Source organism: Calothrix sp. CCY 0018, assembly GCF_963920925.1.
Taxonomy (GTDB): domain Bacteria; phylum Cyanobacteriota; class Cyanobacteriia; order Cyanobacteriales; family Nostocaceae; genus Rivularia.
In genome coordinates this window covers 115,344-230,686 of record NZ_CAWUDI010000004.1, presented here as the reverse complement: position 1 = coordinate 230,686, position 115,343 = coordinate 115,344, and the positions used below count along the sequence as shown (strand labels likewise).

103 protein-coding genes, 1 tRNA gene, 1 other RNA gene and 6 pseudogenes (2 of these 111 cut by a window edge) are annotated in these 115,343 nt (G+C 37.3%); 57 read left to right on the top strand and 54 right to left on the bottom strand.

The genetic code is table 11. The features are described 5' to 3' along the window. A protein-coding gene (locus tag ACM03V_RS04885; RefSeq protein ID WP_414619629.1) for a cytochrome c biogenesis protein crosses the window boundary here: on the top strand, positions 1-873 show its 3' portion. 531 nt of this gene lie to the left of the window's left edge; 873 of the gene's 1,404 nt are visible here — the last part of the coding sequence; the start codon falls outside the window, past its left edge; it ends in the stop codon at positions 871-873. 228 nt (positions 874-1,101) lie between these two features. Beyond that, a pseudogene (locus ACM03V_RS04880) lies at positions 1,102-1,637 on the top strand (Uma2 family endonuclease). A 121-nt stretch (positions 1,638-1,758) separates the two neighbouring features. Here ACM03V_RS04880 and ACM03V_RS04875 read toward each other — a convergent pair. The 9 genes from ACM03V_RS04875 to ACM03V_RS04835 all read right to left on the bottom strand — a co-directional run bounded on the left by ACM03V_RS04875 (position 1,759) and on the right by ACM03V_RS04835 (position 5,952). Further along, positions 1,759-2,460, bottom strand: coding sequence for a hypothetical protein (locus ACM03V_RS04875; protein WP_414619628.1), 702 nt, complete (start codon positions 2,458-2,460; stop codon positions 1,759-1,761). A gap of 99 nt (positions 2,461-2,559) precedes the next feature. Then, positions 2,560-2,718: a hypothetical protein gene (locus ACM03V_RS04870; protein WP_414619627.1), complete on the bottom strand. Its 159-nt coding sequence runs from the start codon at positions 2,716-2,718 to the stop codon at positions 2,560-2,562. Positions 2,719-2,880: 162 nt separating this feature from the next. Beyond that, positions 2,881-3,387, bottom strand: a complete 507-nt coding sequence (locus ACM03V_RS04865; protein WP_414619626.1) for a GNAT family N-acetyltransferase — start codon at positions 3,385-3,387, stop codon at positions 2,881-2,883. Beyond that, the gene (locus ACM03V_RS04860) at positions 3,371-3,673 is read right to left on the bottom strand and encodes a DUF1778 domain-containing protein (RefSeq protein ID WP_414619625.1); all 303 of its coding nucleotides are present in this window, start codon (positions 3,671-3,673) and stop codon (positions 3,371-3,373) included. Before ACM03V_RS04860 ends, ACM03V_RS04865 begins: the two co-directional genes overlap by 17 nt. 275 nt (positions 3,674-3,948) lie before the next feature. Then, complete coding sequence (gene queF / locus ACM03V_RS04855) at positions 3,949-4,335, bottom strand: preQ(1) synthase (protein WP_414619624.1); 387 nt, start codon at positions 4,333-4,335, stop codon at positions 3,949-3,951. Between the two features lie 128 nt (positions 4,336-4,463). Further along, a complete protein-coding gene (locus ACM03V_RS04850) occupies positions 4,464-4,862 on the bottom strand; it encodes a hypothetical protein (protein ID WP_414619623.1) in 399 nt (132 codons plus the stop codon). Between the two features lie 250 nt (positions 4,863-5,112). After that, the gene (locus ACM03V_RS04845; RefSeq protein WP_414619622.1) at positions 5,113-5,490 is read right to left on the bottom strand and encodes a phasin family protein; all 378 of its coding nucleotides are present in this window, start codon (positions 5,488-5,490) and stop codon (positions 5,113-5,115) included. A gap of 27 nt (positions 5,491-5,517) precedes the next feature. After that, positions 5,518-5,614: signal recognition particle sRNA small type (gene ffs / locus ACM03V_RS04840), an RNA gene on the bottom strand. Positions 5,615-5,685: 71 nt separating this feature from the next. Further along, positions 5,686-5,952 (bottom strand): YciI family protein, encoded by a 267-nt coding sequence (locus tag ACM03V_RS04835; RefSeq protein ID WP_414619621.1) that lies wholly within the window; start codon positions 5,950-5,952, stop codon positions 5,686-5,688. A gap of 123 nt (positions 5,953-6,075) precedes the next feature. Here ACM03V_RS04835 and ACM03V_RS04830 point away from each other — a divergent pair, with 123 nt between their 5' ends. From ACM03V_RS04830 to mtnC, 4 genes are all read left to right on the top strand, one after another. Continuing rightward, the gene (locus ACM03V_RS04830; protein WP_414619620.1) at positions 6,076-7,251 is read left to right on the top strand and encodes an RNA-guided endonuclease InsQ/TnpB family protein; all 1,176 of its coding nucleotides are present in this window, start codon (positions 6,076-6,078) and stop codon (positions 7,249-7,251) included. A gap of 101 nt (positions 7,252-7,352) precedes the next feature. Beyond that, positions 7,353-7,910 carry a 1,2-dihydroxy-3-keto-5-methylthiopentene dioxygenase gene (locus ACM03V_RS04825; RefSeq protein WP_414619619.1) on the top strand — a complete coding sequence of 186 codons (558 nt, stop codon included), beginning with the start codon at positions 7,353-7,355 and terminating at the stop codon, positions 7,908-7,910. An 86-nt stretch (positions 7,911-7,996) separates the two neighbouring features. After that, positions 7,997-8,641, top strand: coding sequence for a methylthioribulose 1-phosphate dehydratase (mtnB, locus tag ACM03V_RS04820; RefSeq protein ID WP_414619618.1), 645 nt, complete (start codon positions 7,997-7,999; stop codon positions 8,639-8,641). Between the two features lie 36 nt (positions 8,642-8,677). Beyond that, a complete protein-coding gene (mtnC, locus tag ACM03V_RS04815; RefSeq protein WP_414619617.1) occupies positions 8,678-9,382 on the top strand; it encodes an acireductone synthase in 705 nt (234 codons plus the stop codon). Between the two features lie 437 nt (positions 9,383-9,819). On the opposite strand, the gene ACM03V_RS04810 is transcribed toward mtnC, so the two are convergent. From ACM03V_RS04810 to ACM03V_RS04785, 6 genes and pseudogenes are all read right to left on the bottom strand, one after another. Next, positions 9,820-13,092, bottom strand: a complete 3,273-nt coding sequence (locus ACM03V_RS04810; protein WP_414619616.1) for an efflux RND transporter permease subunit — start codon at positions 13,090-13,092, stop codon at positions 9,820-9,822. Between the two features lie 57 nt (positions 13,093-13,149). Beyond that, positions 13,150-13,581 carry a DoxX family membrane protein gene (locus ACM03V_RS04805; RefSeq protein WP_414619615.1) on the bottom strand — a complete coding sequence of 144 codons (432 nt, stop codon included), beginning with the start codon at positions 13,579-13,581 and terminating at the stop codon, positions 13,150-13,152. Between the two features lie 97 nt (positions 13,582-13,678). Further along, positions 13,679-15,070, bottom strand: coding sequence for an efflux RND transporter periplasmic adaptor subunit (locus ACM03V_RS04800; RefSeq protein WP_414619614.1), 1,392 nt, complete (start codon positions 15,068-15,070; stop codon positions 13,679-13,681). A 123-nt stretch (positions 15,071-15,193) separates the two neighbouring features. Continuing rightward, positions 15,194-15,799, bottom strand: coding sequence for a TetR/AcrR family transcriptional regulator (locus tag ACM03V_RS04795; RefSeq protein WP_414619613.1), 606 nt, complete (start codon positions 15,797-15,799; stop codon positions 15,194-15,196). A 135-nt stretch (positions 15,800-15,934) separates the two neighbouring features. After that, entirely contained in the window at positions 15,935-16,585 is a 651-nt protein-coding gene (locus tag ACM03V_RS04790; protein WP_414619638.1) for a class I SAM-dependent methyltransferase, read from the bottom strand. Positions 16,586-16,610: 25 nt separating this feature from the next. Further along, positions 16,611-16,817, bottom strand: a pseudogene (locus tag ACM03V_RS04785) (amino acid permease); the annotation flags it as partial. A 293-nt stretch (positions 16,818-17,110) separates the two neighbouring features. Here ACM03V_RS04785 and ACM03V_RS04780 point away from each other — a divergent pair. From ACM03V_RS04780 to ACM03V_RS04740, 9 genes are all read left to right on the top strand, one after another. Then, positions 17,111-17,647 carry a 2'-5' RNA ligase family protein gene (locus tag ACM03V_RS04780; protein WP_414619612.1) on the top strand — a complete coding sequence of 179 codons (537 nt, stop codon included), beginning with the start codon at positions 17,111-17,113 and terminating at the stop codon, positions 17,645-17,647. Between the two features lie 81 nt (positions 17,648-17,728). Next, complete coding sequence (locus ACM03V_RS04775) at positions 17,729-18,022, top strand: hypothetical protein (RefSeq protein WP_414619611.1); 294 nt, start codon at positions 17,729-17,731, stop codon at positions 18,020-18,022. A gap of 761 nt (positions 18,023-18,783) precedes the next feature. After that, positions 18,784-19,104, top strand: coding sequence for an FAD-dependent oxidoreductase (locus tag ACM03V_RS04770; RefSeq protein ID WP_414619610.1), 321 nt, complete (start codon positions 18,784-18,786; stop codon positions 19,102-19,104). A 152-nt stretch (positions 19,105-19,256) separates the two neighbouring features. Further along, entirely contained in the window at positions 19,257-20,474 is a 1,218-nt protein-coding gene (locus tag ACM03V_RS04765; protein ID WP_414619609.1) for a hypothetical protein, read from the top strand. A 321-nt stretch (positions 20,475-20,795) separates the two neighbouring features. Next, the gene (locus tag ACM03V_RS04760; RefSeq protein ID WP_414619608.1) at positions 20,796-21,095 is read left to right on the top strand and encodes a glycosyltransferase family 2 protein; all 300 of its coding nucleotides are present in this window, start codon (positions 20,796-20,798) and stop codon (positions 21,093-21,095) included. Positions 21,096-21,118: 23 nt separating this feature from the next. Next, on the top strand, positions 21,119-21,613 hold the full coding sequence (locus ACM03V_RS04755) for a Wzt carbohydrate-binding domain-containing protein (RefSeq protein ID WP_414619607.1): 495 nt from the start codon (positions 21,119-21,121) through the stop codon (positions 21,611-21,613). A gap of 110 nt (positions 21,614-21,723) precedes the next feature. Then, on the top strand, positions 21,724-22,791 hold the full coding sequence (locus ACM03V_RS04750; protein ID WP_414619606.1) for a peptidoglycan-binding domain-containing protein: 1,068 nt from the start codon (positions 21,724-21,726) through the stop codon (positions 22,789-22,791). Positions 22,792-22,916: 125 nt separating this feature from the next. Continuing rightward, on the top strand, positions 22,917-23,375 hold the full coding sequence (locus ACM03V_RS04745) for a hypothetical protein (RefSeq protein ID WP_414619605.1): 459 nt from the start codon (positions 22,917-22,919) through the stop codon (positions 23,373-23,375). 75 nt (positions 23,376-23,450) lie between these two features. Then, positions 23,451-23,981, top strand: a complete 531-nt coding sequence (locus ACM03V_RS04740; RefSeq protein ID WP_414619604.1) for a peptidoglycan-binding domain-containing protein — start codon at positions 23,451-23,453, stop codon at positions 23,979-23,981. Positions 23,982-24,094: 113 nt separating this feature from the next. Here ACM03V_RS04740 and ACM03V_RS04735 read toward each other — a convergent pair. From ACM03V_RS04735 to ACM03V_RS04725, 3 genes and pseudogenes are all read right to left on the bottom strand, one after another. Continuing rightward, positions 24,095-24,361, bottom strand: a pseudogene (locus tag ACM03V_RS04735) (ribulose bisphosphate carboxylase small subunit); the annotation flags it as partial. A 774-nt stretch (positions 24,362-25,135) separates the two neighbouring features. After that, positions 25,136-26,542, bottom strand: a pseudogene (locus ACM03V_RS04730) (AAA family ATPase); the annotation flags it as partial. Between the two features lie 186 nt (positions 26,543-26,728). After that, positions 26,729-26,905, bottom strand: coding sequence for a hypothetical protein (locus ACM03V_RS04725; protein WP_414619603.1), 177 nt, complete (start codon positions 26,903-26,905; stop codon positions 26,729-26,731). 118 nt (positions 26,906-27,023) lie between these two features. Between ACM03V_RS04725 and ACM03V_RS04720 the strand changes: the two genes are divergently transcribed. The 3 genes from ACM03V_RS04720 (at position 27,024) to ACM03V_RS04710 (ending at position 28,696) form a co-directional block, all read left to right on the top strand. After that, entirely contained in the window at positions 27,024-27,452 is a 429-nt protein-coding gene (locus ACM03V_RS04720; RefSeq protein ID WP_414619602.1) for an Rpn family recombination-promoting nuclease/putative transposase, read from the top strand. 5 nt (positions 27,453-27,457) lie between these two features. Continuing rightward, positions 27,458-27,658 carry a hypothetical protein gene (locus ACM03V_RS04715; RefSeq protein WP_414619601.1) on the top strand — a complete coding sequence of 67 codons (201 nt, stop codon included), beginning with the start codon at positions 27,458-27,460 and terminating at the stop codon, positions 27,656-27,658. A 159-nt stretch (positions 27,659-27,817) separates the two neighbouring features. Continuing rightward, positions 27,818-28,696 carry a hypothetical protein gene (locus ACM03V_RS04710; protein WP_414619600.1) on the top strand — a complete coding sequence of 293 codons (879 nt, stop codon included), beginning with the start codon at positions 27,818-27,820 and terminating at the stop codon, positions 28,694-28,696. A gap of 74 nt (positions 28,697-28,770) precedes the next feature. Here ACM03V_RS04710 and ACM03V_RS04705 read toward each other — a convergent pair whose 3' ends face one another. Further along, positions 28,771-29,385, bottom strand: coding sequence for a GDSL-type esterase/lipase family protein (locus tag ACM03V_RS04705; protein WP_414619599.1), 615 nt, complete (start codon positions 29,383-29,385; stop codon positions 28,771-28,773). Between the two features lie 216 nt (positions 29,386-29,601). Here ACM03V_RS04705 and ACM03V_RS04700 point away from each other — a divergent pair, with 216 nt between their 5' ends. Next, positions 29,602-29,769: a hypothetical protein gene (locus ACM03V_RS04700; protein WP_414619598.1), complete on the top strand. Its 168-nt coding sequence runs from the start codon at positions 29,602-29,604 to the stop codon at positions 29,767-29,769. A 99-nt stretch (positions 29,770-29,868) separates the two neighbouring features. On the opposite strand, the gene ACM03V_RS04695 is transcribed toward ACM03V_RS04700, so the two are convergent. From ACM03V_RS04695 to ACM03V_RS04685, 3 genes and pseudogenes are all read right to left on the bottom strand, one after another. Beyond that, positions 29,869-30,096, bottom strand: coding sequence for an AAC(3) family N-acetyltransferase (locus tag ACM03V_RS04695; RefSeq protein WP_414619597.1), 228 nt, complete (start codon positions 30,094-30,096; stop codon positions 29,869-29,871). A 122-nt stretch (positions 30,097-30,218) separates the two neighbouring features. After that, entirely contained in the window at positions 30,219-30,659 is a 441-nt protein-coding gene (locus ACM03V_RS04690) for a hypothetical protein (protein ID WP_414619596.1), read from the bottom strand. Positions 30,660-31,025: 366 nt separating this feature from the next. Further along, a pseudogene (locus tag ACM03V_RS04685) lies at positions 31,026-31,304 on the bottom strand (DUF72 domain-containing protein); the annotation flags it as partial. Between the two features lie 71 nt (positions 31,305-31,375). On the opposite strand from ACM03V_RS04685, the gene ACM03V_RS04680 reads away from it, so the two are divergent. Next, entirely contained in the window at positions 31,376-31,927 is a 552-nt protein-coding gene (locus ACM03V_RS04680; RefSeq protein WP_414619595.1) for a Uma2 family endonuclease, read from the top strand. 29 nt (positions 31,928-31,956) lie between these two features. Here ACM03V_RS04680 and ACM03V_RS04675 read toward each other — a convergent pair. The 5 genes and pseudogenes from ACM03V_RS04675 to ACM03V_RS04655 all read right to left on the bottom strand — a co-directional run bounded on the left by ACM03V_RS04675 (position 31,957) and on the right by ACM03V_RS04655 (position 37,353). Beyond that, positions 31,957-32,197, bottom strand: a pseudogene (locus tag ACM03V_RS04675) (CopG family ribbon-helix-helix protein). A 238-nt stretch (positions 32,198-32,435) separates the two neighbouring features. Then, complete coding sequence (locus tag ACM03V_RS04670; RefSeq protein WP_414619594.1) at positions 32,436-34,592, bottom strand: hypothetical protein; 2,157 nt, start codon at positions 34,590-34,592, stop codon at positions 32,436-32,438. Between the two features lie 751 nt (positions 34,593-35,343). Further along, positions 35,344-35,979 carry a hypothetical protein gene (locus ACM03V_RS04665; RefSeq protein ID WP_414619593.1) on the bottom strand — a complete coding sequence of 212 codons (636 nt, stop codon included), beginning with the start codon at positions 35,977-35,979 and terminating at the stop codon, positions 35,344-35,346. A gap of 125 nt (positions 35,980-36,104) precedes the next feature. After that, positions 36,105-36,938, bottom strand: a complete 834-nt coding sequence (locus ACM03V_RS04660) for a CHAT domain-containing protein (RefSeq protein ID WP_414619637.1) — start codon at positions 36,936-36,938, stop codon at positions 36,105-36,107. 175 nt (positions 36,939-37,113) lie between these two features. Next, a complete protein-coding gene (locus ACM03V_RS04655; RefSeq protein WP_414619592.1) occupies positions 37,114-37,353 on the bottom strand; it encodes a hypothetical protein in 240 nt (79 codons plus the stop codon). Positions 37,354-37,849: 496 nt separating this feature from the next. Here ACM03V_RS04655 and ACM03V_RS04650 point away from each other — a divergent pair, with 496 nt between their 5' ends. After that, positions 37,850-38,626: an Rpn family recombination-promoting nuclease/putative transposase gene (locus ACM03V_RS04650; RefSeq protein ID WP_414619591.1), complete on the top strand. Its 777-nt coding sequence runs from the start codon at positions 37,850-37,852 to the stop codon at positions 38,624-38,626. Between the two features lie 550 nt (positions 38,627-39,176). Here the strand turns inward: ACM03V_RS04650 and glmS are convergent. Together glmS and psaC are read right to left on the bottom strand one after the other, a co-directional pair. After that, complete coding sequence (gene glmS, locus ACM03V_RS04645) at positions 39,177-41,075, bottom strand: glutamine--fructose-6-phosphate transaminase (isomerizing) (RefSeq protein WP_414619590.1); 1,899 nt, start codon at positions 41,073-41,075, stop codon at positions 39,177-39,179. Positions 41,076-41,316: 241 nt separating this feature from the next. Then, the gene (psaC, locus tag ACM03V_RS04640; protein ID WP_414619589.1) at positions 41,317-41,565 is read right to left on the bottom strand and encodes a photosystem I iron-sulfur center protein PsaC; all 249 of its coding nucleotides are present in this window, start codon (positions 41,563-41,565) and stop codon (positions 41,317-41,319) included. Between the two features lie 377 nt (positions 41,566-41,942). On the opposite strand from psaC, the gene ACM03V_RS04635 reads away from it, so the two are divergent. From ACM03V_RS04635 to ACM03V_RS04615, 5 genes are all read left to right on the top strand, one after another. After that, positions 41,943-42,737: a pentapeptide repeat-containing protein gene (locus ACM03V_RS04635; protein ID WP_414619588.1), complete on the top strand. Its 795-nt coding sequence runs from the start codon at positions 41,943-41,945 to the stop codon at positions 42,735-42,737. A gap of 504 nt (positions 42,738-43,241) precedes the next feature. Continuing rightward, positions 43,242-43,727 (top strand): glutathione peroxidase, encoded by a 486-nt coding sequence (locus tag ACM03V_RS04630; RefSeq protein ID WP_414619587.1) that lies wholly within the window; start codon positions 43,242-43,244, stop codon positions 43,725-43,727. Between the two features lie 174 nt (positions 43,728-43,901). Then, the gene (locus tag ACM03V_RS04625) at positions 43,902-44,726 is read left to right on the top strand and encodes an SDR family oxidoreductase (RefSeq protein ID WP_414619586.1); all 825 of its coding nucleotides are present in this window, start codon (positions 43,902-43,904) and stop codon (positions 44,724-44,726) included. A 27-nt stretch (positions 44,727-44,753) separates the two neighbouring features. Then, entirely contained in the window at positions 44,754-45,002 is a 249-nt protein-coding gene (locus ACM03V_RS04620; RefSeq protein ID WP_414619585.1) for a hypothetical protein, read from the top strand. A gap of 74 nt (positions 45,003-45,076) precedes the next feature. Next, on the top strand, positions 45,077-46,066 hold the full coding sequence (locus ACM03V_RS04615; protein WP_414619584.1) for an endonuclease/exonuclease/phosphatase family protein: 990 nt from the start codon (positions 45,077-45,079) through the stop codon (positions 46,064-46,066). A 37-nt stretch (positions 46,067-46,103) separates the two neighbouring features. On the opposite strand, the gene ACM03V_RS04610 is transcribed toward ACM03V_RS04615, so the two are convergent. The 4 genes from ACM03V_RS04610 to ACM03V_RS04595 all read right to left on the bottom strand — a co-directional run bounded on the left by ACM03V_RS04610 (position 46,104) and on the right by ACM03V_RS04595 (position 51,927). Next, positions 46,104-47,210: a heme-dependent oxidative N-demethylase family protein gene (locus ACM03V_RS04610; protein WP_414619583.1), complete on the bottom strand. Its 1,107-nt coding sequence runs from the start codon at positions 47,208-47,210 to the stop codon at positions 46,104-46,106. Between the two features lie 142 nt (positions 47,211-47,352). After that, positions 47,353-49,875 carry a GAF domain-containing protein gene (locus ACM03V_RS04605; protein ID WP_414619582.1) on the bottom strand — a complete coding sequence of 841 codons (2,523 nt, stop codon included), beginning with the start codon at positions 49,873-49,875 and terminating at the stop codon, positions 47,353-47,355. Between the two features lie 405 nt (positions 49,876-50,280). Next, a complete protein-coding gene (locus ACM03V_RS04600; RefSeq protein WP_414619581.1) occupies positions 50,281-51,123 on the bottom strand; it encodes an FkbM family methyltransferase in 843 nt (280 codons plus the stop codon). A gap of 192 nt (positions 51,124-51,315) precedes the next feature. Then, positions 51,316-51,927, bottom strand: coding sequence for a class I SAM-dependent methyltransferase (locus ACM03V_RS04595; protein ID WP_414619580.1), 612 nt, complete (start codon positions 51,925-51,927; stop codon positions 51,316-51,318). A gap of 330 nt (positions 51,928-52,257) precedes the next feature. Here ACM03V_RS04595 and ACM03V_RS04590 point away from each other — a divergent pair, with 330 nt between their 5' ends. The 5 genes from ACM03V_RS04590 (at position 52,258) to ACM03V_RS04570 (ending at position 56,604) form a co-directional block, all read left to right on the top strand. Beyond that, positions 52,258-53,928 (top strand): iron uptake porin, encoded by a 1,671-nt coding sequence (locus ACM03V_RS04590; protein ID WP_414619579.1) that lies wholly within the window; start codon positions 52,258-52,260, stop codon positions 53,926-53,928. A 202-nt stretch (positions 53,929-54,130) separates the two neighbouring features. Next, positions 54,131-54,571, top strand: coding sequence for a VOC family protein (locus ACM03V_RS04585; RefSeq protein ID WP_414619578.1), 441 nt, complete (start codon positions 54,131-54,133; stop codon positions 54,569-54,571). A 176-nt stretch (positions 54,572-54,747) separates the two neighbouring features. Then, positions 54,748-55,374: a TetR family transcriptional regulator C-terminal domain-containing protein gene (locus tag ACM03V_RS04580; RefSeq protein ID WP_414619577.1), complete on the top strand. Its 627-nt coding sequence runs from the start codon at positions 54,748-54,750 to the stop codon at positions 55,372-55,374. A gap of 64 nt (positions 55,375-55,438) precedes the next feature. Next, positions 55,439-55,849: an acyl-CoA thioesterase gene (locus ACM03V_RS04575; protein ID WP_414619576.1), complete on the top strand. Its 411-nt coding sequence runs from the start codon at positions 55,439-55,441 to the stop codon at positions 55,847-55,849. After that, entirely contained in the window at positions 55,843-56,604 is a 762-nt protein-coding gene (locus tag ACM03V_RS04570) for a glutathione S-transferase family protein (RefSeq protein WP_414619575.1), read from the top strand. The genes ACM03V_RS04575 and ACM03V_RS04570 overlap by 7 nt, the downstream gene beginning before the upstream one ends. Before the next feature lie 141 nt (positions 56,605-56,745). Here the strand turns inward: ACM03V_RS04570 and ACM03V_RS04565 are convergent, their stop codons facing one another. After that, positions 56,746-57,414 carry a serine/threonine protein kinase gene (locus tag ACM03V_RS04565; protein WP_414619574.1) on the bottom strand — a complete coding sequence of 223 codons (669 nt, stop codon included), beginning with the start codon at positions 57,412-57,414 and terminating at the stop codon, positions 56,746-56,748. A 268-nt stretch (positions 57,415-57,682) separates the two neighbouring features. Between ACM03V_RS04565 and trmFO the strand changes: the two genes are divergently transcribed. Both trmFO and ACM03V_RS04555 read left to right on the top strand, forming a co-directional pair. Further along, positions 57,683-59,044: an FADH(2)-oxidizing methylenetetrahydrofolate--tRNA-(uracil(54)-C(5))-methyltransferase TrmFO gene (trmFO, locus tag ACM03V_RS04560; protein WP_414619573.1), complete on the top strand. Its 1,362-nt coding sequence runs from the start codon at positions 57,683-57,685 to the stop codon at positions 59,042-59,044. A 116-nt stretch (positions 59,045-59,160) separates the two neighbouring features. Beyond that, on the top strand, positions 59,161-59,889 hold the full coding sequence (locus ACM03V_RS04555) for a phytanoyl-CoA dioxygenase family protein (protein WP_414619572.1): 729 nt from the start codon (positions 59,161-59,163) through the stop codon (positions 59,887-59,889). Between the two features lie 272 nt (positions 59,890-60,161). On the opposite strand, the gene ACM03V_RS04550 is transcribed toward ACM03V_RS04555, so the two are convergent. Continuing rightward, the gene (locus ACM03V_RS04550) at positions 60,162-60,665 is read right to left on the bottom strand and encodes a GNAT family N-acetyltransferase (RefSeq protein ID WP_414619571.1); all 504 of its coding nucleotides are present in this window, start codon (positions 60,663-60,665) and stop codon (positions 60,162-60,164) included. Between the two features lie 317 nt (positions 60,666-60,982). Beyond that, on the bottom strand, positions 60,983-61,357 hold the full coding sequence (locus ACM03V_RS04545; protein ID WP_414619570.1) for a hypothetical protein: 375 nt from the start codon (positions 61,355-61,357) through the stop codon (positions 60,983-60,985). A 384-nt stretch (positions 61,358-61,741) separates the two neighbouring features. Between ACM03V_RS04545 and ACM03V_RS04540 the strand changes: the two genes are divergently transcribed. Continuing rightward, entirely contained in the window at positions 61,742-62,956 is a 1,215-nt protein-coding gene (locus ACM03V_RS04540) for a murein hydrolase activator EnvC family protein (RefSeq protein ID WP_414619569.1), read from the top strand. Positions 62,957-63,109: 153 nt separating this feature from the next. Here the strand turns inward: ACM03V_RS04540 and ACM03V_RS04535 are convergent, their stop codons facing one another. Further along, a complete protein-coding gene (locus ACM03V_RS04535; protein ID WP_414619568.1) occupies positions 63,110-63,787 on the bottom strand; it encodes a hypothetical protein in 678 nt (225 codons plus the stop codon). A gap of 377 nt (positions 63,788-64,164) precedes the next feature. On the opposite strand from ACM03V_RS04535, the gene ACM03V_RS04530 reads away from it, so the two are divergent. Continuing rightward, positions 64,165-64,237 (top strand) — tRNA-Arg (locus ACM03V_RS04530). Positions 64,238-64,343: 106 nt separating this feature from the next. Here ACM03V_RS04530 and ACM03V_RS04525 read toward each other — a convergent pair. Continuing rightward, positions 64,344-65,558, bottom strand: a complete 1,215-nt coding sequence (locus ACM03V_RS04525) for an RNA-guided endonuclease InsQ/TnpB family protein (protein WP_414619567.1) — start codon at positions 65,556-65,558, stop codon at positions 64,344-64,346. Between the two features lie 134 nt (positions 65,559-65,692). Between ACM03V_RS04525 and ACM03V_RS04520 the strand changes: the two genes are divergently transcribed. Then, positions 65,693-68,152 carry an AAA-like domain-containing protein gene (locus tag ACM03V_RS04520; RefSeq protein WP_414619566.1) on the top strand — a complete coding sequence of 820 codons (2,460 nt, stop codon included), beginning with the start codon at positions 65,693-65,695 and terminating at the stop codon, positions 68,150-68,152. A 242-nt stretch (positions 68,153-68,394) separates the two neighbouring features. On the opposite strand, the gene ACM03V_RS04515 is transcribed toward ACM03V_RS04520, so the two are convergent. Then, positions 68,395-68,688, bottom strand: coding sequence for a hypothetical protein (locus ACM03V_RS04515; RefSeq protein ID WP_414619565.1), 294 nt, complete (start codon positions 68,686-68,688; stop codon positions 68,395-68,397). Between the two features lie 329 nt (positions 68,689-69,017). Between ACM03V_RS04515 and ACM03V_RS04510 the strand changes: the two genes are divergently transcribed. Further along, on the top strand, positions 69,018-70,658 hold the full coding sequence (locus ACM03V_RS04510; RefSeq protein WP_414619564.1) for an AAA-like domain-containing protein: 1,641 nt from the start codon (positions 69,018-69,020) through the stop codon (positions 70,656-70,658). Positions 70,659-70,806: 148 nt separating this feature from the next. Here ACM03V_RS04510 and ACM03V_RS04505 read toward each other — a convergent pair whose 3' ends face one another. Then, a complete protein-coding gene (locus ACM03V_RS04505; RefSeq protein ID WP_414619563.1) occupies positions 70,807-71,781 on the bottom strand; it encodes a CHAD domain-containing protein in 975 nt (324 codons plus the stop codon). Positions 71,782-72,538: 757 nt separating this feature from the next. Further along, a complete protein-coding gene (locus tag ACM03V_RS04500) occupies positions 72,539-72,943 on the bottom strand; it encodes an NIL domain-containing protein (RefSeq protein WP_414619562.1) in 405 nt (134 codons plus the stop codon). A 265-nt stretch (positions 72,944-73,208) separates the two neighbouring features. On the opposite strand from ACM03V_RS04500, the gene ACM03V_RS04495 reads away from it, so the two are divergent. After that, the gene (locus ACM03V_RS04495) at positions 73,209-73,796 is read left to right on the top strand and encodes a thioredoxin family protein (protein WP_414619561.1); all 588 of its coding nucleotides are present in this window, start codon (positions 73,209-73,211) and stop codon (positions 73,794-73,796) included. Between the two features lie 163 nt (positions 73,797-73,959). After that, positions 73,960-75,021 carry a hemolysin family protein gene (locus ACM03V_RS04490; RefSeq protein WP_414619636.1) on the top strand — a complete coding sequence of 354 codons (1,062 nt, stop codon included), beginning with the start codon at positions 73,960-73,962 and terminating at the stop codon, positions 75,019-75,021. 88 nt (positions 75,022-75,109) lie between these two features. Here the strand turns inward: ACM03V_RS04490 and ACM03V_RS04485 are convergent, their stop codons facing one another. The 4 genes from ACM03V_RS04485 to murG all read right to left on the bottom strand — a co-directional run bounded on the left by ACM03V_RS04485 (position 75,110) and on the right by murG (position 79,840). Continuing rightward, positions 75,110-75,346 carry a DUF6737 family protein gene (locus ACM03V_RS04485; protein WP_414619560.1) on the bottom strand — a complete coding sequence of 79 codons (237 nt, stop codon included), beginning with the start codon at positions 75,344-75,346 and terminating at the stop codon, positions 75,110-75,112. A 23-nt stretch (positions 75,347-75,369) separates the two neighbouring features. Then, complete coding sequence (locus tag ACM03V_RS04480) at positions 75,370-76,683, bottom strand: hypothetical protein (RefSeq protein ID WP_414619559.1); 1,314 nt, start codon at positions 76,681-76,683, stop codon at positions 75,370-75,372. Continuing rightward, positions 76,676-78,664 (bottom strand): DNA cytosine methyltransferase, encoded by a 1,989-nt coding sequence (locus ACM03V_RS04475; RefSeq protein WP_414619558.1) that lies wholly within the window; start codon positions 78,662-78,664, stop codon positions 76,676-76,678. Before ACM03V_RS04475 ends, ACM03V_RS04480 begins: the two co-directional genes overlap by 8 nt. 102 nt (positions 78,665-78,766) lie before the next feature. After that, the gene (murG, locus tag ACM03V_RS04470) at positions 78,767-79,840 is read right to left on the bottom strand and encodes an undecaprenyldiphospho-muramoylpentapeptide beta-N-acetylglucosaminyltransferase (RefSeq protein WP_414619557.1); all 1,074 of its coding nucleotides are present in this window, start codon (positions 79,838-79,840) and stop codon (positions 78,767-78,769) included. A gap of 164 nt (positions 79,841-80,004) precedes the next feature. Here murG and ACM03V_RS04465 point away from each other — a divergent pair, with 164 nt between their 5' ends. Both ACM03V_RS04465 and ACM03V_RS04460 read left to right on the top strand, forming a co-directional pair. Continuing rightward, the gene (locus ACM03V_RS04465; protein ID WP_414619635.1) at positions 80,005-80,865 is read left to right on the top strand and encodes a nuclear transport factor 2 family protein; all 861 of its coding nucleotides are present in this window, start codon (positions 80,005-80,007) and stop codon (positions 80,863-80,865) included. 171 nt (positions 80,866-81,036) lie between these two features. Continuing rightward, the gene (locus tag ACM03V_RS04460; RefSeq protein WP_414619556.1) at positions 81,037-81,807 is read left to right on the top strand and encodes an SDR family oxidoreductase; all 771 of its coding nucleotides are present in this window, start codon (positions 81,037-81,039) and stop codon (positions 81,805-81,807) included. A 106-nt stretch (positions 81,808-81,913) separates the two neighbouring features. Here the strand turns inward: ACM03V_RS04460 and ACM03V_RS04455 are convergent, their stop codons facing one another. Both ACM03V_RS04455 and ACM03V_RS04450 read right to left on the bottom strand, forming a co-directional pair. After that, positions 81,914-82,402 (bottom strand): GrpB family protein, encoded by a 489-nt coding sequence (locus ACM03V_RS04455; RefSeq protein WP_414619555.1) that lies wholly within the window; start codon positions 82,400-82,402, stop codon positions 81,914-81,916. Between the two features lie 86 nt (positions 82,403-82,488). After that, the gene (locus ACM03V_RS04450; RefSeq protein WP_414619554.1) at positions 82,489-82,671 is read right to left on the bottom strand and encodes a type II toxin-antitoxin system Phd/YefM family antitoxin; all 183 of its coding nucleotides are present in this window, start codon (positions 82,669-82,671) and stop codon (positions 82,489-82,491) included. A 278-nt stretch (positions 82,672-82,949) separates the two neighbouring features. Here ACM03V_RS04450 and ACM03V_RS04445 point away from each other — a divergent pair, with 278 nt between their 5' ends. From ACM03V_RS04445 to ACM03V_RS04435, 3 genes are all read left to right on the top strand, one after another. Further along, positions 82,950-83,723: a ZIP family metal transporter gene (locus ACM03V_RS04445; protein ID WP_414619553.1), complete on the top strand. Its 774-nt coding sequence runs from the start codon at positions 82,950-82,952 to the stop codon at positions 83,721-83,723. Between the two features lie 211 nt (positions 83,724-83,934). Further along, positions 83,935-84,603 carry a nucleotide exchange factor GrpE gene (gene grpE / locus ACM03V_RS04440; RefSeq protein ID WP_414619552.1) on the top strand — a complete coding sequence of 223 codons (669 nt, stop codon included), beginning with the start codon at positions 83,935-83,937 and terminating at the stop codon, positions 84,601-84,603. A gap of 740 nt (positions 84,604-85,343) precedes the next feature. Continuing rightward, positions 85,344-85,679: an STAS domain-containing protein gene (locus tag ACM03V_RS04435; RefSeq protein ID WP_414619551.1), complete on the top strand. Its 336-nt coding sequence runs from the start codon at positions 85,344-85,346 to the stop codon at positions 85,677-85,679. On the opposite strand, the gene ACM03V_RS04430 is transcribed toward ACM03V_RS04435, so the two are convergent. The 3 genes from ACM03V_RS04430 to ACM03V_RS04420 form a co-directional block, all read right to left on the bottom strand. Next, the gene (locus ACM03V_RS04430; protein ID WP_414619550.1) at positions 85,672-86,796 is read right to left on the bottom strand and encodes a PP2C family protein-serine/threonine phosphatase; all 1,125 of its coding nucleotides are present in this window, start codon (positions 86,794-86,796) and stop codon (positions 85,672-85,674) included. The genes ACM03V_RS04435 and ACM03V_RS04430 overlap by 8 nt on opposite strands. 149 nt (positions 86,797-86,945) lie before the next feature. After that, positions 86,946-87,713, bottom strand: coding sequence for a DUF1350 family protein (locus ACM03V_RS04425; protein WP_414619549.1), 768 nt, complete (start codon positions 87,711-87,713; stop codon positions 86,946-86,948). A gap of 245 nt (positions 87,714-87,958) precedes the next feature. Next, positions 87,959-88,678, bottom strand: coding sequence for a hypothetical protein (locus ACM03V_RS04420; RefSeq protein ID WP_414619548.1), 720 nt, complete (start codon positions 88,676-88,678; stop codon positions 87,959-87,961). A gap of 757 nt (positions 88,679-89,435) precedes the next feature. On the opposite strand from ACM03V_RS04420, the gene ACM03V_RS04415 reads away from it, so the two are divergent. The 6 genes from ACM03V_RS04415 to cobA all read left to right on the top strand — a co-directional run bounded on the left by ACM03V_RS04415 (position 89,436) and on the right by cobA (position 97,092). After that, a complete protein-coding gene (locus ACM03V_RS04415) occupies positions 89,436-90,395 on the top strand; it encodes a class I SAM-dependent methyltransferase (protein WP_414619547.1) in 960 nt (319 codons plus the stop codon). A 679-nt stretch (positions 90,396-91,074) separates the two neighbouring features. Next, positions 91,075-91,872 (top strand): SDR family NAD(P)-dependent oxidoreductase, encoded by a 798-nt coding sequence (locus ACM03V_RS04410; protein WP_414619546.1) that lies wholly within the window; start codon positions 91,075-91,077, stop codon positions 91,870-91,872. 197 nt (positions 91,873-92,069) lie between these two features. Continuing rightward, positions 92,070-93,293, top strand: coding sequence for a geranylgeranyl reductase (chlP, locus tag ACM03V_RS04405; protein WP_414619545.1), 1,224 nt, complete (start codon positions 92,070-92,072; stop codon positions 93,291-93,293). Positions 93,294-93,868: 575 nt separating this feature from the next. Beyond that, on the top strand, positions 93,869-94,603 hold the full coding sequence (locus tag ACM03V_RS04400) for a choice-of-anchor K domain-containing protein (RefSeq protein WP_414619544.1): 735 nt from the start codon (positions 93,869-93,871) through the stop codon (positions 94,601-94,603). A gap of 967 nt (positions 94,604-95,570) precedes the next feature. Then, positions 95,571-96,365: a sirohydrochlorin chelatase gene (locus ACM03V_RS04395; RefSeq protein WP_414619543.1), complete on the top strand. Its 795-nt coding sequence runs from the start codon at positions 95,571-95,573 to the stop codon at positions 96,363-96,365. Next, the gene (gene cobA, locus ACM03V_RS04390) at positions 96,334-97,092 is read left to right on the top strand and encodes a uroporphyrinogen-III C-methyltransferase (protein WP_414619542.1); all 759 of its coding nucleotides are present in this window, start codon (positions 96,334-96,336) and stop codon (positions 97,090-97,092) included. The genes ACM03V_RS04395 and cobA overlap by 32 nt, the downstream gene beginning before the upstream one ends. A 169-nt stretch (positions 97,093-97,261) precedes the next feature. On the opposite strand, the gene ACM03V_RS04385 is transcribed toward cobA, so the two are convergent. Continuing rightward, a complete protein-coding gene (locus ACM03V_RS04385) occupies positions 97,262-99,658 on the bottom strand; it encodes an exonuclease (RefSeq protein ID WP_414619541.1) in 2,397 nt (798 codons plus the stop codon). A gap of 437 nt (positions 99,659-100,095) precedes the next feature. Between ACM03V_RS04385 and ACM03V_RS04380 the strand changes: the two genes are divergently transcribed. Next, a complete protein-coding gene (locus tag ACM03V_RS04380) occupies positions 100,096-102,342 on the top strand; it encodes an amino acid permease (protein ID WP_414619540.1) in 2,247 nt (748 codons plus the stop codon). Positions 102,343-102,650: 308 nt separating this feature from the next. Beyond that, positions 102,651-103,298, top strand: a complete 648-nt coding sequence (locus ACM03V_RS04375) for a peptidoglycan-binding domain-containing protein (RefSeq protein ID WP_414619539.1) — start codon at positions 102,651-102,653, stop codon at positions 103,296-103,298. 326 nt (positions 103,299-103,624) lie between these two features. Here the strand turns inward: ACM03V_RS04375 and ACM03V_RS04370 are convergent, their stop codons facing one another. Continuing rightward, positions 103,625-104,620, bottom strand: a complete 996-nt coding sequence (locus ACM03V_RS04370; protein ID WP_414619538.1) for an S-layer homology domain-containing protein — start codon at positions 104,618-104,620, stop codon at positions 103,625-103,627. 233 nt (positions 104,621-104,853) lie between these two features. On the opposite strand from ACM03V_RS04370, the gene ACM03V_RS04365 reads away from it, so the two are divergent. After that, positions 104,854-105,693 (top strand): Rpn family recombination-promoting nuclease/putative transposase, encoded by an 840-nt coding sequence (locus tag ACM03V_RS04365; RefSeq protein WP_414619537.1) that lies wholly within the window; start codon positions 104,854-104,856, stop codon positions 105,691-105,693. 336 nt (positions 105,694-106,029) lie between these two features. Here the strand turns inward: ACM03V_RS04365 and ACM03V_RS04360 are convergent, their stop codons facing one another. Then, complete coding sequence (locus ACM03V_RS04360; RefSeq protein ID WP_414619536.1) at positions 106,030-107,637, bottom strand: FAD-dependent oxidoreductase; 1,608 nt, start codon at positions 107,635-107,637, stop codon at positions 106,030-106,032. A gap of 318 nt (positions 107,638-107,955) precedes the next feature. After that, positions 107,956-108,939, bottom strand: coding sequence for a YegS/Rv2252/BmrU family lipid kinase (locus ACM03V_RS04355; RefSeq protein WP_414619535.1), 984 nt, complete (start codon positions 108,937-108,939; stop codon positions 107,956-107,958). Between the two features lie 392 nt (positions 108,940-109,331). On the opposite strand from ACM03V_RS04355, the gene ACM03V_RS04350 reads away from it, so the two are divergent. The 4 genes from ACM03V_RS04350 to ACM03V_RS04335 all read left to right on the top strand — a co-directional run. Further along, the gene (locus ACM03V_RS04350) at positions 109,332-110,021 is read left to right on the top strand and encodes a manganese catalase family protein (RefSeq protein ID WP_414619534.1); all 690 of its coding nucleotides are present in this window, start codon (positions 109,332-109,334) and stop codon (positions 110,019-110,021) included. Positions 110,022-110,974: 953 nt separating this feature from the next. After that, positions 110,975-112,357 carry an ABC transporter substrate-binding protein gene (locus ACM03V_RS04345; protein WP_414619533.1) on the top strand — a complete coding sequence of 461 codons (1,383 nt, stop codon included), beginning with the start codon at positions 110,975-110,977 and terminating at the stop codon, positions 112,355-112,357. Positions 112,358-112,450: 93 nt separating this feature from the next. Continuing rightward, on the top strand, positions 112,451-113,296 hold the full coding sequence (gene ntrB / locus ACM03V_RS04340; RefSeq protein ID WP_414619532.1) for a nitrate ABC transporter permease: 846 nt from the start codon (positions 112,451-112,453) through the stop codon (positions 113,294-113,296). Between the two features lie 260 nt (positions 113,297-113,556). Beyond that, positions 113,557-115,343: the 5' portion of a nitrate ABC transporter ATP-binding protein gene (locus ACM03V_RS04335; RefSeq protein ID WP_414619531.1), read on the top strand. The gene runs 211 nt beyond the window's last position; only the first 1,787 of its 1,998 coding nucleotides appear in the window; its start codon is at positions 113,557-113,559; its stop codon lies off the right edge, out of view.

Genomic DNA, 115,343 nt, shown 5'->3' with positions numbered 1-115,343 from the left:
ATCGGTAAAATTGGCCCAATAATAGTTCACATCGGTATCGTAGTTATTTTACTTGGTTCAATTTTGGGCGCGATGACTGGGTTTATGGCTCAAGAAATGGTTGCTAGTGGCGATACTTTCCAAGTTAAAAATATCATAGATGCCGGACCTTGGGCAGCGCCGCAAATTACTAATGATTGGGCTGTGAAGGTAAATCGCTTCTGGATTGACTATAGCTCAAGTGGTGGTATCGATCAGTTTTACTCGGATATGTCGGTATTAGATAAAGAAGGGAAAGAAATTGACAAAGATACAATTTACGTTAACCATCCCTTGCGACATAAAGGAGTTACTCTTTATCAAACAGATTGGGGAATTGCAGCAGTAAAAGTAAGAGTTAATAAAAGTCCGATTTTTCGACTTCCGATGGCTTTACTTGATACCGGAGGAAAAGGAAGACTTTGGGGAACTTGGATTCCCACCAAACCAGATTTAAGTGAAGGTGTTTCTTTATTAGCTAAAGACTTACAGGGAACCGTATTAATTTACGATGCTACAGGTAAGCTAGTTAATACCGTCCGCGAAGGAATGTCCGCTGAAGTAAACGGCGTTACCTTGAAAATATTAGAGGTCGTTGGTTCTACGGGATTGCAAATTAAAGCAGACCCAGGTATACCAGTAGTTTATGCTGGATTTGCCTTGTTAATGATGGGAGTAGTAATGAGTTACTTTTCTCACTCCCAAGTGTGGGTATTGCAGCAAGAAAGTAATTTGTATGTTGGTGGTAAAACCAATCGCGCCCAAGTTGCTTTTGAAGGGGAGATGGTAGAGATTTTTGAACAAGTGAATTCTCAATCAAAAGGTGAATCTACGAAGTCTTTGGTTTCGATATAGATTGGGAATAGACATCTCCGGAAATGAAAAAAACCCCTCTCCATGAACGCGGAGCGTTTTCTCGTAGAGTACCTCTCCCCCACAGGGAGAGAGGCTTTAAAACCCCACTTCCCTTGTAGGGAAGGGGGGTAGGGGGGTTAGGTCTATGTATAAAATTAAACTACCTAAATGTTTTCCGGAGATGTCTAATTGGGCATTGGTAAACTATTTTTTTTGGAACTATAGCTTATGGCATTATCTATTCAGCCAACGTCAGTACTCACCTTAGAAGAATTTTTACAATTACCAGAAACAAAACCGGCAAGTGAGTATATTGATGGGACAATCTACCAAAAACCGATGCCACAGGGAAAACATAGCAGATTACAAACTTGTTTATCTACTAACATCAATCAAGCAGGAGAATCTCAAAAATTAGCATTAGCACTGACTGAGTTACGCTGTACTTTGAATGGCAAAGAATTCCTCTGGATGAAAAGAATCAAATTGCTAATAAATTTGAAATAGCTCCCGATTGGGTAATTGAAATTTTGTCACCAAAACAATCAGCGAGCAAAGTTATTCGTAAAATTACATTTTGCATAAAAAATGGGACTAAATTAGGCTATTTTGTTGATGCTGAGGATGAATCAATTACAGTTTTTCAACCAAATCAATTACCAGAGGTTAAAGATAGTCTTGATATTCTACCCATGTTAGATGTTTTGAAAGATTGGCAACTGACTGTTGAAGATGTATTTAATTGGTTGAATTTTTCTAAATAAATGTTCGACAACTTGTTTTTTGCTAATTATCTTTTTTACGTTCTTTTCTTATCTGAGTACATCTTGGGTTATTATCAAACATATGTCTAGCCCAATGCTCGCAGTTATAGCTTAATTTATTCTACACTCTTGTTTCGTGCGCTCGCCATTCTTTGATACGTTGCTCGACTTGATTAAAAGAAATATTATCGGGTAAATGTTCTTTGACAATCCACTCCATAGAATAGTTTACTTCATGAACATAGCCAAATCCCTTCTCTACAAGAGGATTTCGAGCTTTTACTGTGGCTCCGGTGAAGAAGTGAGCTACTCTAAACCCTTGCTGGCTAGGAATAATAATACCGTAATGTTGGTAAGCCCTATCTTGTTCATCTTTACAATTAACAGCAACAAGACTACCAACTTTTATTGTTTCACCGTTATTATCAGTAACATCGGGCATTTTATCCAAAAGTGCAAAGTAATTTGACAATGCCAGTAATTGAAATTCAGTCGTCTTAAATAATGCTTCTGTCCACTTTGGATCTGATTCTGGAATTAATTCGATAATGCGATCGAAAATCTCCTTTGGCTTTTTCATGTGGTTGACAAGAGTTTTTAAAGAGTGAAAGTGTTGGTTTGTATTGGCTCGATGAAAATCTGTATCAATATCTATATCCAAACAGCCAGCAGCACGGGTACAAGTATCTAAAATTTCTTTATCTCTTGTGTGTCGCGCAATTTGGCTTAACTCATGGTGAATTACTCCGTTATGAAGATGCTCTTGTATTTCTGCGAACAAATGTAGAACTTTCCCTGGATGCGATTTTGATTTTCTTGCCATAAGTTGAAGCTAAATGTTTGTTTATATTTTTATAAGTAAAAAAAGAATGTCAAATCCCCTCAGCGATATTCTGAGAGGATTTACGTTAATTTAGATTATTTATTTTTTTGATTTAAACACGTCTTGAAATCTGTTTTTTTGCTCCTTTTCCATTTCGTCAACTAAAGAAGATGAAATAATCGGAGCTATCTTCCAAAACCTACCGCTAAGGTTGCTACTGGCTTGTTTGTCAGTTTGGCTGCTTTGTGGATTAGACATGGACATAATAAGTTATTTCCTGTTTTGATTAAAAAGTTTTGCTAATTACTTTTTTAATGCAAAACAGAAAACATTTAACACTGGAGAATTACAGAAATTCAGATGAAGATTTTACGATCAGTTTTGCGTGTTAAATAGGCATGGGGCATTGAGAAATTGATATCAACAGAAGTTCTCAGCAATCAATTTTGTGGGTAAATATAGTTTGAAAGTATGGTGTTTAAACTGTAAGAAACCATATTTCTGGTAAAACTTAACTGCATTATCATCTATTGCTTCTACTACTACAGCTAACGATGCAATCTGCGTGGTAGCTTCTAATACTCTTTGTAAAGCGTCAACCAAAATTAATTCGCCTATACCTTTTCCTTGATATGCTTTAGTAACGGCAAGACGACCTAATAAAGTTGCAGGTAGCAAAGGATAGCGAGGTACAGTTTTTGCAAAGCTCTCACTTAAACTAGAAACATCTACCGTATACGCGGAAAGTGTATAGTAAGCGATAATATCGACATTCGGAGAATCAATTAAAACGAAAATAGTAGAAACGTTTTTCTTAAGGTCTTGAGATGCTTGTTTTTTAATATAGTTATCTAAGCTATCGTTTCCACAAACAAATGCCGAACGGTTATGCTTCTTTTTATCGAGCAATTCAATCGTTAATGGCATTATTGTTAATTATTTGCTGGTAACGTAAAGTTGCTTCCTTCAAAGCATCGGAAGGTTGAGGTGGATTTAAAATTGCTTCTACAAAAGATAAAGCATCTTGTTCACTCAGTTTCAACGTTTGATGTTGCTCGATAACTTTATAAGCAGCAGTTTGAACGCTAGCAATAACAAAATCTGTTAAAGTAACTCCCTGTAAATCAGCAGCTTTCTGCCATAAAGCTTTTATTTCTGGATTAACGCGAGCTTCTAAGCGAGCCGTCGTTTTTGGAACATTAGTGCTACTCATAAAATATATAGACAAGAGTTGACTTTTTTATTATATACGGCAAAATGCCGTATTCCTTTAATCAAATTGTAGTATTTTACGGAATTATCGAAACAGCAACAACCCAAATTGAAAGAAGACGTAGCACTGCTACGTCTCTACATTAGTTATATGTATTTTTTTAAGTGTAAAATCAAGACTTTTTATAGCAAGAAATGGAAGGAGACACAAAAAAGAAGATAGATAACTCCTAACTCCTCACTATGCCCTATGCCCTATGCCCAATCCCCAATTCCCTATTTTGTATGACTAACTTCAACAACAGTATGCACGTTACCGCGCGGTGTAAAGTCAGCTTTGACGGTAATTTCTAAAGGGTCACAAGCTGCAACAATATCATCTAAAATTTGATTGGCTGATTCTTCGTGGGAAATATATTTTTCCCTGTAACTATTGATGTAAAGCTTGATTGCCTTCAATTCGACAACTTTTTCATCGGGAACGTAATTTACATAAATAGTTGCAAAATCGGGATAGCCAGAAAACGGACACTTACAGGTAAATTCCGGCAAAGTAATACTAATATTGTATCTTCTTCCCACACGCGGATTTGGAAAAGTAATTAACTTTCCTTCCGAAATCTCGCGTTCGCCATATTTTACTTCAGTACTTGTATCTGTCATTTATATTTAACAATAATTAATAATTTAAATTGGGCATTGGGCATCGATCCGCAATATCCAATCCTTAAATTTACCTAAATCTCTTATAATTCTCAACTGCTAACTGTTCACTGTTAACTGCTCACTGACTACTTTCCTTCCCAATCGGGACAGTTTTCGTCTTCGTATCCTGAAGGGTGCATACCGCAGACTAGTAAATTACCGTTGTATACTTGTCCGTGATAGTTACTACAACCCATACAGGCTGGGTTTTGTTCTGCTGTGGGTTCAACGGGATAAGGAAAATGACCGCTCATATCATCTCCTAAAACATCTTCAAAATCCCAATAAACTTCTAAAAATGGTTCTGCTAAATCCTGTAAATATTGATCTACCTCAGTAAGTAACGAACTTTGAACCTGTTCGCTAAGTTCTTCAGTCATTTCAATAAAACTATCTACTACTTCCGTCATTCCCACGAAGAAGCGTTCTACTTCCTCCGATACTGATTTTACTGCGTCCGAAAAATCTTTTTGCCACTCATCCATAAAAAATAGTCCTCACTTTCTTCATAATAGGACATTTACTTCAACGTTTTTACTACGTCTTCCGGAGGGTGGCAATTAACAATAACCATTTAGCACTTAAAAAACATTTGGGGAAATGCTTGATATTGCGCGGGTTTAATATACTAAAAGTACACCCCAAGGGATATTCTATAATAATAATTCTAGAATGTCTGTTAATAATTTCTAGGAAATTACTTACTTTTAGTTAATGGTGCGCTACCGCCATTAATTATTTATCGCGCTGCAACCGACGCAATTCTTCTTGCATCCGCTTAACTTGATCGCGTAATTTGTCAACGTCTTGGGGCTGGGCTTCCTTTTCGGTGGGTTCATCCCCATCATCCAAAATTTCTATGCGACGGGGTTCGGTGCGAGTTGTAGTTTCGCCGCTGCCAACATTACCAGTTTGCGCTTGTTTCATCATGTCTTCCACAAACTTACGAGCTTCTTCTGAGTTCATTTCGCCCTTCGCAACCATTTCGTCTGCTAGTTTTTGGGCTTGCGATCGCAACTCGGCTAAAGTTCCACCTGCTTTTTCGCTAGCGTAAGAAGCTAACCCAACACCAAGGTAAAATGCTTTTTTAGCAATATCTCCGAAACCAGGCATTATATGAGAATTCTCTATAAAAACTAGGACAGCCCGGAGACTACGCCTACTGTAAGCATCCCGTATTGCTGCTACCTTCCGGTCCTGACAAAATTTGGGCGTTGCAGTTGCATAGATCCGAGCCTAGAAACTAATATAGCATTGATTTGTTTAAATGTGTAAGGTGCTGGAATGATTTTTTTAGTTAATCAATAGTTAATCAACTAGAAGTCGCCATTCGTATAGCTTATAGTCAACACAATTATTTTCAATCAAAGGGTCGCGCGATACAATAGTTTGGGCTTCATCCATCGAAGCGGCTTCAAATAGCAACATTCCGCCACCATATTGCGCCCAATAGCCCGTTTTTGCGTTGTGTCCCTTGTTTTTCAATTCTTCCACATAAGCTTTGTGAGCGGGGACATATTTATCGAAAGTCGATTTATCAACTTTTCCTTCTTCGATTTTCACAAACCACGGCATTTGATTTTATTTCCTTTTTTTTACCGATTCGAGCCGTAAGGTCCCTGACTTGGCTGCATGGGGATATAAGACTCGGCTAGCATTTGCTAGGTTAATTTATGCTTGTATGGTAGCATAAAATATATGTTAATTTTAGAAGCAAAGATATACGGAAAACAGGCTCAATATGATGCGATGGATGAAGCTATAAGAACGGCACAATTCATACGCAATAAAGCATTGCGCTATTGGATGGACAATAAAAACGTAGGGAAGTATCAGTTAAGCGCATACACAAAAGTATTAGCAGAATCGTTTTCCTTCGCTGATAAGTTAAATTCAATGGCAAGACAAAGTAGTGCAGATAGAGCTTGGGCTGCAATATCTCGTTTTTATCAAAACTGTAAAAAAAACATTTCTGGCAAGAAGGGTTTTCCTAAATTTAAGAAACATTCTCGTTCAGTCGAATATAAGACTTCAGGGTGGAAGTTATCCCAGAACAGAAAGAAAATAACTTTCACTGACAAAAATAATATTGGTCAGGTCAAACTTAAAGGTACTCGCGATTTGAATTGGTACGATATCAAACAAATTAAGCGAGTCCGAATAGTTAAACGTGCCGATGGTTATTATTGTCAGTTCTTAGTCAATGTAGACAATCGTCTTAGAATTGAGCTATCTTATTCAGAAATCGGTTTAGACGTGGGTTTGAACAACTTTTATACTGACGACAAGGGTAATGAAATCGAAAATCCTCGCTTTTATCGAAAAGGAGAAAAAGCTCTCAATCGATTAAACAGAAGTAAGTCCAAAAAGTATAATAAAGTTGCAAAACCGCAGTCAAAAAATTATCATAAAGCTAGAAAAAGATATGCCTTGAAGCATCTTAAGATAAGTAGGCAACGTAAAGATCATGCCGTGAAGTTGGCACGATGCGTAATCACATCTAACGATGTAGTCGCCTATGAAGACTTAAGAATTGCCAATATGGTAAAAAATCACAATTTAGCAAAGTCAATAACTGATGCTGGTTGGTACCAGTTTAGAGTTTGGTTAGAGTATTTTGGGTACAAATTTGGCAAAATTACAGTTGCCGTACCACCCCAATATACTTCTGCTAACTGTTCTGAGTGTGGTGCAAAAGTCAAAAAAGCTTTAAGCACCAGAACTCATAAGTGCAAATGTGGCTGTATTTTGGACAGAGATGAAAACGCAGCTCGAAATATTCTTTCAATCGGATTAAGTACGATAGGGCATATCGGATCTCAAGCTTGGGGAGACGAAACCTCTATCTTGACTGATGAAAATCTGTCAGGGTAAGTTTTTTCTATGAGCCAAGAATCCCCTGCATTCATGGGTGGGGAATGTCAATAGTAGGGTAAATATAGATAAAGTACTTCAACATTACGATGGGGTTTTATATGGCTATTTTACGACTTGAAGACGATACTACATACACTCAACTAAGTGATATTCAACGCGAACTTACTCCTCTAAATATCCAGATTAATACTTGGAAAATAGGAAACGAGCCACAACTTAATGCTTTATTGGCTCAAGATATGCTTAGCGATGGGGAAAAAGTAACCGTACTTAAAGGGCTTGATAAATACTTTGAAGAATTAGCTACAACTGCTGGGTATAAAGAGCGTGACTTAGTTGTGCTGCATTCAAGCGTCCCCAAACTGGATGCTATGCTATCAAAATTTGACAAAACCCATACTCATGCCGACCCCGAAGTACGCTACATTATTGCTGGTGAGGGAATTTTTGGGTTTGTACGTCCCGACGGTAGCCAGGTAGAATTAACAGTGCAACCCGAAGATTATATTAATGTACCTTCCGGTGTCGAACATTGGTTTTATTTGACATCATCACGCTCTATTAAAGCTGTACGCTACTTCACAACTACAGAAGGTTGGGTACCCGATTACACCGATACGGAAATTCGCTTACGTCGCGATCGCGTAGTACAGTAGATTGGCGAACGCCACGGCTTCGCCGAACGCCACGGCTTTTCCGAACGACATTTAGCTAAAATCTAAAATCTAAAATCTAAAATCCTATGAGTATCGATCCATGTCCTACTCTTATTGCTGCTGCTCGTCAATTCTACCAGATGGGTTGGATGATAGGTACTGCTGGCAATCTTTCGGCAAGAATATCAGATAACAACTTCTGGATTACTGGCAGTGGGTGTCCGAAAAACCAGTTGACTGCTGATGACTTTGTTCTTATGACTTTAAATAGTGATAAGGGCGAATTTAATTCAACTCCGACGCAATCTGATTCTCAAAAACGCCCATCAGCTGAGACGAGCATTCACGCAGCAATTTATAGTTTATTTCCAGATACCCAAGTTTGCTACCACGTACATTCGATTGAAAACAACTTGGTTACTCGTTTTACGAAGAGTGATGCTCTACCTTTGCCACCTTTGGAAATGATTAAAGGTTTGGGAATCTGGGAAGAAAATCCACAAGTGACAATGCCAATATTCACAAATCATTCAGAAGTATCCCGGATTGCTTCGGAGATTTATACTCGCTTTAAAGATACAAAACCCCAAGTGCCAGCTTTGCTAATTCGCGATCATGGAGTTACCGTATGGGCTGATTCACTTGAACGTGCAAGCAACTATTTAGAGGTAGTGGAGTATATTTTTCGCTATATGATTGCAAGTCAAAAAGTAGGCATGGAAATTAGTTAAATTTAACAGTTAAATTCAACAAATACAATTCCAAATATGACAATTACTTACCAAGGCAATCAAATAAAAGTTATTCTGACAGACATTGAAGGAACTACAACCGATATTAGTTTTGTACATAACGTTCTTTTTCCTTATTCAGCAAAACATTTATCTAGTTGGGTACGGAATAACTTAGAATTGTCGATTACTCAAGATATACTGCAACAGGTTAGAGAAATTACTGGCAAATCAAATCTTGATATGGAAGGCTGTATTAGTCAATTGATGAGTTGGCAAGCTGAAGACAAGAAAATTACTCCGTTAAAAACTCTACAAGGTTTAATTTGGCAACAAGGATACGATAAAGGTGAGTTAAAAGCTCATGTTTATCCGGATGCTGTTGAATATCTTAAAAACTGGTATGATACAGGTTTGACATTAGCCGTGTATTCTTCCGGTTCAATTGCGGCTCAAAAACTATTGTTTAGAAACACTTCTGACGGAGATTTAACTTCATTCTTTTCTGCTTACTTTGATACTACCAGCGGAAGTAAGGTAGAAAGTCAATCCTATGTTGCGATCGCGCAAGAGTTATCTGTACTCCCACAGGAAATTTTGTTCCTTTCTGACTCTTTGAAAGAATTAGTTGCGGCTAGTGAAGCTAATTTAAACGTTTGTGGATTAAATCGAGAAGCAGCAGGTGTAGATGATAACTTTACCTATGTCAAGAATTTTTCTCAAATTCCGATGAAATTTTAATCGAAAATGCTTGAGAAAACTGTATTATTAAATTGATTTTCAATGCTGTAATTTTTACAAATAAGATTTATATAAAGCCGGCTTTTTCTCAATAAAAATACGGATATTTGCTTTGTTCGGGTGATATGAAATACTTTTAAGATTCAAGAAATTCGTAGGTTGGGTTAGACACCAAAATCAATATTGGTTGTGATGAAAATTTAGCAATGGTGTCGTAACCCAACATCAATATTTTAGATAAATAAAAATATAACTCAGATTTACAATTATTGATTGTGTTGGGTTACGACGCTATATAAATTCTTAACTCAAACCCTAAATGATAAAAGCGTCTAACCCAACCTACAATTCCTCTTTACCTCTTTTCTCTGCGTACTCTGTGTTCTCTGCGGTTTTTTTATCTTAATAATTTCCTGTGACAACCGAATTAATGATTTTCAAACTTTTGCTACGGGTGTTTCATCAACTCCCTGCAATTGTTTTGTTTCAACTTTCTTTTTACCGGAATAATCCCGCAACAATCCCATTAATGCCGGAACTATGGTAGGTGTAAGAATCGTAGAAAATGCCAAACCTCCGGTTAATACAATTCCCAATCCTTGATATAACTCGGCTCCTTTCCCTGGAATTACTGCTAATGGTAACATTCCTAATACACTGGTTCCTGCTGACATGAAAATTGGTCGCAATCGATCTTTTACTGCTAAATAAAGGGAGTCGTCGTAGCTTTTTCCTTCTTGTTGCAGTTGTAATGACCTATCTACTAATAATATTGCGTTGTTAACTACTACTCCGGTTAAAATTACAAATCCTAATCCGGTTATCATGTCTAAGGGAACTAATACACCGGGAATTGAATTGGCGAGGATTAAACTTAATAATGCTCCTGATATTCCTAAAGGTACTGTTGCCATGATTAACATGGGCAAAGAAAAGGAACGATATAAGGCAACTAAGAGTAAATAAGTAATTACCAAAGATAAAACGAAACTGGAACCTAATTGTAGTAAAGTTTCTGATAGGACATCTGCTGAGCCAGCTAATTCTGCTCGAAATCCCGTTGGTAAGTTTTCGCGTAAGGGTTCTAATATTTGCTGTTCGGTTAAGTCGATTAATGCTCCTAATGGTGCAACTCTTGCGACTCTTATAGTAAGAGTTATTGACCGTTCTAAGTCTACATGATTAATGGCATCTGGGCCAGTTGCTTCTACAACTTCGGCTACGTCGGCTAATTGTACTTGTCTGCCGTTACCGATATTTAATGGTAGTTGTCGTAATTGTTCTGGTGTTTCAACTGATGTATTTTGTAATTCTACGGTTACATCTAATTCTCGTTTACCATCTGTAAATTCGGAAGCTCGCAAACCTCCTAAAGCTGCTTCGACAATTGAACCAAGTTCGGCTTCTGATAATCCAACTTCTGCTAATCTGACTCTATTAGGAATAACTTGTAATTCTGGCGCTCCGGTGACAAAATTAGAGCGGACGTTTTCTACTCCTTCTAATCCTCGTAGTTGCTCCATTACCTGTTGTTGGAGTTGATTTAATTGTTCTAAGTCTTGTCCAACAATATTAACTTCAAATTCTTTACCTGGATCTTGGAAGATGGAAACTCTTCGGGGTATTAAAAAACGATATCCGGGAAACTTATTGCTCTGCTCGCGAAATCTATCTACTATTTCATCAAGTTTATTTCCGGTTGCTTCTTCCGACTTTACAAAAGCGGCGATCGCTCTTAATCCACTTCGATGAACGTAAAGGCTACGCATGATTTCGGGTTGTTCGCTAACAAAATCTCTGGCTCCCTGAGAAAGTTTAATTGCTTCGGGAATACTAGTACCGGGGAATGGTTCTGCAAGCCATAATATTAAGTTGCGATTTCCTTCGGGAAGGTAGTCTGCTGGGGGTAATAATTGAACGCTGATAAATAGTAATGTGATGGGAATTGCTAGTACTATTAAACGTCTGCCTTTTCTTCCGGCTCCGATTGACCAATTTACGGTAGCTAGTAAGAAGTTTTCAAATTTTCTTTGGAAGAAGAGGAATAGATGGGATATTTTTGTGATTAGATTTTGTAAAAGATTATTAACCGCAGAGAACCAATTCCGGAAAAACCTCACCCCGTCCTGACGGACACCCCTCTCCTTATTAAGGAGAGGGGAAGGGGGTGAGGTAATAGTTTGCTGATTACCCATTCCTTGAAGAATTCTTTGTGCTTCTGCTTGGTTGAGAAATAACCCGGAGAGCATGGGCACTAAGGTTAATGCTGCAAATAAGGAGAATAATACTGATGCGGAAAGTCCAATTCCAATATCAAAAAATAATTGTCCGGCTTCACCCTTTACTAAAACAATCGGAGCAAATACAGCAACGGTGGTTAAAGTGGAAGCTAACATTGCACCACCAACTTCTTCTGTTCCCTCGATGGCTGCTTTTACTGGTGATTTACCCATTTGCATATGAGTAAAAACATTTTCCAAAACCACGATCGCATTATCAACTACCATCCCCACAGCAAAAGCCAAACTCGCTAAACTAATTACGTTTAAAGAACGTCCTAAAGCTGCAAATACAATAAATACTGTAATTAAAGTTGTAGGAATCGTAATCGCAATAACTGCAACCGTTCGTAAAGAACCAAGAAATAGTAATAAAATGAATGCTGCCAAAACAGCACCCACGATCAAATTCCCCTGTACAAAAGAAATCGATTGATTAATATAGTCATTTTCATCATAGGGAATATCAAAAGTAATACCTTCCCCTTCCCTGTCAAATCGTTTTTCTAAATCTACCAAAGCTTGACGAATACCTTTGGAAATTTCCGGTACGTTGGCATTTGGTTGACGAACAATTCCCACTGCTACCGCTGGTTTATTATCTCGAATTAAAGCTCTATCTTGAATCTTTCTTCCCATTTGTGCTGTAGCGACATCTCGTAAATAAACCGTTCCCGATTCATCTCGACGTAACACAAAATCTTCTAATTGTTTAACATCAGTCGAACGACTTACAGTACGAACTCGATACTCCCTTCTTCCTAAAATTAATGGCCCACCACGAATATCTCTGTTGTTACTTCGCAAGGCATTTACAACATCACCAATAGTTAAATTCCTATCCGCTAAAGCTTTAGGATTAACAACTACCTCAACTTCCCTTTCCCTACCACCAGAAATCAGAAATTGTCCCACACCTTGAACTTGGCGAAACCTGGGAACAATTACATCATCAACCAAATCCCGATAATGTTCGTCATTTGGCGTAAATCCCTCCTTAGCAACCAAAATCGTCCACATCATCGGACTACTGCTGCCGCTGACAATCTCCACATCAGATTCCCCAGCTTCTGGCGGTAAAGCTTCAACCTGCCCTATCTTATTTAAAACATCCACTAACCGTCTATCAATATTGCTATCCCAATTAAATTCGAGATTAATAGTACTGATACCAGAAGCACTACTGCTAGTAACTTCCTGAATTCCCTGCACCTCCTCCAAACGTTCCTCAATCGGACGAGTAATTAATTCTTCTACTTCATTTGGGCTAGCACCAGAATAAGAAGTACTAATTGTGATTTCCGGGCGATCGCCACCAGGGCGCAATTCCAAAGGTAGACTAAATAAAGATAGAACGCCGAATAAAGCTAAAATACAGAATAGAACAAAAGTTCCATGTCGCCAACGGACGGCAGTTTTAATTAAACTCATGATGATTAGTTAGGAGTTAGTTATTAATAAGATTGATAACTGATAACTGTTAACTGCTCACTGCTCGCTGTTAACTGATAACTGTTTTCCCATTTTTACCGTCAAAAATTCATCTTTATCTCGCAATAAAAACAAAGCAATTAATCCACCTAAAGCGGGTACGGCAGCCCAGAATAATGTATTTGGACTTTCATAGGGATTAAATAATTGTTTATAAGTTGATAACACAGAAACAATATGCATTCCTAAGATTGCTCCGTAAGTCCAGGTTTTAAATAAACCCACCAAGAAAGCAATCACAAATAAAGTTTGAATTGCACCTGCAACGTAGGAAAATACAGGAGATACTTCCATCATATAGAACTTAGAAAATATACCTTGAGTTGATTCCGGCTGAATTATTTTTCGTAATGACCAAACTAAAAAAAACATTGCTGTAGAAATGCGGATGATGGCTAAACTGGTTTGAAGTTTTCTTTCGTCTGTCATGGTTTTTCTGTTTTTGAAACGCAAAGGTACGAGTACGGTTTTCGCAAAGGTACGCAAAGGAGGAATAAGGAGAGAAAGATTATAAGAACAATTACCTTTAACCCATTACCTTTACCTTTGCTTTATCTTTCAAACCATCCCCACCACGCAATACAACTTTTTGTCCTGGTTGTAATTCGTTACCGGAAATGGCTACTTGTTGTCCCATATCTGCAACCATTTCTACTTCCATTTGTTTGATGCTACCGTTATCTACAGCAAATACTAACCACTTATCTTCTTTTCTGGTTAATGCATCGCGAGATACTACAAACCCCTCGGTATTCCCTGCCAATTGCAAGTTTGCGGAAATTGCCATTCCGGGTAATAATCCTTGTGGTGGGTTGTCCAATCTTACCCGCACTCGCTGCCTTCTTGATGCTGCTTCTGCTGTCGGTACAACCCCCGATATCGTGGCGTTTCCTTTCCATTGCGGTAATGCGCGAGCGGTTAATTCTACTCTTGTTCCAGGTTTTACCCTACCGCTTAATTGTTCTGGTAATTCTAAGAAAATATCGAGTTTATCTCCGGCAACCAAAGTAATTATCTCGCCACCGTTTTGTAAGTAGTCACCAGGGCTAACTTGTCTTTGTAAAACAACACCACCGGAATTAGCTTTAATACCAGTACGCTGTATTTGTAATTTTGCTTGATTCACCACTGACATTGCTGCTGCAACATTAGCTTTTTGCGCGTCGATTACTTCACGGGTAAAACCAGCTTTTGCTTCTGCTAACTCTGCTTGTGCTTCTAATCTTTCTCCTCGGGCATTGTCTACACCCGCTCTTGCTTCTACCAATAATCGTTGCGCGATCGCACCTTCTCTTACCAATTTCGTGCGTCTGCTCAAATTATCTACCGCTTCTGCTTCTCTGGCTCTTGCAGCACTCACCGCAGCTTCTCTTTGAGCGATAATTTCCGGGCGGGTGCCTACTTCTAATCTTGCTAATTCGCTTCTTTGTTGAGCAAGTCGGGCTTGTGCTTGGGAAAGCGCTAGTTGTTGCTCAGCCGAGTCAAGTACTGCGATCGTCATTCCCGGTGTCACTCTATCACCCGCTTGTACCAGCATTTGCTTGACTACACCAGCAGTTTGAGCGCGGATAGTGGCTTGCTGTGGCGATTCCACTTGTCCTAATAATTGTACTGTCCTAGTGCCATTTCCCCTCGAAAGAGTTGTAACTTCTACAGCACGAGGTGGTGCCGCTTTGACTGCTGCTGTTGCTGGTTTCTCAGCTTCTTGACTGGGATTAAATATTCTAAAAAATGCTATACCGTTGATACCAATCGAAATTAATAATAATAACGCCAACCAAGGCTTCCGTTGATTTTTCTCTACATCTATTGCGGAAGTATTTATATCTTGCTTTTCTAAGCTATGCTGCAAATTATGTTCTAAATTCGCTTTTAATTCTGTCTCTGAAACTGTATTTGGTGGCTGCAATTCACTCATGATTTTTTCGGATATTTGAGTTATGATTTGGCTTAATATTTGAAAACAATATGCATACCAGTTGGTATGTTAATAGTTAATTTTTTTGTTTTTCTTACTGTTTTCCGTTCCCCATTCCCTTTTTTATTCCGATACACCTAATATTTTTAATAATCCTGGTTTCAAATCAGTTTTAATAAACTCCAAATCATTTTTAACTCTACCTATAGTCAAAACACCTTGTACAAATACATACATATATCGAGCAATGTCCGCTGCATCTAAATCCTTGTCTACTATACCCTCTCGTTGAGCATCCACAACAAGGGAAGTAAAATATTTAGTCATGCGCTCAGTAATCTCCACAGAAATGCTTTTAATTTTATCTTCGCTGGTACTTTGCCCAGTAGAGATAAATGGACAGCCAAGCACCCGTCCGGTTTGAGCGTGTTTTTCTGCCTGCATGGATATTATCAGGTCACAGTAATAATCAACTCTTTCTAAAGATGTATTTTGCGGAGAAAACACGCGGTCAAAACTATTTCTAACGTTTAGCCACCGTGCTTCTAATCCTGCTGCTGCTAGATCGGACTTTGATTTAAAGTAGTGATAAAAAGCACCTTTAGTAACTCCTGATTGCGTGCAAATCTGGACAATTCCCACGCAATCGTAATTATTCTCCCAGATTAAATCCAAAGCAGTTTCTAGAAGCTTTTGTTTAGTTTCTCTATGCTCTACAACAGTTGCCATAATTAAACGAATATATATGATTATCTATCATACATACCAGTATGGATGTTGGCAAATTTTGTTAGTGGTTGGTGGTTGCTCGATAAAGAAAAATCAACAACTATCAACTTTCACCCGGAGGGTGTGGATCATCAACTAACTCGACAATAAGTTTTTAGGAACGTTTTCCGGTACTGTCCATTGGTAAATGGTATAGGTGCCACCATTTTTACCTTTTACTTGCTCGACACGTTCGGGTTTCCATTCTCCCATGTCAAAAGCGTGTGAAACGATGCGGGTACCGGGTTTGAGTTCTTGCAATAACTTTGGTCGTAATTTCAAGTTAACTTCGGGTAATAAATAAAGTGTTACAACCGTTGCATCGCTTAAATCTGTTTTAAATAAATCTTGCTGCAAAAAATTTACTCTATCGCTGACACCGGCTTCTTTTGCATTATTTTGGCTTTTTTGGACTAATGCTGGATTGATTTCGACACCAGTGGCTTTTTTAGCGTTGTATTTTTTCACGGCAGTAATGGGAATGCGTCCATCACCGCTACCTAAATCGTAGACAATATCATTACTAGAAACCTTAGCCATTGTCAGCATTTGCTCGACAACTTCAGTCGCCGTCGGTACATAAGGTACATCTGCACGCGGTGTTTCTGAGGTAATTACTGATGGTGTATCGGCTTGTAATGTAGAGTTTGATTCGGCTTGAACATTCTGTTTGCTACAGCCAATCGTCAAGAAAGTAGTAACACCCAAACCAATAACAACTAAAGTTTTGATACGTTCTACAATCATCATATTTTCTCCTTAATTAAAAAACGCCACCAGCAAACCACAGCCCAATTACCACAATCGGATTACCAGCATTTGCTGCAACCAGAGTAGGAGTTTCAAAAATACCCGCTCCGATAACAATCCCCACAATTATTGCAACAGCATCAATTAATCCCAAAGCAACTTGCGGTTGAGAAGCCTGTTTTTGCGATAATTTGAGCGATACGGTTCGTTTATCTCTTGATTTACTCATGTTAGTACCATCCTTTGATGAGAAAATTTATGATACTAACAGCCATATTTCAGTCTCGGGACTGATGAAAAAATTCTTCCTCTTCTTCCATAGCAAGAGTGGATTCATTACTCTGTTACCCTGAATTCAATTGTGTAAACAATCCCATACAAATGTGACACAGAAATGACAATATGAAAAAATTGTTAAGGGAATTGGGGATTGGGCATTGGGGATTGGGAATTGGTAAATAGTTAGGAGTTAAAACTATAATTGTTCGCTGTTAATTGATAACTGCTCACTGCTAACTGAAAATGCTCTACTTCATCGCATTACTACCACCGCAGGATATTCAAGATTATGCTACCCAGATTAAGCAGCATTTTGCTGACAACTACGATAGCAAGCACGCTTTCAAATCGCCACCACATATTACTTTGCAACCTCCTTTTGAATGGGATACGAATAAATTAACCGCCTTGGAAGAATGTTTGCAGAAGTTTGTTATGGGACGAAATTCAATCCCAATCATCCTCGATGGTTATAATGCATTTGTTCCTCGGGTTATATATATTGATGTAGTTAAAACTCCAGAGTTGATAAATTTGCAAATTGATTTAATAAATTATTTAGAAACTAATTTAGGGATAGTTGACAAAATTGGAAAATCTCGCGGTTTTACTCCTCACATGACGGTTGCTTTTAAGGATTTGAAGAAAAGTAATTTTAAAGCAGCTTGGGCGGAGTTTGAAAACCGGGAATTGCATTTCGAGTTCAACGCTGAAAAGTTGACGCTGTTAAAACATGAAAATAAGAAATGGAATATTACAAAAGAGTTGGAATTTGTATAAAAAATACATAGAAACGCCGCTGAATAATCCTTATACTACCACTGCGTAATCCAGTTAAGTTTTTACAAAGAGATAAGTTTCATGCAACCAGAAACAAAGCAAGCGTATCAACAGAAAGTAAAAGCTCAACTTGATAACCTCAATGCTCAAATCGATCGAATGAAGGCAAAAGCTGCTGAAGCTAATGCTGATGCTGCAATTGAGTACAATAAAATGATCGAAGATTTATCTGGCAAGCGCAATGAAGCACAAGCTAAGTTAGATGAAATTGGCAAAGCTTCTGAAGATGCTTGGCAAGATTTGAAAGTAGGCTTTGAAAGTGCTTGGAATGATTTGAATGTTGCTTTTAAGAGTGCAATGGATAAGTTTCAGTAATTTTGTTCTTCTTCAACTCATCATCATAACTAATATAGAGACTGGGTGTATTCCTACGTCTCTCTTTTTTACAAGTACGACTTAATTTTCTTTTAGAGCAGTAAGCAATAAGACGAAATGCTAAAAATACGCACTTCATGAAAACTTTACAAAAAGAAGCTTTGTATAAACTTTTTGTAAATGTAAATAAAATTACTGATGAAGATATTTAAGTTAGTATTATTACTAAGGTAATTGCTCAAATACCGGAACCTATGACTAAGACTTAGTATAAATACTGTTTTATTGTTTGCAAGTAAATTAGAGGAAAATGACCGATCGTGTTGATTACGCTGTCTCGGTAATTATCTTTGTTCATAATGGTGGCACTAGTTTTTGTCACTGTTTATTTAAGCAGCTTGGTGGTGTTCTGTATTTTTAGTAATTGCTTCAGTCTTTAGTCTGCTGCTATTAAGATTTAATCTACTTATTTATCGCTTTTTCTATCAAAAGCATGGTTTTTGGGTTGCTTTAAGAGTTATTTTCTGACATTAATGTTCTTCAATTTATTGTGAATTCGCGTTTATATTAGGGACTAGTAAACACTGTTGGAATGAATTATTTACATCCACAGTTATCGTTCAGTTTACCAGCATGAATCAAAAATAAGTATGACGCTGGAGAAACGAATCTAAATAGATTTTAAGTTATCTTTATTTAATCGGTTAATACTGGGTGTAATCTACCACTGTTGTACTTAATAAAGTTACAAAAACACCTAGATGTCAAAAAAAAAGAAGCCCAATTCTGTTGTAGTTATTAGGGCTGCTCCGCTTGGATTAACTGCTGCTTACGAATTGGTTAAAAAAGGTATTCAACCGATTGTTTTAGAACAAGCAGACAAGGTAGGTGGAATTTCTCGTACCGAAACCTATAAAGCTTATTACTTTGATATTGGCGGACATAGATTGTTTACCAAAGTTGCAGAAGTACAACAATTGTGGAATGAGGTATTGGGAGATAAATTAATTAAAATACCGCGTTTGTCTGGTATCTACTACCAAGGCAAGTTTTTTCAATATCCTCGAAGAGTTTACAACTAAGTAAAAAAAAGACGACCTAATTTTATTGAAATAAATTTTTATCAGGTGCATCTATTAATACAAACTTCATCTTTTTTCTACCAATGGAAATATCAAAATCTCGTAATTTCAAATTTAAAATATTCTTTTTGTTAGCGAGTATTATTCTGTATTTGGTACTATTTATTGTTCAAAATAGGCTGCAATTTACACCTATATGGGATGAAAAACATTATTGGGAAACAAGCTTACTTTTTAGCAATAATTTGATTCCTGACTTGAATCTATTAAGAAATTACGGTGAACTGAATACACCGCTACCATTTATTATTTTTGGGATTTTAGAATATCTTTTTAAAGGTGGAATTTTTGCAGGAAGATTTTTAAATCTAATTATTTCGTTTTTTATCACCTGTACTATCGGACTTTCTCAACCGGGTAATCAGAAAAAATCACTGCTTGCAGTTATTGGTTTATTGTTATGTCCTTACTATATTTGGTTGAGCAGTCATTTATATACCGATATTATTGCTACTTTCTTCGTACTATTAGGCTTTATTCTCTACATTCGGGCTTTAAATATTCTTAGTGGTATTGCTTTCATTTTGGCAATTGCATCTCGTCAATATATGTTGGTTTTTCCTGTATCTCTACTTGCCTTTGAACTATTTAATGTCTTGAAAAGTCAGGTAAATATATCGCGTACAAAATCACAAAATAAAAATGCAATGTCAACTCGATTATTAATGCCATTGATTGCTTCATTCTCAATTTTAGGATGGTTTTTATTCTTTAATGGTATTGCGCCTCAAAGCGGACTTGCTCAGTCACCTACACCAGAAGTACAGCAAAGTTTATTTGCTGTTGCACCTGACAGTAGCTTGTACTTTCTGGCTTGTGTCGGATTGTATTTTGTAATTCCGGAATTATGTTTGTTTCATACGCGCAGTCTCTTTTCTCCTCTTATTGAGAGTCGAAAACTACTTACCCTAAAAAATTGTTTATTCGCTTTTGTTTTACTCATACTTTTTGCAATATTTCCACCGTTACAAACCCACGGAATATTAACTAATGTCGCCGAAAAATTACCAAATGATTTTTCAAAACTGACTTTATATTATGTTCTAGCACTTATAGCAGCTTTACGATTTTATCGTCGGATTGATATTACTTTTTGGATTTTATTAGTCAACTGCGGTTTGATGATGAAAGCATTTCCTTGGGATAAATATGTTTTACCATTACTTGTTGTCTTTTGGTATTTAAAATCGATTAATTCTTTACATTTAGAAACCTTTGAAAATCTCACCTTTAAGAAACAAAGTAAAGGGCAGATGTTAGAAAGAAGCGAGAAGGAAAAAGTATTTTTAGATTTAGTAGTAGATTTATAACTACTCTGAGATTCTAACCACTTAAAGTAATAAATAAAACTATAAACATAGTACTTTAAACAGCAATAAAATTTAAGAAGCGTAAATACACTTAAGAGTATAGTCAGATAAGTACTTCTATTCTTATGTAAAACTAATCAAATAACCATTGATTGAGGCAAATAAATGTATGAAGTACGTAAAAACAAGTATTTTTTGTAACTCTTGTTTTTTGTCGATTATAATTTGATTGATGTATTCTTTTTATTGTGTGTTATCTATTTATGGGTTTATTCGGTGGGTGCAAGATAGGAGTAAAAGTTTGCAAATATAGGAAGGCAAATGAGAATCCAAAGTTTAACAAGAAATGAAAAGTATTATCGGTTAGCTACGCTAACTAATTTAACTCCTTTAGTTTCAGTAATTATTCCGGCATACAATGCAGAAAAATTTATGTTGAAAACATTAGAATCAGTTTTATCTCAAACTTATAAAAATATCGAAGTTTTAGTCATAGACGATGGTTCGCAAGATAAAACAGCAGAAATTGTAAAATCAATTGCTCAAAAAGATAGTCGAGTAATTTTACTACAACAGCAGAATGTCAGGGTAAGATATTGGCTTACGGGGAACCAAAAGTAGTAGCTTTGCAATATGTGAGCGAAATGCAAACGCAAACTCAACAGCGCACCCCACACAAACCAACGCAAATGACTGCATCGGGTGTAGAGTTGCGAATGAATGAAAACCGCTTTGGTTCTTTAGAAGTTGAAATTACTGATGTTATTTTCCTACCAGACGATGAAATAAATAGTGGCGATTCTCTCAGTTTGATAATTGAATATTTCTCGAATAAAGCTATTGATTCGCCAATTTTTAGTATAACTATAAATACTTTTGATAATCAAAAATGCCTTGATATAAATACTATTGACATGGGAGTATTATTACCTAATACTCAGGGTAAAGGACAAATAAAATTGGATTTTGACAGATTAGATTTAACCAGTGGTGAATATTTGCTCGATATTGGAATTTACGAACAAAATTGGGCTTATGCTTATGATTATCATTTGCAAGCCTATTCTTTTAAAGTCCGTTCACTTCAAAATAATAAAGGTATTTTAAATCCACCTTTGCGCTGGAATTTTATCCAGTAATAATTTTTCAGGAAATAATTAATTACCTAGAAAATCTCTGTATATTTCCGGAAACCTCAAAAGGTGTATGTAGTCATAGGAGCAAAACAAATACAACTACCCAAAGTACGATGACTACTAGCTTTATTGTTCTCAAAGACAACGCAACTGGATTAAAAGTTACTAAGTTACAATCCGCTTTAAAACAGCTTAATTTCTATTTTGGTGCTGTTGATGGCGTTTTTGGTGCAAAAACCAAAGCTGGATTAATTAAGTTTCAACAGCCTTACAGTCATCTTCCGTCAAATGGAATTGTTGATGCGGAAACAATTTTGCAACTAGATGAAGATGTGTGGTTGTCTGGAAAAGAAGTTTTACGGGAAGGTAGTACGGGTGAAGAAGTCAAAGCACTTCAAGAGATGTTTACCGCTTATGATTTACAAAGCTTAACCGCTGACGGATATTTTGGTAGAAAAACCAAGGAAGCTGTAATCTGGTTTCAACAAAATTGGAGTTTGACAGCAGATGGTATTGTCGGAAAACAAACTTGGGCTGCTTTATATCGTCATCAAATTCATGATGTACCTTACGAAGATAGAGTTAATGCTTTTTTTGGTGAATTAAATACAGATACATTTATCAAATTACCGCTTAATAAAGGTGAGAAAGGACGTGATGTTTTAATTTTACAAAAATTCTTAAATTACGTTTCGGGAAGTACCCGTGGGATTTTAGAAGATGGTAATTTTGGACAAGCAACGGAACAAGCTCTAAAAAACTTTCAGCAACGTCGGGGTTTAACTACTGATGGATGTGTGGGAATGCAAACTTATCAAGCGATGGTTTCTGAAGGTTTAAATCAGCAGTTAATAGACGAACTTTTAAGTTACCGTTACGGTAAGTTATTCAACTTTACTCAAGGAAAAGAGTTTGAAGTTGTAGAAGATGCAGCAGTCAGAGGTGAAACAGTTATTTATAGATTAGAAGTTGAACCCGAACAAGATTTTAGAATCGTAATTACTTCTGTGGAAAACAATGCGGTATTTGAATTAGTTCGATATGGCGATGGCAAAGTTTATGTACAAGAAGCAACCAATTCTCAGGTTTTCTTGGAAGCCGGTAAATATTCTATCAATGTAGGTGGAACTCGCGGTAATGCTACCTATAAATTAAAAGTAGAGTCGATAGTTGGTTGTTAATTTGGTAATTTCCCTTCATACTTTTCCGTGGAGGGAAACAAATTAAATAATAGGGAACAGGGAACAGTAAGAATAAGTCATATCGATCAAAAAATAATATTAGTAAATCAAGGATGAATTATTATATGAAAAAATTAGCTATTGCATCGATTTTGATCGCAAGTCCATTATTATGGTTGGTAAATAATCAAGTCTCGGCAACACCCAAACAAACTATTTCTCAATCAATACATTCTCAAGCTGCTCAACCGAAAGATAAATGGCGGCGAATGAATGAGAAAGAAAGTGTCGATCAAATCAAATCGTTAATTGATAGTCGCATGGGTGTAGCTGCACTAAATCAGTTAGCGTTAGAAGGTTTTATTGGTTTTGGTTGTAATCGCAGCTTTTATATTAACGAGCGCTACGGTGGTTTTCAAACTTTGATGCGGGTGAAGTGTAATCAGCCTAAAGGTGCTTCTAGTGCAATCGGTTATGACGAAATTAGAGTTGTTTTCAATCGGTTTGAAGACAATATTGAAGGCTTTCAAATTGAAAGGGTTTCCAAAGAAACTGGTTCCCCGAAGATTAAATTACCAGATTAATTTTTTATCTCAATCCGTAAATAAGCTTAGTAGCTTGTAGTTAAAAATAACATTTATAATCAAGAGTAAAATATCATGACTATTGCTTTCGTAACTCTCAAACAAGGTTCTCCTGAAACAGGAAGAGTAAAACATTTGCAAGAACGTTTAAAAACTTTAGGATTCTATTCTGCTACTATTGATGGCGATTTTGGTTCGCAAACTAAAGCTGCTGTAGTTGAATTTCAAAAGAATAATGCTCTGGTTGCTGATGGTATTTTAGGATATGAAACAGAAGTAGGTATACAGCAAAGTCTCTGGGTATCGCAAAGACCTACTTTAAGACAAGGTTCAAAGGGTGAAGAAGTTAAAAGATTACAAAATTTATTAGTCGATGCTGTAGGGAAACCAGCACGAACAGGAGAGACAATCAGTTTAGATGTTGGTGCTGTTGATGGTGATTTTGGTCCAAAAACCAAAGCTGCTGTAATTAAATTCCAAAATTATGACAAACTTACGGCTGATGGAATTGTTGGGGCTAAAACTTGGAATGAATTGGCTGGAGTACTTGCTTTTGATTTAGCACCTGAAGTAATTTACGCTAATAATGTTTTTGAGGTGGCTTAGTTAATAGTTTCTAACATCTAAATGGCGGTTGATTGTTGGAATATCATATATTTAATACAGATTATGGAGACGTAGCAGTGCTACGTCTCTACATTTTTTGGGGGAATCAACTATTATCTTGCGACAATTTGACCACCAGGGCGCTGAATCATTATTTCTGATAACCGTCGCTTGGCTTGAGGATCGATGCCGAAAATGCGTATGTAGTCATTGTTATGTTCTACTAAACACGCTTCCAACGCTGCGATCGCCTCTGCCATATCTTCTATTTGATGCCCTGCATAACTGTTCCAGGAACCCGTGCGGAATCTACGCTGGTCTACGTATTCTATACCTATGTGGCTTCCCGATGCTAAAATTTCGCGCATTTGTTCTAATACTTCTAGCGCTAGGTGGGCTGAAGGTATCTGTGCGTTGTTAAGATTACCATGTTGGTAGGATTGATAACTATTCCCTAATGCTTGGTTTGGATTGCTGGTTGCTGTTGGGCTATGAGCGGCTGTATGGGGATGAGGGAATTTGTCAGATTCTGGATACTGGAAGGTTGAATCGCTACTTTGTTGGTTGTTATAGGTTTTAGCTTCCGGTGGATAATGGAAAGTTGAACCACCTATTTGATCGTTGGCAGTAGTTGTTTCTGGATAACGGTAAGTTGAACCACCTATTTGTTTGGATGTTTCCGGATAATGGAAAGTGGAATCGCTACTTTGTTCGCTGTAATGTGGGGCAGCTGTATCTGGATAACGGAAAGTGGAACCACCTATTCCTTCGTTTCTAGGTGGATAATGGAAAGTGGAATCGCTACTTTGTTCGCTGTAATGTGGGGCAGCTGTATCTGGATAATGGAAAGTCGCACCACCTATTTGTTTGGATGTTTCTGGATAATGGAAAGTCGAATCGCTACTTTGTTCGCTGTAATGTGGGGTAGATGTTTCTGGATATTTGAAAGTCGAACCACCTATTTGTTTGGTTGAATCTACTCTCTTATTTTCTGGATATTTGAAACTCGAATCGCTACTTTGTTCTTTGTAGTTTGGAGTCGCTGTTTCTGGATAGCGGAAAGTTGAATTCCCGCTTATTTGTTGGCTGGGATATAAAGTTTGTGTCGGTGGATAATGGAAAGTTGAACCGCTGGTTTCGTTGGGATCTTGAATTATGGTTTCCATGACTGGCTGCTTGGTTTTGTAATCGATTCCAGCTACACGCACGTAGTCGTGATTGTGCTGAACTAAACATCTTTCCAAATCTCCAATTGCATCCGCCATATCATCTATTTCGTGAGTCGAAAATGCAACCCAATTACTCTTACCAAGTTTTTCTTTGGGTGAATATTCTATGCTCAGATGGTTCCCCGATGCCAATATTTTCTGCATATAGCTGAGGATTTCTGGGCCGACATGAGTAGATGCGATTTCCGTATTGCGATGACTGCTGTTAGGATTTTGACCTAAACTCCGGTTTCTACCAGTTGTTAATTTACCCGAAGATGGTATATTAGGTATATGTACGGATTCGGCTTGTGTTTGATGGCTAGGTCTTGCTTGGTACGTAGGTATATCCGCGTCAAAATTAGCCGTTGGTCTGGCTTGATAAGTAGGTAAATCCGCGTCAAAATGCGATGTAGGTCTTGCTTCATACACGCCTGTCTCTGCTGGCTGCCGTACAAAATGCTTCTGATGTCGTAAAGCACCGCGATTGTATTCTTCTACCAAGTGCGAATCATCCACCCGATGTTGTTCCTCAAGCATCAAATTAGCCATCTCCATCAAATCCGATAAACCAAAATTCGGCTTGTTGAATGATGGAACATTGTTGCTGTTGACAACCTGTGAAGAAACTTTATCAACTCCTTTATTGTGAATAAAGTGACGAATTTGCTCGTCATAAATTCGCGATCGCAATGCACTATAAAAATCAACTGCGGCATCGGGAAACTCCGAAACCAGCTTTACTATATCTTGTCGTGAGAAACCATCTTCGCTAAAAATTCCTGCCGCAATGCCAATCTTGTCATCTCTACTCGGTTCCCAGTAAAATTTTTCCATTCTACCATCGCGAATCAACGGCGCATATAAAGTAGAAAAATCGTTCCCGGTGACAATAATCGGCACGCGATGCAAAGGCGTAGAATCGTAGCTACCAGGTAACTGTACGTCGGTGGGGTTATCCGCAATATTCATTAACGTAGCGTTTACCAACTGCGTATTCACCGTGTACTGGGTACCTTCATCAAAACGTCCGGCACCAGCATCAAGATCGTTAATCATCAACACGCACATTTTACCGCGCACCTTGATTAATTCCGCAGTTTCCCGATAGCGCAACCGAATCAAACGGGCTGGATCTCCAGCATCCGGGCTTTCCAATTCACCACCAGAGATGTGAGTTACCTCCACACCCATTTTCTCAAAAACTAATTCGCATTGAAAAGATTTGCCTTCACCCTTGCGCCCGTGAATACCCAAAATCAAAGGTACTCGCACATTCGGAAGATCGAGATAGTTTTTAGTAATGTGAACGGCAAGTTTATCTTCAAAACGCGGAGAAATATAGTAGCTCATGTAATAAAACGAGAAATTTAACACTTGTTTAACTATGTTAATTTTTTATGGCTACTATTGTTCATGTATTTTTGTAAGCTAAATCCCCTTTGTACTTATAGGGGTGATATTTTTATCTAATTATTTCTTCGTAGTCGTCGTGAGTTCCAATCCAAAACCAATAGTAATCCTCACCTTGCTTTAAAGCTAAAGCACTTTGGGATTTGCAGTAATTCTAACAGACCATAAATCATCAGCCACTTTTTTAAAATGTAGAGAAGGATAAAATTGATTGTTCTTCCAAAGTTGATACGCTTTTTTTGCCTGTACTTTTATTTTTGGTGGTAAAACGGCATACGCTTCCCAAAAATCAGAGGTTGTCAATGACTTGATCTAAAGGCTTAACTCTATTAGCTTTAATATCTGCCTTGGCCCGCTGTATCAATTTATCCAAACGACCTTTATCGGCATCATCCAAGTAATTCTGAAGCCAATTTAATAATTGGGAAATTGCTCTTTCTATTTCTGCTCGATTTATTTTGCTGAAGTTCGATTTCAACCAGATACAGGTTTTTATTCGCGTTTTTTTGCAGAAATCTTCAATTATTTAGACAAAACCGAATTAACAAATAATTGGCTTGGTGTTGTACTTTTTCCCAGCAGAAGCGTAGATACCGGAGTTACCCAACGCTACCTTGAATTGCTCAATCCTCAAAGAGTTACTCGCGTTTATTTGGATGAATTAAATCAAATTGAGACATCCTCTGTAGGAATTGGAACGGTTAAACTGGTAATAGAACCTGAAGAGACTGCGGCTACGAAGGCTAAGGAATTAATTACCTCCTGCCAACAACAAATAACTGATGCAATTACCCAGCGAGAACTTATACAATTAATAGAAACGATAATTGTATACAAATTTCCGAGATAGAGCAAATGTTGGGATTAGGAGAATTGAAGAAAACAAAGTTTTATCAGGAAGCTTTTGAGGAAGCTTTTGAGGAAGGGAAGCAGGAAGGGAAGTTAGAAGCTGCGTCTAAATTATTACAGCAATGTTTAAGTATAGAACAAATTGCTGAAGCTTTGAGTTTGGATGTAGAAACAGTTAGACAAGCAGCAAAACAAAAATCTTCTTAGATATCACCTTTGCAATTATTAAAGCTACATCCTCTGTTCCCTGTTCCCTTGTATCAACACCATTAAATAAATTTTTGTTGCAAGTTAAAATTAATCGCTATCATTGGCATTAAGAAGCATCTAAGATAGAAAAATTTGATTAAATCGGGGTAAATTATAATGGGTAAATCAATCGTTGACTTAGTTGATAACCTACCTACTGACAATATTACTGTCAAAGTATTAAAAGCGCTTGATTATATAGTACCTGGTGAGTGGGTTAATTTCGTTAATTTCGACGATGCAGTAAGTAAGATTACAGGAGAAACTAAATCAAAAAAAATCAAAAAAATTCGTAAAAAGGCTGTTGAACTATACGAAGATAAGAATAACGGATATCAAACAGCTATTTGGCTTTATCAAACCCTCGATGCAACCGATAAAGCTATTGGTGCTGCTGCTTTAGCTGATAAAGTTGGGGATACTTTTAGTTTTATACCTTTCTTAAAAGAATTAACTCCTAAAGCCGATACCTTGCAAAGCATTGATTTAAAAATGAAATTGGTAGCGGAATTAATCGCTTATAGTAAACTGAATGGGCTTACTCTCTCTCCCCAAAAATTCGCTGCTACTTTGAAAGAAAATTATCAAAATGAAGCCTTAATGCGAATGGTAGCTTTGGTTTGTATTGATGGTGTACTTCCTCTGGGTGCAGATTTTGTACCTAGAGTTGAAAACGATATTACCAAAAGAGAAAATTTGCAAAATAATCCGGCTTTTTCGGCAATTAGTCAATTAATTCCTAGCACGGATAAAACAGGTTTTATTAATGATAGTTTCAAAGCAGTTGATGAGTGGATGGCAAAATTAACCGATTCTGCTGGTTTAACTCGCGAATCAATAGCCAATCATCTCAGTAATGTTGTAGATATTGCCGATGATAAGTTAGATTATGTAGCAGCTTTTTTAGACACAAGCACTAATTATTTTGAACATACCGGAATTCAAACTGTTGCTCGTAAATTAATTAAAGATGCTTATCAAGAAGTTAGTGAGTAGAGAGTAGGAAGTAGAAAATAGGTAGTAGGGATACTATTGCAATCCGAAATGATTTGTAAATCTTTATTTACCTATTACCCATCAAACCAATTCAACCAACCTTGCCAATTTTGCACAATTTCAGCAAATACTTGATATCCTGCTGCTCTCGGATGAGCGCCATCATATTTTTTAACTTCTTCCATCCAGATATCTGATTCTATCAATTCTGGAAAAACATTTAAATAAGGAACATTTAATTGATTGCAAACAGAGGCAAACTCTTGGGATAAATCGGAAATTCTTTGATTTTGTCCTTCATCATCTATTGGTGGTGCGCTAACTACTAAAACTGGATACAAATCTTTCGCAATAGTTAAAATATCTCTTAGATTAGTAATCGAATCTTGTAAAGAAACTCTAGTTTTACCGTTTTCTATAGTTGTATCGTTGGCTCCAAAAGAAAATACAAGCCTACCGTTATATTGTTGAGGTAAACGATAAGAAACTTCCTGCAACCACCGCTTTCTTAACTCGTGACTTGTTTCTCGTCGAACTCCTAAATTATAGTAAGTAATATCAAAACCTTTGGAAAAGGCATCTTGACATATTCTACCAGCCCAACCCAAACATTCAGGGTCGCCAGTACCGTTTACAAGTGATTCGCCGAGAAAGCAAATTTTGATTTCTTTTAATGGTTGTGAAGTCATTAAAATAATAAAACAATAAATGTATTAATGTATTTTAGATTACTTTTTTTACGTAATATTAGTATTCAATTTAACAACTTTAAATAGAATATTAAGTATGTAGACATAGCCATACCAAATAAATATATAAAATTTACGGGTATCCGTACTGTATCAAAAGGTTGAAATGTTCTCAATCTATTTTATCATTGCTCTATTGAGATACTGAAATTCAAGATGGAAAAACAACAAGTTGTCAAGGTTTTGCAAAGAGCTATTTCCAGCATTCGTACAAACAGAAGCAGTGATGCTATCAAAGATTTACACATACTGATAACGGATTTGCAAAGAAGGATAAAAGAAGATGATTTTGATAGTGAATATTTGATAGACGAACCAAACTAATGATTTTAACTTTGATATCGGGGTGTACGCACAAGGGCATCTTTGCCCGTCCAATTTTTATGCCGGTAACTTTCGTAAAATCAAAACTGTTTAATCTAATTATTTTCCTTTCTCCCTCAACCAGGTTACGCCAAAATCAACGGCATCCTTAACAGGAAAAAACTTTGCTTGTGCGGAACCAATTTGTGAAGCTTTTACATAGCCAGCTTTCTCAAAATCCTCACCCATATTTATAAACAGATCGTTATCAAATTCAATGTTTGAATAATTTTTGCAAACTCGCTTTCCTGCCTCGATAATTGAATAATCGCTACTATGAGTAGGCATTACTAAAGTACCCTCCGACGTAATTAAGGTTCGTAGTAAGAGTTTTAACTCTTATACAAGAGCTAAAGCCCTTACTACGAACTTGGTTCGAGCAAACAAAACATCCCTACCCGTCCAAATTTTTACTGAACTTTATGTTCCACATTTAACGAATCAATTCCCTGCTTTACCCAACACCAACATTCATATTCTGAGTTAAATAACTTTGGTGCGGCAATATTATTTAATGAGTCTGATAAATAATGGTCGTAATAATATTTACCAGCTTCCTGGGAAACGATAATTAGATTGTTGCGGAACACATAGCGATGTTTAAACTTATCACCATCGCTAACGAAATCTGAATTCTTATCTATGTGTTCTTTGGCAATATTAATGATATTTTCAATACTACTGCCGTAGATTTTTGCCGGATTTTCGGCTTTGTGATACTGACTCTTAGCTCCAATTTCCGATAGCAATTTATACGAGTAGATTTCGTAATTATTTGCTTTGCCGAAAACGAATGGTATTATGAGATATCCTTGGTAGGATACTGATTGTTCGTAAAATAAGTGTTTCATAGATACGTCCTGATATATAAATGCTAACCAAAGTAGTATGCTCGTATCGCGATAATTAAAGGTTCTAGCAGACGGGATTATTGATTAATCCTTTAGCTTTACAAAATATATTGCTAATGGATTTTAGAAATTTTAATTTATACCATTTGTATAATTTTTTTTGACAGAACAGATAGATTTATTTTATACAAGTAAAGAGAACTGCCAAAAATGTCAAATGGTATTATTTGCTGCTAAAACTTTCTCCTACATTCCAAGTATGTAGAAGTTTATCGAACTATTGAAGGCAGATGATTTTTTACACCAACCTTCAAAGAAACTCTATCTTTTTGCGATTAATTGTTATCTACTTTCAACTTACCACAACTAGCTAATAGTGCAAGTCACCTTCTTACTTAGTTGTTTTGGATGATGATTATTTTGGTTCCAAGGTAGGGGTGAGACACCTATACCCCTCTGTTCTAATAAGTTTTGAAAATGACGAGATGTCTACGGTAATTTATCTTCCTGGGGACAGTGGACAAAATAGTAAATTTGCGTTCCAGATTGCAACCATTGTTGAATGTAAGTTACCCATTCTTCCATAAACGGTTGATTTATGGGTAAATTGGGGTGAGATATGAAGCGAATTAAAGTGTATGGGGAATGGGGCATAGGGCATAGCGCATAGAATAGAATCTAAAACAAACCCATCCGTTGTTAAAATCCAAAATAGAATGACTGTAACTACCTATAAATGGACAATTGAACGCTATCACCAAGCTGTTGATGCAGGTATATTTGATGACCAATCTATTGAATTATTGCATGGAGATTTAGTTGTAATGCCTCCGGAAAGAGAACCACACGCTTATTACAATACAGAAGCAGCAGATTATATCCGCACGTTGCTAGGTGAAAGAGTGAAAATCCGCGATGCAAAACCTATTACCCTTCCTAATAATTCCGAACCTGCTCCCGATGTTGCAATTGTTAAGCCTTTGGGGGAAATATATTTACAACATCATCCCTATCCAGAAGATATATTTTGGATTATCGAATATTCCAACGCTACTTTAAGTAAAGATTTAGGTGAGAAAAAAGATATTTATGCAGAAGCTGGTATTGAAGAATATTGGGTTGTGAATCTGAAGAAATTAGAGTTGAAAGTATTTCGGGATTTGAAAGATAAGCAATATACAACTGAATTAACTATTAATAAAGGAACTGTTTCTGCCTTTGCTTTTCCTGATGTATCTATAGAAGTTCGACGGTTAATTAAGTTGTGATATTTTAATTAAATGGAAAATAACTACTACTAAATATAAGCAAATTCTGCTTCCATTTTTAATACTTCGGCTTGATAATCAGGATCTTGCGTCATTTCTGTCAAAGCTGCATCAATTTCTGCTCGCTTTATTTTTGCTAGTTCCCGACGTAATGCTTGAGCTACAAATTCATTGCGGTTCTTGGCTTTACCTTCCGCTACGGCTTTATCTGTGGCCTCTAAATAGTTGATCCGGCAAGCTGATGGTTGTACGAACAGTTGAATTATCCATTTTTTGATGCCTGCTTTGATGCCTGTTTTGATGCCTGTTTTGATGCCTGTTTTGATGCTTATATTATAGTAACAGCAAATCATCAGAAAGGTGTTTTATTTGTACTCCTTCACACCAAAACCTCTCTTCGCATCTGAAAAGAGGTTGTTCCGATAATTTATTTACCTAAAATCGCTTTTTCCTATTACCAATTACCAATGCCCCATGCCCCATGCCCAATTCCCAATTTCCAATTCAATTAACTAACTCGAAACTGATTTTCAGCCACACTTACAAAGTATTCTGAATGTTGAATTTCTTCTGCTTTAGTATTTTTAAGTAATGCGATAATTTCTGAGCCAGCCATGATAACGGTATCTGTTGAATTTCCCGCCAATCCTGATGGTAATTCTTGGAAAGTTAATTGGTCAAAGTTAATATCTGTTAGACCGATTTTATCGATACCAATTTCAAAATCTTCAATTACATTAGTTTCCGATTCTGTAGCACCACCGTCACCGGGTTGAAAAATAAATGTGTCTATCCCGGCACCACCATTAAGAATATCTCTACCAATACCGCCGATCAAAATGTCATCGTTGTTATCGCCAAGAATCATATCATTACCAGATTCACCGAAGAAAATATCATTACGATCTCCGGTATAGGGACTATTTTCGCCAAAATTTAACAAGTCGCTACCGTGCATTTCTTCGTTGCTATAACTACCGATGACGATATCGTCTTGATTGCCTGCTTTTAATATTCCAGCTAATGAAGTTACTAGGTTGTCTTCGTTAACATCAATGATTCCTTTGAAACCTTTGCTATTTCCTTCTAGGATTTGTAACTCTCCTAAATCTTCAATAGAAATTGTTTCAACTGATTGATAAGCCCCGATACCGAGTAAATCCCCAAGTAAACCTTGTTGATTAATGGTATTTGTAAAAGCACGAACTACTCGTTCGTGTTCTCTACCAAAATCGGTGAGTTCGGATTCAGTTCCGAAAGTCATTTCAAAAGCTTCATCAGCACCAAGAGCTAATTGTTTATTGCCCGCAATGCTTTTTTCACCTACAAATGCTCTGGAAAAAACTGATGCATCGGCGTATATTTGGGGAGCTTGGACACCTTCTATTCTGCCATCGACATCATAGACATCTTTAATAGCATCGACTTCAAATGGATTGTCATCGCCATTTCTTGATGAAGGAGGATCGAGAGCGGTGATTGTTCTGACACCTTCATTATTGCCCGTCACTACAGTTTCGTTTTCTACAGCCAATCCATCTCGATAAAGTCTTCCTATTTCCGCGCTTACCAAAGAGCCAAGACTGTGCCCGATTAAGTTTAAACTTTGTGAAGCTCCGAGACTATCTATTCCGTAATAATCATTTAATGCTTCGACTGCAAATTCAGCAACCGGATTAATCCAGCTAGCTGCTCGGAAATTCCCCTTACCTAAAGCACTGTAATCAATTCCATAAGCTCCGTCTGTGTTAAAAGCTGCCTCTCTCCAGTCTAATAACAGAACGCGATCGCCACTATGTGCCGCAACAATTTCTTGTGCTATATCGGTAAATTTTCCATCGGGTGTATCGTTCCAACCGTGGACGATCACCCAAGTTTGTTGAGCGTCGGTGGGATTGTTAAATTCTCTAAAGCCGATATTGCGGATGCTGGGATTGTTTTCTATTTCTGAGTTGAGTAAAATTCCTTCTACGCTTCCACCAGTCACCGTGCCTTGAACTGGTAAAACGGTAGGATCTAAATATTCGCCCTTATCTTGAGAATTGAATGTTGCATCTTGAAAACTCTGTGTTTGCAATATGCTTTGATGATCAAAAGTTTCATCGGATGCTACTTCATGATTAGCGTAGTGATTCCCTTCAACTTTACTGAGTGAAATGTCGTTTACATGACCAGCATCATCACCCACGGCTTGGATGTTTATTTCAAGATTGTTTACATCAGCAGCCTCTAATGTATCGAAATAATTAACATTTACATTCTTATGAGGCGATGCTTCAGGAACCGTAACCGTAGCATTTGTATCCCCTAGAACCGCGTCATCTGTAAAGTTTTTTGAGGATAAATTAACCTCGCTATTCCCATCTAAATCGTCATTGAAAACAGGAATGCTTATTCTTTTCCCGATTTCTCCATCAATAAACTCTACGGAAATAGGAGTATCATTGAAAGCCACTTCCGATTCAACATCATTTAACTTCAGGTCGGCAAACTGCGAAATTAAAACTTTATCTCGAACTTCACTCGAAAAGTCTTCTTCAAAATGAAGAGAATGGGATTGAGAAGATCCAGTTAATGAAGGGTTTTTAAGAATTCCTTCTAGATGATGGTCGGTAGAGAGTATATCTTTATGCAATGATTGGTGAGATGCCGAATTGTTATTCATTTGTAAATTTCTTTGGAAACTTTGTAGATTCATTTTAATTAAATAATATTTATGTCGCGTTTAAATGTAGCTAAAGGCGCAGTGTTGAAATTTAGATATAGATATGATGGTTTTATAGCTCAAGAACTAGCGCAGTTAAGAGCATAAACAAAGTGCATTTTGATTGATAATGAAAATAAATTATGTTCCAATCTTTAAAGCGGTTGGAACCAGGTTTAAATCGATTAACTAGAAATGGTTATGCTAGATAACCTCGATCATTATCATCTAACTAAAGAAATATTCTTTAGAAAAAAAGTTAGTAGCAATAAGTATTTAAGCCGATTTTCATATCAAAAGGATTGCTTGAGATAATTTGTAAATTATAAATAGTTTGGTTAATTAAATAGAAATCATGGTGTTAATTAAATAAAGTTTTTTTGTTATTTAAACTAAACTCTATTTTTGCAAAGGTAAAGTGAGATTGTTGATGCTAATTTTACTTTTTTATATTTGGTTTTAGTAGTGCAGGTTACAGTTTTGATAAAAATCGCCCTCACTCTGGCTATGGTGGGGCTAATTAAACAAAGCCCACCTGCGTGGGCTAGATTATATGTGTTTTTCTTAAATAAATAGCTAGTAGCTGGTGGTCAACCGCATTAATTCTGATAGGTTTGTAGTAAGGAATGCGCGTCCTTAGATAAAGCGATAAATCGCTTACTACGAACCTTTATTTTTACAAAAAATAATAAGACTTGAAAAACGCCATATCTCAAGCATAATCCCGTCGAATTCTATTAATAGCTGCATTCAATCCATCGCTGTGAATCCAGCCCACAAAACCACCGTAAATCATGTTGTCATTTCTATCAGCAATAAAAACATGGTCAACTCCCAAGGGATTTTTCCAAGTTTTCACAGTTGAACCATCTCTAAGCCGAATCACTGGATTAGAACTTTTAAAATCTCGATGATGAGCGCGAGTCATACCGGGAACATTTTCTAATATCTCGATTACTTCTTCGCTATCATCTGTTATATTTTTGCTAACTACAGTTGTACAACCACACCCATCTGTGACTGTAAACTTAAGTCTTTCTTTTAAATCACCGTCAAATAACGATAAAAAATTAATTTCTTCTAATAATTTACCTTGGGGTTCCGACTGTCTTCTTTGACAGTAAACTGCTGTAAGTAACTCTTCTAAACCGACATTAGTTAAAGCATCTGCAATCAATCCAGTTAATCCTAATACTGCAATACCTCCTAACATCCCCGCAGGGCCACCTAAGAAAGCTAAAGCAGCAGTAATCGCAGCAGCACCAGTTAAACCAGTACTTGCCATAACTGCGATTAAAATGATTCCGGGAAATCCTAATCCAGCGATTTTTTTAATAAGTTCGTCCATATATCCATTACCAAGAAAATTTATAATAACCAGTTATAACTAACTAATAAGCAAAATTCCCAAGAGTAAAATCAAAAGTAAGCGATCTTCCCCCTCTCCTTGACAAGGAGAGGGCTGGGGTGAGGTTAATTCCACTCCCCCTGCAAAGTAAATGCAGCCCAATAATGGGGACTTCGCCAATCCGGATTAGACCACAACTTGCGTTGAGCAGCCCGCAATGCTTCGGTAGGAGTTTGATTTTCCTGCAACATCTGTTTATAAAACTCTTGCATCAATACCGATGTACCTTTATCGTCAACCTTCCACAATGACAAAGCAACCCTCGCCGCACCAGCATACATCAAGCCTCTTGTCAAACCCACCAAACCTTCACCGCTGACATTTTTACCAAGTCCAGTTTCGCAAGCACTCAATACAATTAATTCTGCTGGGTAATCTTGTTCAAATAAATCTGCTAACCGTAAATAACCCGGTATTTGTTTACCATCTTTATTAACCAAAGATAAAACAATTCCCGATAATTCCGGTTGTTCGTGATTGACAAAACCATGAGTAGCAAAATGTAAAATTTGGTATTGATTAAGATTTTTACTTGTTGCCCAATTATGGTTAGCGTCAAAGCTAAATACTGATAAGCTCGAAGAGTTAGGAACAAGTTTTAATATTCCTTCTGCTTCTATTTTTGTATTTGGTAATTGACTCCAACCAGTACGGTTAAGACTTTTCGCAGAGCGTTGGAGAGCAGAACGTTCTAGATCGAGTTCGGGTGCGAGAGTTTCTTCTTTACCTGTAACTCGTTTGTCGTTGGAACTATATACTGGATCTGCAAGAATGGCGATTTTTTTCGGCGCTATATTGCGTTTGGCGATTTTTTCCCTTTGGATTGCAATAGTTGATGCTGAAGGTAAATTCACAATTTCGTGATTGAGCATCAACGGTTGGTAATTAGAATTATTAATATTTACCCCTGGATTTGGTTCGGGAATAAGCCCTCCTCTAACCTCTCCCCCAGCCCCTCTCCTGCGAGGAGAGGGGAGTTTGTCTTTCTCCCCATTCCCTTGCAGGGAAGGGGGTTGGGGGGTTAGGTCAGTCAGAACCTCTCCCCCAGCCCCTCTCCTGCGAGGAGAGGGGAGTTTATCTTTCTCTTTCTCCCCATTCCCTTGTAGGGAAGGGGGTTGGGGGGTTAGGTCGGCCTTCTTCCATTAACTTTATTACTTCAGCGCGGGTTGCATCCGTTTGCGTTTCTCCCTGTTGAGCAATGATTTGTAAATTCCTAGAAGCATATACTCTCCCCACATCTGAAATCAAAAATACAGTTAAAAATACAGCTGCGCGATGCATTAAAACTCGGACATCGTGATATTTTTTGCCCATAACTTATTAATTTAAGTGATTTTTCTATAGCTATAAACATCTATATCTAGCGCTTTCCTAGTTATGCAGTTACTCTTTTATCCGCAAAATTACTTAATGATAAACCGCAGAGAGCGCAGAGAGCGCGGAGGAAGAGGTCAGGAGAGATAAGGAGTAAGCAGTAGATAACCCGATAAAACTAATGTTTTCGACATCTCGAAAGCGATACAATATTAGCTACAGGGTATATTAAATCACTTTTTGCTAGGTTACAAGTGATTAAAATTACATTATTATTGTATTTTTCGGCAAACCTTATTTTTTCACGTTGATTTTTTATAGTCTAAAAATTAATTATTGATTGTTTAAGAATTTCTTCTGAATGAAAACGTAATTGCATTTTCATCTTTTGCTAAAGCAGATGGGAGCAACTGAATTTTAGATTTTTCTCTTATAAACAGGCATTGCATTGCTATATAATACATATGCTTTACCACGAATTTCAAAGCGGTAATAGATGAAAACAGATACAATCTTCTATACTCTGCTACAAAATCTCCTCAGCGTACTATTTGAACTACTCGAACAATCTCCCACACAAGCTTTACATTACGAATTTTCCTCTGTGGAAATAAAAGAGCTTGCGCGACGGATTGATGGTTTATTTTTACCGAAACCTGAATACTCTCAAGATCCAATTTATTTTGTCGAGGTACAATATCAACGCGATGATGATTTATACTGGCGATTAATTACCGAAGCATTTGTTTACTTAAATCAATATAGACCAGAAAAAACTTGGAAAGCAGTAGTTTTATGGGCAAAACGTAGCCTCGATCCAGGTATTCCGATTGCTTATCAAACATCACTATCTGATGGGCAAATACAAGTAATCTATCTCGATGAATTAGCCGATACTTCTTCTTCAATCGGATTGGGGATTATTGGATTAGTAGTTGCTCCGGAAGACGAAGCAGTAGAAGTTGCAAGAAATTTGATTACTCAAGTTCAACTTGCAGATGTCAGCAACCGTCGGCAGCTTTTAGAATTAGTAGAAAGGATGTTGATTTACAAGTTCTCGAATCAAACTAGACAGGAGTTAGAAGCGATGTTTGGATTAACTGAGTGGCGGCAAACTAAATTTTATCAGGAAGTTGAGCAAGAAACCAAACTCGAAACCATCCCCCGTTTGTTAAACATGGGATTAAGTGTAGAACAAATTGCTCAAGCTCTTGAATTAGAAGTTGAAGTTGTTAGAAAAGCTCTTGAAAAGCAAAGTGGGGAAGAATCTTGATTTTATCGGTTGTCATTCACCGCTAAAACAAATAAAATCCCCCACAGGTAAAATAAAATTTACCCATAGAAAGTAGGAAGTAGGTTGGATTAGACGCACGAGAATTTTGAATTAAACGAATGATTAACCCAAGCGTCGTAACCCAACATTCGATTGTTGATAACTGGCAGTATTTATTCAACACCTGATGTTGGGTTACGACAGGAGAAGGTAAATTGTAATCACCATAAAAATTATTTTCCTGTCTAACCCAACCTACAAAATACTTTATTGTCTTTCCACAAAAATATAAAAACAGTAATTTCACTTACTCAACAGAAAGTAGGTTGGGTTAGACGCACGAGAATTTTGAATTAAACGAATGATTAACCCAAGCGTCGTAACCCAACATTCGATTGTTGATAACTGGCAGTATTTATTCAACACCTGATGTTGGGTTACGACAGGAGAAGGTAAATTGTAATCACCATAAAAATTATTTTCCTGTCTAACCCAACCTACAAAATACTTTATTGTCTTTCCACAAAAAATATAAAACCAGTAATTTCACTTACTCAACTGTCACAGATTTAGCCAAGTTTCTGGGCTGATCCACATCCAAACCGCGACGTGCTGCGATGTGATAGGCCAATAACTGCAAAGGTACTACTGTTAAAATCGGCGACAGCAATTCATTAACAGCTGTAACTGGAATTAAATCGTTAAAGACTTCTGCTACTTCTTCATCGTCGGCGGGTGCAATTCCAATTAACCTTGAATCGCGGGCTTTGGCTTCTTGAGCGTTGGAAATCACTTTTTCGTGTACGCTTCCCGGCATGGCGATCGCCACTACTGGAACTTTCTCATCTAAAAGGGCGATCGGGCCATGTTTCATTTCCCCTGCGGGATATCCTTCGGCGTGAATGTAGCTGATTTCTTTTAATTTTAAAGCGCCTTCTAAAGCGATGGGGAAGTTAATTCCTCTACCTAAAAATATAAAGTCTCTGGTTTCGGTGAATTCGTGGGCTAGTTGTTCGGTTAATTTTTCCTGTTTTTGAAGATTTTCTTCAATTCCTGTAGGAATCATCCGCAATCCGGCAATCATCTCGGTGATTCTTTCAGTGGGAACGGTTTTACAGCGATAAGCTAAGTCTAAAGCCAACGCATAAAACGCCATCAATTGAGCGGTGAAGGTTTTTGTCGCCGCTACACCAATTTCAATTCCGGCAAGAGTATTTATTATATGGGGTACCATCAATCCCAAACTGCTTTCGGGACGATTGGTGATACCCAGAAGTCGTGGTTGAAATTTCGCTTCTTTGGCTTCGCGACGTTGTTTTTCCATCGATAAAGCTGCTAAAGTATCGGCAGTTTCACCGGATTGAGTTACGCCAATGATTAATGTATTAGGGGTTAAAGGTGTTGGTGAATAGCGAAATTCGGAAGCGTAATGTACCTGAGTGGGAATTCCAGCAAATTGTTCTAATAAGTATTTTCCGACTAACGCCGCGTGCCAACTAGTACCGCAGGCAACTATCTGTATTTGTTGTAGATCGGTATAAAGTTCGTCTGGTAAACCCAGATTAACCGGGGAATTTGTATAATCAAGAGTATCTTGATGGCTAAAATAAGCATCTAAACAAGCTCTTACCACTCCAGGCTGCTCGTAGATTTCCTTGAGCATAAAGTGCTTGAATCCCTGCTTCTCCACCATCACGGGATTCATATTCAGCAATCTAGGCTGCTTTTTCAACCTTTCCCCAGCGAAGTTATAAACCTCCACACCCAAAGGGGTTAAACGTGCCATTTCCTGGTTATCAAGATTTAGCACCGCACGGGTATGAGAAATAATCGCTGGAGTATCCGAAGCACAGAAAAATTCACCTTGTCCGAAACCAATTACCAAAGGTGCTTGCTGACGCACCAAGATAATTTCATCGGAGAAGTCAGCACAAATAACAGCGATCGCAAACGCACCAGTTAGCTGATTAACTGCTTTTCGCACTGCTTCCAAAAACATTGCATCCGGATAAGTTTCCCCCAGAGCAACTTCTTCTTTAAGAAACTGAGCAATTAAATGGGGGATAACTTCAGTATCGGTATCCGAACGAAATTCATGTCCTTGAGCCTTTAATTCTTCCCGTAGCTCGCGATAATTTTCAACAATACCATTCATTACCACCGCCACCCGCATAGCAGTATCCATATGGGGGTGAGCGTTGTATTCTTCCGGCTTACCATGCGTCGCCCATCTGGTATGTCCAATACCAATACGCGCCGGATTTTCTAAACGTTCTAATTTAGTACGTAAATTATGTAGCTTACCTTTTGCTCGAACGCAGCTAATTTCACCTTCAGATATCGTAGCGATTCCAGCAGAATCATAGCCCCGATACTCCAACTTTTCCAATCCCGAGAGTAAAACATCAGTCGCCACTTGTGCGCCGATATAACCAACGATTCCGCACATAGTTCACACCACTCCGTTTTCCGTTTGGACACAACTGGTTATAGTAGTTAACACATCCTTCATGGTTAAGCCAAGGAAATCGGGGTAAGTTAATACTTACTTTATACAAGAGATTGGTAATGGGAGAGGGGAGAGGGGGACAAGGGGACAAGGGGACAAGGGGACAAGGGGAAGAATAATAACCTTTAACCTTTAACTTATTCCCTATTCCCTATGCCCGATGCCCAATTCCCCATCGTAATTAGTAAGCTAAACCCATACTGCGGGTGGTTTCAGCAGCGCCCAGATAAACCCGGATGCTTAAGAAATCAGTAGGACAAGCCGTTTCACAGCGTTTGCAGCCAACACAGTCTTCGATACGGGGGGAAGCAGCTAGTTGTTGAGCCTTACAACCATCCCAGGGCACCATTTCGAGTACGTCTGTGGGGCAAGCCCGAACGCACTGAGTACAGCCAATGCAGGTATCGTAAATTTTAACGGTATGAGACATTTTAAAAAACTCCTTTCTGAGTGTTCTTCTCTGAGAAAGAATAATAATCAAGGGCTAGTTTACCTTAGTGCCTGAGTCGTTGTATTCAAAAGGCGACATAACTTCAAACAACGTAATAACTTAATTGGTAATTGGGGATTGGTAATTGGTTAAAGGTTAAAGGTTAAAGGTTATTATTCTTTCCCTTGTCTCCTTGTCTCCCCCTCTTCCCCATCTCCCCTTCCCCCCAATTGCGAACTATTATCTAAATAATTGGATCTGATTAAATCTCTACTTGTAACCAGGATGGCAGCGCGATCGCAAAATTTGACAAACAATTGGGCAAATACACGACTGAATAAATCATAATTAAGTAGATTTACCATTCAACTCGTCTTATGAGAGAACTGGAGCGGTACTATAGAGTTTTGGAATTGGAGCCTGGTGCATCGCTTGAAGAAGTGAACGAGGCTTATAGGGATTTGGCTTTTATTTGGCACCCAGATAGGATTCCTCAAGAAAAACATCGGTTGCAAGAAAAGGCACGCAAAAAGCTACAGGAAATTAATGAAGCTCGGGATGAATTGCGCTCGATTAAGGCAAAATATCAATCCAAGCCTGCTAATAATCCGGCTTATCAACCGAAAAAAACCGCTTCACCTAGCAGTGAATCTGATTCTGAGTGGCCTTCTTCGCCTTATCCTTATCAACCGAAAAAAACTGCCGCACCTAGTAGCAGTAGTAAAACTAATTCCTATGCGCCTTATCAACAAAAGTGGACTCCGAAATCTCCACCTACACCTAATAAAGCTTATCAACCCCCCCAGCAATCCGATTTGAGCGGAAAAGATTTTCGTCGCGCTAATCTTAAGGGAAGGGATTTATCGGGTAGAAATCTTAGCTATGCCAAGTTAAGCGGTGCTAACCTCAGCGATGCTTTTATGCATAAGATCATCTTGCGAGGTGCCGATTTGTCCAATGCTAATTTATTTAGAGCTAATTTACTTTTAGCCGATATGAAAGAAGCTAATTTACAAGGTGCCGATTTAATTGGTGCTGACTTAAGCGGTGCCGATTTACGCGGTGCTGATTTGAGAGGAGCAAGAATTCGTTCTGGCGATCGCCTACTTGTAAAATTGATTGGAGCTAATTTATCTGGAGCAATTATGCCTGATGGTTCGGTTCATGAATAATTGTAATTACAATAATTACAATATTACAATCGAAGTTTCATCAGTTTCCGAACCAATTCCTCTACCTACTTGGCCTTCTAATTCTCTGCTTCATGAGTGTACGTCTAATTGCTGCTGCATTTTATTAGTTATTTGTTATTAGTTGTCTAATCGAATTTGTGTATACTGAAATTTATAATTGTTAACTCAATTTTAGCCAATATTAGCAATTTTATACTGAACGTGAATTAAGAAGCTTTCCCAGGATGCAAATAATAGCAAAGCCGATAGTTTTGGCATCAAAGATTATCTCTGTATGCCTTTAATTTGATAGCATATAGAGAATTTTTTTGGTTCAAATATTATTACATAAATTTAGATATTTAAACTATAATTTTATCGAAATAAACACGGAAGCAACTATCAGTCAAGGAATGTAAATAATAATACTGATATTTTGTTTTTGTTATGAAGTGCCTACAATATGAGAAACTTGGCAATAGTAGTCATTAAAGAAAAAGAAAAATGAATAACACAATATCTGACATTATAGTCAAAACTATGGATGGGAAAGATCGGAAAATAGCTGAGTATGCGAATAAAGTACTTCTAGTTGTTAACGTAGCTTCTCAATGCGGTTATACTTCACAATACGCAGGCTTAGAAAAATTGAATCAAAATTACAAAGAAGCTGGCTTAAAGATTTTAGCTTTTCCCTGCAACGACTTTGGAGGACAAGAACCCGGAAGCAATGATGAGATTATAGATTTCTGTACCAGCAATTACGGTACAACTTTTGAATTATTTGATAAAATCCATGCCAAAGGCGAAGAACAGCATCCGCTTTATGCTAGACTCACAACTGCAATTGAACCAAAAGGACCTATAGCTTGGAACTTTGAAAAGTTTTTAATTAACAAGCACGGTGAAGTAGTAGCTCGATTTAAAAGCAGCGTCAAGCCAAATTCTCCTGAATTGATTGCTGCTATAGAACGAGAAATAGCACAATAATTGGTAAGTAAGTCGGCACAAATAAAACTAGCTATGTAATGAAAAGTAAAAAGCTTGAAATGACTGGGATTGCTTCCTCGTTCCTCGTCGCAATGACTATTCTCAGTTATATTTATTTACGCCAATCTACTTAATTGATAATTGGTAATTGGTAATTAGGGGTGCTAACGGTTTATGAATATTGCAATTATTGGTTGTGGATATGTAGGTTATGCTGTAGCTAAATACTGGAAGCAAAACAGCGATTTAGTCATAACTGCTACTACTACAACTCCAAGTAAGGTAACAAGATTAGAAGAAGTTGCGAATAAAGTTGAAATTGTCGAAAGTTCGGATGTAGAAGCTTTAAAATCTGTACTGCAAAATCAAGATGTTGTGCTTTTAAGTGTTGGGCCAAAAAGTCGCGATGCTTATGAAGAAACTTATCTAAAAACTGCTGAAAATATTGTTTCAGTGTTACGAGAAATTCCCACTGTCAAACAGTTGATATATACGGCAAGTTATTCAGTTTACGGAGATAGAAACGGCTCCAAAGTTGATGAAGAAACACCAACAGCACCGAGTAATCCCAATGGTAAAATTTTAGATAAAGCCGAACAAATTTTACTTTCAGCCAATAGCGAAAAGCTACGAGTTTGTATTTTGCGATTGGGAGGAATTTACGGGGAAGGTAGAACCTTGCTTAAAATATTTAGTAGAGCTTTTGGTGAAACTCGCCCCGGTAGCGGTGAAGATACTACAAACTGGATTCATATAGATGATATTGTTGGTGCAATCGAATTTGCACGTAAACAGCAGCTCAATGGTATTTATAATTTAGTTGATGGTGCCCATCTTTCGAGTAGGGAATTAATAGAAAATTTATGTAAAAAATACGATAAACCAAACGTTATATGGGATGCTTCTCAAACAAAAACCCGTTCTTATAATTCCAGGGTATCCAACGAGAAGATTAAAAAAGCAGGATACAAATTGATTCATCCACAGATGATTTTTTGATTGATATTTAATATTTAGTTAAAAACAATGATTACTCAAGAGAAAACAGCAGTGCAGCCCACATTAGCTGTTTTTGGCGAAACTGCATCGAGTATCAGTCAATCTGGCAAAGGTGATACTACCGAAAAACGTTTAGCTGACTATAGCACCCATCTACCCAATGGAAGCGCAATCAAAATTCCCGGAAGAAACGTCTTACCTTATGAATCAACAGTCGAATTTGTTAAGGCGATGGCACCTTTTGTGAATCAGTTAACAGCGAGCAGTGAACAGTGAACAGTTAGGAGTTAGGAGTAGTTAAGAATTCTCTCCCTATTACCTTTAACCTTTAACCTTTAACCTAAAATACTTTGTGGTTAATTAAATTTTGGACAAATGTTCTAGCAGGATTGGCGATAATATTCACAGTATTAAGTGTTGCTGGAAGAAAATGGTGGGTGTTTGCATTAATGGAACATCCAAGGGTTCAGTATTCGCTGATTTTAGTAATTGCGCTATTCGTCAGTTTATTGACTTCAAGAAAGCGGATTAATATCTGGAATTTTTCATGTTTTATTGCTTTATCAATCAATTTGATACTAATTTTCCCTTTATTTATTCCTATCAACCAAAATTCCAATCAGGCATTAGATACTCCACCACAAACAATCCGGGTAATTCATGCAACGCTTGATAGTAAACAACCCGATGTAACTAAAGCGATAGAGTATCTAAATAAGCAAAAAACAGATATTTTATTTTTGTTAGAAGTTACTCCCGAATCATTAACGCGGCTTAATAAAGGGCTGACTAATTATCGTTTAGTTGCTACACAACCGAACTATAACAGTCACGGAATCGCTTGGTTCATACCTCAAGAGAAAACAAAAACAATCCAACCTAAAACAGCAAAATTTATTACTCTGCCAATTTATAGCAATCGTGCGTTATTGAAAGCAACAGTAACTTATAGTGGCAGAGAAATAATTTTACTTTGTTTTCACGTAATTAGCCCTCGTAATGCCGAAACAGTCGCATATCAACAAATAGAATTTGATGCTCTTGCAAGTTGGAGTCAAAGAACTTTAGAAAATGGCAAACAAGATTTGATCGTAATCGGTGATTTCAATAGTACACCTTGGTATGGGCCATTTCGTAAATTAGTAAGTGAAAGTGGTTTGATAAACTCTCAACGCGGCTTCGGTATACAAACTACTTGGCATTCTGTATTCCCGCCAGTATTAAGAATTCCTATAGATCACTGTTTGCATAGTAAATCGTTAACCACAATTAAACGTTTTATTGGTAACGATATTGGTTCAGATCATTTACCTTTACTTGTTGAATTGAGATTGGATTAAGGTAATTGGTAATTGTTCACTGTTCACTGATAACTGTTCACTGATTACTGCTCAACCATGTCAAAATATCATCTTTACTTTTTTGTAAACCTTTATAAATTAAAGAGTCTGGTGTCATAGATTCAATTGCGGAAATTAATTTATTCTTCAAAACGGCATCTTTTTTAATAATTCGACAATCTCTAAAATAAGTTCTAATTGTAAAAATAGCCGCATCATATTCGGGTAATCCCCATATTACTTGACGCTCAATTCTTAAAAACAATTTAGGATTTGTTTTATCAAAGTTTCTACCGTGCCATTCTTTTAATGCTAAATTATTAGGTGGTTGGGGATGATGATTTAAACGGGTATCTGTACTCAAACCCCAAGCAAAACGCACCATCGGTTTTCTTTCAATCATTGTATTAACAATAGCTTTTGAACGCTGGTTAATTTTTTCTATACCCGCAACTGGGGTGTGTACTGTCGCAAAATCCTTACCAATCTTTTCCTCTGCTGCCCAATGATTCGGATAACACAGATGAATTGCACTCATCCAGTTATCACCATGTTCGTTACGACTAATAACTACAATATCCGACTGTACTTGTGTTGCTAAAGCATCTAAAAGAGTAGGGCGATTACCTATGGCTCTGCTAACGGTAGAACTATCTCTTATGTCTTTCGGACACGCTACGCTAACAGAGACGCTCCGCGAACGCTTAACGCCACAATTTATTTCCGAAGCCGACTCATATTTTTGTAGTTCAAAATTTTTGTTTAAATACAATGTTTCTTTGGTAAGCCGACATTGAAATACTAAATCTTCACCATCATCAACGAGATTAAAATATTGTGGGTATTCCTGGGTTAAACGGTTGATTATTAATTGTGCTACTGCTTTATCAACGGAATTACTATAGTTACAAACTTGAGAATACTTGCTTAAACAAGATTTACGCGCTGCAAGTTTCACTTGACGATAGCGATGAAAATTACTATCTAATTGAAACAGCTTACTATCAGCTTGATTACCAAAATTTCTACTCAAAGGCATCATACCGGGTTTTACTTCATAGCATCCGTTTTGTATGGGAAAGTAGCAAGCACTGTCTTGTAATTCCTCGACGGTTTTAACTTCTAAAAATAAATCGGTTAGCATCGATTAAAAAGGTAATGGGGAATGGGCAATGGGGAACACTGATAAAATAATATTAATTCAAATTTGCGATCCTCTGCGTTTAAAATTATTAAAAAATAAAAACGGATTCCTAATTTCTTTCCCTGTTCCCTACTCCCTATTCTTAATTCTTCTGTATAATAGATGTTATTAATCTATTGAAAGAAGTCATAAAACTCTTGAGACGTTCCCAAAACATAATTTTATCTGTACTATTCCGAGCAAATGCTGATAGTTGAGCGAACAAGTTTGTCAAAAATTGTGATTTTTCGGAAATATTCTGAGCAGTTTTATGTGCTGATACCATATTTTGCTCTACTTCTCTAAAAGTTTGTGCTTGATGGGTGGCAGTTTGGATTATGTTACCTACTAATCTAGCTAATTGTATATTTGCGGTAACAATATGGTCGAGTTTTTGTTTATTGGTTTGTAACGCTTTTACCCAAGTTGATACCTGCTGATTTCTAGCTTGCATTATCTCAACTATTTCAGAAATTTTGGCAATTTCAGAAGTAAGTAAAGGTTGAGTTTCTAGATTTTCTGAATTGTTTATTTGCTTGGTTATAAGATTAGAAATATTTTGGCAATACTCATCAAGCTGCTTGACTATTATTCCATCATATTTAACAGCTTCTTCAAGAAGGGCAATACTTTCTAATGTTGATTTTATATTTTCTCGTTCTTCTTCTAGTAAATTATAGTTTCGCTGTACTTGTTTTTCTACTTCTTCACCAGTCGCCTTTATGACTTTAGCAGTATCCAAAATTTCTTTAATTTGCTTACGACAAGCAGCAAGATACTTTAACAGGTTTAAACTTTTATTCAAAAAAGCTTTAAAAATCATTTGACTATCCCCAGATAAGTCAATAATTACCTGCCTTAAATCTTCTTGTTGGGGCAGAAAAATACTTTTATTTAATTCATTTGCACGTTTATTAGCTTCTTTTAGGTTGGCATTCTCTAAGGCAAAACCTACCTGCATGGCAATCTGCGAAAACCACCTGATTTCATAAGATTGCCAATCACGGAATTGAGAACATTGATTAGCAACTAACAAACCCAGCAGTTTACCTTCATTAATAATTGGTGCAACTAAATTCGCTTTGATTTCAAGTCTTTCAAGTTGCTGTAGGTGACAAGGAGTAAGATTTGCTTCATAAATATTGGGAATTGCTCGAACCCTACCATTTTGATACTTATCGATATACTTCGCCTCAAAACAAGGATCTTCCATTACCATTCCCAAACCTTTTGTGAAGCGGGGAGCTACTGATTCGGCAATTATCACCCCATAATTTACCTGATTGAGTCCATAGACTACTACGCGATCGCAATCTAATATTCGACGGATTTCTTCAGTTGCAGTTTTGAGGATATCTTCTCGATTTAGAGATTGACGAATCAGTTTAACAGTATCGGTAAAGTATTGCGTCCATTCTGCTTCGGTATCTGCTAGCTCTTTAAAATTGTTAGCTTCTGCTGAAACTTTAGCATTCTCAAGAGCAAAGCCTACCTGCATGGCTATTTGCGAGAAGTACCTAATTTCATGCTCTCGCCAATAACGCGGTTGGGAACATTGATTAGCAACTAACAAGCCCAGCAGTTTACCTTCATTGATAATTGGTGCAACTAAATTCGCTTTAATTTCGAGTCTTTCAAGTTGCTGGATATGGCAAGGATCGAGATTTGCTTCATAAATATTGGGAATTACTTTAACCCTGCCATTTTGGTACTTTTCGATGTACTTCGTTTCAAAACAAGGATCTATTATTGTAACGCCCAAAATTTTTGTGAAGCGAGGAGCCACCGATTCGGCTGTTACCACTCCCTGCTCTTGTTGATTCAAACTATATACAACTACTCTGTCGCAATTTAATACTCGACGAACTTCTTCAGTTGCTATTTTGACAATATCTTCTTTATTTAGAGATTGCCTAATCAGTTTAACAGTATCGTTAAAGTACTGCGTCCATTGAGCTTCAATATCTGCTTGCTTTCTCAGATTGGCAACTTCTGCTAAAACATTGGCATTATCGAGAGCAAAACCTACCTGCATGGCAATCTGCGAGAAGTACCTAATTTCATGCTCTCGCCAATAACGCGGTTGGGAACATTGATTAGCAACTAACAAGCCCAGCAGTTTACCTTCATTGATAATTGGTGCGACTAAGTTGGCTTTGATTTCGAGTCTTTCAAGTTGCTGTAGGTGGCAAGGATCGAGATTTGCTTCATAAATATTGGGAATTACCTTAACTCTGCCATTTTGGTACTTTTCAATGTACTTCGCTTCCAAACAAGGATCTACGATGGTTGCTCCCAAAATTTTTGAGAAACGAGGAGAAACCGATTCAGCTGTTACTACTCCCTGCTCCTCTTCATTCAAACTATATACAACTACTCTGTGGCAATCAATGACTCGACGTACTTCTTCAGTTGCTGTTTTGAAAATATCTTCTTTTACAAGAGATTGACGAATGTATCTTACAGTTTCGGTAAAATAATGCACCCATTCCATATCAAGACTTGCTTGTTGAGATTCTTCAACAGAGCTTCCAAGAACATCTTTAGACTCATACTCAGAAAAATTTTGTTCTGAGGAAGAAAGCCATTGACCATTTTTGGACGTATTAAGTAAATTATCCGTCATTTTGTAATATATAAATATGAAAAAACTGAAAGTATACTACAGACTATTACTTGATATAATTTATAACACTCTATTACTGAGTTAGACCCATATCAATAGTTAGATTTATCGTAAATAAATGGTTAAGTAAAATTATTTAATTTTATTTGGACGTATTTGTATTTTAAATAACAATAAATAGATAAATAGTCTTAAGTATTTAGTTTGGTAGGTATAATTACAATAATTATTCGGCTGATTATGAACAATATACCAAATAATATGTCAAGAAAATAAAAAGAATACGCATTTATTACTTAAATAAATAAAAAATGATTAAACTTCTCAACTGTATTATGATGACGATCTAATTTTTATTTAATATCTCGTCAGAGTAAAATTGTTACATTAATGTATAAACAATTGTCATTTGAGCAAATCAAAAAACTCTTGATGAAGCCTTTTCGGAACTAGAAAAATCATCTTCGGACGAAAAACTTTTGGATACTCAGTAATTTGGATAAACTTTGGTTTTAAATGGATTTTTGATTTACCTTTCGGTTTGATAAATGCGAAAATCAGATAATCAAGTTCTTTTGCAAACTTCAACACCCGACTATCGGGAAAAGCTTCCGATAAAATTAAAGGCTGTTGGTTATCAATTAAATTCTTTCCACCCAACAATACTTCAGTATCCGCACCTTCCACATCTGTTTTAATTGCAGTGACTTTTAAATTAGGATGTTTGTTGGCAAAGTTATCTAAAGTATCAACTTTGACGTTAATACATTCGGTAGAAGCGTCTAATTTCGTATTTAATCCGCTTAATTCCGGTAGTTTTGTAACATCAAACTGCATTTCACCAACTTCGGAATAAACAGCTTCTTGAATAACCGTAACATTATCAACTTTTTCGGCATTTTCCTTTAAAGCTGCAATACTCCTTAAATCTGGTTCAAAAGCATAAACGCTATGACAATAAGGAGAAACAAGTAATGAATAATAACCAATATTTGCACCGATATCTAAAAAGCTTTTTTGTTTATCCAAGTATTTAATTAAATATTCTTCGCTTCCCCAATCAACAGAACCATTTTTTAAAAACAATTCAGTTCCAAAACGACTATTACGAGGAAGATTGATTAAGATTCCCTCATTCAACTTGATGCTATTATCTTTTTTAAGAACACGTTTATAAAATTGTCTGATCAAATATCGATAAAAAAACTTAGGATAACCAACTTCGCGAACGAGATTCCAATTTAACATAGAATTAATGAGTGATTGATGATTAATAATTTATCTGACGGTTGAAACCACGCGCCACTTGCTACAACGCAGTGGCTTGGTTACACAAACAAAAGCCGCCGTGGCAGCGGGTTAAAATTCATTAGTCCACCTTCGTAGACTTTGCCTTGTGTAGCAGTGAATTATATTCGCCAGATACTTCTAATTCCTAACTTATTTCACCGCCACACCTTGATACATATAGCCCATAAACTTCGGCGTTTTATCGGCATAAAATTCTTCTAAATCCACCCGACTAAATTGTTGTTCTACAATTTCTCGAATATTCCGATTTAGATTGCAGCCATCCGCAATCACATTTTGTATGGGATTTAATCGATTTTGCCAAGTTTGAACTGATGGTTCATTACTTAAACCATGTTCGATAAAAAAGAATTTTCCACCGGGTTTTAATACTCGATGAATTTCTTTAACGGCTTGTTCAACTTTCTGTATACTACATAAAGTCCAGGTACTGACAACGCTGTCAAAAGTACTATCCGCCATTGGAAGATTTTCGCCGCTTAAAATCCTATGATCTACTGTAACAGTAGATTTTTCAATTCGTTTCTGAGCGAGTTTATGAACTCCGGGATTATTATCAACAGTAATTATTTTATGAATTTCATCTGGATAAAAGGAAAGATTTAAACCAGTACCAAAACCAATTTCTAAAACTTCTCCTTCCACTTCTGCTAAAACTTCTTGACGATATTGATTAAAAGTAGAATCCGATAGCGACCAGTCAAGCAGATAAGGAAATATTTTTTGTGAATAGAATCCCATATGTTTCTCCTAAAGTTTATTCTAAAAACAATTTTTAAGGCTAAAGGCTTTACTACAAACTATCTATTTTAATTTTAATATTGATTGCTCCTTAAGAGACGCTTAGAATAAATAACCATCCATCACATCAAAAAGTTTTGATATCTTAACATAATTAAATTCAGATTAAGTTTAATTTATTGTATTATTATCTACATTAATTCTGACCTCTGAAGTCGAATTTACATAGTTCGTTGAAGTTTTTCAGAGCAGTGTGAGGTGTAGCAAGTGATACAGAATATTTTTAAATTATGGGTTTGTAGTCCTGCTTTGTTAGGTACTACATTAATAATGGCAACTGTTTCAACAGGTTTAACACCACGATTAGCAACAGCAGTACAGCCCAATTCCGAAGTAATTGAAGATTTATCAAAAGTTCCTCAGACATCTTTTCAATTAAGTGGAATAGCTCAAAATTCAGAAAATAATTTAGATTCCCAACTGGATTTCAAGCAATATTCAAATAGATTATTAGGAGAAAAACTCGCTAAAACCGATCAAAAACAAGTAATTTCTCAAGTTACATCCGTTTCTCAATTATCCGACGTTCAACCTACAGACTGGGCATTTGCGGCTTTACAATCGCTAGTTGAACGCTATGGCTGTATAGCAGGTTATCCCAACGGAACTTATCGGGGTAATAGGGCTTTAACTCGTTACGAATTTGCGGCTGGTTTAAATGCTTGCTTGGCTAGAGTTAATGAATTGATTACTCTTGACATTGGCTATAAGTATACAGCATATCGACGAGATTTAGAGATTTTACAACGCTTACAGTCAGAATTTTCTGCCGAACTTGCAACTCTGCGCGGTAGAGTTGATGCTTTGGAAGCTCGTACTGCTGAAATCGAAGCAAATCAATTTTCTGCTACTACCAAACTTCAAGGTGAAGCGGCTTTTACTTTAGCCGGTGCAGAGGGAGATGATGTAGATACCGAATTAGTTTTTAATGATAAAATTCGTCTTCAGTTAGTAACTAGTTTTACGGGAAAAGATAAGCTGTTTACTCGTCTAACTGCGGGAAATATTGGTAACACATTCGCTACCCAAATTGGTACTAATGAAGGTCGTTTTGCTTATGATGGTGCCAATAATAATGATGTTGTTTTAGATAGATTGCACTACGTCTTCCCAGTTGGTGAAAAACTTACAGTTACTACGATGGCGAGTTTGGGTGGACATCACTTCTACGCAGATGTATTCAACTCCGGCTTAAATACTGGTGGTGGTGCAACTGGTGCGCTGTCACGATTTGCCGAAAGAAACCCTATTTATCGCTTAGGGCTTAATCGAAATACCGCAGGTGCAGGTTTTAGTTACAAGTTAGCCTCGGCAATTAAAATTGAAGGCGGTTATCTTGCCAGAAATGCTTCCAACCCGAATGATAAAAATGGTTTATTTAACGGAAGCTATTCTGCTATGGGACAAATTGTTTTTCAACCAGCCAAACGATTTAAGCTTGGTTTGACCTATGTAAACGGTTACGATCCAGGTGAAGGAACTTTTGCTTTTGGTGGTACGGGAACCAACTTTGCGAACGGTTTGCTTCCCAATACCGAACAAAGACGAATTAACAGTAACTCCTATGGAGTACAGGCTCAACTCGATTTAAGTTCCAAGTTTAGTATCCGGGGTTGGGGAAGCTATACAGATGTCGATTTTAACAACGGAGGAGATGCCGAAATCTGGAACTATGCACTAGCTTTAGTATTTCCCGACTTTGGTAAAAAAGGCGGATTGGCTGCAATTGTTGCCGGTGCAGAACCTTACGCTGGCGACATTTCACCACGTCCAGCCAACTTTGAAAATGATACACCATTGCATCTCGAAGCTTTTTACAAATATCCGCTAAATGACAACATTTCAATCACTCCTGGAATAATTTGGTTAAAGTCTCCCAATCAAGATCAAGACAATGATGATGTCTTCATTGGTGCGTTGAGAACTACGTTTACTTTTTAGGATTGGGCATTGGGAATTGGGCATGGCTCACGGAGTTAGGAGTTAGGAGTAGCAAGTAGTGAAGAATGTATTGTTTTCTTCCCTATTACCCATTACCCATTACAAAGACTTCTTCACTAGTAAAAATAAAAGTCTGTCGGAGGTCGAAAGTTTTATTATCAAGGAAAGCGATAATATTACTATCTGATAAGGAACCTTTTTCATGGAATATCTACACACAATGATTCGCGTCAGCGATTTAGACGCATCGCTAGACTTTTATTGCAACAAACTGGGATTAGTTGAAGTTAGCAGAAAAGACAGCGAAAAAGGACGCTTTACTTTAATATTTCTCGCCGCACCCCAAGACGTAGGTAAAGTAAAAGAATCAACATCACCCCTAGTTGAACTTACTTATAATTGGGACCCCGAAGATTACGACGGCGGACGCAACTTCGGACACCTAGCCTATCGAGTTGACGACATTTACGAAACCTGCGATCGCCTAAAATCTGGCGGTGTCACCATCAACCGTCCCCCACGCGACGGACACATGGCATTCGTGCGATCGCCAGACAACATCTCCATCGAACTCTTGCAAAAAGGAGACTCACTACCAGCTAAAGAACCTTGGGCTTCTATGGAAAATACTGGAAGCTGGTAGAAGAGGATGGGGAGATGGGGGGACAAGGGGACAAGGAGACAAGGAGAAATAATTTTAAACTCCTAACTATTTACAATGCCCAATGCCCAATGCCCAATGCCCCATTCCCCTACTCCCTTGACTCCAAACCCTCCATCCTCTAAAATAAAAACGACCAATAGGTCTTAAGCGAAAAGATGTCCAAAGGTGAAGAAACCAAATCAAAAATATTGCACCAAGCAGCCGCACTGTTTAACACTCGTGGGTATGCTGGTGCGTCTATTTCGGACATTATGCGGGTGACGGGATTAAAGAAGGGGGGAATTTATAATCATTTTCAAAGTAAAGATGAATTAGCGTTACAAGCATTTGATTATGCTGTTGGGTTGATTAAGCAGCGTTATCGAGGTGCGTTGCAAAATAAGCGTCATGCAGTCGAACGTTTGCAGGGAATTATTAGCGTATTTCAAGCTAACATTGACAATCCCGCAATTGAAGGAGGATGTCCCCTTTTAAATACTGCGGTGGAAAGTGATGATGCTCACCCAGTGTTACGAAAACGCGCTCAAGTGGTAATGAATGATTGGCGAGATATGGTTTGCAAAGTTATTCAAAAAGGAATTGCTAGGGGTGAAATTCGTCCCGATGTAAATCCCGATGAAGTTGCCACCGTGATGATTACCTTGCTTGAAGGAGCAGTAATGATGAGCAAATTATATGATGATGCGATTCATCTAGAGAGAGCCATTAAGCATTTGAATAATTATATTAAAGTTGAATTGCAGGCTTTTCCTGGTGCCCAATCTCTGGCTGGGAACCCCTGAGAATCATCACTTTACTTTTTTTTATGCTAAAACCAACCGTTCGGTCTTAATTCCAAAATCCAAAATGCTATCACTTAGACAATTAGAAGTAGAAATCCCAATCAAAGTAAAAACATACGACATTGATTTTGCAGGAGTAGTTAGCAATATCGTTTATATTAGATGGCTAGAAGATTTACGTTTAAAGTTGTTTGATGCACATTTACCACTTGAGAAGCAAATTGAGCAAGGCAATATTCCTGTTGTTGCTAAAACTCAAATAGAATATAAAAAACCAGTCAAGCTTTTTGATAATATCACGTCAAAAATGTGGGTTAGTAAATTAGGTAAAGTGAAAGTGACAATGGAAGCAGAATTTGTCTCTAATAATCAAATTGTTGCAACGGCTATTCAAACAGGTAGTTATATTAGTTCCGAGAATAATCGTCCAGTAAGATTGCCAGAAGAGTTATTACAAAAATATTCACAATGTTAAACAATCAAAAACCATTTCGTTTAATAACCATTCCCGTCAGCCATTACTGCGAAAAAGTAAGATGGGCGCTTGATTATCTGAAATTACCATATGTAGAAGCAGCACATATGCCACCATTTTATAAATTCGCAACAACGAAAGCTGGTGGTGGAACTGTTCCCGTGCTTGTAACTGAAGATGGAAATTTTACCGATTCAACTGATATTTTGAAATACCTTGATTCAATTTCTCCCAATGATGCAAAATTGTATCCTGAAAAACCTGAACAGCGTCAACAAGTTGAAGAATTAGAAGAATTATTTGACGAAAAATTAGGTACTGCTGTAAGAAGTTGGGCTTATTTCTATATAATTGATAATTCTAAAATTATCCAACCAAAATGGACTCAGGGCGTACCTTTTGTAGAAAACTTTTTATTTCCGGTAATTTTTCCAATAATGCGTTCGCTTGTCATCAAAAAATATGATGTTAACGCGGAATCAGCAACTCAATATTACCAACAGATCGAAAATGTTTTTGCAAAAGTAAACGAGTTATTAGCAGACGGACGTAATTATTTGGTGGGAGATAAAATTTCTGCTGCCGATTTTGCCTTTGCTTCCTTAGCTGCACCAATTTTACAACCACCACAACATCCGATTAAATCTTCTGATGCGGAAGAATTACCAGCAGAATTTTTATCTAAAATCAATAAATTAAAAGAAACTGCTGCGGGTGCTTTTGCGTTAAATTTGTATGCAACAAAAAGAAAATAATTTCACCTTTAACCTTAATACTCATGCTCAAATTTTACTACAATCCTCTTATCTCTTCTGAACCAGAAACCCGGTTTTTTGGAAAAACCGGGTTTCTTAATTCCCATTACCCATTACCCATTACCTAATACCTATTACCCATTACCTCTTTCCCATCACCCTTTTCCCCAAAGAAGAAATAAACCGATAACCCTTACGAACAAAATCTAACAAAGAAACAGGTACCCGTAATTTTAAAGGATAAATCACAGGAAGATATATCCAGTAATAAGCTTTCTTAACATTATCCCACTTAGAACAATATTCTTTATCCAAAAAATCTGAAATATCTACAACTAATCCTCTACCTTCATACATCATCACATTACGTGCGTGAACATCGTGGGGAAAAAGACTGCGACTTTTAGCGTAATCCAAAGCTTTATCAATATCTTTTATAACTCGTTTGGGAACGCGGATACCAAGTTGAACGCAATCCCATATTGTAACTCCATACAGCCGTTTTAATACTAAAAAACCATCTTCAGCGTAGAATAATTGTGAGAAAGCAGGATGTTTATCCAAACGATTGTAAACTTCTACCTCTTCCTCAAAACCAGGTCTTCCCGGTGCGTAAATTTTAACTACCAAATCTGGAAAATCGGGATGATGAACCACAGCAGCGTAATTTCCCGTACCAAGCAGAATCCAAGGGGGTGGTATATGGTGAACTTTTACCAAATCGTGAGGATTAACGCTTTCTATTTGAAGTTTGGGAAGTAATTCAATATGAATATTCTCGACAAAGCGCTTTACTTGCAAGGTTTCCATAGATAATAAGCACCCTGGTTTAACGGTTGATGAGAATTTGCCTCGAACAAAAGTCACAATAAAGTTACCACACGGCTATCATCAAATATAAGTAGTAACTACAACTAAACTAATTCATTTTAGGAATGTTATTAATTTAAAATATCTTTGTTACATATAAATTTTATTGTTTGTAGTAAGGGCTTAAGCCCTTTTATTCAAGAACTAAAGTTCTTACTACGAACTAAGATAATCTAAAATCTAAAATCTAAAATCTAAAATCTAAAATATGAATCCTATAACAGTAATTGGTGGTGGATTAGCTGGAACTGAAGCAGCTTGGCAAATAGCCCAGGCTGGAATTCCCGTAATTTTTTACGAAATGCGTCCGCAAAAATTCGGGGGAGCGCATCATACGGAACATTTGGCGGAGTTAGTATGTAGCAATTCTTTCGGAGCAATGGCAAGTGACAGAGCCGCTGGTTTGCTTCATGAAGAGTTACGCCGTCTCGGTTCTATTATTATTTCCAAAGCTGATGAACATAAAGTCCCTGCTGGTGGAGCTTTGGCGGTTGACAGAGGTTTCTTTAGTCAAAACTTAACGGAAACTCTTAGCAGTCATCCTTTAATTGACTTTCGCCGGGAAGAATTACGAGAAATCCCCGAAGGTATTGTAGTTTTAGCAACCGGGCCGCTCACAAGTCCCGATTTAGCAGAAGATTTACGTCGCTTTACGGGGATGGAATATCTCAGCTTTTTCGATGCTGCTAGTCCCATAGTTGTGGGAGAATCTATTAATCATGACGTTGCTTTCATGGCCTCGCGTTACGACAAAGGCGAAGCAGCTTACCTCAACTGTCCCATGAATAAAGAGCAATATCTGAAATTTTGGCAGGAATTGCGTGATGCCGAACAAGTTGAATTAAAAGGCTTTGAACGAGAAAACGCCAAATTTTTTGAAGCTTGTTTACCCATCGAAGAACAAGCAAGACGCGGTGAAGATACCATGCGTTATGGGCCACTTAAGCCAGTGGGTTTAACTCCTCCATCAAGCGTGGGGTGGGGTTCGGATGCTGCTCCTCAAGAAGTCGCCGAGGGAGAAGAAGTTAAAAAAGAACGCCCTTATGCTGTAATTCAGTTACGTCAAGAAGACAAAGCTGGGAAGTTGTGGAACATGGTAGGCTTCCAAACAAACTTGCGTTGGGGAGAACAAAAGCGGATATTCCAGATGATTCCCGGTTTAGAAAACGCCGAATTTGTGCGATTGGGAGTAATGCACCGCAACACCTTTATTAATGCACCCCAATTAATGATTCCCACACTGCAATTCAAATCTCGTCCCACCTTACTTGCAGCCGGACAAATCATAGGTACAGAAGGATACACCGCCGCATCCGCAGGAGGTTGGCTAGCAGGAACCAACGCCGCCAGAATTGCATTAGGAAAAGAACCATTAACCATACCCAACACAACCATGATGGGAGCTTTATTTGACTTTATCAGTTCAGCTTCCCCCAAACATTTTCAGCCAATGCCCCCCAACTTCGGTATATTGCCAGACTTAGAAGTGAAAATAAAAAACAAACGCGAAAGATACGGAAAATATCGCGATCGCTCTTTGGAACAGTTAGCAGTTATCAGCGAACAGTAACCAGTTAAGAGTTAGGAGTTAGGAGTAATTAAGGTCAAAGGTTAAAATTATCTTTGTCCCCTTGTCCCCTTGTCCCCCCATCTCCCCCCTCTACCCCCCTCTCCCCTCAATTCCCCATGAACGAATCCGAGCGTTATTTATTCGATTTACAAGGCTTTTTAGTTGTTGAAAATGTTCTTAGCAATGAAGAAATTTTAGCTTTAAGCAAACTCGTGGATAAGCAAGTTGCAATCAAAAATCAACCGGAAGCGTCTAAGTTAAGGTTTGATAACTTGCTTTCATGGGGGAAACCTTTACGAAACTTAATTGATAATCCCAAAATAACTCCTTATTTATCTGAGTTACTGGGAGGAAAATTTCGCTTGGATCACAATTATATTCACATTATTCGTGAAGGTGTTGGCCCCATAGGTTGCTATTTGCACGGTGGGGGAACTCCCTACGATCCAACCCAGTATTATTCATTCCGAAACGGCAGAAGTTACAATGGCTTGCTTGCTGTTGCTTACGAATTAAACGACGTATATCCCGGTGATGGAGGATTCGCTTGTATTCCCGGTAGTCATAAAAGTAATTTATCTTGTCCCCAAGAATGGCTTAATTTAGAGTCTGCCAAAGATATCGTCAAATCGGTGACTGTAAAAGCCGGAAGTGCCATCATATTTACTGAAGCGTTAACTCACGGAACCCTTCCCTGGCAAGGAAAGAACGAACGCAGGACACTATTTTACAAATACTCCCCTCACTCCTATGCATGGCTAAGGAACTACTATAATCCCGACGATTTTACAGATTTAACTCCATCCCAACAAGAAATCCTTAAAACACCCGGAGTGTATCCGTAAACAATTATCAATTATCAATTATCAATTATCAATTATCAGTTAAGAGTTAAGAGTTAAGAGTTAAGAGTTAAGAGTTAAGAGTTAAGAGTTAACAGTAGACATCTCCGGAAAACATTTATATAGTTTGCAAACCTAACCCCCCTACCCCCCTTCCCTACGTTCGCGCAGCGTGTCCGAAGGACATGGGAAGTGGGGTTTTAAAGCCTCTCTCCCTATGGGGGAGAGGTTTGGAGAGGGGTCTTTTTTCTTTTTCGGAGATGTCTAGTTAAGAGTTAAAAATTTTTCCTTGTCCCTAATTTTTCCATTGCATAATTGATAAAGCTTTCTCCTCTACGTTCTACTTGTTGTTTCTTCATAATTGAAAAACCCATACGCAGAAAAAAAGGTTTAGCAGTAATGCTAGCTTCAGTATATAAACGATGTATTTTTAATTCGCGAGCTTTTGCTTCAATTGCATGATAGATTTTACTGCCAACACCCATGCGCTGATAGTTTTTGTGGCAGTAAAAACAATCTATATCTCCGTCAAATTCTAATTCACCAAAACCCGCAATCGTACCATTATCATCGGCTACGTAAGTAAATCTTTCCGAACAAACACTTGCCCAATCTCGAAAATAAATATCATCTGGTGCCCATGCTTTCACTTGATCGATTGAGTAGTTGTTAATATTAATTTCACGTACTGTTTGATGAAATAATTTTGCTATCTGTTCGGCATCTTGTTTGTCAAATAATCTTATTTCTATTGAATTTGAAAATACTTCATTAGCCATAGGTCATAGGGCATGGGATTAATAGCAGAAGCCTTATTTGATGATAATCAGATATTAGTGGTACAACTATCAAACATCTTAAATATCCCAAATACCCTGAAAAAATAATTTATAAATTGAAAATAGTTTTTTGTAGCTCAAATATTTTCTACAAATTAAGCCTAGATTTGAGAAAATGATTAATTAGCAATAGAAACAATAAAAATTTACTATGTCCAATGTCTAATGCTCAATTACCAATCCCCCATAATCACTACATAAATCCCAGACAACATTAAATCGAGAGGGATTCATATATAGCAAATATGGCGAAATTGTTAGTTATTTGAAGCTTGCCATCTAAAATATTGTATATCTGCCCAAGCTTGGTTTTGATGAAACATTTGAGCTATTTTAGACCATGTTGTTTTTGAAACTTTAGCAAGATCGTATTTTTGCAAGTCGCCAAACTTACAAAACATTTTATATGCCCAAGTCGGTTCGTATCCCATGAATCTTGCTATAGATGTCCAGTCTGCTAATGAAAATAATGTGATATCAATTTCCGATTTATTTTGCAGGTCTTTGGAACTGATAGTCTTAGCTAATAACATGGCATTCCTCCACCAAAAAAAGTTTTTGAGCAAACAACCAAAACTATGCTTAAGCTGGATTCTTTGGTTGTCATAAATAAAATCCACCTCGGTTTTCACATATTTATTTTGAAATGTCAAGTAATTTTAAATGCAATTTTAGAAGAATATTATTTTTCAGCTAAAATTTAAACTGAATTTTTGTTCAATATGTGTTTCTATGGCCATAAACCACTATTTTGGACGTAACTAAAGGTAAACCAGTTTTTAATCGCTATTTAAGAACATTTTGTCTATAAATATCGCTTTTAATCTGGTTGGGTAAGTGGTATAGTCTTATGCTTTATGCAAAAAGCTTTTATTAATATTGCTTCTTTTTGATTACAAAGGAGTCTAATAGCAAAAGCTCCATAACCTTTTTTTGTCTCTTAATGCTTATTTATGCAAAATTTTTGGGAATAATCAACATGATGTTGCAGCCCAGAGTATGGTTAATCGAAAAAAATGAGAGCATTATTCCCTCAGCAAAAGAAAATTTATTCTCGGTTATATCTTGTATTTTGTAGCCTTTTATGCATATTATTAGTGTTAACACCAGTATTATCAGTGCATGGTCAAGGAAGCTCCAAACAAACCATTGACCAACTCCAGCAGGAACGAAAGCAAATCAAGCAGCAGCATCAAGATGTAGTTAAAGAAAAAAAACGTTTAAATAATTTGCAGCAAGAAGCACAAAAACGTCTTGGTGGTTTAGAAGAAAATCTGCAAACTACCAATAGTCAGATTGAAGATAGTGAAAATAGATTAGAAATAGCAACTCAACGACTCCAACAACTGCAAGCAGATTTAGCACAATCGCAAGTATCCTACGCTCAACGTCAAGCTTCAACCGTTGCCAGACTCAAGTATTTGCAACGTTCCCCAGTCAGCCAAGGATGGGCTGTTTTACTGCAAAGCCGCAATTTAAACGACTTTCTTAGTCGCCGTCGTAACTTAAAGTTAGTTTATCAAGCCGATCAAAAAGTACTGGCAAAATTAACCGAAGAAGCCAATCAAATAAAACAGCAAAAAACTGATATAGAACAGAAAAAGAACGAAATATCTTTGATTCGTCAGCAGTTATTAGCACAAAAAGCTGATTATCAAGGCCAAGCAGAATTACAAGCTGATTTAGTACAGCGTTTAAATAGCGATCGCGTTGCCTTAGATGCAGCAATAATCCAGTTAGAAAGAGACTCGTTATCTGTCGCGAACTTGATTCAAAAGAAAGTAGCTGAAGAAGAAGCCAGAATCGTAGCAGCCAAAGCTAACAGTAAACCAAGATTTGTCCTTGGAAGCGGCATTATGGCACTTCCCAGCAGCGGCTATATTAGCAGCCCTTACGGTTGGCGATCGCACCCAGTTCTCGGTAGAGGACGCTTACATACTGGTATGGATTTTGCAGCCGGTTACGGTAGTACAATACGCGCCGCAGATTCCGGAACCGTTCTATATTCCGGATGGTACGGCGGTTACGGCAAAACAGTAATCATCAATCATGGCAAAGGAATCACCACACTTTACGGACATAGCAGCCAATTATACGTAAATGCCGGAGAAAGCGTTAAACGGGGACAACCTATATCAGCAATAGGTTCTACAGGATTATCAACGGGGCCACATTTACATTTTGAAGTCCGTAAAAACGGTACACCAGTCAACCCCGCAAATTATCTTTAACATTTAAAAGTTGGGAATAGGGCATTGGGCATTGGGCATGGCTCGCGGAGTTACTAAGCTTAAAGGTTAAAGGTTTAAATTATCCTTGTCCCCTTGTCCCCTTGTCCCCTTGTCCCCTTGTCCCCTTGTCCCCTTGTCTCCTTCTCTCCCCATCTACCCCCTCTCCCCCTCTTCCCCCTCTACCTCCTCCTGACTACCAAGCGGAATAAAAAACTCCATTTTGGGAATTTGACTTAAAGTTTCATTACCACCTGATTGATGATTTGTAATCAGATTCAAAAATTTGGTTTCTGGTGAAACTTTACCGATAAAAATAAACTCCCCTTTTAGAGTTGTACCGGGTAGAATTTCAAGATCGGGATTGCTTGCTGGTGCAGCCAAACTGTATTGTTTTCCTAAATCATCTACAAGCACCATTCCTTTACCGTTATTGTTAAGTTCGATAGTATTTTTAGAACCGTTAATAACTGACATTTCTACCTTGCTATCATCTTTTGTAAAGGAAATTTTTGTCAGTCTTCCTACAGTACCGTTGGGATGAGTAGCTTGAACGTTCAACGCTTTTTCTGTTGGTACGGCGCTAACTTGACTCGATTCTGTAACAGAAGTATTACTTGTAACTGAAGGTTTACTTTTAGAAGCATTTTCAACAGTTTCCGTTTCCGGTAATTTATCAGCAACAGTTTGATTGATTTGTTCGCTGAGTATCTGCTGTGCTTGCTTGTTACTTAAGAAAAACCAAACACTAGCACCAGTTATCAGCACCAGAGTAAATATCACCCCTAGTAGAAAACCACCACAGCCATTTTTTTTCAAATTATTCTCAGACATCGCAAAGCACTTTCAATTGTGTATAAATTAAAAATAACTTTTTCTGCGTATTTTCTACAACTTTTATTGTGACAATTTGAGAAAATTTAATTAGTATTTTCGAGAAAATTAGAAGTAGGAACTAGAAACCTTCTTATGTTACATTAGTCACTGATTGTCGATCGCCATAAAGTAACTATTCTCAATATTTTTATCGGTTTGCAAGGTCACTATTAGATACTTTTTTCAAAAGAATTACTCAGATAAATTATTATGCGTAGCTGAGTTATGAATGAAGTGCCTCTAACAGCGATTAATATTACTTCAGTAGCCAAGAAAGGAAATAAAGGCTATACTGTTTATTAATATTTAGGCAAAGTCTTGTCTGATATTGGTTAGGGCGCGTAGCTCAGTGGATAGAGCGGCAGATTCCGGTTCTGTAGGTCGGGGGTTCGAATCCCTCCGCGCTCATTTTTGTTGAATAACAGATTATTTGTCGTCGTTAACAGATTATTGTCGTGATTAACAAATTAATGTCTTGACATCCTCGCCGCCCTACAAGTGCGGCGATTCCCGTCTACCCATACAAATCAAGTTGTCTAGGTGTTGGGTAGGTTGACGTTTCGCTGGATGCTGCTTCTTTTACAGAAGTCTTACACTTTCCTCCACGTCCGTTTCTAGTCTCAGGATGCCCTCCCGCGACTTTTATATTTGCAGCAGCATTAATATCTCTATCGTGGAAGGCATTACAAAATAAACACTGCCATTCACGTACTGATAAATCTTTTTTTCCGCCAATTCCACCGCAATAAGAACAGCGTTGAGTGGTTGGTTCCCAACGATTAATAACTCGACATTCCCGACCAAATTTTTCTGCTTTTGCTTCCAAATATGCGCGGAATTGTCTCCATCCCAAATCAGTGATTGCTCTTGAAAGTTTGCGATTTTTAACTAATCCCGACACATTTAAATCTTCTAGAACAATCGTTTGATTCTCACGTATCAATCTAGTTGATAATTTGTGTAGGAAATCAGTTCTGGTATCTTTTAGTTTGGCATAGAACTTAGCCCGGATTTTTCTAGTACGTTCGTATCTATTAGAGCCAGCAGTTTTTTTAGATAGTTTTTTACTTAGTTTCCGTAGCCTTTGAATACGCTTCTTTAAAGGTTTTGGTGCATGAATTTTTTCTCCAGAATCTAATGTTGCAAACGTTGCTATTCCCAAATCAATTCCAACAGTATTTGGTGTTAAAGGTAATATATCCGGTTGTACCTCAACAACAAAACTTACAAAATATCGATCGGCCGCATCTTTAATTACTGTTACCGATGATGCTTCCGAAGGTAGTTTCCTTGACCATACTATTTTGAGCTTTCCTATTTTTGCTAGTGATACAAAGTGTGGATATATTTTAAAACCACCTTTACGAAATCTAGCTGATTGTCTAGCTTTACGTTTTTTAAATTTTGGCGGCTTAACAGGTTTACCCTTACGATTACCTTTACATGAAGAGAAAAAATTTGAGTAGGCTTTTTCTAAATCATTTAATGATTGTTGCAAAGGAATATTTGATACATCTTTAAGCCAGTGTCGTTCCTCCTTCTTTTTGGCAGCAGTGATAAATATTTTTTGAAGCTCTGAATTACCTAATTTCGCGATTCCTTTTTTATAACTATCCACACAAAAAGCTAAGGCATCATTCCAAACCACTCTTACGCACCCAAATAGCTGAGAAAGTGCTACTTTTTGACTGTTTGTTGGGTAGACTCGATATCGATACCTTGCTTTCATGAACAATCTATATATCTTATGGTACTAAAATACCATAATTTCAACCAGAAAAGCCGCCCTACAAGGGCGGGGCTTGAATCCCATTCATTTCGGTCAAAAATTTGGTAAACTTTGTTTTTAGATAACATAAGGCAATGAATGTCCCTACTACTCAGGATTTTCAATATCAATTTGGTGGTAGTCTTCCTGCTAATGCCCTTACTTATGTTACACGTAAAGCTGATGAAGATTTATATCAAGCTTTGAAGGCTGGAGAGTTTTGTTTTGTTCTGAACTCTCGACAGATGGGAAAATCCAGCTTGCGTGTACGGACAATGCAGAAGTTACAGGCTGAGGAAATTGCTTGTGTTTCTATTGATTTGACGGCAATTGGGACATCAGAGCTAATTGCTGAGCAATGGTATGCTGGAATTGTTGATACTATTGCTGGTAGTTTAAATCTAGATGAGCAGTTTGATATAGATGCTTTATGGGAAGAAAATTCCCGATTTTCTAGTGTGCAGATTTTCGGTAAATTTATTGATAAATTACTACAATTAATCTCCACGCAAATTGTTATTTTTATTGATGAAATTGATAGTATTCTCAGCTTAGGTTTTCGCGTTGATGATTTTTTTGCTTTAATTCGGGCTTTGTTTAATCAAAGAGTTGATAATCCTGAATATCAACGCATTACCTTTGTGCTTTTGGGTGTGGCTACTCCTGCTGATTTAATTCAAGATAAAAAGCGTACTCCTTTTAATATTGGAAAAGGGATTGAATTAACCGGATTTGAATGTGCCGAAGCTTTACCTTTAGCAACTGGATTTTCTGCCCAAACTAATCATCCGGAAACAGTATTAAAAGCTATTTTGGATTGGACGGGAGGACAGCCGTTTTTAACTCAGAAAATCTGTCAATTTGTGCGTGAAACTAAAACTGTAATTCCCCAAGATCAAGAAGCTGGTTTTGTCGAGAATTTAGTTAGAAGTCGGGTAATTGAGAATTGGGAATATCAAGATGAACCGGAACATTTTAGAACAATTCGGGATAGGATTTTAAAAAGAGATGAGCAAAAGGCAGGATATTTATTAGATTTATATCAACAAGTATGGCATTCAGGAGGAGTTGATACTGATAATAGTATCGAGCAGAGTGATTTACAGTTGGCGGGAATTGTTGTTAAAAAAGATAGTAAGTTAAAGATTTATAATCGCATTTATCAAAACATTTTTAATAATATTTGGATTGAGAAAACTTTAGCTAGTTTACGTCCTTATGCTGAGAATTTTCGCCAGTGGGTATTAGCAGGAAAACAAGATGAATCTAGATTATTACGGGGGAATGCTTTAGCAGAAGCTGAAGCTTGGGCAAAAGATAAAAGTTTGGGTTTTCAAGATTTAGAATTTTTAGCTGCTAGTCGTAAAAAAGAGCGAGAAGAGGAATTAGTAGAAACAGAAAGACTGGCAGAATTAGAAAGGGAAAGGAAAGAAAGGGAAGCTGCGGAAAAAGCTCGATTAATTGAAGCGGAAGCTAAACAAGAAGCTGAAAAGCAATTAGCGACTGCTCAAAAAGAAGTTGAAAAAATTAAACAGAATATCGCTAAAATCACAGAGCTATCAGCAGTGGCTTCTCGACTACAACAAAAAGGTAAGACTAACGAAGCCAATCAATCTTTAAATATTGCCGGGTTAGTTTTGCAGGACAAAATTAAAAATCAAGTACTAAAAGAGGCTTTATTAGATAGTTCTCTAGTTTTAGAAAATCAGAACTTAGTTGATGCTGAAGATACAGAAAATAAAAAATTAGAATTACAACCTGGTATCTTAGCCAATTTCAATAAAAGCATAAATAATTTATCAAATTCAGAAAATAAACTTGAGAATAATGATACTAATTTAGCTTTTACTTTAGTTTATATCTATTATGTTAAAGGACAATTAGCAGAAAGTTCAGATAAAGCGTTGGCTTTAAAAGATTATAAGAAGGCAGTTCAGAAATATGAGCTTCTAAAAGCTCAGTTTAAATCTCCCCTAAAATTATTTAAGTTAGACCTAAATATTCTCTACAATGGTAATGCTGATATTGTTGCTGCACTTTATCGTCAACTTAAAGATTTAGATAGCTCAAATGCAATTTATGCTCAATCTTTAAAGGAGCATTTATTGAATGAATTAGACTACTTAATGCAGGAAAAAAGATGGAGAGAAGCAGATCAGAAAAATTGGCAGTTTATTCTTACTTCAGCCGGGAGAGAAGAAAGAGGCTATTTAGAATTTAATGATGTCAAAAACTTTAAATGTGAGGATTTGAAACAACTAGATAGGCTTTGGGTAAATAACTCTCAAGGGCATTTTGGTTACAGTGTCCAGAAAAAAATATATCTGAGTGCAGGCAATTCTTTAGATTTTGACTGGGAGAAGCAAGAATGGAAAAAATGGAACGTGAAAGGGTATAATCAATTTTTAGAAAGCGTGGGATGGGAAAAAGAGGGAGGGGATTCGATGAAATATGAAGAATTACCCATGAACCAAAAAGATAGTAAGGTGGGAGAACTCCCATCATGGGATAAAGAAGGGTACTCCTTTCTTCTTGTAGAGACTTGTGAATTTTAGCAGATAAAGCTTTTAGAGAATTGTAAAGATTTATTTTAGGAAGATTTTCCACGCAATAATCAAGTTTTTAGAGGTTCGATACCTAGCAATAAAGTCAAAAGTCAAAAGTCAAAAGTTTAAAGCTAAAATAATCAAATCAAAAGTCAAAAAACTTTTGTTTTTGTTGTATACAAAAAGCCAATTGAGGCAAAAAAGACGTTTTTACAAGTAAACAGAGACACTACTCCTATCTTCATCTCAAATTATTGATTGTGATTTCTAAAAATCATTCCTGCAACTTGTGGATTGTAACAATTGGCAAAAATAAATTTTTCAGCCACATCAACAATTTCTGGATTAGTTGCTTCCCAAGTATCCCAAGGTAGTCGCATTTGTCCGGGTGATGTTTTTTTGCTTTTTCCTTTAATCACTTTAGGCAAGAATTGATTACCCCAAGAATAGCGTTTTTCTGCTTTCGCTTTTGGCTTATACTTCTGACAAAAACCTCGATATTTAGCAGCACATTCATTCAAAGTTTTACCCTCAAATTCATGCAAAAACCTAACCCCCCTACCCCCCTTCCCTACAAGGGAAGGGGGAAAATTAAGCCTCTCTCCTTGCAGGAGAGAGGTTTGGAGAGAGGTCTTTTACCTAACCGGAGACGTATAATACATAGGGCGTAAAGCTTAAAATCAAACTTATTCAATGCCTTTTTGAGAGCATAAAGAAACACTTGACGGCATTCGTGACGAGTTAATTTGAATTCGCGGTTATTGCAGCGAGTTGTGACGTGATAGCAGTATCCTAGTTTAAAGTGGCGCTTTGGTCGTGACATAAAAAATATTAAAAAATATTAGAATACCAATCATTAATCGACTCACAGCGTATGAACCGCAAAAAAATTCTAATTTTAACTGCGAATCCTAGCAATACCCAACCATTACGTTTAAGTGAAGAAGTCCGAGAGATAAAAAGTGCTTGGGAACGCTCATTAAAAAGAGAACAATTTGAAATTATCGTTGAAGAAGCTGTACGTACCAAAGAATTACGTCGGGCTTTGTTAACTCACAAACCCCAAATACTTCACTTTTCTGGACATGGTGGTGGTGAACAGGGATTAGTTTTAATGGGTGACTCTGGGAACGGTGTGCTAATTACACCTGATGCCCTATCGCGTTTTTTTAAGGCTATAAAAGATATTTTTACTATTGAAACTGTTTTACTAAATGCCTGTTATTCAGAAGTACAAGCTGAAGGCATTTATCCATATATTAATTATATTATCGGTATGAGTAAAGCTATTGGAGATAAAGCAGCTACACAATTTTCTATTGGTTTTTACGATACGCTTTTTAATGGAGAATCTATTGAAAATGCCTTTGCTTTGGGTTGTAACGCTATAGAATTAGAAAATATTCCCGAATATTTAACACCTGTGTTTCGGAAAAGTAGCCTAATGTCTAACCCTATTTCTCCAAAAACCCAAAGCCAAACCACAGTTATTTGTGATAATGTTATTTTTGATAATATTGATGGTCAAGTTCCCCTGAATTCTCCCTTTTATATTGAGCGTCCAGAAGTAGAAATTAAATGTTATGAATTTATCGTCCAACCAGGGGCATTAATCCGCATCAAAGCTCCGCGCAAGATGGGCAAAACTTCCTTGATGAGTCGCATCCTCTACCATGCTAAAAAGCAAGGATACCACACAGCTTTTCTGAATTTATGGAGCAAAGAAAATCTCACCGACCTCAATACATTTTTACAGGGATTTTGTGCCATTATCAGTGAAGAATTAGGAGTAGAAGAACAAATAGATAAATATTGGAAAACGCGCTTAAGTAGTCAAATAAACTGCAATAATTATTTTAAAAAATATTTATTAAAAGCTATTGAAACTCCCCTCGTATTAGGTTTAGATGATATTGACCAGATTTTTCCTTATACTGAAATTGCTCAAGAATTCTTTGGTTTATTACGAGCTTGGCACGAAAACGGGAAGAACGAAGAAATTTGGCAAAAATTACGCTTAGTAATTGCTCATTCTCAAGAAGTATATGTTTCTCTAAAAGTGAATCAATCCCCCTTTAATGTGGGTTTATCTATTGAAATCGGAGAATTTAATCCTGCACAAATACAAGAATTAATTCAACGTCATAGGTTAAATTGGTCAGAAGCAGAAATAGAAAAATTAAAGGGAATGATTGACGGTCATCCTTATTTATTAAGAACTGCTCTTTATCAAATTGCTAAAGGTGATTTAACTTTAGAACAATTTTTGCAGGTTGCGCCAACTGACGAAGGATTATTTGGAGACTTTTTATATCACTATCTTTTAGTTTTGGAAGATGACAAATTGTTGAAAACAGCAATGCAACAAGTAATTGAAAGTGATGTTCCCGTCAAATTAGATTCAGTACAAGCTTTTAAATTACGTAGCATGGGACTAATTGAATCCAAAGGAAATGAAGTGCAATCCCTTTGTAATTTATATCGTCTTTATTTTCAAGAACACCTATCTGATTGATTACTTGCAATTAAACAGAACTGCAATCGTTAGATCCCCCACACCCCCGCTAATTTGGGGGCTTAGTTCCCTCCTTTTTAAGGAGGGTTAGGGAGGATCTCCCCTTAACCGAGTAGTATTGACACCTCATCCCCCCATTCCCCGATCTCTACTTCACATCTGGATGCAGAATAATTAAATGAAACTCGTGTCTAGTTTCCAGCTTGAGAAATCGTTGCTGTAAAGATTGCCATTGCTGCCATAAATCGTAACGATTTTTGGTAAGTAAAGTTGCTAAAGTCGGAAGCTCCTTACTAATTTTCGATTTCAATACATCTTGCAACCATTCATCTAAAACCGCGCTATCTTGCATGGAACCCAAAACTTCTTGGATATTTCTGACTTGTGCAAGATAATTCGCATATCCTTCACCATATAAATTAGAAAACAATTCCATCTGATAGCGTAGTCTTTTACCTTGCTTGCGTAAATTATGCAGATTTTCTGCTTCTGTTAATAATTGTTTATCTACTTTCTTCTCATCAAAGTCTGTAGAAACAACAACTTTATTCTCTTTGACTTGAGTTCCAACTAACCAACCCGGATGTAGCAAAAAGCTGCTTACTTCCGGTAAAAGTAAATCTGGTAACGCTTGTTTAATTGTCAAATTTGCTAGTGGTTGATAGCTCGGTTTTTCCAACCATTCTTCTAAGCCTGTTTTTAAAGACTTATAACGTTCGGTTTTAAACAATGCCTTAACATCGGCTGCTGCATCGACACGTTGTTTCTCTAAAGTATCAATAACGTCATCTAAAATCAATCTTTCTTTTTTAGGTAACTCTGGTTTATATGTAGTCCCCAAAGTTTCTTTTAATACATCTAAATCTCTTAACGAACCAAGACAACCGGCAATTTTTTTGATGTTTTTTTCATTTACCGATTCAGGAAAATTGACTACGGAATTGAGACTAGTTACAGTAGTACGCAAACGACGCATACCAACGCGCATCTGGTGTAGAGCTTCAGCGTCTTTATCATTTTTGACAGCTTTTTCCCACTTCCAGGTTTTCTTAAAGTGCTTTTCAATTGCACTGTAAGTGTAGTCTCTTAAAGTTTTTACTGTAGTTTTTGTAGCTACCGTCATAGCACCTCAAATGATAAAAATAATGTTTCAGTTCATAGAGATTATTAAATATTATCATCAGGTTAATATTTATCTACCAAGCTTGATATTTTTTTACATTAATTCAGTTATATATATACGACCTAATCTCTATCTTAAGAAAGATTACGGATTATTTTTTTACGGTGAGATATATTTCAATACTTTTGTTACTAATACATATTGAATTACAAGGATTATTAAAGGTTGGAAATGTAACTCAATATTTATTAGGTTCAAGTCAGTGTAAAAAATGCATCAGCCGCATCATTGCTGATGTTTTACAGTTGAAACAACTAAACGCTAACAAATAACTGTGGCTGATAGGTTCCCATAGTTACAAATCGAAAAAATCCAAATCTGAGAAATTGGATGTAGAGTATTTTTCGAGTGTTCCGCCACATAATTTATAAGGGGTTAATCATTGTTCGTAGTAGCGCTGTCTTGGCATCCGAATTCCGGAATCCGGAGGCGAAGACAGCGCTAAGTAGGTAGGCATAATTAAATGTAAGATGTCATTGCGAGGAGGAACGACGTTAGCGCAGCGTCTCCCCAAGGGAGATAGCAACCGCAGTGACTGGGATTGCTTCGTTCCTCGTAATGACTGAGCGTATTATATTTATTTGTATTAACCCACTTACTACAAACCCGTCAAAATTAATCAAAAGGATTACAAAGAATTCTCAATTCAATCGGAAATAAACCGGGTTTGTTAATCGTTGCTACTAACCACTATCAATCACAAATTCGTAGAAATTGCATTAACTGGACAAGTAGGAATACACTGCTCGCAAACAATACAGCGAGAACGAGTAAACGTTAACTTAAAACTTTGGGGATTAAGAGTAAGCGCTTGTGTCGGACAAACCCCAGTACACAACCCGCAGTGAACGCAAGCTTCTTCATCGATGACAATTTCTCCTAAACTAAGCGAAACGGTGATATTTTGCTCGCGCATCCACTGTATAGCTGCATCTAACTGATCGATATCCCCAGATAATTCCACAACCAGCTTACCAATTTGATTGGGAGCAACTTGAGCGCGGATAATATTGGCAGCGACATTAAAATCCTTAGCCAGTCGATAGGTAACTGGCATTTGAACCGTGCGTTTCGGGAAAGTGATGGTAACTCGTTTTTTCATTTTGGATTTTAGATTTTAACAACGGATGCTTTTGTTTTAGATTTTGGATTGGTAATTGGTAATTATTTCCCCTTGTCCCCTTGTCCCCTTGTCTCCCTATCTCCCCATCTCCCTATCTCCCCATCTCCCCTTGTCTCCCTATCCCCCCTCTCCCCATTACTCATTGCCCGTCTGATGTTTTTATTTTCGTAACGGCTCTAATAAATGGAAGCAGAGAGTTAAACTTATATGAAATAACTTGTTAAGATTTTATAAAATGAGTGTTATGAGTACGGATTCGTCCTTAAAATCCCAGGAAAAAGCAGAATCGAATTTTGGAATACGTGTGCGAAATTTTTTGATTGTGACGGTAGCCGTAGTTTTGTCAGTAGCCTTATTTTTGGGACTACGAAGCGAAACCAGTTCGGCTTCCCTGGCTGACTTAGATAAAAATTCCACACCTTTGCAAGTTGCTTTGAGTAATGGAAAACCATCTTTAATAGAATTTTACGCGAATTGGTGTACTGTCTGCCAGAAGATGGCACCCGACATTGCCACGCTGGAAACAGAATACGCCGACAAAGTAAATTTCGTAATGCTGAATGTAGATAACAGTAAGTGGCTACCGGAAATGCTGCAATATCGCGTGGATGGAATTCCGCATTTCGTGTTTTTAGATAAAAATGCTCAAGCCCAAGCTGAAACCATAGGCGATCAACCTCGTACAATCATGGGAAGTAACCTAGAAGCCTTGATTGCAGGTTCGACTTTACCTTATGCTCAAGCTAACGGTAGAGTTTCGCAATTTTCATCAACCACTTCAACTGGTAGTAATGAAGACCCACGCAGTCACGGCAGTCAGGTGGTGAATTAATATGCTTATAACGGCTTCTAGACTGGCACGTAGTTTTCTTGTAAGCAAGATATGCTTGCGTGGGTTTAAGATAGGTGAGGTTGTATTAGCTACAACATCGCTTGTAGCATTTCGTTCAAAACACAATTAACCTCAACTATTCTTCCCATAGCTGGGAAATATGATGTTACAGCTCCTAATCGTTGTTATTTTTGTTATTTCAGGTTCAGCCCTCTGTTCTGGAATCGAAGCGGCTTTATTCTCGGTTTCCACGCTAAAAGTTAGACAGTTAGCGCAGTCAAAAAATCCATCCGCAGTAGCACTATTGGCGATTCGCGAAAACATGAATCGACCGATCGCTACTATTGTAATTCTTAATAATGTTTTCAATATTGTTGGTAGTATTCTTACAGGTAACATTGCCAGAACAGTACTAGGAGATACTTGGTTAGGCGTATTTTCAGGAATATTGACATTCCTAATCATTATTTGTGCAGAAATTATTCCTAAAACCGTCGGTGAACGCTACGCAGAACCAATTTCTTTATTAGTTGCTATTCCTGTTGCTGGATTAACTTTAATATTTACACCTTTGGTATGGGTGTTAGAGAATGTTACAGCACCTTTTACTAAAGGCAAAAAGCAACCAACAACTAATAAAGCAGAAATCATGTTGTTGGCAGATATTGCTCATCAAGAAGGAATAATCGAACGCGATGAAGCCCAGATGATTCAGCGGGTGTTTCAGTTAAATGAACTGACAGCAGCAGACTTAATGACACCCCGAACAATCCTTACATATTTACGCGGCAACTTGACTCTTGCTGAAGCCAAAGCAGATATTATTAGTTCGCAACATACAAGAATTATTGTAATTAACGAGACGATTGATGAAGTAATTGGAGTTGCCTTAAAGCAGAATTTACTTACAGCAATGGTAGAAGGAAGGAAAACTCAAAATATTGGCACCTTAACCCGAAAAGTCGGATTTGTACCCGAAACAATTCGCGCTGACAGATTAATGAGAAACTTTCTCGAAGCACGCGAACATATAGCTGTAGTAGTAGATGAATACGGTAACGTTTCGGGAGTAATTACTTTAGAAGACGTACTAGAAGTCATAACTGGTGAAATTGTTGACGAAACCGATAAAACCATCGACTTGCAGGCGATCGCCCGCAAAAAGCGAGAAAGAATGTTGCAGTCGATGCGCTTTGTTTATCGCTCCGTAGAAAATAAACGGTAAATCAGTTAGGAGTTAGGAGTTGGGAGTTAGGAGTTAGGAGTTAAGAATTAGGAAATATCTCCCCATCTCCCCATCTCCCCATCTCCCTCTATTGCCCGTTCCCCGTTCCCTGTTCCCTTATCATTTCCATGTAAGCTTTGGGGTATATCAATAGGAAAAAACCCATCCAGGTTAATAAAGGAATAGCTACCAAAATAGTTAACCAAACTTTGTGAAATAATAGCCAGCTTGCAGTAATTAAAGTTATTCCGGTGAGTAATATAGACCAAGGTTGACACCACCAAGGTTTATATTGCCATACGCTAGTAGGTTTTTGGGGAGTCATGTTTTTGATTGATTTTAATTTATTTAAGAGGTTTGTAAAATTGAATTTAAAGTATTGAGCCAGTGATAACAAGGTTCATCTATTGGGGCTATGTCTTGTCGCTGTTGCGCTAATGATTCAGTGTATGCTGTAATCCATGCTTCTGCTAGTTGTTGCTCTGTAACTATATTGTTTTGTACACCTCGATTAAATTGTTTTTTAATCCAATCTCTAAAAGTTAAAATTTCTACAGTAATATCAAAATATTCTTCAATTTCTTGAATACGAGACGTAACTTCCTCTCGTCTTTGGGGTTCTACACTAGTTACAAAACCAGCCAGCAGAATTGTCGGATGTGCTTCTATTTTTTCTGTAAGTTCTTCAAGTTCATCTCGTAAATAAGCTTTACCATACTTGGCATCCCATGATTCGATAATTTGATTGGCTTGCAATATTTCAATATCACCTATATTGCCGTATTTTTTATTTGCAGAACGCATTTGTGATAGCTTTCTTAAAATGCCTTGTGGAAATAAATTAAATTCTTGCATTGCTTGCATTAAACTATGCATGGCTATTTCCATAATTCGTGCTGCATAATCTGACTCATTAATATGCCTTAATATCAGTTCGGTTATAACTTGTTGGTTTACATTTCCTGTTTTAGTTAAAAAATTTGTGAGATTATTTAAAATTTGTACAACTAAATCTTTAAAATTTTTTGCCTGATTGAGCAATTGCGATAAAAGATAATGTAAAGCTATTTTAGGATTAATATCATTAATCTCAATTGCTTCCACTAGATTTATCCATTCCAATCGGGCACCTCTAATATTAGCTTTATAAACTGATGAATAAGGATAATTTTCAGCAAGAGAGCGTGTCATCATAATTCCATCTGCGTTTAATCTAAGCAAGTCATATTTACGCAGTACGGGAGTTATATATTGCTTATCTAAAGGACGCATTGGTATACCATCTTGCCATGAGAAGTTGCTTTTGCTTCTACTGCCTTTGTGTAACCTAATACTTTGTGCTGGCTCAATAGCTTTTATACATAGCTGCATCACTGTTAATCCAATTAATGCTCTACCAACTTCACTTGTAAGAGAATCGACTAGCTTTTTAAGTTTATCTATATAATTTTGATCAATTTGTAAAAAATCAATTTTCTCGACATTATCGCGACAATAAACAATTTGCTTCTCTAAATAATTATCAGAAAGTTCGCTCGTAATTTTTATATATCTTTGTTTTGCAGCTTCACTCATGGCACCTTCGATAAAAACTTGTGTAGTTCCATCAGGTAAAACAAGCTCGCTTCTATGGTTAAATACTCGTAAATGCACTTCACTCATTGATATTGCCTAAAGTTTTTCGTAATTGTACGCTTCTTGGTGTTAATGTCGGAAAAGCATAGGGGATTAAATACTTACCTTGAGGTATTTGAGAATTAGTATTGTGATTTCTTACTTCATAACCAATGCTGCGTAATGATTGAAGATAAGAAAATATATTTTTTGGTGCGACTCCCCATAGAGATGCTAATTCAGAAGCCGATAATTGCTTTGCAACTCCTATACCCCTGACTGAAGATTGAAGTATACGCCATAAAATATCGGCTTTTAACTCGCCTTCAAAATTCATGATTCCAGTAATTTTAGGGCTGTATTGGTAATAACCAGAAAGCTGAACTAAATCTGCCATACCTGTAATTTCTAGAAGTTTTTCTTCAAAAGCTTTCCAAAGTGCTGTAAATAAATGTATGTCTAACTGTTTAGCACATAGCTTTACTTTATCAGTCTCTAATACCCAATTTTCATTACCCCAACAAGGTAATACATCTATAACGAATTCGTTTTGATTTTCTTGTATTTCAGCAGATTGAGCTATAATTACCCAGCAATTATCATTCAATTCATATTCAATATTGATTTTTGTGCTTTGAGAAAGTTGATGTTTACTCCAAGTAAAATCATCTGAAAGATATCGCACAACTTGCTCTTTAGTTGCGCCTTTTTTAATTAATATCGATTTGGGGTTTTTATTTAAAAAAATAATTCTTTCTTTAGCTTTTTGAGCATATATTTTTGTTAACTGGCGCTTTCGTCTTCTAAATCCTAACTGTTTATTTTCTGGTAAGTAGTGCATGGGAAATGGTAGCGCTACAGCCATAACACTATCTAAAATACTTAAAGCTAAAATTCGACCTAACTGGGGTGGAACAGAATTTCCGATTTGTTCTATACAAACCTGACGATTACCAACAATTTCATAAGCATCAGGAATAGTTTGCAAACGTTTTAATTCGGCAATTGTAAATTTCCGATTTTCCCAACTAAAAGGACCTGTATATTGTCCGCCTTGTGCCTTAATTGTCCTTACTGGCATTTTGGGGTCGGCTTTATAAAGAAAGTCGGAAAACTTGGAACGCCAGCTAAATACAGGATTAGGATGACCCATTTCTTCTGTATAAAAACTATAGTTTAATCCTGGCGGTATATCATTAAGAAGATGTCCGTATTTTCCGTTAATTCCTTCTTCAATTGATTCTGATGTATCAACTTTGATAAGTGCATCTTTAGCAGTTATTAAAGGTTCTTGCCCTGGAGAATCGGGGCCATGTGTAGGATAAGGGAAGAGATAATTACCTTCTTTCAATCCTACAATAAATAAACGTTCTCTATGCTGTGGAACTCCATAATCTGCTGCATCGAGAATCCTAAAATAAATTTTGTAACCAGCATTCTTAAAAGCATCTTGTATCGCTTGCCAATCTTTACCTTTTTGCGATCCAATAATTCCATAGACATTTTCAAATAGAAATCCTTTGGGCTGCAATTTTTTTAGCAAACGGACATATTCTTTAAATAAAGTACCGCGAGAATCATTTGTACCCGAAACACCAGCAGCCCTACGCCCAGCCGCAGAAAAGCTTTGACAAGGTGGTCCACCAATTATAAAATCTACTTGTAAATCAGTACTAGGAAAAAAATCTTTGATATCAATACAAATTGGTTGAGAATTTTCTAACCATTTGCCAGATATTGAGTTTTTTTCTAATGTTTTAACGTACTTATCTTCAAGTTCAACCATTTGCACAATATCGAAGCCAGCATCATGAAATGCAATATCCAATCCACCACCACCGGAAAACAAACTTAATGTCTTGATAGGAGCATAATTTTGCTTGTCAAGCCACTGACGTATTGATAAACCAAATTTATCTGGAAATACAGATTTATCTTTAATTTTAAGCGCTTCTAGTATTTCTTGAAACCATGTAGCTTCTTGTGAGTGGCTATTAGTAAAATCTAAAGGTAACGATAGCTGTTTCATCTTTAATCAGAACTAAAGTTCTTACTACAAACTATAGAAAATATAGGGCAAGCCCAGAAGCCCACCCTATAATAAATCACTATTAAATTTAAAACTTAATATTTACCTTTCCACAACTTCCCTTACCAATTGCGCTAATTTCTGAGCACTTTCGGGAACTGCTACTGTCTTGGCATTTTCGCTCATTTCTTGCAACTTTTCAGGAGACTGCAATAATTCCAAAACTTGATTTTTCAGTTTCTCGGCGGTTAATTCTTTCTGTTGAAATAATATCCCCGCTCCTGCTGTTGTATATACTGCCGCGTTGTAGGTTTGATGATCTTCTGCTGCGTAAGGGTAAGGAATTAAAATCGCTGGAGTACCGCATACGGCTAATTCTGTGACGCTACCAGCACCGGAACGACTTATCGCTAAGTTTGCTCGTTGTAATAACGCTGCCATGTTGTTATAAAATGGCATCGAAATATACTGAGGATGTTTGAGACTATCGGCTTCTGGATCTTGATCGCCAGTTAAATGGACTACATAAGCACCAGCCTCAAACCAAGAGTAAGCACTTTCGCGCACCAATCTATTTACAGATACGGCCCCTTGAGAGCCACCAAAAACTACTATTACGGGTACATCTTGGGGAATTGGTAAATCTAATGATGCTTCAATTCCAGGTTCTAAAAATGTAGCGCGTACAGGAGTACTAGTATATATAGTTTTCTTCTTAGGTAAATATTTTGCAGCAGCTTCAAATCCCACCGCTACAGCATTACACCAAGGACCAAAAAAGCGAGTTACTTTACCCGGTATTGCGTTTGATTCGTGAAGGATTACAGGTAAGCCTAGAGAACGAGCCGCAATCACTGCTGGGCCGGAAATATAGCCTCCCGTCGTGAAAACTCCGTCAAATTTGCCTTGTTTTAAGATTTTTCTAACTTGTAGAATTGAACCAATGAGTTTACCCAAGGTGAGTAATGAAGAAATGCCAAAACCTTTTTGGAACCCTTCAACTCCAATGGTATTCAATTTATACTGTTTGGGAACCAGCTGCGTTTCTAACCTGTTAGGGACACCCAGCCATTCAATTTGATAATCTGGCAATTGTTCCGCAAGTGCGATCGCCGGAAATAAATGTCCGCCAGTTCCGCTGGCTGCTATAAGTAATCGTATAGGAGCGTCTTGCATTAACCCTTTACCCTGTTAGCGCCGTTCGGTTATAAGATAAAACAATTTCCTGGTTTTATGTAGGCTCATCCGGAATCTCACCTGTAAAGGGAAGTTATAGAATGAATAATACATCAAAACAGCAAATAATTACTGTAGTTAAATTACCTACAACATTATCATCAATGCCTAACTTTAATACATTAAGAACCGCACGAAAATCAAGAGTTAATAGTAGCCGTTGGGCAATTTTATTTATCTTGACACTCGGCTTATCTACTGCTTGGAAAACCGCCGATGCGAATCAACCACAAAATACACCTTCCCAAGCCCAAATTCTTTTAACGCAAAGTAAACCACAAAATGCACCTCCTCAACTCAAAACTTTATTAACTCAGATTGATGCAGCTGCAAATCGCCGTAACATCAAGGGTGTAATGAACTTTTATAGCCCTCGTTTTGTTCATGGAGACGGATTAAACCGTTCCAGCATGGAACAAGCTGTAAATTCTTTGTGGAAAAATTACCCAACTTTGAGATACAGTACCAAACTAGAATCTTGGAGTAGCCAAGGCGATAGTATTATTGCTGATACGGTAACAAATATAGTTGGTTCACCTTCGGCGAATAATAATAAATTAGGCATGAATGCGACGATTAAATCGCGTCAGCGTATTGTTAACGGTAAAATTATTCGTCAAGATATTTTATCAGAACGCACTGAGCTTAGTTCCGGTGTCAATCCTCCCAAAGTAGATATTAATTTACCCGACCAATTAAAAGCCGGACAGCGCTATTATTTTGATGCTATTGTCAACGAGCCTCTGGGTGATAGCTTCCTATTGGGTGCAGCTTTAGATGAACCCGTACAACCAGGAAAATATCTCAATCCTACACCTGTAGACTTGGAATTACTTTCCGCAGGTGGAATATTTAAAGTTGGAAGGGCACCAACAGCCCCCGGTAGTCAATGGATTTCTGCCGTATTGGTACGAGGAAATGGTATGACTATGATTACTCAGCGCGTACCAGTAGTGGGAAGATAATAATAAGTTAAGAGTTAGATTGCGCGGGTGTGTTACGGCACGAGATAATTTGATTGAAAGATTATTCCCTTTGATAATGCCGTAACGCACCATTATTATGAAATTAAAAATTAAGCTTAAGTCTCAATTCTTAACTCCTAACTCCTAACTCCTAACTCCTAACTTTTATTTATGGCTTCAATTCAAAATCAAAATGTCTTAATAACTGGTGCAAGTAGCGGTATCGGTGCATCTTGCGTCAAATATTTTGCACAAGCGGGTGCAAAGTTAATTTTAGCTGCGCGACGGTTAGAACGCTTGCAGCAAATTGTGGAAACTTTGCAATTACCATCCGAAAATTTTCATTTAGTAGAACTTGATGTACGCGATCGCAATGCTGTAGAATCTGCTATATCGAAATTACCGAGTAAATGGTCTAATATCGATATTCTGATTAACAATGCCGGTCTTAGTCGCGGTTTAGACAAACTTCATCAAGGTAGCTATCAAGACTGGGAAGAAATGATTGATACCAATGTAAAAGGTTTGCTTTATCTGACTCGCTGCGTAGTTCCAGGGATGGTTGAACGTAATAAAGGTCATGTAGTTAACATCGGTTCTATTGCCGGACATCAAACTTATCCCGGTGGTAATGTTTACTGTGCTACCAAAGCCGCAGTTAGAGCAATTTCCGAAGGTTTAAAACTAGATTTATTAGGAACACCGATTCGTGTAAGTTCGGTAGATCCCGGTTTAGTAGAAACAGAATTTAGTCAAGTGCGATTTCATGGAGACAATGAAAAAGCCAGCAAAGTATATCAAGGATTAACTCCCCTCACTCCCGATGATATAGCCGATGTCGTGTTATTTTGCGTAACTCGTCCGTCACACGTTAATCTCAGCGAAATATTGTTAGTACCAGTCGATCAAGCTAGTGCAACGATGGTGAATCGGAAGGGTTAATTATTAATTTGTAGTTTGTAGTTTGTAGGTTGGTTTAGACACGGAAATACATTTGAGAAATACCGATAATTGATAATATCGTGTCGTAACCCAACATCACGACTATTTAAAAACATACAAGTACCCTTTCATAAAACTCACCTTTAGCTTTAATATAACTCTCCATATCTTTACCTTCAAAACTGCTCTTAAGTTTATTTATTTGAATTAACAATTCTGGTTGATCGATGAACAAATCTCGTAATTGAGCAAAATAATCTACCTGCGAACCTGCAATTACAATTTGCACACCCACAGAAATAACAAAGTTTTTTTCCTCTTTAAAAGAAGCAAAGCAGCTTGTCCAGTTTTCTAGCTGATGAATGTCATACAAACTCTTAAGTTGCTCAACGGTTAAAACAAATTGTTCCTCTTCCACACGCACCAGCAAGTCTAAATCGCCTTTAGTCAAAGCATTCGGAACAGATGTAGCACCAATATGTTCAACTTGAGCGTATACTAATGCCTCAAGAATCTGTTGTTTATGCTGCTCAAAAAGGGAATTTACTTGTGCGATATATTCTAATGATGGCTTAAAAAAATGAACTCGTTGCATATATTATTGTGGAATGAGTATTAAGTAACAGTTTCACTCAAGAACTTCCCACGTATTAAGAGGAACTGCTGGAGCAATCAAGTCTCCTAATATTTCACCACAACATTCATTGCTCCAAAAGTTGCACGTAGTGGTTGATTTGTAACAGGATAAACAACTACTAACGGTTCACCTTCATGGGTAACAGTTAAAAGTGTTTTGTTGCGCTGTACTTCTTGAAATAATTGCTGGATAGTTTCGGGTAATTCGTTGTCATTAATTTGTTGCATAAGATAATATTGTTTATTCACAATTGTGATGTTGGGTTACGACACGAAAATATCAATTGTCGTTACAGCTGAATTTGGTAAAAGTGTCTAACCCAACCTACCAATCACTTAACAAATCGCTAATCATTCCATAAGGATGCTCCATCATCGAAGTATTGCAAAAAACAAGCAGACGTTGCAGTACAACGTCTCTACATTATTATTGGGTTTTAAATACAAATATTGCACTACGAACTCATAACGAATATGATTTATTTAAATTTCTTAATTCCTCAAAGATGAATAACCTTGTAATTGGAGCGATCGCCAGTTTAGCAGCTGGGCTTGCTACCGTAATTGGAGCCTTACCGATATTGCTGCCAATTAAAATAACCAAGCGAGTACAGGGAATAATGCTGGGTTTTGGTGGGGGAGTGATGTTAGCAGCAACATCATTTTCATTGATAATACCGGGAATAGAAGCAGCAATCGATCAAGGTTATTCAAAGGCGATTGCCGCTTTAATCATGGTAGGGGGGATAATGCTAGGTGGAGTGTTTTTGCAATTAGCGCACCGCTTTTTACCACACGAACACTTTTTTATGGGTAAAGAAAATTCTCAAGGTAGTAATTTAGCCAGAGTTTGGTTATTTATTTTAGCGATTACAATTCACAACTTTCCTGAAGGATTAGCTGTAGGTGTAAACTTTGGAAATAATAATATTAGCGATGGCATTCCCGTTGCTTTAGGAATTGGTTTGCAGAATATTCCTGAAGGCTTAGTAGTAGCATTATCTTTAGTAGCAGAGAAGTATTCGCGAGGTTATGCATTGTGGATTTCGCTGCTTACAGGTTTAGTAGAACCGATTGGTGGTTTGATTGGTATAGGTGTCGTGAGTATTGCAAATTTTATTTTACCTTGGGCAATGGGGTTTGCAGCCGGAGCAATGTTGTTTGTAATCAGCGATGAAATCATTCCCGAATCTCATCGTCAAGGTTTCGAGAAAGAAGGAACTATCGGATTAATGTTTGGATTTATGCTAATGATGTTTTTAGATACTGCATTAGGGTAATTGGGAATGGGGAGATGGGGAGATCGCACAGCCACTGATAGGGGCGGGTTCCCAAGGCAGCGCGTTGCGCGGGTTCCCCGCGTTGTAGCGACTGCCGCCGACAGTCAGGCAAGTGGCGCAACCCGGAGGGGGAGACAAGGGGACAAGGTGACAAGGGGACAAGGAGAATAATTACTCATAACTCCTAACTCATAACTTTTAACTTTTTATCATGGCATCAAAAACAGAAAATAAAATAGATTTTACTCAAAAACTTATTGAATTAATGCAGCAAAAAGATATTTCTAGTTTTAAAGCTTTAAGTAAATTAGCTGGTGTTTCCGAATATCAGATACAGCGTTTGCGAAGAGGAGAAATTCAGCAAATGCGTTTAGAGTTTTTAGTAAAACTATCGCAAGCTCTACAAATAGATTTAAGCGAATTGATAAATAGTTTTTCGACAACAGATTTAGTTAAACAATCAGCATCAACCCAACAGTCATCATCGGAAGATATAAAAAATTTAAAAAAAGAATACGAACGCTTGCAAAATAAATTAGAAAATCAAGAACAATTATTGCTTTCTCAGTTTCAACAATCGATTTTACAAATTCTTGAATCATTATTAATTCAATTTCCTACAGCCGCCAGTAGAGCAAGGGAAAATCGTCAGCTACCAGCAGCGAATATTATTCCCTTGATAGAAAAACCGATTACAAGACTTTTGCAAGAATGGGGAATTGAAGCCATTGCTGAAGTAGGTACAGAATTACCCTACGAACCCGAAATTCACCAATTAATCGAAGGTAACGCGCAACCCAGTCAAAAAGTCAAAATTCGTTATACAGGCTACCGTCAAGGAGATAAGTTATTGTATCGAGCCAAGGTGAGTCCGGTTTAAGGAGATGGGGAGACAAGGAGACGAGACAAGGAGACAAGGGGATAAAAAACCATCACTCGCTACTCACTACTCCTCACTCTTAACTATTCCCAATGCCCAATCCGCCATGCCCAATTCCCAATCTAAAACAAAAACATCCGTAAGTAAAGGTACGGTAATGGGTCTTTCTATTAGTTACTAAATTATTACTGAAAGACATGGCGGTTCAATCGAATGTATTTCCCAACCTGGAGAAAGAAGTGAATTTATTATTTTAATTCCGCTTCAGCAACAATAAGTGATGTCGTGGCTTTTGTCATAGGCTATAGCGGTTTTCAGTTGGATAGAATACATTTTTACCTCACCCCCTTCCCCTCTCCTTGTTAAGGAGAGGGAAGCAGTACGGCGGGGTGAGGTTCGCCAAGTGTATTGCACTCAAATGAAAAGCGCTATATCTACCACCAGGGAGCAAGACGCTCCCACTACAAATGGATTGTGTATCAAAAAGTCAGAATTAATACTAGTATTCAATGTTTTAAACAATACATATTTTTGTCTGTCAATAAGTTAAGGTGCCATCCTTGCATTTACTATTTAATAATTTAATATCATATCGATTTATATAATTGTTTATATATTTAATGTTTTAATTCATAACTGTTAATTAAGAGACTATGCCCTGGCAAGTTGTCATTAAATGAATTATGATTAATATGGATTAAAATAATAGACGTTTTTTGTAGTAAAAATACTGAGAAACTATGACTGAGCATATTAAAGTAGTTCAACCCAGTGGTGTTTTAGATGCAACTAGATCCCAAGATTTTAGGGAAGAAATTATTAAATCGCTAGAAAGCAAACCAAAAATGGTGTTGGTAGATTTAAAAGATATTACTTTTATGGATAGTTCGGGTTTAGGTGCTTTAGTCTTAGCATTTAAAACCTTAAGAGCATCGGAAACCAAACTGGTACTTTGTTCGATTAACGAGCAAGTCAAAATTTTATTTGAGCTGACTGGAATGGATAAAGTTTTTGAAATCTTTTCCAATCAGGATGAATTTAATCAAGCTGTACTTACCCCTTCCGCGCTTAATTAAAGCCGATTTGAAGTATAGATAAATCATCATCAAAGGTGTTTTTTGAATTCAAATCGACAAGGCAGTTGAGAATATTTTCTAGAGGGCTGCTAGAAACGTGATATAAGCGCTGAACCCTTTGGATAAAATTCTCAAGTCCCATAAGTTGACCATCAGATAAACTTATTTCATAAGCACCATCACTAAAAATATACAGGGTGCTGTTTTTCTCAATTTTGCAAAAACCATTAACATATTGAACCTCTGGAAACATACCTATTGGCATTCCAGGGGTTTTTAATAATTGGAGATCGTTATTCTCAGATAATAATATCGCAGGTGGATGACCGGCGCTTGAATAAACTAACTCTCGCTTGATTTGATTGTAAACCCCATACCAAATAGTAAAGTATTTATCATTTTGATAGCTCATTTGGAAAGTATTGTTTAATGCGTTAAGTACCTCTTTGGGTTGATAATAATTTAAGTCTTTTAGGGCACGCGAACGTAGTAAATTTAATACCGAAATAGAAGGTAAAGTCGCTTTGAGTCCGTGTCCTGCGGTATCGAGCAGGTAAATTGCGAGATAATCCGGTTCTAACCAGTAATAATCAAAACAGTCGCCACCAAGTTGCTGTGAAGGAATAAATGTATAATTAATATTAAAAGGATGTATCATTGGCGCTGGCAAAAGAGAACGCACGTAATCCGCAGCCTCTGATAATTCTGCTTCTAAAATTTGCTTTTGAGCCTTCAAGTCTTGACTCATTTGATGCAACCGTAAACCAGCCCTCACCCGCGCTCGCATTTCATTCTGTTCAATGGGCTTGGTAATAAAATCATCAGCACCAGCATCCAACCCTTTAACGCGATCGTCTACGGAATCCAAGGATGTTAAAAGAATAAAAAATGTAGTTGATAAATTGGGGTCTTTCTTGATATAACGACATACATCGAGTCCACTTAATCCCGGCATTAACCAGTCACAAATAATCATAGCCGGACGTGAAGCTACGGCCTTTTCTATTCCATTTTTGCCGTTGCTGACTGCAACTACTTGATAACCCTGCTTTTCCAGCATCCTTTTCAGCAAAATTTGAACGGCTGGGTCATCATCAATTACTAATATTTGAAACATAGAAAGTAGCCGTTTAATTAAAAATAATAATAAATAAAATAGAAAATTAAATAAATCTCTATTAATTTTGACCCCGATTTACTAGAAAATTACTAGAAAGCAGAGTAAACCCTATATAACAGTAAAATCTATCCATATCATATGAACGATTATAGTGGCGATAGGGGATTTAGCCATAATATCAAGCTACGTTTTAGCTGATTTAAGTCCCGATATACTTCTTGCTTAAACCACTGTCCTAAAGCATCAAAGGGATTAAATTCTTGACCTGGTTGCCATTTAACATCTTGACCTAAAGGTGTAAGATGGTTTCCCTTCAAGGTTTGCGTTGTTACCATATCCTTAAAGCGGTTGTGTAACAATTGATTTAAAGCAGCTGACTGATCGAGAGTATCATTGTTAAATTTGATTAATAAATTACGACGAACACTGTAGTTTTCTTTCACCAGCCTATAAGTTTCCGTAGGTGAAGGGGTAAACTCAACATTTACCGCACTGTTAAATTGTTCCACCAAAGGAATTGCATCTCGTGCAGCATAATTATTAAATGATACGAGAATATTACCCGCACGTTTGACTTTCTCCGAACAACCTATAAGTAAATGTAGTTTGCATCCCATACTGTGCCCCAACCCATATATAGGCAGATAACCTTGAAAAGCAGGTTCTCTATCCTCTAAGCGTACTAACACCCGTTCAAAATTTAGTAAGACTTGTCTCGCTGTCGCCATATGATCTAAGGTATTTACAAATGGGGTAGCGATAACCGCAAACCCTTGCTCGACAAGATATTCGAGCAACAAACGATAAGTTACGTTCGGTGCGGTAGCGACAAATGCACCACCCAAAAAATGAACGATACCAATAGGGCGCTGGGGAACAATTACCCAGCTACCAGCAATTTGTTTCCAATTCATACTACAAGGTGCAAAGAGCGAAGTTATTTATATTTTCTCATGTTAAACTGTTTGGTTGCCTTGTAATCAAGCTGCAAGTTTTTCAGAGATAAAAATTATAAATAAAGGAGCCGATTTTAAGGTTCGGGGAGTAGAAAGTAGACAGCAGGAGAAGAAAATATGCACCTAATTCGATGGGCATATTGAGGAAGTAGGAAAAGTTATTCATCAACTATTGAAGATCCACGCGCTCTAAGTGATAACTGTTACTGCTGACTTTGCAATCTTTTCATTTCCTGCTGTACATCCATTGCAATCTCCAATGCTTCGTTAAGCAACCTACCATGTTCGGAAGCTTGTTCGGTAACTTGCATTTGAGTTAATGTTGCCAAATTATTTGCAAGTAATTCAGAATTATTAACAATAAACTTTTTATTTTCTCTCAAAATTTTTTCAGTTTTGAGAGCGCGAACTAAATCCGATCTGGTATATTCAAGAGCTTCAATAACTCGTCTTCTTTCTTTGATCCCGACCCCTGTATTGCCTGCTGCTTCAATTTTATCATTAATATCTATTGCCCTGATAACGGCATTAAATCTATCAACTTCATGTAAAAGAGTATTCAAAGAATATGTTAAATTATCTTTCAAAATTGAAACCCGTTTTTTCCAGGTCATATACAATATTAATTGTGTAATACCACCGCCAATAAAACAGACTTTAAGAAATAATAACCAAGATGGAACTTGAAGCCAATTAGCAAAGGTTTTGATAACTAAATCAAATACAATATAACTGCTAAGGATTACGGCTAATCCAATAAAAATTGCAGTTGCCCCTTCGGGACCTTTAACTTTTTGAATAAATTGCCGTACAAATAATTTTAGTGGATTAACAATAACAATTAATTCTTCCTTAATAGGCAGATTCGTCAACTTTCGCAGTTCTTTTTGATTAATCGCCAGCCCTTTTAAATCATCACGCACAGCTTTTAAATCCCCACCATCTGCATTTTTGATTTATTATATCTTCGCTTAAAATAAGCGGCAATACACTTGCGGATTAAGAACAATCAATAAAATCTTGATAAAACTTATCATTACCCTAATCTAAATATATTGCCAATAGTCATAGAATCGTAATACTCTTTGTAATTAAAGTTAAAAAGTATACTTTCAAATAAAAAATAGTCAAGTCTATTCCTGGAATAAGATTAGAAGTTCACTTTTATTTGATATAGAATAATCAGTTTTTTTAGCTTTACCTATTTAGAAAAAGTAGACAGTTGTCTGACAAAATACGGATTTAAAGTAAAATATAGCAGCTTTAACAGTGCTACTGCCTCAACAGTAACATTCATACTACTATCCACAAGCACCTATAAGCGCTATATGTAGTTGCATTTTTATTCTTCGTAGCATTTGTAGCTTCGCCAGGATAACTTTTGCACGCGGAGTAAAAATTATACACTTCTTTGGGGTGAATATAGGAAACGGAAAATATAAGTTTTTTTTTACGCAGGGTTAAGGTGAGCGTCAATAAAAATCTAATTGGATTCCTGTATTATTAAATACAAAAACAGAAAAAATCAATAAAACTTTATTTCTGTATTAAATAAACATCGCATTTCTGGCAAGAAGTGTGATATTTATTGATTAGATGAAACTCTTAATAATTAAAAATTACTTTAATATTATTATTCTCTTTTAATATTATTTGTGTTGTAGTTAAACTATATAATTAATGGCAGAGAAAACTTCTTATCCGATATACCAAGAGAATTATGTTGTCGCCGAACATTATTCTCAAGTAATAGAAAATAAGCGGACTGAGTGCGTAATATGTAACTATAAGATAGATCAAAAAGAGGAATCTATCTTTAGTGAATTTAACTGTAATATTCGAGCTTTTCAAAAAGAAGCTTTTAAGGTTTGGCGATGTCCTAATTGCAATACGATTCATAGTTTAGACATTGTTGACATCGCGCCATACTACAAAGAATATCCCATAGCCGATGCAAAATTAACATGGGAAATGCGCCTTTGTTATGGAAAATTATCTCGACAGTTATTTAAGTATGGATTAACTTCATCTCATTCCATTCTTGACTATGGCTGTGCGAACGGTTTATTTATGGAGTATTTGCTTTCTCAAGGCTTCTCGAAATGCTATGGTTACGAGCCTTACACCTCTGAAAACGGACTTGATAATGAAACCGTTCTAGACTCTGCGCCATTTGATTTTATACTACTTCAAGATGTTATCGAACACGTTGAAGACCCCAGAAAATTATTGTCTAAATTGGATGGTTTACTTGCACCTGGTGGTTATATTCTGATCGGAACACCTAACGCAACAAATATAGATTTAACGAAACCTAATATATCCGATTTCTATAATCCCATTCACGTGCCGTACCATTTTCATATTTATACTCCACAAGTTCTGGAATATTTAGGAAATTGTCAAAATTGGCAAGCTATCGAGTTTCGCGATCGCGCTTATCACGATACACCTTGGTTAGGGGTAAATACTCGTGCTTGGAATCAGTATCAACAAATATCTGATGGATCTTTAGATGTTATTCACGAGCCTATTGATTTAAAGAAAGCTGTTACTTCTTATAAAGTAATGTTTTATGCCTTTTTCGGATATTGGTTGAGCTATCACACCGAAATGTCGATGATGTTCCGTAAAGCTTGAATTATCAATAAAGATAGCAGGCTGGTTTAGTGTAGGAACAGTATTTAAAAGACGAATGCGATTAGCAAAGCTAAACGCCCGAAGGGCGTAACGCCAACAGTAAAACTAGTCCCGCATTCATAAAAATCGCTCTCCTTATTAGCTTGAAACACTTTCTGGTTTTGTCGAAAAACTGAATGCATGGCTGACTGTTCATCTAGGATAGTCAATGAAAGCCAATACTAACAAAGCCAATCATATGTATGGGGATGCGATTATGATAAATATGAAAGTAATGAATCAATTATTACAAAAAATAATTGTAATATAAGAGATTCTAAGCATAATACTTTTTTAGTTTGGCAGTTAAAATACTGTCAAACTATTTGTCATTAATTATATTAATTAGGTAAACAATTAATATATATTTATAATTCCTACTATGAGGCTAAAAACACTGTGTTTAATTAGTTGTTAATGTAACAATAATTAAATAATCTATAACTTAAGATTATGCGAATCACTCCGACTATTTTACGGAGTATATTTAGAGATGAATTGTTTAACCACTTTACAATCTGGGTTGGTTTATCTGTATCAAAGTTCTCCATTTTTTTCAAGTTTTTTCTCAGCATCAGCTTCAAACTTTTGATTTGCTTAGTAATACCTTAAAGCTAATTTTAATTAACCATTAATTATCATGTTCAAACCTCAAACTCAGCCCCGAAAAACTGCTTTAATAACGGGAGCCTGTAGCGGAATTGGCTACGAATTTACGTGTCTTTTCGCCAGTTATAACTACAATCTTGTATTAGTAGATATAAACGAAAACAAACTTATCGAAATCGCCGAACGATTTACTCAAGAATATAATATTTGTGTCACCAGTATTGCCAAAGATTTATCTATTTCAACATCTCCAGAAGCAATTTATCTGGAATTACAGCAAGCATCTATTCACATTGATGTATTAGTTAATAATGCAGGATTCGGGATCTATGGATTATTTAACGAAACTAATTTGAATTCCGAATTAGACATGATTCAGGTAAACTTAGTATGTATAACTCACTTAACAAAATTGTTCCTCAAACACATGGTAGAGAAAGGTGAGGGCAAAATTTTGAATGTCAGTTCTACAGCCGCTTTTCAACCAGGGCCGTTGATGTCAGTTTATTTTGCTACCAAATCTTATATATTATCGTTCTCTGAGGCGATCGCCAACGAACTTGAAGATACTGGGGTTAGCGTAACTGTGCTTTGTCCTGGCCCCACACAATCCGCTTTTCATCAAAGAACGGGAACGGAAAATTCCCAGCGCATGAAGGATATGAAAATGATGGATGCAAAAACTGTAGCCGCAATTGGTTTTCGCGGCTTAATGAAGGGCAAAACCGTCGTTATTCCCGGCGCAAAAAATCGAATTTTAGCCGAGGCTGTGAGATTTTTACCAAGAAAACAAGTAACAAAGATATCTAAAGCTGTTCAGGGACATTGATAAGTTTGTAGTAAGGGCTTTAGCCTTCTCATAATAAGGACTGAAGTCGGCACGTAGAACCTGTGGGTTAAAGCAACTCAAAAGTGTAGAAAAATTAAGGAATGTTGCATTTCAATTAAATCCGGGGGGTAAAGCGGAAAAACGCTCCGAAGTCCGTGATACGATGCTTCGAGGTAATGTCAAGCATGGGAGAAACAATGCCGACACTAAGGGTTGCTGTTGTAGGATCGGGTCCTGCGGGTTCATCTGCTGCTGAAACTTTAGCGAAAGCAGGGATTGAAACCTATCTATTTGAACGTAAGTTAGATAATGCCAAACCTTGCGGTGGTGCTATACCGCTGTGTATGGTTGATGAATTCGACCTTCCAGCAGATATCATCGACCGTCGAGTGCGGAAGATGAAGATGATTTCGCCCTCGAATCGTGAGGTTGACATCAATTTAGTTAATCAAGATGAATATATAGGAATGTGTCGTCGTGAAGTTTTAGACGGCTTCATGCGAAATCGAGCAGCTAAATTAGGCGCTCATTTAATTAATGCTACCGTTCATAAATTAGATTTTCCCAGAAATAATACAGACCCTTATACTATTCACTACGTCGATCATACAGAAGGCGGCGCACAAGGTATCGCCAAAACTCTGAAAGTCGATTTAATTATTGGTGCTGACGGTGCAAATTCCCGTATTGCCAAGGAAATGGATGCTGGCGACTATAACTATGCCATTGCTTTCCAAGAGCGCATCCGTCTTCCAGAAGACAAAATGGCATACTATAACGACTTAGCGGAAATGTATGTCGGTAATGATGTTTCTACCGATTTCTACGCTTGGGTTTTTCCCAAATACGACCACGTAGCCGTTGGTACGGGTACGATGCAGGTTAACAAAGCTAGCATCAAACAGTTGCAAGCTGGTATCCGCGCTCGTGCAGCCAGAAAACTTGATGGTGGTAAAATCATCAAAGTTGAAGCACACCCAATTCCCGAACATCCCCGTCCCCGTCGCGTAGTCGGACGCATTGCATTAGTCGGTGATGCCGCAGGTTACGTCACCAAATCTTCCGGAGAAGGAATTTACTTCGCGGCAAAATCCGGACGGATGTGTGCCGAAACCATCGTAGAACTCTCCAACAGCGGACAGTCTATCCCCACCGAAGCAGATTTAAAAGTTTATCTGAAGCGCTGGGACAAAAAATACGGTCTTACCTACAAAGTACTCGACATCTTACAGAACGTATTCTACCGTTCCGATGCAACCCGCGAAGCATTTGTAGAAATGTGTGGCGATTTAGATGTGCAGCGGTTGACTTTTGACAGCTACTTATATAAAACAGTTGTCCCAGCCAACCCCATTACTCAAATGAAAATTACCGCCAAAACTATTGGTAGCTTAATTCGCGGTAATGCCCTCGCGCCCTAGTTGAAAGAGATGGGGAGAGGGGGAGATGGGGAGATGGGGAGATGGGGAGATGGGGAGACAAGGGGAAGAATAAATTATTAACTCCTAACTCCTAACTCCTAACTCTCTAATCCTAAACAAACGAATCCCTTGTTAAAATCTAAAATTAATTCAAGCGTGTCAGCGGATGTTACCGTGACACGCTTGTTTTTTTATAGTTACAGTTGTTCCGATTAATTACCAATTCCCTACTTATTAATAATGAGAATCAAACTTGACAAAGGATTAAAATTTAGCATACGATTGTTAAGTATTAATACATAAGTATATATTCATTTATCTCTACTTCATTTGTATTATTAGTTATATTAATATTTTGTCTACTTATATAAGACGAAAAACACAATATTACCTGGATTATTAACAAGACTTACAACAAAAAGTTCCGCAGTTTAGGATATTTATAATTTTCACCTGTTGAATATAAAGTTTGTGTGAAAACTGTGCTGATTATTGGCGAATTGTGCGTATTTTTACTAATGTAGACTAGTTGTTTGTATGTTGATTGCTCCTTTATTAGGAGTCGGAGCTTATATATGAAATTAAATTTATTTTTTAGTAAAGCTGTATTTCCGGTTGCGATTGCAGCTTTGAGTGTAATAGGCTTTTCCCCCCAAGCCGAAGCTGCTGTTTTTTCGGGTAAAGTCATTGGTAGCTGGGGAATGCCGACTCCAGGAGAAATAAATGATAACCCAACTTATACTGGTGTAGGAACTAATGTATTTACTTGGGGAGATCCAACTCTTTTTGAAGGTGCCTCTGCCAATCAGCTTGTATTTGAAGGAAGTTATTTTTCTACCGATGCAGGATCTTTATTTAAGATAGGGGATTTAACTTATCATAACGGTACGGTACTTTTAGGTACAAGTGTAGAATCTGTACCTTTAAATCTCGATTTGATTTTTAGTGAACCACCTGAGATTGACGAAATTTTTGACTATGGATTTTCTCTGCAAAATACTCCTAATCTTTCAGAAGATCCAGAATCAAACGCAGATTTTTTATTCGTTGTCGAAAATGATGTTAAGCGTAGTTTTACATATGGTGGCAATAAATATACTTTATCTTTAGCTGGATTTAGTCAAGATAACGGTAAAACGCAAGTTAAAGAATTTCGAGCCCTCGAAGGTGGGAAAACTACAGCTTCTGTTTTTGCTAGAATCGACAAAGTTACTTTTTCTAAAAAAGAAGTTCCCGAGCCAGGTTTAGCAGTTGGTTTATCTGTGCTTGGTTTTTACTTGATTTCTCGAACAAAAGCTAAGAAAGCGTAATCGATTTTGGATTTTAACAACGGATGCGTTTATGCAGGGATTATAGAACGCAAAAATGTTATAGCTTTTAATTATAAGGTGTCTTGAGCTACAATTTCAACTTGATTTTCGATAAAGATTGAACAAGCATAACGAGCTAGGGCTTCCAAAGCTTTATCGTTGATTTTTTCATTTGCGTGTAATTGAGAAAAATAAGATCATAAAGCTTTCAATTTTTCTAGATTTAAAGCGGTTAATTTCTGTCTATTATATATAAATTGCTTTTCTGCTGAATTCAAATTGATTCATCAGTTAATTTTGTAGGTTGGGTTAGGCGCATAAAATAATTTTGATTAATAGCTATATATTAAATTCGCGCCGTAACCCAACAGAATTTATGCTTGAAATGAAATATTATTAAGATATTAAGATAACTGCAATTAAAACCTTAATGTTGGGCTAAAGGCGCATTTTTATTTTTCGTAAACCATCAATTTATTTGTGAGCCTTTAAGCCAACCTACTACTAAACTAATGATAAATCCCTAGTACCGCTTGGCGGAAGTAAGAAGTAAGAAGTAAGAAGTAAGAAGTTTGATTTTCTAAGCTTTTCAGCCATTTTTAATGGTTGCCTTATTTAAGCCGTGGTGTACTAGTCTATATTGACATACTCCCACCAATTGAATCCGTGGGATTGTAGGCTCAAGCAGAAATTGCAGTCCGAAACTGTCTTACATCTCCTAACCCAACAGTCGATGCCCCGACTGCACAAATATTTTGGCTAAAAATATAGGCATGAAAATACTTCGGTATCACTGATTAATTACCATTTTTTATGGATTGTACGGCGAAGGAAAAAGATTTTGTTTGGAAGCATCAAATAAAAACTTAACGGTTTGATTTATGACATTGCTAGAAACTTAGAGATTGAGGTGTTAAATTTGGCGATAGAACCAGAACATATGCATTTATTATTTTTCAAATAACCAATGTCACAAGCATATCTTTTAGTATCCCACGGGAGTCGAGATCCGCGTCCGCAAGTCGCTATGGAAGAGTTAGCGAAAAATCTCAGCGATAAGTTAGAAAACAACTCGAATTATGATGCTGGTAATGTACTATCGCCGACGAAATGCAATTATCAAATAGGTACGGGTTATCTGGAATTACATCCTCAACCGCTACACCAACAAATTATAGATTTTAGCCGGAAGGCGATCGCTCAAGGTTGTCGTCGTTTAAAGATATTACCTTTATTTTTACTCTCAGGAATTCACGTTACTGAAGATATTCCCCAAGAGGTGGAATTAGCTAAAAAATTAGCTCAAAAAACTTTAAAAGAAGATATTTCCATCGAGTTGCAACCATATTTAGGCTCTCACTTGGGTTTAGAAAGGTTGCTCGCGAACAAAATTAGCGATATATCTTTTGATGGCAGAATAATTTTAGCTCATGGTAGCCGTCGCGTGGAAGCAAATGCGAGTATCGAAGCAATGGCAATTTCGTTAAATGCGGTTGCAGCTTATTGGGCTGTGTCTCCGAGTTTAAAAGATATTGTTGTTCAGTTAGTCGCTGATGGTAAGAAAAAAATCGCAATTATACCTTATTTCTTATTCGCAGGTGGTATTACCGATGCCATCGCGCAATCTATACAAGATTTAAAATTACAGTTTCCTGGGGTGAGTTTTCAGTTATACGAGCCTTTAGGAGGAAATGGGGAATTAACCGATCTGATTTGGGATTTGATGCAAAATGAACCGGGATATACAAAAAGCTGTAGGTAAGGTGTATTTGGTAGGTGCGGGGCCAGGAGATCCAGGGTTAATGACTATTAAAGGTAAGACATTATTAGAAGTCGCGGACGTAGTTATATATGATGCTTTAGTGAGTCCGGAAATTCTCGCAATGACTAATCCCCTTGCCGAAAAAATTAACGCTGGAAAAAGACGGGGAAGGCATTCTTTACCGCAAAATCAAACAACTGAATTATTAATTGACAAAGCTCAAGATAACGCGATCGTGGTGCGACTGAAAGGCGGAGATCCGTTTGTTTTTGGGCGCGGTGGCGAAGAAATGGAAGATTTAATCAAAGCCGGGGTTTCAGTTGAAGTAGTGCCGGGAATCACATCCGGAATCGCCGCTCCTGCCTATGCAGGTATTCCCTTAACCCATCGGCTTTACAGTTCATCAGTTACATTTGTCACCGGACACGAATCAGTAGGAAAATATCGTCCCGCAGTCGATTGGTTAAGCATTGCCAAAGGTTCGGAAACGATTGTGATTTACATGGGAATTCAAAATTTAGCTAATATTGTAGAAGAGTTATTAAAAGCCGGGTTGAGTGCAGAAACTCCCATCGGTTTAATCCGTTGGGGAACACGCCCAGAGCAAGAAGAATTGATTGGTAAATTAGAAACTATTGTTGAGCAAGTTGAAAAAAGCAACTTTGAAGCACCGGCGATCGTTGTAATTGGTGCGGTAGTGAAATTGCATTCGATTTTAAAGAGTTAGGAGTTAGGAGTTAGGAATTAGGAGTTAAAAGAATGGTGATGGGGTAATGGGGATTTTTTATTCTATTAGGACTTACGCAAAGCCCCCCAAATTAGCGAGGGGTTGGGGGATCTCAACGTTGGGAATACCTAATTTACCGTTGTAGTTGCGTAAGTCCTAATACATTTGCTTATGCTGTTGGTTCAGTAAAACCAAACATATTGAATAGCCAGTGATACCATTGGGGTTTAGCGATTAAAACCTTTAAAGCTGACTCTAAATCAACATCCAAGTCTTTATTTTGGATATCAATAATCAATTTATAAATTAGTTCTAAATGAATCCTATCCGGCTTAGAAAATAAAACAAATTTTCCATTAGGAGAGTTTTTCAACTGAATTACCTTTTCTTTGGCAACAGAACCTTTGATTTCAGTTAAGCGCTCATCCCGGAATAAACTAAAGCTGTCTTTAGGATGCAAGCATACTAATTCATTGAAATTACCAATTCGACTGGTGAAAGCTGTATTAGGAGACATTTGCAGAAAACCCATTACATAGTTTTTATGCTCGGTTTCAATGACAATATGCTCCGGTAAAACCCGCTTTCCTAATCGATAGAAAGTCAATTTCATCGGTTTGATATGGTTGAAAGCTTCGGCAATAGTTTTAAGTTTACCAATATCATCGGAGTCAGAAATAATTGGCAGTTTATGATATTGCGCTTCCAAATAAGCTTTTTGTTTGGTTAAATACTCAATAATATATTCTTCTATTTGCTTTTCTCTACTTTTAACTTCAGGAACAAGCACTTTTAACAAGTCTGTCATGTCAATTGAACCAGGGTCTTGCATCTCCTGTATGATGTTGACAAGTACTTTTGTAAATTTCTGCTGCTCAGAAGTTAAAATTCGCAACTGCTGTTCTATTTTTTCATTACCTTCTAGCTTCCGAATATTTTCCTTTTTAGAAACTAAGGGAATTTGACGGACTCTGTAATCGTAATAGTTAGCCGCTCGATTCAAAACCTCACGAATAGATTTTTGTGCGAGAATATCATCTAAATCTTCTGGTAAAAATATCTGTTCTAAAGGAACATTAATAGTTTGAAGCTTGACTTTAAGAATAGATAATAGTTCTTCTTCTTGCGGTCTTTGTAAATGAATTTGGTATTGAGACACGCGACCAGTAATTGAATTATCAAAAGTAGCTTTAAACTGTTCCCAGCGATCGGGAAACATATTTAAGATAATTAAACTATTAGGAACGTGGGTGAAAATTTCCTTGATAGATTCCCCAAAGTTATCTAATATCTCTCGGTTTTGGGGAAGTCCCAATCCTTCAAGCTGGTCGAAGATAATAATTAAAGGCTCATCAAGAATAGATAATTTACCTAAAACTGAAATAGCTTCTAACGAAAATGCTTCTAAGCTTAGATTTTCTTGCCAATTTGGTAAACCAACTTTTTCTGCTTCTTCACTTGATACAGACTGACCTGCTAGCCAACGTGTAGCAATATTTTTGTAATTATAGTCAGTGTAGCTACAATACTTAGTAATTCCCTTCAGAATTGGGAGAGCATAACCACCAGACGAGTAATTTTTGTCCCACCAGTCATTAATTCGTTTGTGAATATGCTGCCAGTATACCGTTTTAGTATAAGTCCCTTCTTCCCCAAGAGCATCTAGATTATCATCCTTTAATGCTTTGAGAATTTCCTCATCTTTTTTAGTAAGATTTGAGAGATTAGCAACAATTTTATCAAAGCTATTAATAATTAAATAATCTAATTGAGTAAACGTTCCAACCTTCTCAACTAAAGACTCCAAAATCCGGCTGTAAATATGATATAGCACCGACGAAGCATTGTTAGGCTGACGAATAAAAAGCAGTCGATTAGTTGATAATCGCGCTTGCGTTAATCGCATCATTAAATGAGTCTTTCCAGAACCCGGTTCTCCAATTACAACCGCTCCTTTACTTTGATGATTGGAGTCGAATTTAATATCTTTTAATATTGACTCAAGGGTAATAAATTGCTGGTGATAAGTATCAAGATAATCGGGATGATTTTGAAAAGGAGTATCAACGCGACTACCACTAAAAGGATTTGGTTTGTCTTTTAATTGTAAAATCATTAATTTGCAATAAAGATAGTAGGTAAATAGGGCATCATACCGGGCACAATGAGCCATATCCCGGATAAAATAGCGGTTATTAGCCCGCAAATTTAAGTACTTACTCAAATATTCTAAGGAGTAACTTTCTAGCCCTAACCAATGATTTCTTGCTTTTATATAAGTGCAATCAAATTCAAAGGGAGGCATTTTTAAATCGGCTTTATGGAAACTAAATTTAAGTACTTTAATATCATGTTCGGCATAGTGACAAATTATTTTATTGCCTTTAGCAATATCGGAAAACTCTAATAGTAAAGTTTTTAAACTTTTGAGATTAGGTTTGCAAGAACCATTATTATTAGGATGGTCGCGGGAAAACCCTTCGTAAATTACAGTCCCCTGACTATCCACAATCGCCAGTTCGCTTAATTCCGGGTTGCCCTCGGTATCAACAACTATAAAGTCCATATAAATTTACAACATCAATATTTGTTTTGACTTAGGTATTGAATATTAAGAGTCAACATCAAACAGTACGTTTAAAATAGCTTTTACACTTAGCAGTTATAAGCGATCGCCTGCTCAACAAATCTATCTAAACAAAATCATCATCTTTGTCTCCTGATTTATTGGTCATTATGATTGATACAACTAGCTAGTTGCTGGTTCCTTAAATATATACCGATCTTGTAGTATTAAAAAGTTTCTTTTGCCTATTAATAATGAGAATTTGATATTATATACATCATCTAAAATATGTATAGCTTTTGACAGTACTAATCGGGATACGTACTAAAAGTAAAAATTCTTCCGCATCCCCCCCTCTCCCCATCATCCTGATGTAACACCAAACAGTTGAATCTTTTTCGATTCCGCCTAAAATTAAACGACAGTGAATATACCAGGTGGCTGTACAAGGAGTTGTATCGACGATGAAGTTTTTATTTAAGCAGGATTCACCGCCAGTTAACACTGATGACTCAAAGTCAGTTGAAAGCCAAACTCCTGGCTTAGGGACGTTTGGTGGAGTTTATACGCCTTCAATTTTGACGATTTTGGGCGTGATTATGTATCTGCGGTTTGGCTGGGTTGTAGGGAATGTGGGGTTGGTAGGTTCTCTGATCATTGTCACTCTCGCCACATCAATTACTTTCCTTACTTCTTTGTCGGTATGCGCGATCGCAACTGATAAAGTTGTGCGGGTTGGTGGTGCTTACTACATGATTAGCCGCTGTTTGGGGATTGAAGTCGGTGGGGCTGTGGGAATTTCTCTTTATTTCGCTCAAGCGCTTTCGATTGCTCTTTATACTATCGGTTTTGCTGAAAGTGTAGTGCAAACTTTTGGCAGCCTCAATCAAACTTATGTGGCTTTAATTACAACTATTTTGGTGGCTATTTTAGCGGTGACTTCCGCCGAAGTTGCAGTTAAAGCGCAATATGTAATTATGGGGGCGATCGTCTTATCACTGATATGTTTGATTTTTGGAGGTGCAGTACCAAACGTTACACCCCAAGCATGGAGTATACCCGCCGATGGCGCACCTTTTTGGGGAGTGTTCGCGGTGTTTTTCCCGGCGGTAACTGGTATCATGTCTGGCGTGAGTATGTCGGGAGATTTACGCAATCCCAGCCGCTCTATTCCTGCTGGTACTTTAGCAGCGGTGGGTACGGGATACGTTGTTTACATGATTTTGCCCTTAATAATTGCCATGCGTGCCGATACTGCAACTTTGGTTAACGTACCGTTGGCAATGCAGATGATGTCTTTATGGGGTCCAGCAATTTTATTCGGAGTTTGGGGGGCAACTTTGTCAAGTGCCTTGGGTAGTATTTTGGCTGCACCCCGCGTTTTGCAAGCTTTGGCAAGAGATGGAATTTTACCGCGCTGGATGTCTTTTTTAGGTCGAGGTAGCGGTGAAACTGACGAACCGCGTATTGGTACTTGGGTAACTCTGGGTGTAGCAGTTGCGGCGGTATGCATTGGCGATTTAAACTTGATTGCGCCGGTGCTGACAATGTTTTTTCTTACTACTTACTTAGTATTAAATATTTCGGCAACTATCGAAGGATTGCTGCAAAGCCCTTCATTTAGACCTAGTTTTAAAGTGCATTGGGTTTTATCTTTGCTGGGGGGAATTGGTTGTTTAGCGGTAATGTTTCTGATCAACGCAGTTGCTACCATCGTGGCAGCTGCAATTGTATCGGCAATATTTTTCTGGCTGCAACAACGCGAACTAAATACTACTTGGGGAGATGTACGTCAAGGAATCTGGATGACATTGCTCCGCACGGGAATTTTTCAAATTAGCCGGGTTGAAGATACTAAAAATTGGCGACCTAATATTTTAGTATTTTCTGGTTCACCTAATAAACGTTGGTCATTAATTCAATTAGCTTATGCATTAACCCACAAACGAGGTTTTATTACTGTATCAAGCGTTGTATCAAGCGGTACGCGAGACTTAGCCAGACAAAGCCAGCTAGAAAACACAATTCGCGAGCAGTTGAACAAGCAGCACGTACAAGCATTAGTTCGCGTGGTAACGGCACCAAATCCCTTTGACGGAATGTTGCAACTTGTAGAAGCCTATGGATTAGGTGCTTTGGTACCCAACATTATTTTATTGGGAGACAGCGAAGATCAAACCAGACGCGATCAATACTGCAATATGATCGTACAACTCCACCAAGCCAAACGTAGCATCATGGTTTTGCGAGAAAATGCCGAACTCGGATTTAATCGATTTCACCGTATAGATGTATGGTGGGGAGGAATGCAAGACAATGGTGGTTTAATGCTATTGCTCGCTCATATGTTGCGATCGACAATCGAATGGCGCGATGCTCAAATATATATCAAATTACTTGTTTCCAACTCTTCAGGGGCAAAAGATGCAGAAATAAACTTAAATGCTATGCTCAGTCGATTTCGCATCCCAGCCATACCTGAAGTCATAGTTGCAGCTAATCGTTCCTTTGAAACGGTTTTACACGAATCTTCCCAAGATGCAGATATCATATTTTTGGGAATGGCAACTCCCACAGACCGAGACTTTACCGAATATTACCAACAAATGCACGCCCGCACCGCCAACCTTCCGACAATTATGTACGTTATGGCCGAACCAGATTTTGCATTCGCTGAAGTTTAATATCACAATCTAAATAGTTTGTTGGCAAATAGAAACCCGGTTTTTTTGAACAATGCCGGGTTTTTAAGTATCTGTTATCAAGCCGATTAATTAATAATTATTTCTTTAGTTAGAAGCAGAAGCAATAATAATTATAACTGATGGTACATACGGTATTACTTTGTTTTACTATACTATAGAATTATCTTAAAATTAATTAAATAATTAAATAATTAAATAATTAAATTAAATTTATTAAAAAAAAATTAAATTACTAATCATAAATTTAACTTGAAACAATTTTTTTTAATCAGAACGAAGGAGTCACAATGAATAACCAATTTACAAAAATAGCTTTATTACCTTTTAGTATAGTTTCAGCAATTACTGTAGCTATCATACCTATTGGAAAACCTGCGATCGCACAACCAAAAGTAGCAGCGGTTGCAGATGGTAACATGACCGAATATCAACCAGCTTCTGCACCAACCTTAAGACGCGGTAGTAGATCGCAAGCTGTAAAAGACGTGCAGTTGTTGTTAAATCAAAATAAATTCTACTACGGCAAAATGGATGGGATATACGGCCCTAGAATGTATTCATCCGTAGTAAGTTTTCAAAGGTCAAGAAATTTACCTGCAACAGGTGTTGTCAATTCCAAAACTTGGGAAGCATTAATCGATTTAGATAAACGTAAATCACCCACACGCTTTGCATACTTGGGTAAATATTCACCTTCAACTGCACCCATGTTAAAGGTTGGTAGTAGAGGGCAAGCCGTAAGAGATGTACAAACATACCTTAAGCAGCAAGGATTTTATGTTGGACAAGTTGACGGAATTTACGGACGTGCTACTGCGTCTGCGGTAAAATCTTTTCAACAGAATCGAGCAAAATTAACAGCAGATGGAATTGTTGGTAGTACCACCTGGCAAGCAATGATTAATGACAAGGAAGGTCCTTTTACGATTAATTAAATAGTTAGGAGTTAGGAATTAGAAACCCGGTTTTTTATATTAGGTTCGTAGTAAGAGTTTTAACTCTTTTTCTTGGAGAACTAAAGTTCTTACTACAAACTAATTAGGACTTACGCAAAGCCCCCCAATTCATCGGGGGGTTGGGGGGATCTTAGAATTGGGAATGCCTACTTTTTGGTTGCGGTTGCGACCATTCCTGCTAATATTGGGTTACGACACGATTAACAAATACTCCGATCAAATTATTGTTTCTATGAATCGTGTCTAACCTAACCTATAAAGAACTAAAGTTCTTACTACAAACACCTACAAAGAACCTTTAAACCTTACTTATTATCCCCAACTTTGACAATAAACTTATTTGCTAGTGAATTGTTATCAATGGTCGGAACTTTTCCTTGAGCAGCCATTGTTTGATAAACTAAAGCCGCTGTTTCTCCTCTACTTATTGCCCGATTGGGATTAAGTATATTGCTGTTGGGATAGTTGACAACTATATTTTTTGTAGTTGCTGCTGCAACTCTAGGAACAGCATTTTCAGGAATTTTATCGGCATCTTTGTAAGCTTGCTGAACGATAGAAGCTGCCGATAATGGTGCTGTTGCTGTAGTAGTGGTGTCTTTGGGATTATTCGCCGCCGCAGTTGGTGTTTGTGGATTATTTCCGACATTATTATTTGTCGTTTGAGGCATTCTAGCAGCATTGGCTCTTTGAATAAGTAAAGGCTGCATCAAAGAAGTAATTCCGATTGGTAACATCAAACGCTTTCTTTTTCTGATCGCTACTCTTCTTCTAATATATGGAGGAATAATTGTAGGAGTATTTGGTGTAACGGCGGAAGTTTTTACAGGATTTGCTTGATAACTTAAATCTAAACCTTTCATTAAAGCATTAATTGCTTCTAATTTGCTAACTTCTTGACGGGGAAGAAATAAGTCATTATTACCAGATAAAAATCCTTCTTCTACAGATTCTTCTATTGCTTCACTTGCCCAATAACCTTGGGGAACATCTTTATATACAGAACCACTTTTAATTTGTTTTTCTTTATCTTGATCGAAAGCTTTACGAATTATAGCAGCGAATTCATCTCTATCTAATGCCTGATTCGGTCTGTATCTACCATCTGGATATCCAGTAATCACATTTCTTTCTGCTAAACCTTTGATAAATGGTTGCGCCCAATAATCAGGTTTTACATCGGGAAATGTTGACTGTGGAGAAGATTGAGCATTAGTTACTAACGGAATTGCAGCACCTATCGCTAAACCGATTGTTATTATAGATGCGCCTATAATCGGAAAGCGTTGCAAGTTATTCATTAATAATATCCTCTAATAATTATATTGCCGTATTCTAAATATTAGTTTGTTTGAATTATTTAATTAATCCACCCGGCGATATAGAATTGCAAGTCTCACGAGATAAATTTTCAAGTTAATTTAAGGTTAATATTTAGTAATTTTTATTAACTTTTTTGTAGCAATAAAGATTAGAAATTTAGGAAACTAACTTTATGTGAATATATAAAAGCTGCTTTAAGCGGGGGTGTATAATGATTGACCATGATAGATTATTCAAAGAATTAATATCAACGTTTTTTGTCGAATTTCTCGATCTATTTCTGCCGGAGGTTTTAAAAGATATTGACAGAGATACGATTCAATTTTTACCGCAAGAAGTTTTAACAGATGTGACTTCTGGTGAGAAAAAAACGATTGATTTACTCGCACGGGTAAAATATCGGCAAGAAGACACTTTCTTTTTAATTCACGTTGAAGCGCAATCTTACAGTCAAGCTATTTTAACAAAGCGGATATTTCAGTATTTTGCGCGACTTCACGAAATTTATGACTTACCAGTTTATCCGGTAGTGATATTTTCCTTTGATGAACCAAAACGTCGCGAGCCAAGCAATTACAGCGTTACTTTTCCCAGTTTAGATGTATTGCAATTTAACTTTGTGGCAATTCAATTAAATCAATTGAGTTGGAGAGATTATTTGACTCAACAAAATCCAGTTGCTGCGGCTCTTATGTCCAAGATGAATATTGCACCTTCCGAACGTCCGAGAGTTAAGGCTGAGTGTTTAAGGTTATTAGTTACTTTACAACTAGACCCGGCGCGGATGCAATTAATTTCTGGATTTGTAGATACTTACTTGAATTTGAACGCACAAGAGGAACAAGTGTTTGAAACTACTATCGATACAATGGGGTTAAATGATGAACAACAGGAGGAATATATGGAGATTGTAACTAGTTGGGAACGTAAAGGTGCTGAAAAAATCGCGATGAATTCCCTGCGGAAAGGAATGACAGTAGAAATAGTTGCCGAAATCACTGAGTTACCTATTGAGCGAGTACGGGAATTACAAACGCAGTTACAAAAGTAAAGTTAGGGAAATTGGTGGGTGACGCTAAAACAAGACGTATAGCCTAAACATAAATCATCAAAGCGTCACACACTAGGGTGTTGACTTTGATAGAAATTCCGCGTTTTTCGTTCACACAACTTTTATGCTGATAACAATCGCAACACTTATCCCTCACCCCGCCTGCGGCACCCCTCTCCCAAGCTTGGGAGAGGGGAGGGGGAGAGGGCGTTATCTTGAACACCAACACATTTTTTTCATGAATTTTGATCTTTAAAAAAGGTATAGAATCAACACCTTAGTCACACACCCTACAATCAATATTTATTCCTATGCCCCATCCCCAATGTCCAATTACTAAGCAACCAATGACTGAGAATCTAGTTTTTCAACCCAATTAATCTTACTTTTACGCACTTCGTCACCTTTAGGCATTTGTTGCGATGCAGATCGCATTAATTCGGTAATGGCAGCAATATCTTGATCGTGCTGACTGCCAGCTACAGCTAATATTTGATTATTATTAACGTAAAAAGCCAGAAATTCTTGCTTGTCTAAATTACCTTGAATGATAATATCATCCCAATTTTCGGCGTGTCCGGCATAACGCAATTTTAGATCGAATTGTCCCGACCAGAAAAAGGGAACGCTGGTAAATTTAATTTTCTCTCCGAGAGAATTACGAGCGGCAATACGTCCATGTTGTTGCGCTAACCGCCAATGTTCTATACGAGTAAGTTCACCCGTTGCAGCGTCAGGAAAACAAGCAATATCTCCAGCTACATAAAGATTATCGGCTGCTTGCAAATATTCATCTACATTGACGCTATGATCTTTTTCATTTAACTCTACTCCCTGCAAAAATTCAGTAACGGGTTCAACTCCGATACCAACTACTACTAAATCTGCATTTAAACGATCGCCGTTTTCTAATACTGCAACTTCAACTTTACCGTTACCTTCAAACTGTTTTACTTTGGTTCCCATTTGCAAAGTTACGCCATTTGCTTCGTGCAGTTTCTGAAACATGGTACCGATATCTTTTCCGAGAATTTTCTCAAAAGGTACGGTTCCCGGTGCTACTACAGTTACCTTAATACCGCGTTGAGTCAAACTTGATGCTGTTTCCATACCGATAAAGCTAGAACCCACAACCACCGCAGTTTTGGCATTTTTTGCAGCAGCGATAATGTTATCGGCATCTTCTGGCTGTCTTAAAGTAAATATATTATCTAAATCGGCACCCGGTACTTTTAAATTACGAGGTTTACCGCCAGTTGCAACTAATAAAGCATCGTATTCTAAAGTCGTATTATCTTCAAAAGTAATAGTCTTTTTAGCCGCTTCTACTTTCGTAACCGATTTATGAGTATGAACTTCAATATCCCATTCGCTGTAAAATTCTGAGGAGCGTAATATCAAAGAATCCTTTTGGGAATCGTTTTGCAAATATTTCTTACTTAAAGCAGTACGATCTACTGGTAATATATCCTCACGAGTCAACATAACAACTTTGCCTTGAAAACCAGCCTGACGCAAAGTTTCCGCAGCCGCACTTCCCGCAGCACCAGCCCCCAAAATCACAAATGTACGACTATCTTTTTGAGAATTATATTTCACCATTTCTGGCGTGCATTGAGCAGGAATTTCTTCAGGTAGCTGTACGATTAAATCTTCTCCCTCTACTTTGACAGAAAAACGAGGTAAAGCATCAAGCGCGGGTGGCTCTTCTAATTTGCCACTTTTAATATTAAAACAAGCATTATGCCAAGGACAAACTACTTTTTCTCCATTTAATATCCCTTTTTCTAAAGGTGCGCCGTAATGAGTACAATGTGCTGCTGTGGCAAAATATTCATCTTCTACTCGCGCAAGTAAAATCTGCTTATCTTCCACATCTACTTGACGCATCTCACCTTTTTTCAAATCTTTGATATTTGCTACTCTTACATCTTTATAGTTCATAATACTTTCTCTAATTTGAGATTTTCACCAATCGATTACTATATTTTTCAATTATTAAAATAATTGAAAATTTATGATTCTCTCTAAAAGATGATTTTAGATGAATATCAAATATTTATTTGATCTTTCTAAAGGTATAGTTAATATTTGTTAAGTTTTAGGATAAGGTTTTAATAATTACCATAAAAACTCAAATTAAAACATTTGATATAGCCATCGTAAAAAACCCGATTTTTTCAAAAAAGCAGGTTTTATAATTAAGAATATTATCTAAAATTGTGAATTGAAATTTAATTTTTATACTCGTTTCTTCTTTACCTACTCATTCTTAATTGCGGGTGGTTTCTCTTCAATTTCCAAATCTGGTAAACCTTCCAATTTTTCCGAAATCTTCTCCGCTGGTAACATGGGCACAATAACGGTTAAACCACCGGGAACACACTCTACTTCTAAAGGTGTATTGCCAATCATCTCCCCATCCAAAACAATTTTTTGCGGTGGTTCGGTGGTGATTTTTACGCGCTTTGCTCGCAAATAACCGATGTCATCGCGTTTGGCTGCGTCTCCCCGCAAACCCGTTTGGAGTAAGTGATAAGAAGCGGCGATCGCAGATGCCCAAGTATTAGATGAGATAATAGTAATATCAAGCAATCCATCGTCATAAAGAATACCTGCCGGACCTTGAGCTAATATAGATGTTGGTGGTGCAGCATTCGCTACGGTTAAAGCACCAGCAGAAACCTTAATAATTTTGTCATCCGTTTCAATTTCAGCTTCAAATAGTTCTAATTCCCGTAGTTGCTGTATTCCAGAAACCAAATAAGCCAAAGCACCCCAGCGTTGTTTTGCATCTCTAGAAGCGTGTTCTATCGTTTCCGCTTCAAAACCAATTCCAGCCAGCAACGTCATCAATCTGCCGTTGCATTTACCAATATCAATTCGACGAGTTTTCCCAGATAAAATCGTTTCGCAAGCTTCATCCAAAGTATCGGGAATACCTAAAGCAGAAGCAAAAGCATTAGCAGTACCTCTAGGAATCACTCCCAAAGGAATAGTTGTCTCCCCTAAAGCCTTAGCTGCTTCTGAGAGAGTACCATCACCACCCGCAGCAATAACTATTTCAAAATCTCCTTTATTTATCGCTTCTTGGGCTAATTGATCGGCACTAACATCTTCTGTGGTGAATTGAACATCTAACTCAAATTGAGTAGATAAAAGTTCTTTGATTCTTTCTAACTCTTGGTCGGGGTCGGCTGAACCGGAAACAGGGTTAAAAATTAGACAAGCTTTTCGGGGAGTCATGGCAAACTGTGGCGGCTTCCAAGATAGAATTTACGAATGTTATTCGATATTTATTGATTTTGTACAAAATTTTCTAAAAATAAATCTAGCTGGAGATGTAATTTTAGTATAGTTTGTCATCGGCTTATCATCATAAAATAGAAAAAATATTTTGCTGCTCCAACTAAATTTTCATAATCATCATCCTTATGTTTAGCTTATCTCTACTTCTTTGTATATAAAAAATATAATCTTACAATCTATCTAACGGTAAAGGTTTTATCAAGGTAGCATCGCCTAAGATCGGAAGGAGAGAAGAGAAAAAGAAATTAAATTCAGTTTTATTTGAATAACTTTTAAATAGCTGAATTAAATCTTATAAATGCTGTCCGAAAAGAGAAGGAACATATTTAATGTTTTTCCACAAAAAAGAATTAATCGAAAAAGAAGTAAAAATTGACGAACCAAATCCTCGTTTCGCTCAACTTTTACTAGAACAGTTTGGTGGTGCAACTGGCGAACTTTCCGCAGCTTTACAATACTGGGTGCAGTCTTTCCACACTGAAGACGCAGGTATTAAAGATATGCTGCAAGATATCGCTACCGAAGAGTTTAGTCACTTGGAAATGATTGGTAAACTCATCGAAATGCATACCGATAATGTAGATCAAACAGACGCATTCAAAAGTACTCTGTTTGCAGTGCGCGGTAAAGGACCTCACTTCTTAGATTCACAGGGTTCTGCTTGGACTGCAACCTACTTAAATGAAGGTGGTAGTATGGTGCGCGATTTACGTGCAAACATCGCAGCAGAAGCAGGTGCGCGTACTACTTATGAATCATTGATTCAATTAGCACCAGACCAAGGCACCAAGCAGACTTTGGTACACTTGTTGACTCGGGAAATTTCCCACACCAAGATGTTCATGAAAGCCTTGGATTCTATGGGTAAATTGACCGATCCATTCTTCGGTAATATCCAACCTGACTCTACTGTAGACCTTTATTACAACTTGTCTACCAACGGTAAAGATGAACGCGGCCCTTGGAACTCCGACGAAGACTTCCGCTACATCGCAGATCCAATGAAAGAGAAAGTGTAAGCTATAATTCGATGCAGGAATTTTAACAACGGATGCGTTTGTTTTAGATTTGATTTAAGGTCAACAATAAAGTCTTGTTAAATCTAAAATTTAGAGGTAGTAAGTTATTTATTGCTATTGCTATAAACTTACTACGAAAACTATAGGTAACTATGACTGGGGAGAAGGTAATTTATGCCTTTTCCCTTTTTCAGTGAGCAGTTACCAGTTACCAATAGACATCTCCGGAAATGAAAAAGAACTGTATACAAACCTCTTCCCCTTAGCGTAAGCGTGCCGCTTGCGGCATAGCGGATAGAGGGTTTTAAATCCCCCTACGTAAATCCAGCCCACGCAGATGGGCTTTGTATCTATAGCCCCATTCTTCCAGAGTGAGGGTGATTTAGGTGATTTAGTACAATTCCCCATTCCCTTTAAACTAACTTCTCAAATTTTGAGAATACTATTTAATAGGACTTACGCAAAGCCCCTCAAATTAGCGGGGGGTTGGGGGGATCTAAACGGCTGAAATAATTAATTTATCATTGCGGTTGTGGTCATTCCTGTTTTATAAATTAACTTATTAAACATATAGAAAAAACTCTATCATAGATTTAACTCAATGATTATCATTGCAATTCATTGATTATGATGAAGTATAATCACTCCTTTTGGGTAATGATAAAGTTTTACTTATACAAGTAATATAATATTTTTTTAATAATTACTAGTTCAAGGTGTATCTTTTTTATATCAAAGGTTGTATTCTAGTTTTCACAGCAATTAATTCTCTGGTAAACCGAGTTGAAAAGGAATTTACTAAACGTTACATTGCGGATTCCTATTGTTACTATAAGTTATCAAAAGAAGCAGACTTAATTGATATTTGCCGATAGTTATTTGCTATTTTTAGCAGTAGTTATTGGTGAATTTTGCAATACAAACTTAACATAAATTTACCAAAAGCAAACATCATGGCGGAGTTTTTCAATTCGATTTCTCGGCGTAAATTTTTATTAACAGCCGGAGCATCAGCAGGAACTGTTTTGCTGGCGGGCTGTTTGGGAAATCCACCGGAAGACGTGGGTGGTAACGCGGCAGCACCAACAACAGCCCAACCAGTTGCGAATATTAGCTCCGAGCAAGCACCAGAAACTACAGCAGTCAAATTGGGATACGTGCCGATTGTTGAAGCTGCACCTCTGATTATTGCCAAAGAAAAAGGCTTTTTTGCTAAATATGGCATGAACGATGTAGAGCTTTCCAAACAAGCTTCTTGGGGTTCGGCAAGAGATAACGTTGAAATCGGTGCTGCTGCTGGTGGTATTGATGGTGGGCAGTGGCAAATGCCGATGGCTCATTTAATTACCGAAGGAGTGATTACCAAAGGTAATAAGCCGATTCCCATGTATCTTTTAGCTCAGTTAATTACTCATGGGAATGGGATTGCGATCGCGGATAAATGGCAAGGAAAAGGTGTAGATTTAAAACTTTCGTCAGCACTTGTTAGCCAAGTCAAAGCAGATGGAAAAGGAGGTAGTCGCTTCAAAGCTGCTCATACTTTCCCTAATGTGAATCAAGATTTTTGGATGCGCTATTGGCTGGCTGCTGGTGGTGTTGATCCGGATAATGATATAGATTTGCTGCCAGTACCATCGGCTCAAACCGTTGCCAATATGAAGACTGGGACTATGGATGCTTTTAGTACGGGAGATCCTTGGCCCTATCGGATTGTCAAAGACAAAGTTGGCTATATGGCAGCATTGACCGCAGATATCTGGAAAAATCACCCTGAAGAATACTTGGCTATCAGAGCAGATTGGGTGGACAAGAACCCCAAAGCCACCAAAGCAATTTTAAAAGGAATCATGGAGGCTCAACAGTGGTGCGATAACTTTGATAATCGTCAAGAGATGGCAAATATTTTGTCACAGCGACAGTATTTCAATATCCCAGTTGATATTCTTATAGATCCATTAATGGGTAAATATGACATGGGGAATGGTCGCAAAATTGATGATAGAACAATGGCTCCGCTGTACTGGAAAGATGAAAAAGGCAGCGTTTCTTATCCTTATAAGAGTCACGATTTATGGTTTATCACCGAAAGCGTTCGTTGGGGATTCTTACCTCAAGATTATATTACTAATAATGCAGCCAAAGCTAAAGCGTTAATTGATAAAGTCAACCGCGAAGATATTTGGAAAGAAGCTGCTACAGAAGCGGGAATTCCTGCTGCCGATATTCCCACAAATACATCTCGGGGTGTGGAAGAATTTTTTGATGGGGTAAAATTCGATCCTGAAAAGCCAGAAGAATATTTACGCAGTCTCAAGATTAAGAAAGCCAACGTTTAATTATGAGTTAGGAGTTAGGAGTTAAGAGTTAAGAGTTAGCAATTAATCTTACAAACACTTGCAAATTATCAAATAAATCAACCCGAATATCAAATGACAACTACTACTACTAAAAGACCAGTAAACCCTAGAATTAATCGCAGTATAGTTGACCGCTTCCAAAAGCAATTACCCGATATTATTCCTCCCTTAATAGCGCTGCTTGTTTTTTTAGCTGTTTGGCAACTGTTTTCTTGGATACCAGGAGCAACTTTACCAGGGCCAATAAAAGTAGTTCGAGAAACATGGACATTGATTTTATATCCCTTTTATGACAGGGGAGGTATTGACAAAGGTTTATTTTGGCAGATTTTAGCCAGCTTACAAAGGGTAATGATTGGCTATAGTTTTGCCGCAGTCATCGGTATTGGTTTGGGTATTTTGATTGGTGTTAATAAAACTATGTCCAAAGCTTTAGATCCGCTGTTTCAATTATTGCGGACTATTCCTCCTTTGGCTTGGGTGCCGATTTCTTTGGCAGCATTGCGACAAAACGAACCCGCAGCATTATTCGTAATTTTTATCACCGCAGTTTGGCCGATTTTAATTAACACTGCGGTAGGAGTAAAAGAAATTCCTCAAGATTACAATAACGTTGCTAAAGTGCTGCAACTTTCTCGAAAAGAGTATTTTTTGAATATCTTAATTCCCGCAGCTTTACCCTACATTTTTACAGGATTAAGAATCGCCATTGGTTTAGCTTGGTTAGCAATTATTGCCGCCGAAATCGTCATGTCCGGAATTGTAGGAATTGGCTTTTTCATCTGGGATGCTTATCAGAATAATTATGTCAGTGAAATCATTTTGGCTCTAGTTTATATCGGTGTTGTAGGTCTGTTGCTAGATAAAATTATGGTTTGGATTCAAAATCTAATTTTGCCACCAGCAGAACAAAAGTAGTTAGGAGTTAGTAGTGGTAGGTTGGGTTAGACGCAGGACAAGATTCAACGATCAACCAATTATTTTATATTGCGTCGTAACCCAACATCGGCGTTTTGATTTGAGATGAATTACTCAACATACATTTATAAATGAAGGGATTTGTTTGCTTGGGTATTTAATAGCGGTTTTTAGTTAAATTATAATGTTGGGTTTTGTTCCTCAACCCAACCTACGAACTAAAAAGAAATAAAAAATAATCATAAATTGGAAGTGAAAATATGAGTGTATTTGTTGGTGTTGACCAAGTTGAAAAAGTTTTTAATTTAACTGGTGGCGGTGAATATATTGCCCTTAAAGGTATCGATTTAGAAATCAAAAAAGGAGAATTTGTATCCTTAATTGGTCACTCTGGATGCGGGAAATCAACTTTATTAAATATGATTGCTGGTTTAGATTTACCTACTGAAGGTGTTGTGACTTTAGAAGGTAAAAGGATTACCCAGCCGGGGCCGGATCGGATGGTAGTTTTCCAAAATTATTCCTTATTACCTTGGCGATCGGTACGGGAAAATATTGCTTTAGCGGTAAACTCAGTAATGCCCGATTTATCAGTACCCGAACGTCGCAAAATTGTAGACAGACATATAGATATGGTGGGGCTGCGTCCCCATGCCGAAAAATCCCCGACAATGTTATCCGGGGGACAAAAACAAAGAGTAGCGATCGCCCGTGCTTTGGCAATTCGTCCTAAGTTATTGCTGTTAGATGAGCCATTCGGTGCTTTGGATGCCCTAACGCGGGGTAATTTACAAGAGCAGTTAATGAAAATCTGCGAGGAAAATCAAGTTACTGCTGTCATGGTGACTCATGATGTGGATGAAGCAGTGTTACTATCCGACAGAATAGTCATGCTTACCAACGGTCCGGCATCTAAAATTGGTAGTATTTTAGAAGTAGATATTCCTAGACCTCGCAAACGCATGGAAGTAGTGGAACATCCGAGTTACTACAGTTTGCGTAGCGAGATGATTTACTTCCTCAACCAGCAGAAACGCATCAAAAAAATTCGCGCTCGTAAAACTACAGTTGTTGCCAAGCATGGCTTAGAAAAAGTTAATTTAGAAATTGGTTTTGTTCCCCTGACAGCTTGCGCTCCTTTGGCAGTAGCTAAAGAAAAAGGCTTTTTTGCCAAGCATGGTTTAGACGAAGTTAACTTGGTACGAGAAACCAGTTGGCGGGGTATTGTTGATGGTATTGGTGGGGGTTATTTAGATGCTGCACAAATGCCTTCAGGAATGCCGATGTGGTTAACTTTAGGAGGAAATGAGAATAAACCTCTGCCCGTAGTTACTTCCCTAACAATGACTCGTAACGGTAACGCCATCACCTTATCTAAGGATTTTTACGAGCATGGGATACAAGACTTATATGATTTCCGCAACTATTTACTACATACTCGCGATCGCCAGCACATTATGGGGGTAGTGCATCCCTCTTCGATGCATAATCTGCTACTACGTTATTGGTTAGCCGCTGGGGGTATCGATCCGGATTCAGACGTACATATCCAGACTTTACCTCCGGCACAGATGGTAGCAGATTTACAAAATGGCAGTATAGATGGTTTTTGTGTGGGCGAACCTTGGAACATTCGCGCTGCTTATGAAGGGATTGGAATTACGGCTGCCTCAGATTTAGATGTATGGTTGGGACATCCGGGTAAAGTTTTAGGAGTGAGGGAAGATTGGGCTGCGGTTTATCCCAACAGTTTTATTGCTTTGACTAAAGCTTTATTGGAAGCTTGCTATTATTGTTCGTTGCCGGAAAATACGGAAGAAATTCGCCAGATCTTAGCAAGTAAAGATTACGTTAGCGTTCCTACAGAATACATTCAAATAGAACCAAACCAAACCAGTTGCGATTTAGACCATCCGGTAGGAGATTACGCTCATCACCAATTTTATGCCGACTCTGCGATTAATCGTCCCAGTCGCACGGAACAGATTTGGATTGTAACTCAATTAGCGCGTTGGGGTCATACTCCTTTCCCCCGCAATTGGGTAGA

Coding starts and splice junctions, on each gene's coding strand:
- ACM03V_RS04875 (WP_414619628.1), bottom strand. CDS start 2,460: ATGGCAAGAAAATCAAAATCGCATCCAGGGAAAGTTCTACATTTGTTC.
- ACM03V_RS04870 (WP_414619627.1), bottom strand. CDS start 2,718: ATGTCTAATCCACAAAGCAGCCAAACTGACAAACAAGCCAGTAGCAAC.
- ACM03V_RS04865 (WP_414619626.1), bottom strand. CDS start 3,387: ATGCCATTAACGATTGAATTGCTCGATAAAAAGAAGCATAACCGTTCG.
- ACM03V_RS04860 (WP_414619625.1), bottom strand. CDS start 3,673: ATGAGTAGCACTAATGTTCCAAAAACGACGGCTCGCTTAGAAGCTCGC.
- queF (WP_414619624.1), bottom strand. CDS start 4,335: ATGACAGATACAAGTACTGAAGTAAAATATGGCGAACGCGAGATTTCG.
- ACM03V_RS04850 (WP_414619623.1), bottom strand. CDS start 4,862: ATGGATGAGTGGCAAAAAGATTTTTCGGACGCAGTAAAATCAGTATCG.
- ACM03V_RS04845 (WP_414619622.1), bottom strand. CDS start 5,490: ATGCCTGGTTTCGGAGATATTGCTAAAAAAGCATTTTACCTTGGTGTT.
- ACM03V_RS04835 (WP_414619621.1), bottom strand. CDS start 5,952: ATGCCGTGGTTTGTGAAAATCGAAGAAGGAAAAGTTGATAAATCGACT.
- ACM03V_RS04830 (WP_414619620.1), top strand. CDS start 6,076: ATGTTAATTTTAGAAGCAAAGATATACGGAAAACAGGCTCAATATGAT.
- ACM03V_RS04825 (WP_414619619.1), top strand. CDS start 7,353: ATGGCTATTTTACGACTTGAAGACGATACTACATACACTCAACTAAGT.
- mtnB (WP_414619618.1), top strand. CDS start 7,997: ATGAGTATCGATCCATGTCCTACTCTTATTGCTGCTGCTCGTCAATTC.
- mtnC (WP_414619617.1), top strand. CDS start 8,678: ATGACAATTACTTACCAAGGCAATCAAATAAAAGTTATTCTGACAGAC.
- ACM03V_RS04810 (WP_414619616.1), bottom strand. CDS start 13,092: ATGAGTTTAATTAAAACTGCCGTCCGTTGGCGACATGGAACTTTTGTT.
- ACM03V_RS04805 (WP_414619615.1), bottom strand. CDS start 13,581: ATGACAGACGAAAGAAAACTTCAAACCAGTTTAGCCATCATCCGCATT.
- ACM03V_RS04800 (WP_414619614.1), bottom strand. CDS start 15,070: ATGAGTGAATTGCAGCCACCAAATACAGTTTCAGAGACAGAATTAAAA.
- ACM03V_RS04795 (WP_414619613.1), bottom strand. CDS start 15,799: ATGGCAACTGTTGTAGAGCATAGAGAAACTAAACAAAAGCTTCTAGAA.
- ACM03V_RS04790 (WP_414619638.1), bottom strand. CDS start 16,585: ATGATTGTAGAACGTATCAAAACTTTAGTTGTTATTGGTTTGGGTGTT.
- ACM03V_RS04780 (WP_414619612.1), top strand. CDS start 17,111: ATGCTCTACTTCATCGCATTACTACCACCGCAGGATATTCAAGATTAT.
- ACM03V_RS04775 (WP_414619611.1), top strand. CDS start 17,729: ATGCAACCAGAAACAAAGCAAGCGTATCAACAGAAAGTAAAAGCTCAA.
- ACM03V_RS04770 (WP_414619610.1), top strand. CDS start 18,784: ATGTCAAAAAAAAAGAAGCCCAATTCTGTTGTAGTTATTAGGGCTGCT.
- ACM03V_RS04760 (WP_414619608.1), top strand. CDS start 20,796: ATGAGAATCCAAAGTTTAACAAGAAATGAAAAGTATTATCGGTTAGCT.
- ACM03V_RS04755 (WP_414619607.1), top strand. CDS start 21,119: ATGCAAACGCAAACTCAACAGCGCACCCCACACAAACCAACGCAAATG.
- ACM03V_RS04750 (WP_414619606.1), top strand. CDS start 21,724: ATGACTACTAGCTTTATTGTTCTCAAAGACAACGCAACTGGATTAAAA.
- ACM03V_RS04745 (WP_414619605.1), top strand. CDS start 22,917: ATGAAAAAATTAGCTATTGCATCGATTTTGATCGCAAGTCCATTATTA.
- ACM03V_RS04740 (WP_414619604.1), top strand. CDS start 23,451: ATGACTATTGCTTTCGTAACTCTCAAACAAGGTTCTCCTGAAACAGGA.
- ACM03V_RS04715 (WP_414619601.1), top strand. CDS start 27,458: ATGTTGGGATTAGGAGAATTGAAGAAAACAAAGTTTTATCAGGAAGCT.
- ACM03V_RS04710 (WP_414619600.1), top strand. CDS start 27,818: ATGGGTAAATCAATCGTTGACTTAGTTGATAACCTACCTACTGACAAT.
- ACM03V_RS04705 (WP_414619599.1), bottom strand. CDS start 29,385: ATGACTTCACAACCATTAAAAGAAATCAAAATTTGCTTTCTCGGCGAA.
- ACM03V_RS04700 (WP_414619598.1), top strand. CDS start 29,602: ATGGAAAAACAACAAGTTGTCAAGGTTTTGCAAAGAGCTATTTCCAGC.
- ACM03V_RS04695 (WP_414619597.1), bottom strand. CDS start 30,096: ATGCCTACTCATAGTAGCGATTATTCAATTATCGAGGCAGGAAAGCGA.
- ACM03V_RS04690 (WP_414619596.1), bottom strand. CDS start 30,659: ATGAAACACTTATTTTACGAACAATCAGTATCCTACCAAGGATATCTC.
- ACM03V_RS04680 (WP_414619595.1), top strand. CDS start 31,376: ATGACTGTAACTACCTATAAATGGACAATTGAACGCTATCACCAAGCT.
- ACM03V_RS04670 (WP_414619594.1), bottom strand. CDS start 34,592: ATGAATAACAATTCGGCATCTCACCAATCATTGCATAAAGATATACTC.
- ACM03V_RS04665 (WP_414619593.1), bottom strand. CDS start 35,979: ATGGACGAACTTATTAAAAAAATCGCTGGATTAGGATTTCCCGGAATC.
- ACM03V_RS04655 (WP_414619592.1), bottom strand. CDS start 37,353: ATGGGCAAAAAATATCACGATGTCCGAGTTTTAATGCATCGCGCAGCT.
- ACM03V_RS04650 (WP_414619591.1), top strand. CDS start 37,850: ATGAAAACAGATACAATCTTCTATACTCTGCTACAAAATCTCCTCAGC.
- glmS (WP_414619590.1), bottom strand. CDS start 41,075: ATGTGCGGAATCGTTGGTTATATCGGCGCACAAGTGGCGACTGATGTT.
- psaC (WP_414619589.1), bottom strand. CDS start 41,565: ATGTCTCATACCGTTAAAATTTACGATACCTGCATTGGCTGTACTCAG.
- ACM03V_RS04635 (WP_414619588.1), top strand. CDS start 41,943: ATGAGAGAACTGGAGCGGTACTATAGAGTTTTGGAATTGGAGCCTGGT.
- ACM03V_RS04630 (WP_414619587.1), top strand. CDS start 43,242: ATGAATAACACAATATCTGACATTATAGTCAAAACTATGGATGGGAAA.
- ACM03V_RS04625 (WP_414619586.1), top strand. CDS start 43,902: ATGAATATTGCAATTATTGGTTGTGGATATGTAGGTTATGCTGTAGCT.
- ACM03V_RS04620 (WP_414619585.1), top strand. CDS start 44,754: ATGATTACTCAAGAGAAAACAGCAGTGCAGCCCACATTAGCTGTTTTT.
- ACM03V_RS04610 (WP_414619583.1), bottom strand. CDS start 47,210: ATGCTAACCGATTTATTTTTAGAAGTTAAAACCGTCGAGGAATTACAA.
- ACM03V_RS04605 (WP_414619582.1), bottom strand. CDS start 49,875: ATGACGGATAATTTACTTAATACGTCCAAAAATGGTCAATGGCTTTCT.
- ACM03V_RS04600 (WP_414619581.1), bottom strand. CDS start 51,123: ATGTTAAATTGGAATCTCGTTCGCGAAGTTGGTTATCCTAAGTTTTTT.
- ACM03V_RS04595 (WP_414619580.1), bottom strand. CDS start 51,927: ATGGGATTCTATTCACAAAAAATATTTCCTTATCTGCTTGACTGGTCG.
- ACM03V_RS04590 (WP_414619579.1), top strand. CDS start 52,258: ATGGCAACTGTTTCAACAGGTTTAACACCACGATTAGCAACAGCAGTA.
- ACM03V_RS04585 (WP_414619578.1), top strand. CDS start 54,131: ATGGAATATCTACACACAATGATTCGCGTCAGCGATTTAGACGCATCG.
- ACM03V_RS04580 (WP_414619577.1), top strand. CDS start 54,748: ATGTCCAAAGGTGAAGAAACCAAATCAAAAATATTGCACCAAGCAGCC.
- ACM03V_RS04575 (WP_414619576.1), top strand. CDS start 55,439: ATGCTATCACTTAGACAATTAGAAGTAGAAATCCCAATCAAAGTAAAA.
- ACM03V_RS04570 (WP_414619575.1), top strand. CDS start 55,843: ATGTTAAACAATCAAAAACCATTTCGTTTAATAACCATTCCCGTCAGC.
- ACM03V_RS04565 (WP_414619574.1), bottom strand. CDS start 57,414: ATGGAAACCTTGCAAGTAAAGCGCTTTGTCGAGAATATTCATATTGAA.
- trmFO (WP_414619573.1), top strand. CDS start 57,683: ATGAATCCTATAACAGTAATTGGTGGTGGATTAGCTGGAACTGAAGCA.
- ACM03V_RS04555 (WP_414619572.1), top strand. CDS start 59,161: ATGAACGAATCCGAGCGTTATTTATTCGATTTACAAGGCTTTTTAGTT.
- ACM03V_RS04550 (WP_414619571.1), bottom strand. CDS start 60,665: ATGGCTAATGAAGTATTTTCAAATTCAATAGAAATAAGATTATTTGAC.
- ACM03V_RS04540 (WP_414619569.1), top strand. CDS start 61,742: ATGAGAGCATTATTCCCTCAGCAAAAGAAAATTTATTCTCGGTTATAT.
- ACM03V_RS04535 (WP_414619568.1), bottom strand. CDS start 63,787: ATGTCTGAGAATAATTTGAAAAAAAATGGCTGTGGTGGTTTTCTACTA.
- ACM03V_RS04525 (WP_414619567.1), bottom strand. CDS start 65,558: ATGAAAGCAAGGTATCGATATCGAGTCTACCCAACAAACAGTCAAAAA.
- ACM03V_RS04520 (WP_414619566.1), top strand. CDS start 65,693: ATGAATGTCCCTACTACTCAGGATTTTCAATATCAATTTGGTGGTAGT.
- ACM03V_RS04510 (WP_414619564.1), top strand. CDS start 69,018: ATGAACCGCAAAAAAATTCTAATTTTAACTGCGAATCCTAGCAATACC.
- ACM03V_RS04505 (WP_414619563.1), bottom strand. CDS start 71,781: ATGACGGTAGCTACAAAAACTACAGTAAAAACTTTAAGAGACTACACT.
- ACM03V_RS04500 (WP_414619562.1), bottom strand. CDS start 72,943: ATGAAAAAACGAGTTACCATCACTTTCCCGAAACGCACGGTTCAAATG.
- ACM03V_RS04495 (WP_414619561.1), top strand. CDS start 73,209: ATGAGTACGGATTCGTCCTTAAAATCCCAGGAAAAAGCAGAATCGAAT.
- ACM03V_RS04490 (WP_414619636.1), top strand. CDS start 73,960: ATGTTACAGCTCCTAATCGTTGTTATTTTTGTTATTTCAGGTTCAGCC.
- ACM03V_RS04485 (WP_414619560.1), bottom strand. CDS start 75,346: ATGACTCCCCAAAAACCTACTAGCGTATGGCAATATAAACCTTGGTGG.
- ACM03V_RS04480 (WP_414619559.1), bottom strand. CDS start 76,683: ATGAGTGAAGTGCATTTACGAGTATTTAACCATAGAAGCGAGCTTGTT.
- ACM03V_RS04475 (WP_414619558.1), bottom strand. CDS start 78,664: ATGAAACAGCTATCGTTACCTTTAGATTTTACTAATAGCCACTCACAA.
- murG (WP_414619557.1), bottom strand. CDS start 79,840: ATGCAAGACGCTCCTATACGATTACTTATAGCAGCCAGCGGAACTGGC.
- ACM03V_RS04465 (WP_414619635.1), top strand. CDS start 80,005: ATGCCTAACTTTAATACATTAAGAACCGCACGAAAATCAAGAGTTAAT.
- ACM03V_RS04460 (WP_414619556.1), top strand. CDS start 81,037: ATGGCTTCAATTCAAAATCAAAATGTCTTAATAACTGGTGCAAGTAGC.
- ACM03V_RS04455 (WP_414619555.1), bottom strand. CDS start 82,402: ATGCAACGAGTTCATTTTTTTAAGCCATCATTAGAATATATCGCACAA.
- ACM03V_RS04450 (WP_414619554.1), bottom strand. CDS start 82,671: ATGCAACAAATTAATGACAACGAATTACCCGAAACTATCCAGCAATTA.
- ACM03V_RS04445 (WP_414619553.1), top strand. CDS start 82,950: ATGAATAACCTTGTAATTGGAGCGATCGCCAGTTTAGCAGCTGGGCTT.
- grpE (WP_414619552.1), top strand. CDS start 83,935: ATGGCATCAAAAACAGAAAATAAAATAGATTTTACTCAAAAACTTATT.
- ACM03V_RS04435 (WP_414619551.1), top strand. CDS start 85,344: ATGACTGAGCATATTAAAGTAGTTCAACCCAGTGGTGTTTTAGATGCA.
- ACM03V_RS04430 (WP_414619550.1), bottom strand. CDS start 86,796: ATGTTTCAAATATTAGTAATTGATGATGACCCAGCCGTTCAAATTTTG.
- ACM03V_RS04425 (WP_414619549.1), bottom strand. CDS start 87,713: ATGAATTGGAAACAAATTGCTGGTAGCTGGGTAATTGTTCCCCAGCGC.
- ACM03V_RS04415 (WP_414619547.1), top strand. CDS start 89,436: ATGGCAGAGAAAACTTCTTATCCGATATACCAAGAGAATTATGTTGTC.
- ACM03V_RS04410 (WP_414619546.1), top strand. CDS start 91,075: ATGTTCAAACCTCAAACTCAGCCCCGAAAAACTGCTTTAATAACGGGA.
- chlP (WP_414619545.1), top strand. CDS start 92,070: ATGCCGACACTAAGGGTTGCTGTTGTAGGATCGGGTCCTGCGGGTTCA.
- ACM03V_RS04400 (WP_414619544.1), top strand. CDS start 93,869: ATGAAATTAAATTTATTTTTTAGTAAAGCTGTATTTCCGGTTGCGATT.
- ACM03V_RS04395 (WP_414619543.1), top strand. CDS start 95,571: ATGTCACAAGCATATCTTTTAGTATCCCACGGGAGTCGAGATCCGCGT.
- cobA (WP_414619542.1), top strand. CDS start 96,334: ATGAACCGGGATATACAAAAAGCTGTAGGTAAGGTGTATTTGGTAGGT.
- ACM03V_RS04385 (WP_414619541.1), bottom strand. CDS start 99,658: ATGGACTTTATAGTTGTTGATACCGAGGGCAACCCGGAATTAAGCGAA.
- ACM03V_RS04375 (WP_414619539.1), top strand. CDS start 102,651: ATGAATAACCAATTTACAAAAATAGCTTTATTACCTTTTAGTATAGTT.
- ACM03V_RS04370 (WP_414619538.1), bottom strand. CDS start 104,620: ATGAATAACTTGCAACGCTTTCCGATTATAGGCGCATCTATAATAACA.
- ACM03V_RS04365 (WP_414619537.1), top strand. CDS start 104,854: ATGATTGACCATGATAGATTATTCAAAGAATTAATATCAACGTTTTTT.
- ACM03V_RS04360 (WP_414619536.1), bottom strand. CDS start 107,637: ATGAACTATAAAGATGTAAGAGTAGCAAATATCAAAGATTTGAAAAAA.
- ACM03V_RS04355 (WP_414619535.1), bottom strand. CDS start 108,939: ATGACTCCCCGAAAAGCTTGTCTAATTTTTAACCCTGTTTCCGGTTCA.
- ACM03V_RS04350 (WP_414619534.1), top strand. CDS start 109,332: ATGTTTTTCCACAAAAAAGAATTAATCGAAAAAGAAGTAAAAATTGAC.
- ACM03V_RS04345 (WP_414619533.1), top strand. CDS start 110,975: ATGGCGGAGTTTTTCAATTCGATTTCTCGGCGTAAATTTTTATTAACA.
- ntrB (WP_414619532.1), top strand. CDS start 112,451: ATGACAACTACTACTACTAAAAGACCAGTAAACCCTAGAATTAATCGC.